Source organism: Bacillus sp. SJ-10, from assembly GCF_002843505.1.
In the GTDB taxonomy this organism is placed as follows: Bacteria; Bacillota; Bacilli; order Bacillales; family Bacillaceae; genus Bacillus; species Bacillus velezensis.
This window is the reverse complement of the sequence record NZ_CP025258.1, coordinates 2079606-2193471: the sequence shown is the minus strand read 5'-3', so window position 1 is coordinate 2193471 and position 113866 is coordinate 2079606. Positions and strand designations below refer to the sequence as shown.

General features: G+C 44.8%; 120 protein-coding genes and 4 pseudogenes (1 of these 124 running past the window's edge). 26 read left to right on the top strand and 98 right to left on the bottom strand.

Translation table 11 applies throughout. The features are described from left to right. The 4 genes from CXL14_RS11245 to CXL14_RS11230 form a co-directional block, all read right to left on the bottom strand. A protein-coding gene (locus CXL14_RS11245; protein ID WP_032863563.1) for a YqgU-like beta propeller domain-containing protein crosses the window boundary here: on the bottom strand, nt 1–56 show its beginning. It extends 982 nt beyond the left edge of the window; the window shows 56 of its 1038 coding nt (coding positions 1–56); its start codon is at nt 54–56; its stop codon lies off the left edge, out of view. 72 nt (nt 57–128) lie between these two features. Beyond that, nucleotides 129–1256 carry a M14 family metallopeptidase gene (locus tag CXL14_RS11240; protein ID WP_014418384.1) on the bottom strand — a complete coding sequence of 376 codons (1128 nt, stop codon included), beginning with the start codon at nt 1254–1256 and terminating at the stop codon, nt 129–131. Nucleotides 1257–1338: 82 nt separating this feature from the next. Further along, nucleotides 1339–2301, bottom strand: coding sequence for a glucose kinase GlcK (gene glcK / locus CXL14_RS11235; protein WP_014418385.1), 963 nt, complete (start codon nt 2299–2301; stop codon nt 1339–1341). 34 nt (nt 2302–2335) lie between these two features. Then, nucleotides 2336–2545, bottom strand: coding sequence for a YqgQ family protein (locus CXL14_RS11230; protein ID WP_007408313.1), 210 nt, complete (start codon nt 2543–2545; stop codon nt 2336–2338). Between the two features lie 251 nt (nt 2546–2796). On the opposite strand from CXL14_RS11230, the gene nhaC reads away from it, so the two are divergent. Further along, nucleotides 2797–4107 (top strand): Na+/H+ antiporter NhaC, encoded by a 1311-nt coding sequence (nhaC, locus tag CXL14_RS11225; protein ID WP_050496151.1) that lies wholly within the window; start codon nt 2797–2799, stop codon nt 4105–4107. Between the two features lie 75 nt (nt 4108–4182). Here nhaC and CXL14_RS11220 read toward each other — a convergent pair whose 3' ends face one another. From CXL14_RS11220 to rpmG, 3 genes are all read right to left on the bottom strand, one after another. Next, the gene (locus CXL14_RS11220; RefSeq protein WP_007408311.1) at nt 4183–4356 is read right to left on the bottom strand and encodes a hypothetical protein; all 174 of its coding nucleotides are present in this window, start codon (nt 4354–4356) and stop codon (nt 4183–4185) included. Nucleotides 4357–4426: 70 nt separating this feature from the next. Beyond that, entirely contained in the window at nt 4427–4981 is a 555-nt protein-coding gene (locus CXL14_RS11215; protein ID WP_014418387.1) for a 5-formyltetrahydrofolate cyclo-ligase, read from the bottom strand. 78 nt (nt 4982–5059) lie between these two features. Continuing rightward, nucleotides 5060–5209: a 50S ribosomal protein L33 gene (rpmG, locus tag CXL14_RS11210; RefSeq protein ID WP_003153056.1), complete on the bottom strand. Its 150-nt coding sequence runs from the start codon at nt 5207–5209 to the stop codon at nt 5060–5062. Nucleotides 5210–5555: 346 nt separating this feature from the next. On the opposite strand from rpmG, the gene CXL14_RS11205 reads away from it, so the two are divergent. After that, complete coding sequence (locus CXL14_RS11205; protein ID WP_003153047.1) at nt 5556–5909, top strand: hypothetical protein; 354 nt, start codon at nt 5556–5558, stop codon at nt 5907–5909. Next, a complete protein-coding gene (locus CXL14_RS11200) occupies nt 5906–6370 on the top strand; it encodes an endolytic transglycosylase MltG (protein WP_014418388.1) in 465 nt (154 codons plus the stop codon). The genes CXL14_RS11205 and CXL14_RS11200 overlap by 4 nt, the downstream gene beginning before the upstream one ends. A gap of 99 nt (nt 6371–6469) precedes the next feature. Here the strand turns inward: CXL14_RS11200 and pstB (CXL14_RS11195) are convergent, their stop codons facing one another. From pstB (CXL14_RS11195) to CXL14_RS11155, 9 genes are all read right to left on the bottom strand, one after another. Beyond that, the gene (gene pstB, locus CXL14_RS11195; protein WP_014418389.1) at nt 6470–7252 is read right to left on the bottom strand and encodes a phosphate ABC transporter ATP-binding protein PstB; all 783 of its coding nucleotides are present in this window, start codon (nt 7250–7252) and stop codon (nt 6470–6472) included. 11 nt (nt 7253–7263) lie between these two features. Further along, a complete protein-coding gene (gene pstB, locus CXL14_RS11190) occupies nt 7264–8070 on the bottom strand; it encodes a phosphate ABC transporter ATP-binding protein PstB (RefSeq protein ID WP_014418390.1) in 807 nt (268 codons plus the stop codon). Nucleotides 8071–8088: 18 nt separating this feature from the next. Then, nucleotides 8089–8973, bottom strand: a complete 885-nt coding sequence (gene pstA / locus CXL14_RS11185; protein ID WP_007408306.1) for a phosphate ABC transporter permease PstA — start codon at nt 8971–8973, stop codon at nt 8089–8091. After that, nucleotides 8973–9902 carry a phosphate ABC transporter permease subunit PstC gene (gene pstC, locus CXL14_RS11180; protein ID WP_014418391.1) on the bottom strand — a complete coding sequence of 310 codons (930 nt, stop codon included), beginning with the start codon at nt 9900–9902 and terminating at the stop codon, nt 8973–8975. The genes pstA and pstC overlap by 1 nt, the downstream gene beginning before the upstream one ends. 48 nt (nt 9903–9950) lie before the next feature. After that, nucleotides 9951–10853 carry a phosphate ABC transporter substrate-binding protein gene (locus tag CXL14_RS11175; RefSeq protein WP_007408304.1) on the bottom strand — a complete coding sequence of 301 codons (903 nt, stop codon included), beginning with the start codon at nt 10851–10853 and terminating at the stop codon, nt 9951–9953. Nucleotides 10854–11008: 155 nt separating this feature from the next. After that, nucleotides 11009–13156, bottom strand: a complete 2148-nt coding sequence (pbpA, locus tag CXL14_RS11170; protein ID WP_014418392.1) for a penicillin-binding protein 2A — start codon at nt 13154–13156, stop codon at nt 11009–11011. A gap of 101 nt (nt 13157–13257) precedes the next feature. After that, nucleotides 13258–14547 (bottom strand): MFS transporter, encoded by a 1290-nt coding sequence (locus CXL14_RS11165; RefSeq protein ID WP_012118002.1) that lies wholly within the window; start codon nt 14545–14547, stop codon nt 13258–13260. Between the two features lie 119 nt (nt 14548–14666). Continuing rightward, nucleotides 14667–15272, bottom strand: coding sequence for a superoxide dismutase SodA (sodA, locus tag CXL14_RS11160; protein WP_003153025.1), 606 nt, complete (start codon nt 15270–15272; stop codon nt 14667–14669). Between the two features lie 165 nt (nt 15273–15437). Continuing rightward, on the bottom strand, nt 15438–15920 hold the full coding sequence (locus tag CXL14_RS11155; protein ID WP_014418393.1) for a DUF456 domain-containing protein: 483 nt from the start codon (nt 15918–15920) through the stop codon (nt 15438–15440). Nucleotides 15921–16078: 158 nt separating this feature from the next. Between CXL14_RS11155 and CXL14_RS11150 the strand changes: the two genes are divergently transcribed. From CXL14_RS11150 to ispG, 3 genes are all read left to right on the top strand, one after another. Beyond that, nucleotides 16079–16843 (top strand): DUF1189 domain-containing protein, encoded by a 765-nt coding sequence (locus CXL14_RS11150; protein ID WP_014418394.1) that lies wholly within the window; start codon nt 16079–16081, stop codon nt 16841–16843. A gap of 91 nt (nt 16844–16934) precedes the next feature. Next, nucleotides 16935–17237: a LysM peptidoglycan-binding domain-containing protein gene (locus tag CXL14_RS11145; protein WP_003153022.1), complete on the top strand. Its 303-nt coding sequence runs from the start codon at nt 16935–16937 to the stop codon at nt 17235–17237. Nucleotides 17238–17369: 132 nt separating this feature from the next. Further along, nucleotides 17370–18488: a flavodoxin-dependent (E)-4-hydroxy-3-methylbut-2-enyl-diphosphate synthase gene (gene ispG, locus CXL14_RS11140; RefSeq protein ID WP_170616544.1), complete on the top strand. Its 1119-nt coding sequence runs from the start codon at nt 17370–17372 to the stop codon at nt 18486–18488. Nucleotides 18489–18522: 34 nt separating this feature from the next. Here ispG and CXL14_RS11135 read toward each other — a convergent pair whose 3' ends face one another. Then, nucleotides 18523–18900: a DUF308 domain-containing protein gene (locus CXL14_RS11135; protein ID WP_087920773.1), complete on the bottom strand. Its 378-nt coding sequence runs from the start codon at nt 18898–18900 to the stop codon at nt 18523–18525. A 133-nt stretch (nt 18901–19033) separates the two neighbouring features. Here CXL14_RS11135 and CXL14_RS11130 point away from each other — a divergent pair, with 133 nt between their 5' ends. Beyond that, the gene (locus CXL14_RS11130) at nt 19034–19615 is read left to right on the top strand and encodes a nucleotidase (protein WP_014418396.1); all 582 of its coding nucleotides are present in this window, start codon (nt 19034–19036) and stop codon (nt 19613–19615) included. 31 nt (nt 19616–19646) lie between these two features. Here CXL14_RS11130 and CXL14_RS11125 read toward each other — a convergent pair whose 3' ends face one another. Together CXL14_RS11125 and CXL14_RS11120 are read right to left on the bottom strand one after the other, a co-directional pair. After that, a complete protein-coding gene (locus CXL14_RS11125; RefSeq protein ID WP_003153018.1) occupies nt 19647–20057 on the bottom strand; it encodes a zinc uptake transcriptional repressor Zur in 411 nt (136 codons plus the stop codon). A gap of 123 nt (nt 20058–20180) precedes the next feature. Continuing rightward, nucleotides 20181–21062: a YitT family protein gene (locus CXL14_RS11120; protein WP_007408296.1), complete on the bottom strand. Its 882-nt coding sequence runs from the start codon at nt 21060–21062 to the stop codon at nt 20181–20183. 118 nt (nt 21063–21180) lie between these two features. Here CXL14_RS11120 and CXL14_RS11115 point away from each other — a divergent pair, with 118 nt between their 5' ends. Continuing rightward, nucleotides 21181–21435 carry a DUF2624 domain-containing protein gene (locus tag CXL14_RS11115; protein WP_014418397.1) on the top strand — a complete coding sequence of 85 codons (255 nt, stop codon included), beginning with the start codon at nt 21181–21183 and terminating at the stop codon, nt 21433–21435. A gap of 32 nt (nt 21436–21467) precedes the next feature. Here the strand turns inward: CXL14_RS11115 and CXL14_RS11110 are convergent, their stop codons facing one another. Further along, nucleotides 21468–22361 carry a deoxyribonuclease IV gene (locus tag CXL14_RS11110; protein ID WP_014418398.1) on the bottom strand — a complete coding sequence of 298 codons (894 nt, stop codon included), beginning with the start codon at nt 22359–22361 and terminating at the stop codon, nt 21468–21470. Nucleotides 22362–22371: 10 nt separating this feature from the next. Continuing rightward, nucleotides 22372–23688, bottom strand: a complete 1317-nt coding sequence (locus CXL14_RS11105; RefSeq protein ID WP_015417834.1) for a DEAD/DEAH box helicase — start codon at nt 23686–23688, stop codon at nt 22372–22374. 165 nt (nt 23689–23853) lie between these two features. On the opposite strand from CXL14_RS11105, the gene vrrA reads away from it, so the two are divergent. Then, nucleotides 23854–24549, top strand: coding sequence for a VrrA/YqfQ family protein (gene vrrA / locus CXL14_RS11100; protein WP_012118006.1), 696 nt, complete (start codon nt 23854–23856; stop codon nt 24547–24549). Nucleotides 24550–24671: 122 nt separating this feature from the next. Continuing rightward, nucleotides 24672–25616, top strand: a complete 945-nt coding sequence (locus CXL14_RS11095; protein ID WP_029973409.1) for a 4-hydroxy-3-methylbut-2-enyl diphosphate reductase — start codon at nt 24672–24674, stop codon at nt 25614–25616. A 20-nt stretch (nt 25617–25636) separates the two neighbouring features. On the opposite strand, the gene CXL14_RS11090 is transcribed toward CXL14_RS11095, so the two are convergent. The 25 genes and pseudogenes from CXL14_RS11090 to rpsU all read right to left on the bottom strand — a co-directional run bounded on the left by CXL14_RS11090 (nt 25637) and on the right by rpsU (nt 48621). Next, entirely contained in the window at nt 25637–26758 is a 1122-nt protein-coding gene (locus tag CXL14_RS11090; RefSeq protein ID WP_014418401.1) for a Nif3-like dinuclear metal center hexameric protein, read from the bottom strand. Then, nucleotides 26751–27455: a tRNA (adenine(22)-N(1))-methyltransferase gene (locus CXL14_RS11085; protein ID WP_038460841.1), complete on the bottom strand. Its 705-nt coding sequence runs from the start codon at nt 27453–27455 to the stop codon at nt 26751–26753. Before CXL14_RS11085 ends, CXL14_RS11090 begins: the two co-directional genes overlap by 8 nt. Before the next feature lie 125 nt (nt 27456–27580). After that, nucleotides 27581–27943 carry a cytochrome c550 gene (gene cccA, locus CXL14_RS11080; RefSeq protein ID WP_003152999.1) on the bottom strand — a complete coding sequence of 121 codons (363 nt, stop codon included), beginning with the start codon at nt 27941–27943 and terminating at the stop codon, nt 27581–27583. Between the two features lie 350 nt (nt 27944–28293). Further along, entirely contained in the window at nt 28294–29415 is a 1122-nt protein-coding gene (rpoD, locus tag CXL14_RS11075) for an RNA polymerase sigma factor RpoD (protein WP_003152998.1), read from the bottom strand. 192 nt (nt 29416–29607) lie between these two features. After that, complete coding sequence (dnaG, locus tag CXL14_RS11070; protein WP_007408290.1) at nt 29608–31419, bottom strand: DNA primase; 1812 nt, start codon at nt 31417–31419, stop codon at nt 29608–29610. A gap of 21 nt (nt 31420–31440) precedes the next feature. Further along, the gene (locus CXL14_RS11065) at nt 31441–31947 is read right to left on the bottom strand and encodes a YaiI/YqxD family protein (RefSeq protein ID WP_014418404.1); all 507 of its coding nucleotides are present in this window, start codon (nt 31945–31947) and stop codon (nt 31441–31443) included. A gap of 255 nt (nt 31948–32202) precedes the next feature. Continuing rightward, nucleotides 32203–33015, bottom strand: coding sequence for a pyruvate, water dikinase regulatory protein (locus tag CXL14_RS11060; RefSeq protein ID WP_017418169.1), 813 nt, complete (start codon nt 33013–33015; stop codon nt 32203–32205). A 25-nt stretch (nt 33016–33040) separates the two neighbouring features. Continuing rightward, nucleotides 33041–33679 (bottom strand): transcriptional regulator CcpN, encoded by a 639-nt coding sequence (gene ccpN / locus CXL14_RS11055; RefSeq protein WP_003152989.1) that lies wholly within the window; start codon nt 33677–33679, stop codon nt 33041–33043. A 100-nt stretch (nt 33680–33779) separates the two neighbouring features. Further along, nucleotides 33780–35819: a glycine--tRNA ligase subunit beta gene (glyS, locus tag CXL14_RS11050; RefSeq protein ID WP_029973407.1), complete on the bottom strand. Its 2040-nt coding sequence runs from the start codon at nt 35817–35819 to the stop codon at nt 33780–33782. Next, nucleotides 35812–36699 (bottom strand): glycine--tRNA ligase subunit alpha, encoded by an 888-nt coding sequence (gene glyQ / locus CXL14_RS11045; protein ID WP_003152984.1) that lies wholly within the window; start codon nt 36697–36699, stop codon nt 35812–35814. Before glyQ ends, glyS begins: the two co-directional genes overlap by 8 nt. 301 nt (nt 36700–37000) lie before the next feature. Beyond that, the gene (recO, locus tag CXL14_RS11040) at nt 37001–37768 is read right to left on the bottom strand and encodes a DNA repair protein RecO (RefSeq protein WP_007408287.1); all 768 of its coding nucleotides are present in this window, start codon (nt 37766–37768) and stop codon (nt 37001–37003) included. 36 nt (nt 37769–37804) lie between these two features. Continuing rightward, entirely contained in the window at nt 37805–37948 is a 144-nt protein-coding gene (locus CXL14_RS11035) for a YqzL family protein (protein WP_007408286.1), read from the bottom strand. Nucleotides 37949–38103: 155 nt separating this feature from the next. Beyond that, entirely contained in the window at nt 38104–39009 is a 906-nt protein-coding gene (gene era / locus CXL14_RS11030) for a GTPase Era (protein WP_007408285.1), read from the bottom strand. After that, entirely contained in the window at nt 38990–39400 is a 411-nt protein-coding gene (locus tag CXL14_RS11025) for a cytidine deaminase (protein ID WP_017418172.1), read from the bottom strand. Before CXL14_RS11025 ends, era begins: the two co-directional genes overlap by 20 nt. Before the next feature lie 123 nt (nt 39401–39523). Beyond that, nucleotides 39524–39898, bottom strand: coding sequence for a diacylglycerol kinase family protein (locus CXL14_RS11020; RefSeq protein ID WP_003152974.1), 375 nt, complete (start codon nt 39896–39898; stop codon nt 39524–39526). After that, complete coding sequence (gene ybeY / locus CXL14_RS11015) at nt 39879–40352, bottom strand: rRNA maturation RNase YbeY (protein WP_003152973.1); 474 nt, start codon at nt 40350–40352, stop codon at nt 39879–39881. The genes CXL14_RS11020 and ybeY overlap by 20 nt, the downstream gene beginning before the upstream one ends. Then, on the bottom strand, nt 40353–42485 hold the full coding sequence (locus CXL14_RS11010) for an HD family phosphohydrolase (RefSeq protein WP_014418406.1): 2133 nt from the start codon (nt 42483–42485) through the stop codon (nt 40353–40355). An 80-nt stretch (nt 42486–42565) separates the two neighbouring features. Next, nucleotides 42566–43525: a PhoH family protein gene (locus CXL14_RS11005; RefSeq protein ID WP_007408283.1), complete on the bottom strand. Its 960-nt coding sequence runs from the start codon at nt 43523–43525 to the stop codon at nt 42566–42568. Further along, nucleotides 43489–44713: pseudogene (gene yqfD, locus CXL14_RS11000) on the bottom strand (sporulation protein YqfD). The gene CXL14_RS11005 and the pseudogene yqfD overlap by 37 nt, the downstream one beginning before the upstream one ends. Before the next feature lie 17 nt (nt 44714–44730). Further along, nucleotides 44731–45012 (bottom strand): sporulation protein YqfC, encoded by a 282-nt coding sequence (gene yqfC / locus CXL14_RS10995; RefSeq protein ID WP_003152966.1) that lies wholly within the window; start codon nt 45010–45012, stop codon nt 44731–44733. 56 nt (nt 45013–45068) lie between these two features. Further along, nucleotides 45069–45503 carry a hypothetical protein gene (locus CXL14_RS10990; protein WP_014418408.1) on the bottom strand — a complete coding sequence of 145 codons (435 nt, stop codon included), beginning with the start codon at nt 45501–45503 and terminating at the stop codon, nt 45069–45071. A 27-nt stretch (nt 45504–45530) separates the two neighbouring features. Continuing rightward, nucleotides 45531–46523: a flotillin-like protein FloA gene (gene floA / locus CXL14_RS10985; RefSeq protein ID WP_014418409.1), complete on the bottom strand. Its 993-nt coding sequence runs from the start codon at nt 46521–46523 to the stop codon at nt 45531–45533. A 24-nt stretch (nt 46524–46547) separates the two neighbouring features. After that, on the bottom strand, nt 46548–47864 hold the full coding sequence (locus tag CXL14_RS10980; RefSeq protein ID WP_014418410.1) for an NfeD family protein: 1317 nt from the start codon (nt 47862–47864) through the stop codon (nt 46548–46550). 122 nt (nt 47865–47986) lie between these two features. Further along, nucleotides 47987–48433 carry a GatB/YqeY domain-containing protein gene (locus tag CXL14_RS10975; protein WP_007408278.1) on the bottom strand — a complete coding sequence of 149 codons (447 nt, stop codon included), beginning with the start codon at nt 48431–48433 and terminating at the stop codon, nt 47987–47989. Nucleotides 48434–48447: 14 nt separating this feature from the next. Further along, nucleotides 48448–48621, bottom strand: coding sequence for a 30S ribosomal protein S21 (rpsU, locus tag CXL14_RS10970; RefSeq protein WP_003152957.1), 174 nt, complete (start codon nt 48619–48621; stop codon nt 48448–48450). Between the two features lie 171 nt (nt 48622–48792). On the opposite strand from rpsU, the gene CXL14_RS10965 reads away from it, so the two are divergent. Then, a complete protein-coding gene (locus CXL14_RS10965; RefSeq protein ID WP_032863561.1) occupies nt 48793–49719 on the top strand; it encodes a Na/Pi symporter in 927 nt (308 codons plus the stop codon). A 37-nt stretch (nt 49720–49756) separates the two neighbouring features. On the opposite strand, the gene mtaB is transcribed toward CXL14_RS10965, so the two are convergent. From mtaB to gpr, 12 genes are all read right to left on the bottom strand, one after another. Then, on the bottom strand, nt 49757–51112 hold the full coding sequence (mtaB, locus tag CXL14_RS10960) for a tRNA (N(6)-L-threonylcarbamoyladenosine(37)-C(2))-methylthiotransferase MtaB (protein ID WP_014305444.1): 1356 nt from the start codon (nt 51110–51112) through the stop codon (nt 49757–49759). Then, nucleotides 51112–51882 (bottom strand): 16S rRNA (uracil(1498)-N(3))-methyltransferase, encoded by a 771-nt coding sequence (locus tag CXL14_RS10955; protein WP_014418412.1) that lies wholly within the window; start codon nt 51880–51882, stop codon nt 51112–51114. Before CXL14_RS10955 ends, mtaB begins: the two co-directional genes overlap by 1 nt. 22 nt (nt 51883–51904) lie before the next feature. Continuing rightward, complete coding sequence (gene prmA / locus CXL14_RS10950; protein ID WP_014418413.1) at nt 51905–52840, bottom strand: 50S ribosomal protein L11 methyltransferase; 936 nt, start codon at nt 52838–52840, stop codon at nt 51905–51907. Between the two features lie 23 nt (nt 52841–52863). After that, nucleotides 52864–53991 (bottom strand): molecular chaperone DnaJ, encoded by a 1128-nt coding sequence (gene dnaJ / locus CXL14_RS10945; protein WP_003152895.1) that lies wholly within the window; start codon nt 53989–53991, stop codon nt 52864–52866. 185 nt (nt 53992–54176) lie between these two features. After that, nucleotides 54177–56015 (bottom strand): molecular chaperone DnaK, encoded by a 1839-nt coding sequence (dnaK, locus tag CXL14_RS10940; protein ID WP_007408273.1) that lies wholly within the window; start codon nt 56013–56015, stop codon nt 54177–54179. 24 nt (nt 56016–56039) lie between these two features. Continuing rightward, entirely contained in the window at nt 56040–56615 is a 576-nt protein-coding gene (grpE, locus tag CXL14_RS10935) for a nucleotide exchange factor GrpE (RefSeq protein WP_003152892.1), read from the bottom strand. 59 nt (nt 56616–56674) lie between these two features. Further along, complete coding sequence (gene hrcA / locus CXL14_RS10930; protein ID WP_003152889.1) at nt 56675–57706, bottom strand: heat-inducible transcriptional repressor HrcA; 1032 nt, start codon at nt 57704–57706, stop codon at nt 56675–56677. A gap of 80 nt (nt 57707–57786) precedes the next feature. After that, on the bottom strand, nt 57787–58926 hold the full coding sequence (hemW, locus tag CXL14_RS10925) for a radical SAM family heme chaperone HemW (RefSeq protein WP_012118022.1): 1140 nt from the start codon (nt 58924–58926) through the stop codon (nt 57787–57789). A 59-nt stretch (nt 58927–58985) separates the two neighbouring features. Further along, nucleotides 58986–60821 (bottom strand): translation elongation factor 4, encoded by a 1836-nt coding sequence (gene lepA, locus CXL14_RS10920; RefSeq protein ID WP_014418416.1) that lies wholly within the window; start codon nt 60819–60821, stop codon nt 58986–58988. A gap of 132 nt (nt 60822–60953) precedes the next feature. Beyond that, nucleotides 60954–61292, bottom strand: a complete 339-nt coding sequence (locus CXL14_RS10915; protein WP_007408270.1) for a YqxA family protein — start codon at nt 61290–61292, stop codon at nt 60954–60956. A gap of 16 nt (nt 61293–61308) precedes the next feature. Further along, entirely contained in the window at nt 61309–62502 is a 1194-nt protein-coding gene (gene spoIIP / locus CXL14_RS10910) for a stage II sporulation protein P (RefSeq protein ID WP_007612673.1), read from the bottom strand. A gap of 67 nt (nt 62503–62569) precedes the next feature. Then, complete coding sequence (gene gpr, locus CXL14_RS10905; protein ID WP_014418417.1) at nt 62570–63676, bottom strand: GPR endopeptidase; 1107 nt, start codon at nt 63674–63676, stop codon at nt 62570–62572. Nucleotides 63677–63878: 202 nt separating this feature from the next. Between gpr and rpsT the strand changes: the two genes are divergently transcribed. Further along, the gene (gene rpsT / locus CXL14_RS10900; RefSeq protein ID WP_003152876.1) at nt 63879–64145 is read left to right on the top strand and encodes a 30S ribosomal protein S20; all 267 of its coding nucleotides are present in this window, start codon (nt 63879–63881) and stop codon (nt 64143–64145) included. Nucleotides 64146–64161: 16 nt separating this feature from the next. On the opposite strand, the pseudogene holA reads toward rpsT, so the two are convergent. Together holA and CXL14_RS20075 are read right to left on the bottom strand one after the other, a co-directional pair. Continuing rightward, a pseudogene (gene holA, locus CXL14_RS10895) lies at nt 64162–65203 on the bottom strand (DNA polymerase III subunit delta). 39 nt (nt 65204–65242) lie between these two features. After that, nucleotides 65243–65394: pseudogene (locus CXL14_RS20075) on the bottom strand (hypothetical protein). Nucleotides 65395–65434: 40 nt separating this feature from the next. Here CXL14_RS20075 and CXL14_RS10890 point away from each other — a divergent pair. Then, entirely contained in the window at nt 65435–65569 is a 135-nt protein-coding gene (locus CXL14_RS10890) for a YqzM family protein (RefSeq protein ID WP_003152870.1), read from the top strand. A gap of 18 nt (nt 65570–65587) precedes the next feature. On the opposite strand, the gene CXL14_RS10885 is transcribed toward CXL14_RS10890, so the two are convergent. The 3 genes from CXL14_RS10885 to CXL14_RS10875 all read right to left on the bottom strand — a co-directional run bounded on the left by CXL14_RS10885 (nt 65588) and on the right by CXL14_RS10875 (nt 69190). Beyond that, a complete protein-coding gene (locus CXL14_RS10885) occupies nt 65588–67939 on the bottom strand; it encodes a DNA internalization-related competence protein ComEC/Rec2 (RefSeq protein ID WP_014418418.1) in 2352 nt (783 codons plus the stop codon). Continuing rightward, complete coding sequence (locus CXL14_RS10880) at nt 67940–68509, bottom strand: ComE operon protein 2 (RefSeq protein WP_003152868.1); 570 nt, start codon at nt 68507–68509, stop codon at nt 67940–67942. A 66-nt stretch (nt 68510–68575) separates the two neighbouring features. Continuing rightward, nucleotides 68576–69190: a helix-hairpin-helix domain-containing protein gene (locus CXL14_RS10875; RefSeq protein WP_014418419.1), complete on the bottom strand. Its 615-nt coding sequence runs from the start codon at nt 69188–69190 to the stop codon at nt 68576–68578. Nucleotides 69191–69248: 58 nt separating this feature from the next. Here CXL14_RS10875 and comER point away from each other — a divergent pair, with 58 nt between their 5' ends. Then, on the top strand, nt 69249–70070 hold the full coding sequence (comER, locus tag CXL14_RS10870) for a late competence protein ComER (protein WP_014418420.1): 822 nt from the start codon (nt 69249–69251) through the stop codon (nt 70068–70070). Between the two features lie 68 nt (nt 70071–70138). Here the strand turns inward: comER and CXL14_RS10865 are convergent, their stop codons facing one another. The 8 genes from CXL14_RS10865 to CXL14_RS10830 are packed head-to-tail and all read right to left on the bottom strand — an operon-like array spanning nt 70139 to nt 75144. Beyond that, a complete protein-coding gene (locus tag CXL14_RS10865; protein WP_014418421.1) occupies nt 70139–70876 on the bottom strand; it encodes a class I SAM-dependent DNA methyltransferase in 738 nt (245 codons plus the stop codon). Next, complete coding sequence (gene rsfS, locus CXL14_RS10860) at nt 70873–71229, bottom strand: ribosome silencing factor (protein WP_007408260.1); 357 nt, start codon at nt 71227–71229, stop codon at nt 70873–70875. Before rsfS ends, CXL14_RS10865 begins: the two co-directional genes overlap by 4 nt. A 17-nt stretch (nt 71230–71246) precedes the next feature. Continuing rightward, nucleotides 71247–71807 carry a bis(5'-nucleosyl)-tetraphosphatase (symmetrical) YqeK gene (yqeK, locus tag CXL14_RS10855; RefSeq protein ID WP_014418422.1) on the bottom strand — a complete coding sequence of 187 codons (561 nt, stop codon included), beginning with the start codon at nt 71805–71807 and terminating at the stop codon, nt 71247–71249. After that, the gene (locus tag CXL14_RS10850; RefSeq protein WP_007408258.1) at nt 71797–72366 is read right to left on the bottom strand and encodes a nicotinate-nucleotide adenylyltransferase; all 570 of its coding nucleotides are present in this window, start codon (nt 72364–72366) and stop codon (nt 71797–71799) included. The genes yqeK and CXL14_RS10850 overlap by 11 nt, the downstream gene beginning before the upstream one ends. Nucleotides 72367–72376: 10 nt before the next feature. Continuing rightward, nucleotides 72377–72667, bottom strand: a complete 291-nt coding sequence (yhbY, locus tag CXL14_RS10845; protein WP_003152858.1) for a ribosome assembly RNA-binding protein YhbY — start codon at nt 72665–72667, stop codon at nt 72377–72379. Then, a complete protein-coding gene (aroE, locus tag CXL14_RS10840; protein WP_003152856.1) occupies nt 72661–73503 on the bottom strand; it encodes a shikimate dehydrogenase in 843 nt (280 codons plus the stop codon). The genes yhbY and aroE overlap by 7 nt, the downstream gene beginning before the upstream one ends. A 19-nt stretch (nt 73504–73522) precedes the next feature. After that, a complete protein-coding gene (gene yqeH / locus CXL14_RS10835) occupies nt 73523–74623 on the bottom strand; it encodes a ribosome biogenesis GTPase YqeH (protein WP_014418423.1) in 1101 nt (366 codons plus the stop codon). Nucleotides 74624–74625: 2 nt separating this feature from the next. After that, nucleotides 74626–75144, bottom strand: a complete 519-nt coding sequence (locus CXL14_RS10830) for a YqeG family HAD IIIA-type phosphatase (RefSeq protein ID WP_007408254.1) — start codon at nt 75142–75144, stop codon at nt 74626–74628. Nucleotides 75145–75501: 357 nt separating this feature from the next. Between CXL14_RS10830 and CXL14_RS10825 the strand changes: the two genes are divergently transcribed. Continuing rightward, nucleotides 75502–75642 (top strand): sporulation histidine kinase inhibitor Sda, encoded by a 141-nt coding sequence (locus CXL14_RS10825; RefSeq protein WP_014418425.1) that lies wholly within the window; start codon nt 75502–75504, stop codon nt 75640–75642. A 132-nt stretch (nt 75643–75774) separates the two neighbouring features. Here CXL14_RS10825 and CXL14_RS20540 read toward each other — a convergent pair whose 3' ends face one another. The 3 genes from CXL14_RS20540 to CXL14_RS10815 all read right to left on the bottom strand — a co-directional run bounded on the left by CXL14_RS20540 (nt 75775) and on the right by CXL14_RS10815 (nt 77520). Beyond that, complete coding sequence (locus CXL14_RS20540) at nt 75775–75909, bottom strand: hypothetical protein (protein WP_014721534.1); 135 nt, start codon at nt 75907–75909, stop codon at nt 75775–75777. A 75-nt stretch (nt 75910–75984) separates the two neighbouring features. After that, entirely contained in the window at nt 75985–76716 is a 732-nt protein-coding gene (locus CXL14_RS10820; protein ID WP_014418426.1) for an SGNH/GDSL hydrolase family protein, read from the bottom strand. A 69-nt stretch (nt 76717–76785) separates the two neighbouring features. Then, entirely contained in the window at nt 76786–77520 is a 735-nt protein-coding gene (locus CXL14_RS10815) for a polysaccharide deacetylase family protein (RefSeq protein ID WP_014418427.1), read from the bottom strand. Between the two features lie 235 nt (nt 77521–77755). Between CXL14_RS10815 and CXL14_RS10810 the strand changes: the two genes are divergently transcribed. Further along, the gene (locus CXL14_RS10810) at nt 77756–78382 is read left to right on the top strand and encodes a TVP38/TMEM64 family protein (protein WP_014418428.1); all 627 of its coding nucleotides are present in this window, start codon (nt 77756–77758) and stop codon (nt 78380–78382) included. 211 nt (nt 78383–78593) lie between these two features. Here CXL14_RS10810 and CXL14_RS10795 read toward each other — a convergent pair whose 3' ends face one another. Then, nucleotides 78594–79850 (bottom strand): MFS transporter, encoded by a 1257-nt coding sequence (locus tag CXL14_RS10795; protein ID WP_014418429.1) that lies wholly within the window; start codon nt 79848–79850, stop codon nt 78594–78596. 458 nt (nt 79851–80308) lie between these two features. On the opposite strand from CXL14_RS10795, the gene sigK reads away from it, so the two are divergent. The 4 genes from sigK (at nt 80309) to CXL14_RS10765 (ending at nt 84301) form a co-directional block, all read left to right on the top strand. Continuing rightward, the gene (gene sigK, locus CXL14_RS10790; protein WP_014418430.1) at nt 80309–81034 is read left to right on the top strand and encodes an RNA polymerase sporulation sigma factor SigK; all 726 of its coding nucleotides are present in this window, start codon (nt 80309–80311) and stop codon (nt 81032–81034) included. A 473-nt stretch (nt 81035–81507) separates the two neighbouring features. After that, complete coding sequence (locus CXL14_RS10775; protein WP_014418431.1) at nt 81508–82350, top strand: sialate O-acetylesterase; 843 nt, start codon at nt 81508–81510, stop codon at nt 82348–82350. Then, nucleotides 82347–82874 carry a PadR family transcriptional regulator gene (locus CXL14_RS10770; protein ID WP_014418432.1) on the top strand — a complete coding sequence of 176 codons (528 nt, stop codon included), beginning with the start codon at nt 82347–82349 and terminating at the stop codon, nt 82872–82874. Before CXL14_RS10775 ends, CXL14_RS10770 begins: the two co-directional genes overlap by 4 nt. 554 nt (nt 82875–83428) lie before the next feature. Beyond that, nucleotides 83429–84301 carry an AraC family transcriptional regulator gene (locus CXL14_RS10765; RefSeq protein ID WP_014418433.1) on the top strand — a complete coding sequence of 291 codons (873 nt, stop codon included), beginning with the start codon at nt 83429–83431 and terminating at the stop codon, nt 84299–84301. Nucleotides 84302–84399: 98 nt separating this feature from the next. Here CXL14_RS10765 and CXL14_RS10760 read toward each other — a convergent pair whose 3' ends face one another. Further along, nucleotides 84400–85299 carry a LysR family transcriptional regulator gene (locus CXL14_RS10760; RefSeq protein ID WP_032863558.1) on the bottom strand — a complete coding sequence of 300 codons (900 nt, stop codon included), beginning with the start codon at nt 85297–85299 and terminating at the stop codon, nt 84400–84402. A gap of 132 nt (nt 85300–85431) precedes the next feature. Here CXL14_RS10760 and CXL14_RS10755 point away from each other — a divergent pair, with 132 nt between their 5' ends. Continuing rightward, nucleotides 85432–86688 carry an APC family permease gene (locus CXL14_RS10755; RefSeq protein ID WP_040221781.1) on the top strand — a complete coding sequence of 419 codons (1257 nt, stop codon included), beginning with the start codon at nt 85432–85434 and terminating at the stop codon, nt 86686–86688. Between the two features lie 507 nt (nt 86689–87195). Here CXL14_RS10755 and psiE read toward each other — a convergent pair. The 3 genes from psiE to yrkP are packed head-to-tail and all read right to left on the bottom strand — an operon-like array spanning nt 87196 to nt 89638. Then, entirely contained in the window at nt 87196–87612 is a 417-nt protein-coding gene (gene psiE, locus CXL14_RS10750) for a phosphate-starvation-inducible protein PsiE (RefSeq protein WP_014418436.1), read from the bottom strand. 45 nt (nt 87613–87657) lie between these two features. After that, on the bottom strand, nt 87658–88956 hold the full coding sequence (gene yrkQ, locus CXL14_RS10745) for a two-component system sensor histidine kinase YrkQ (protein ID WP_014418437.1): 1299 nt from the start codon (nt 88954–88956) through the stop codon (nt 87658–87660). Continuing rightward, nucleotides 88943–89638 carry a two-component response regulator YrkP gene (yrkP, locus tag CXL14_RS10740; protein ID WP_014418438.1) on the bottom strand — a complete coding sequence of 232 codons (696 nt, stop codon included), beginning with the start codon at nt 89636–89638 and terminating at the stop codon, nt 88943–88945. The genes yrkQ and yrkP overlap by 14 nt, the downstream gene beginning before the upstream one ends. A 262-nt stretch (nt 89639–89900) precedes the next feature. Here yrkP and CXL14_RS10735 point away from each other — a divergent pair, with 262 nt between their 5' ends. The 3 genes and pseudogenes from CXL14_RS10735 to CXL14_RS10730 all read left to right on the top strand — a co-directional run bounded on the left by CXL14_RS10735 (nt 89901) and on the right by CXL14_RS10730 (nt 92155). Further along, entirely contained in the window at nt 89901–91118 is a 1218-nt protein-coding gene (locus CXL14_RS10735; protein ID WP_014418439.1) for a DUF418 domain-containing protein, read from the top strand. Then, a pseudogene (locus CXL14_RS20070) lies at nt 91037–91281 on the top strand (hypothetical protein). The gene CXL14_RS10735 and the pseudogene CXL14_RS20070 overlap by 82 nt, the downstream one beginning before the upstream one ends. 316 nt (nt 91282–91597) lie before the next feature. After that, the gene (locus CXL14_RS10730; protein WP_014418440.1) at nt 91598–92155 is read left to right on the top strand and encodes a GNAT family N-acetyltransferase; all 558 of its coding nucleotides are present in this window, start codon (nt 91598–91600) and stop codon (nt 92153–92155) included. A 520-nt stretch (nt 92156–92675) separates the two neighbouring features. Here CXL14_RS10730 and CXL14_RS10725 read toward each other — a convergent pair. From CXL14_RS10725 to CXL14_RS10690, 9 genes are all read right to left on the bottom strand, one after another. Then, the gene (locus tag CXL14_RS10725) at nt 92676–93212 is read right to left on the bottom strand and encodes an ATP-binding protein (RefSeq protein ID WP_029973393.1); all 537 of its coding nucleotides are present in this window, start codon (nt 93210–93212) and stop codon (nt 92676–92678) included. Between the two features lie 164 nt (nt 93213–93376). Then, the gene (locus CXL14_RS10720; RefSeq protein WP_014721544.1) at nt 93377–93595 is read right to left on the bottom strand and encodes a hypothetical protein; all 219 of its coding nucleotides are present in this window, start codon (nt 93593–93595) and stop codon (nt 93377–93379) included. A 98-nt stretch (nt 93596–93693) separates the two neighbouring features. Beyond that, the gene (gene tet, locus CXL14_RS10715; protein WP_014418443.1) at nt 93694–95070 is read right to left on the bottom strand and encodes a Tet(L)/Tet(K)/Tet(45) family tetracycline efflux MFS transporter; all 1377 of its coding nucleotides are present in this window, start codon (nt 95068–95070) and stop codon (nt 93694–93696) included. Nucleotides 95071–95103: 33 nt separating this feature from the next. Continuing rightward, nucleotides 95104–95166: a tetracycline resistance efflux system leader peptide gene (locus tag CXL14_RS20660; RefSeq protein ID WP_368073677.1), complete on the bottom strand. Its 63-nt coding sequence runs from the start codon at nt 95164–95166 to the stop codon at nt 95104–95106. 113 nt (nt 95167–95279) lie between these two features. Then, nucleotides 95280–95801: a streptothricin N-acetyltransferase SatA gene (gene satA, locus CXL14_RS10710; protein ID WP_014418444.1), complete on the bottom strand. Its 522-nt coding sequence runs from the start codon at nt 95799–95801 to the stop codon at nt 95280–95282. 161 nt (nt 95802–95962) lie between these two features. Next, nucleotides 95963–96463 carry a DinB family protein gene (locus CXL14_RS10705; protein WP_014418445.1) on the bottom strand — a complete coding sequence of 167 codons (501 nt, stop codon included), beginning with the start codon at nt 96461–96463 and terminating at the stop codon, nt 95963–95965. A gap of 216 nt (nt 96464–96679) precedes the next feature. After that, a complete protein-coding gene (locus CXL14_RS10700) occupies nt 96680–97012 on the bottom strand; it encodes a DUF2651 family protein (RefSeq protein ID WP_014418446.1) in 333 nt (110 codons plus the stop codon). 121 nt (nt 97013–97133) lie between these two features. Beyond that, complete coding sequence (locus CXL14_RS10695; RefSeq protein ID WP_014418447.1) at nt 97134–97937, bottom strand: HAD-IIB family hydrolase; 804 nt, start codon at nt 97935–97937, stop codon at nt 97134–97136. Between the two features lie 32 nt (nt 97938–97969). Next, the gene (locus tag CXL14_RS10690) at nt 97970–98782 is read right to left on the bottom strand and encodes a Cof-type HAD-IIB family hydrolase (RefSeq protein ID WP_101287793.1); all 813 of its coding nucleotides are present in this window, start codon (nt 98780–98782) and stop codon (nt 97970–97972) included. Between the two features lie 236 nt (nt 98783–99018). Between CXL14_RS10690 and CXL14_RS10685 the strand changes: the two genes are divergently transcribed. Beyond that, nucleotides 99019–99744 carry a MurR/RpiR family transcriptional regulator gene (locus CXL14_RS10685; protein ID WP_007612737.1) on the top strand — a complete coding sequence of 242 codons (726 nt, stop codon included), beginning with the start codon at nt 99019–99021 and terminating at the stop codon, nt 99742–99744. 95 nt (nt 99745–99839) lie between these two features. Here CXL14_RS10685 and manA read toward each other — a convergent pair whose 3' ends face one another. The 6 genes from manA to CXL14_RS10655 all read right to left on the bottom strand — a co-directional run bounded on the left by manA (nt 99840) and on the right by CXL14_RS10655 (nt 107486). Next, complete coding sequence (gene manA, locus CXL14_RS10680; RefSeq protein WP_029973387.1) at nt 99840–100787, bottom strand: mannose-6-phosphate isomerase, class I; 948 nt, start codon at nt 100785–100787, stop codon at nt 99840–99842. A gap of 14 nt (nt 100788–100801) precedes the next feature. Continuing rightward, complete coding sequence (locus tag CXL14_RS10675; protein ID WP_014418450.1) at nt 100802–102760, bottom strand: fructose-specific PTS transporter subunit EIIC; 1959 nt, start codon at nt 102758–102760, stop codon at nt 100802–100804. 152 nt (nt 102761–102912) lie between these two features. Then, a complete protein-coding gene (locus CXL14_RS10670; RefSeq protein ID WP_014418451.1) occupies nt 102913–104865 on the bottom strand; it encodes a mannose transport/utilization transcriptional regulator ManR in 1953 nt (650 codons plus the stop codon). 222 nt (nt 104866–105087) lie between these two features. Then, nucleotides 105088–106005: an MBL fold metallo-hydrolase gene (locus tag CXL14_RS10665; RefSeq protein ID WP_014418452.1), complete on the bottom strand. Its 918-nt coding sequence runs from the start codon at nt 106003–106005 to the stop codon at nt 105088–105090. A 46-nt stretch (nt 106006–106051) separates the two neighbouring features. Next, a complete protein-coding gene (gene ybaK / locus CXL14_RS10660; protein ID WP_014418453.1) occupies nt 106052–106534 on the bottom strand; it encodes a Cys-tRNA(Pro) deacylase in 483 nt (160 codons plus the stop codon). A 67-nt stretch (nt 106535–106601) separates the two neighbouring features. Next, nucleotides 106602–107486, bottom strand: coding sequence for a LysR family transcriptional regulator (locus CXL14_RS10655; protein WP_007408231.1), 885 nt, complete (start codon nt 107484–107486; stop codon nt 106602–106604). Nucleotides 107487–107610: 124 nt separating this feature from the next. Between CXL14_RS10655 and CXL14_RS10650 the strand changes: the two genes are divergently transcribed. Next, nucleotides 107611–108819 carry an MFS transporter gene (locus CXL14_RS10650; protein WP_089072449.1) on the top strand — a complete coding sequence of 403 codons (1209 nt, stop codon included), beginning with the start codon at nt 107611–107613 and terminating at the stop codon, nt 108817–108819. Nucleotides 108820–108968: 149 nt separating this feature from the next. Here the strand turns inward: CXL14_RS10650 and CXL14_RS10645 are convergent, their stop codons facing one another. From CXL14_RS10645 to CXL14_RS20180, 4 genes are all read right to left on the bottom strand, one after another. Continuing rightward, on the bottom strand, nt 108969–112130 hold the full coding sequence (locus CXL14_RS10645; RefSeq protein ID WP_014418455.1) for a bifunctional cytochrome P450/NADPH--P450 reductase: 3162 nt from the start codon (nt 112128–112130) through the stop codon (nt 108969–108971). 27 nt (nt 112131–112157) lie between these two features. Beyond that, nucleotides 112158–112724 (bottom strand): TetR/AcrR family transcriptional regulator, encoded by a 567-nt coding sequence (locus CXL14_RS10640; RefSeq protein WP_014418456.1) that lies wholly within the window; start codon nt 112722–112724, stop codon nt 112158–112160. Nucleotides 112725–112933: 209 nt separating this feature from the next. Then, a complete protein-coding gene (locus tag CXL14_RS10635) occupies nt 112934–113473 on the bottom strand; it encodes a class I SAM-dependent methyltransferase (protein ID WP_101287791.1) in 540 nt (179 codons plus the stop codon). Nucleotides 113474–113644: 171 nt separating this feature from the next. Next, nucleotides 113645–113800: a hypothetical protein gene (locus tag CXL14_RS20180; protein ID WP_007408227.1), complete on the bottom strand. Its 156-nt coding sequence runs from the start codon at nt 113798–113800 to the stop codon at nt 113645–113647. Between the last annotated feature and the right edge of the window lie 66 nt (nt 113801–113866).

Sequence of the window (113866 nt, the reverse complement as noted above, 5' to 3'; positions counted from 1 at the left end):
CAGGCCGCTAAACACAGAACGAATGCGGACAGCAGAACACAAACCAAGTATCTCACCAGCCTTCCCTCCATTCTTTTCTATTGTCCCATATTTGTTTATGTAAACAAATGAGAAATTTCACAGATGTCTCAAAAAACAAGCGACCTCCACAAAATACCTTCCGTCGCTTGATAAATATCAGCAAACTGATGAAAAGGCAAAGGGTTTTTTCCCTTCCCGAGCTCAATGGTATAGCCCTCTTTTCCATACTGCTGTATAAACCAATCCCTAAAACCGGCATGGCTGTCAATGGTTTTAACGCCTTGATAGCAGTTTCCGCTTATCGCTTCAAACTCCCGAATCATCCGGGATGATTGCTCCGGTTCACATCCTTCGTATCCCCAATAAATCTCTTCTCCCTGCGTATGAAGCGCGATCAGCCTGTCAGGCGGCTGCTCCGTTATCAGCCGGTGCATCGCCTGCGCCTCCGGTTCAGTGAGCGGCGCCGTCCCCGGAAAATCACGGTATGAAGGGGCTTTCGGTTTGCGCCTCTGTTCAATATCCCAATTGGATGGGAAATGTTTATTTAAATCCACACCGTTTATATTCGCCTTCCATTCGCGGAAATCCGGGCGGTGCTCATTTAATTGATTAAGAAATTCATTTTTTTCTGATAAATCTTCACATCCGTAAAGTACGAGATCAACACCGTCGGGATTTACGAGCGGAACGAATGACAATGATGTCCGGCTGAATATATCAAGCGCAGAGTGCCCGAAAACGGTTTTATTTTCGCATAATGCCGCGCAATATTCTTTACACCATTTAAGCGCGACCGAGGTGGTGATCCATTCATTGGCATGAAATGAGGCGTTTACATGGACTTTTCTTTCGGCCGTATCCGCACCTATTTTCAGCTCATAAAGCGGCTTTCCCAATACGGAACTGCCGATTTTACGGCACGTGACAAACGGAAAGACATCCGTTATTTTCTCAATTTCTTCATAAACCGATTCGGAGCCGTACACCTTTTCTTCCTTCACCCATTGATCAGCGGAAAGAATCCTTTCACAGCGCCGGATGTATCGCGAAAGCCCGCTCAGCGTCTCAAGCGGCGGACCCTCTGACTGCCCGCTCACGGCAAAGCCGGGACAAAACAATTCATCGTTTTCCGCCGTTTTATCAGCGGCTTTCAACAGTTTTTCATCAATTGAAAGCACCTTTGCGATATCTTTCATATGCTGTTTCAATTCAGGTTTGACACGAATTCCCGCCATGTTCATCCCCCTTTTTTAAAAACTATATGACAGGGGAGATAAAAAAAGAAAGCCGCCCGCGATATGGGCAGGCAGACTTTCTTCAGCAGTTTTGATGTTTGAGCCATTCATTTTTGGCAATCCACGCCCCGCCGATGACTCCGGCGTCATTTCCAAGTGCCGCAATCGAAATATCGGCCGCTTCCGCAGAACGCGGGAACGCGGTGATTTTGAAGGTCTCTTCCACTTTTGACCGCAGGATTTCACCCGCTTTAGAGACCCCTCCGCCGAGCACGATCTTCGTCGGGTTCATGGCGCTTGCCAGGTTTCCGAGCACGAGGCCTAAATGTTTTGCGACATAATCGACGACTTCAAGCGCTGTCTTATCCTGCTGTTTAGCCGCTTCGAACACGTCACGTGCCGTCAGATCATCCACTTGTAAGAGCGAAGAGTCGGAAACCGCCGCAAGCTTTTCTTTCGCGATGCGGACGATGCCTGTTGCGGACGCAATCGTTTCGATGCAGCCGGATTTTCCGCAGTTGCACGGAGCTCCTCCTTCCGGAATACTGCAAATATGACCGATTTCTCCGCCGGCCCCGTTTTTACCGTGAACGATTTCTCCGTTGACGATGATGCCTCCGCCGACTCCGGTTCCGAGCGTCACTAAAATGACATCTTTGGCCCCGTCACCTGCACCCTTCCACATTTCTCCGAGCGCCGCGATATTGGCATCGTTTTCAATGACGGCCGGAATACCCGTTTCCGCCTCGAGATGGTCTTTCAGCGGATAGTTTTTCCACCCCATATTTGTCGTCTCATAGACCATTCCCGTCGCCATTTCCACGGGTCCGGGCGCTCCCATTCCGATCCATTTTACGATCCGTTTCGGCTTGTTCAGTTCTTCCAGCTTCTGGTCAAGCGCTTTGGCGATCGTGACCGTAATTGTGTTTCCTGATTTATCGGTCGGAACTTCCCATTTATGCTGAATTTCACCGTACATGTTGATAAAGGCCAGCTTGATGGTTGTTCCGCCAAGATCAATCCCCGCAAACCATGTATCTTCCATAATAATCTCCTTTTCTTATTAAAATCCTGCTGTGTTATCTGCCTTTGATCCGCTCCGATTCTCTCTGAAGAACTCCGGCGGCTTTTTGCCATAATTCTCTTTCAATCACGTTTGACAAGTACATTTCCTTTAATTCATCTTTCATAAAGTCAATTTCGGCTTGTCTGTCACCGAAATAAACGATATGTCCGAATGACTTAAACAGCTGCTGCACGTCATAAAATGAATTCATCTTCTTCACCATTTCTACTCTTCTTAGTATAAGCGTATTTCATCACTGATCCGGGCGTCAAGCAAAAAACGATTGGAGAAAATATCCTTGTATTATTTTCATAAATTGTATATTCAAAATTGTAAAAAAACACTCATTTATGCGTTTTTCTGTTACAATACTTTCGTGCCCAAAAGCACAAAAGGATTAAAGTTTGATGGGGTGTTGTTTTGAAACAAGAAAAAAGGCTGACGTTCATCTCAGCCATCAGTTTATTTGTCTTGATGTTAGCAGTCATTATTTCCTGCCTGTTTTTCTTTCATACAGAGCCGCATATGCCGCTGTTCTTTTGCGTCATTATTCTGTCTCTGGCAGGTTTGTGGCTCGGTTTCTCGTGGGACAGCCTTGAAAAAGGAATTGTCAGCGGATTGAAAAACGGTGTGCAGCCGATTATCGTGCTGGCTTTGATCGGTGTACTGATCGGCGCCTGGATGTACAGCGGCGCCATTCCCACCGTCACCGTTTACGCTTTGTCAATTATACAGCCGGGTCAGCTGCTTTTGACCGCATTATTTTCCTGCATGATTATCAGCACGCTTGTCGGCTCAAGTCTGACAACTGTCAGTACAATCGGCGTCGCGCTGTTAGGGGTAGCAAGCGCGGCGGGAGTTCCGCTCGAATGGACGGCGGGAGCAGTCATTTGCGGGGCTTGTTTCGGTGATAAAATGTCACCGATGTCCGACACGACGAATTTTGCCGCCGGAATCGGCGAAATTCCGATTTTTAAGCATATTCGCCATATGATGGGCACTACCGTTCCGGCACTGCTGATCACGATTGTTCTTTTTTATATTCTCGGTTCATCGGTTTCAATAAATGCCGCTTCAACGCAAAATATTGAGGCGGTCATTTCCGGAATGAAAGAGGCCGTGCACGTTACGCCTTGGTCGCTTCTTTCACCTCTGTTGGTGATCATTTTAGCTGTGAGACGGGTTTCCGTGATTCCGGTGCTTACCGCCGGTATTATTTCCGCAGGGCTTCTGACTGCTGTTTTTATTCCTGACAGCAGCATTCAAGGATTTATATCCGCCCTGCAAAGCGGGACGGCGTTTAAAACCGGCGACCAGGCTGTGGCCAGCATTATCAACAGAGGCGGGCTCCAATCGATGATGGGATCAGTCTCTCTGATCATGATCGCCTTTGCGCTCGGCGGCCTGATGGAAAAAACGGGCCTGATCGCGGCGCTGCTTCAAGGATTGATAAAAGGCGTGCATACGAAAGGACGTCTTGTCATGGCGACCGTCTTCTCAAGTATAGGCGTAAACCTTGCGACAGGTGAGCAGTATTTGTCGATCTTAATTCCGGGTCAATCTTATAAACCTTTATATGACAAGCTCAGCATTAAGCGGATTCACCTTGCGCGGTCGCTTGAGGACGGCGGAACATTGATCAACCCGCTGATTCCCTGGGGAGTAAGCGGCGCTTTTATGGCAAGCGCATTAGGGGTTTCCGTCATCGACTACCTGCCGTTTACCTTTTTCCTGTACATTTCTCCTATGATCTCAATTCTGCTCGGTTTCCTGAAAAAAAGCTGACAATACGAGAAAACCTGCCGTTTTTTACCGGCAGGTTTTCTTATGCAAAAAATCCCGCTGAAAAACGGGATTTGTTTAAAATGCCTGCTGAATGAATTTGTTTCTGATAAACGGTATTTTTAAAAAGAAATGAATGAATGACCGTCTGATCCCCGGCTGGCTGAGCACGCTGTTCATCAGACGGTAGCGGTTTTGGTAAACGGCTAAAACAGATACGGCGCATAATGAGTAGATCAACAATTTTTTCATCTTATCCCTCCTGCCCCTATCGTTTGTCAAACAGCGAGAATTATTCCGGTGCAAGAAGTTTTTTATGCGATTAAGCGATGGTTTCAGATTCAGTCACGATCATATCGACCGGAATATCGTGGGGCATGCGGGGAATGCGGTCTGTCAGCTGGCAGTCAAAGAGAAGCGACACGGTACGGCCTTTATAACCGGAGAGGTACCGATCATAATATCCTCCGCCGTATCCGATTCTGAAGCCTTCCCGGTCAAAAGCCACGCCGGGCACAATCACAAGGTCAATGTCTTTTTGGGCGGCTTTTTTCGTCAGGCTCTCGATCGGTTCACTGAGGCCCGCATATACGGTTTCCAGCTGATCATACGCAGAAAATGTACGGAACTCCATCGCTCCCGTCTGCGGAAAGCATTTTGGGATACAGACTTGTTTTTTCTCTTTCCAGGCCTGTTCAATAATCGGCCGTGTCGGAATTTCCAGGCGTGTCGAGATGGTAACGGCGATCATGCGGGCCTGTTTCCATTCTTTTAAAGAAAACAGCGTTTCACGCATGCTGCGGCATTTTGCCTCCCATTCACTTTCTGTCATGTCAGAAAGCTTTGCTTTTATAGCAGTTCTGATTTGTGCTTTCACGTTTCTCAAACCTCCCTGAAAGACAAAAAAGCCAGAACTTTATAGAAAGCTCCAGCTTTTTCCGCTGTTTTAAACAGCTTATTTTGTTTCACGGTGTAACGTAGATTTTTTATCACGTGGGCAATATTTTTTAAATTCAACGCGGTCCGGATTGTTGCGTTTGTTCTTTTTAGAAATATAGTTACGCTCACCACATTCAGTGCAAGCCAAAGTAATATTAACGCGCATTATTTTCCCTCCAAACTAAATATCATTTACTTATTCAGACTTATATATAATACCACTATAATGGACGGAATGCTAGAGTGATTTACATGAAATGTTGTTTAAGTGCAGAAAACATCAGTTTACGCTTCTGATCCTCTGAATGAGCTTGCGTCAGGCGAAGGGAAAATATGACGAAACAGGACAAAAAAGGACTTTCTGATACGAAATCTATAGAGAAATAACCGTTTGCTCCCCGAATAAAAAAGATTTCCCGACAAAATTCCGTTTTTTTCTCTATTTCCTTTAGAATGGCGGCGTTTTATGGTATAAAAAAGAAGGGCAAATTAATAATAGAAGGTGATGAAACGTGGAAATTGCTATTATTGCGTTGTTTATCGTCAGTATAGCGCTTATTGCATTCTCATATTCTCAAAGAGATCCGATGAAAGACGTGGAACAGGAGCTTGAAACGCTTCAGCTTTCCGCCATGCAGGAAATTTACAAGCTGAAAAAGAAAATGACGGTGCTTGAAGAAGAATTGCTGGAAACCAACCTCGTGATCCGCAAAGCCAAAAGCAGCGGCATTAACCAAAAAATCGCCAAACAAATCATTTCAAAATATAACAACGGAATGTCTGCGGAAGCCATCGCAAAAGCGGAGCACGTGTCTGTCGAGGACGTCAATACCATTATTAAAGATAATGAGAAGGTGCTCGTATGACAAAACGGGGCATTCAGGCTTTTGCAGCAGGCATGATTTTAGCGACGGCCGTTCTCGCCGCTGTCTTCTATTTGACTGACCATGACCAGGCAGCCGCCGTTAAAACCGAAAAAACAGCATTGACAGAAAAAGAAGTAAACAGCTACCTCGACGATCAGCAAAAAGTCTCCGTCAACCGGGATGACTATCAAAAACTTCTTGATTCTAAAGAAAAAGCGTTAAACAACGACCAAAACACAGACGACAAAAAGAAAAAAGTAACATACAAACTGACGATTAAAAACGGAATGAGCACTGCTGATGTGTCATCCATTCTTGAAAAAGAAGGGATTATTCCTTCAGCGAAGGACTTTAATGATTACGTCATTGACGCAGGCTACCATAAAGAAATCCGCGCCGGCCATTTCAAAGTCGACTCAGATATGAGCTTTAAAAAAATCGTCAAAACATTAACCCGCTAAAAAAGCTTGCAGGCATCGTCCATTCAGATGGATACGGCCGGCAGGCTTTTTTAATAAGCAATATAAAACGGACCCGGTCAATGGCCGGGCCCGTTTTTTTCATCCGAATTTTCCGGTGATATAATCATGTGTTTTTTGATGATCCGGCTGAGAAAATATTTTGTCCGTATCCCCCCACTCTACCAGTTCGCCCATATAGAAAAACGCGGTTTGATCAGAGACCCTCGCAGCCTGCTGCATGTTGTGCGTCACAATGACGATTGTATACTTTTCTTTCAATGTCAAAATCAGCTCTTCTATTTTCCGTGTGGATACGGGGTCGAGAGCGGACGTCGGTTCATCCATCAGAAGGACGTCCGGTTTGGTGGCGAGCGCCCTTGCGATGCACAGCCGCTGCTGCTGACCGCCTGACAGTGAAAGCGCCTGGTGGTGAAGGCGATCTTTCACTTCATCCCAGAGCGCAGCTGCCTTTAAAGATTCCTCGGCGATTTCAAGCAGTTTCTTTTTATTTTTTTCGCCGTGAATTCTCGGACCGTACACGACATTCTCAAATATTGACTGCGGAAACGGATTTCCTTTTTGAAACACCATACCGATTTGTTTTCTTAATTCTGCCGCATCCGTCTTTTCTTTCAGCAGATTGCGCCCGTTATAGATCATGTCGCCTGTCACTTTGACATTCGGAGCCATTTGCAGCATTAAGTTTAATGTTTTAATAAAAGTGGATTTCCCGCAGCCGGACGGACCGATGATCGCAGTTACCTTCCGCTCCTCAAAACCGATCGTAATGTCTTTTAAAGCCTGATGGGCTCCGTACCATACGTTCATGCCGTGAATATCAAATAAATTCTGTGTGTGCACCGCTTCCTTCACAAGGCTCACAGTCCTTCCCCCTATCCGAACTTTCCGTTAATGTAGTCATCTGTCTTTTGCGCTTTAGGACTCGTAAAAATTTGTTCTGTCTGCCCGTATTCCACCACTTCCCCGTTTAAAAAGAAAGCCGTTCGGTCAGACACCCTCAGCGCCTGCTGCATGTTATGCGTAACGATAATAATCGAATAATCTTTTTTCAGTTCTGTCAAAAGCGTCTCGATTCTGGCGTTTGAAATAGGGTCCAGAGCTGAAGCCGGTTCATCTAAAAGAAGCACGGCAGGTTTCATCGCAAGCGTACGGGCGATGCAAAGGCGCTGCTGCTGGCCGCCTGATAACGAAAGAGCCGATGAATGAAGCCGGTCTTTGACTTCATCCCAAAGCGCAGCCTTCGTTAAGCTTTCCTCGACCGCATCATCCAAAACGGCTTTCCTGCGTTCACCCGCATACTTCAGCGCATGTGTGATGTTATTGTAAATGGATTTCGGGAATGGATTCGGTTTTTGAAACACCATACCGATCTCCCGTCTGAGAGACACGACATTAATCGCTTCCCCCAAAATATTCAGCCCTTCATATAGGATCTCTCCCTCGCTTCTTGCCGAAGGAATGGCATCGTTCATTCTGTTAATCTGTCTCAAAAATGTTGATTTCCCGCAGCCGGACGGACCGATCAGAGCCGTCACCGCATGTTTTTCAATATCCATGTTTACATCTTTAACCGCTTGTTTGTCACCGTAATAAATTGATAAATGCTTCACTTCCAAAATTGAAGACTCCGGCGAACGCTTTGTCTGTTCCGCATGTTCCCTGATGATGTGATCAATCATGTTTTCGCCTCTTTCCGATTAATTTGCCGTAAGCTTTTTATAAATGACAGATCCGAGCCATCTTGCACAAAGGTTAAACAAGAGCACCGAAATCACCAGCACCGCCGAGCCGCCGTTTGCAATCGCTTCGGCGTCAGGGATGATTCCCTGCGTATTGACACTCCATATATGAACCGCCAGCGTCTCAGCCGGCCTGAAAATGTTGAAAGGAGATGATTCAGAAAACGGGTTCAAATCCGTAAAGTTCAGCCGCGGCGTTGTCAGTCCTGCTGTAAATAACAATGCGGCTGCTTCTCCGAATACTCTTCCTGATGCGAGAATGGCTCCGGTTAAAATCGAAGGAATCGCACTCGGAATCAGCACCGTTTTGACGGTATGCCATCTCGATACGCCTAAAGCGAGAGAAGCTTCTTTCAGCTCCTTAGGAACTGCAGTGAGCGCGCCTTCTGTCACCCGGACCATAACGGGAAGGTTAAAGACGGTTAATGCGAGCGCGCCTCCGATAATCGTGTAGCCCCATCCGGTCAGGTTGACAAACATCAGCATGCCGAACATCCCGATGACAATGGACGGAAGCGAAGACAGCACCTCAATACACGTTCTGATAAAATCAGTGATTTTATTTTGGGGCGCATATTCAGCCATAAAAACGCCGCCCCCCACACCAAGCGGTATCGTGATCAGCATGGTGATAAACAGAATGTAAAAGGAGTTAAAAAGCTGATCCCGTATTCCGCCGCCTGACGCAATGGCGCTCGATTTTGACGTAAGAAAATGCAAGGAGATTTCAGAGACGCCGTGAATAAGAATGTACAAAAACAATCCTGCCAAAATCGCCGCGATTACAGCGGCGCATAACCCGAATACACCGGTGGCCAATTTATCCGTTATTTTCCGGTTCATTACACTTTCCTCCTAGATGACAAGTAGCGTATGAGCAATATAAACAGAAACGACATGATGAGAAGAACGAGCCCCATAGACCATAACGTATTATTTTCAATACTGCCGTATGTGGTATGGCCCATGTTTAACGTAATAATCGTCGTTAATGTTCCCGCCGTATCAAGCAGGCTTTCCGGCAGAAGCTTTGTATTTCCGATAACCATCTGTACGGCGAGTGCTTCTCCGAACGCTCTTGCCATCCCGAGCACAACAGCGGTCAGCAATGTCGGAAACGCCGCCGGGATAAGCACCTTTCTGATTGTCTGCCACCTCGTCGCACCAAGCGCATATGAACCGTCGCGAAGGTGTTTCGGAAGTGACGCAAGCGCATCAGCGGAAATCGATGTAACAGTCGGCAGAATCATTACCGAGAGTACGATCGTCCCCGCCAGAAGGCTGTGACCCGTTCCGCTTGATTTAAAAGAGCCGATAAACGGAACCAATACTGTAAGACCTATGAATCCATAAACGACGGACGGAATGCCGACAAGCAGCTCAATTACCGGCTGCAGCACCTTTTTTCCCCAAGTCGGCGCAATTTCCGTCATAAACACGGCACCCGCAATACCGAGGGGCGCTGCGATCAGAGCAGACAGAACGGTGACCGCAAATGATCCGAAAATAAAAGGCAGCGCGCCGAACTCAGGTTTTGCCTGGGTTGGATTCCAATTCAGACTTGTTAAGAACTCAATCGGGCTTACACCATTTACAAAAAAAGATTGCAGCCCCTTTATGCCGAGAAAAATTGTGATCGCCGCTGATGCCGCAATGATAATCGCGGCACACACAGACACAATCACCCTTCCGCGGACTTCATCCAATTGCCTGTTTTGTTTTGAGCTTATTAAGCGTTCGCTTACAGTCTCTTTTTCTCTGTGATTTATCATTTGTTTACACTCCTATAAGGAAGAAGAGGCGGGGAGCCCGCCCTCCCCTCAGCTTTGCTTGCCGTTTGCGTCACGTGTGACTTTCATATCAGAGATCGGAATGTAGCCTTGATCTTTTACGATACTTTTCTGTACTTCATCGCTGTTCATATAGTCAAGGAACGTTTTTGTAAGGCCTGACGCTTCTCCTTTCGTATAAGAGTGCTCGTAAGCCCAAATCGGATACTCGCCTGTGACGACGTTTTTCTCTTCCGGTTTGATGCCTCCGATCGATAAAGGCGTTACTTTGTCATCGTTTATATAAGAGAATGCCAGATAACCGATTGCTCCCGGCGTTTCAGCAATGATTTTTTTGACTGTATTGGAGGAATCCTCTGTAATGCCCTCAGCAGGATCTGCTCCGTCAAGCGCGTATTTGACGAACGTAGCGCGTGTTCCTGATGAATCAGGACGGTTCACGAGTGTAATTTTTTGATCTTTACCGCCAAGCTCTTTCCAGTTTTTAATTTTTCCTGTAAAGACGTCTGTCAGCTGTTTTTTGGTTATATCCTTTACGCCCGCACCGGGGTTGACCGCAGCCGCCATCGCCACTACCGCTACTCGGTGGTCTTTTAGGGCTTTCGCATCAATGCCTTCTTTTTCTTCAGCAAAGACATCTGAGTTGCCGATTTGCACTGCCCCTTCAGACACTTGCGAAAGACCTGTTCCTGAACCCCCCGCTTGCACCTGCACATCAGCATCCGGATGTTTTTCCATAAACTTTTCCGCCGCTGCCAGTACTAACGGCTGCATGGCCGATGAACCAGAAATGGTTAAAGAACCTGATGCTTTTTTATCCTCACTTGCAGATTGACTGTCTGTCTTGCCGCTTTCCTTTGCATTTCCGCATGCTGCAGCAACAATCATAACAGCAGCCATCAGAAGCATAAGCATCCATTTGTTTTTTTTCATTTCCTGAATTCCCCCTGCATTTAATGTGTAATTTGTCCTACACGTATAGAGTAAAGGGTTCTTGTAAAATGCGTATAAATCAAGTGTTAAGGTTTTGTAAATCCGGATGTTTTTTTGTATAAAAAAAACGCTCACAAGTTGTGAGCGTTTTTCTGTTAGTTGTTTGTATTGCCGTTTTCAGCGTCTTCCTGAATTTTATCTTCGTTTTTCTGCTTCGTATTATTATCTTCTTGTTTCTTTTTCAGCTCAAAGTATTTGTCCAGAGCTGCTCTTCCTATATCATCCGTAATCGAATATCGATCGCTGTAATTAATATAGGCCCAAGGAACGACTACAGAAATAGCCACTTCCGGATTATCAGCAGGTGCATACGCGACAAGAGTCGTGTTATATGTTGCTTCACCCGTCTCTGATTTGTCAGGACCGTCATAGAAAGATTGCGCGGTACCCGTTTTACCGGCAGGACTGTATGTCGCAGTCGCAAAATCAGTTGCGGCTGTCCCTTTTGTCATGACGCGTCTGAAACCTGCCTGCACTTCTTTAATGTCTGCATTATTCATATCAATCTTATTCAGTACTTGGGGCTGAACAGACTCTACAACGGCTCCGATTCCTTTTTTCGAATCAGGCTGCCTGACCTCTTTTACAAGCTGAGGTTTCAAACGATAGCCTCCATTGGCGATTGTAGATACATACTGCGCCATTTGCAGCGGTGTAAACGTATCATACTGTCCGATGGCAAAGTCTAACAGAAGACCGGAAATTCGCTGTGACCCTTGGTACCCGGTCGCTTCATTCGGAAGATCAATCCCCGTCTTAACTCCGAGTCCGAACTGATTGAAGTAGTATCTGAAAGTATCGAATGCCTTCATATCAAGCGGCAGGGACTGGCCTTTTTTGTACTCCCCTTTACCGACGGCAATCGCCGTTTTGAACATGAACACGTTTGATGATTCCTGAAGCGCTTTTTGGATATCTACGGGACCTAAATTCGTCCATGATTTTTTCGGGTTTTTACTTCCCTTGAAATACATAGGTTCATCCTGAAAAACGGTGTTCAAATTAATCGCGCCCGTCTGCAGTCCGGTCAACACCGTCGCTCCTTTGACCGCCGATCCCATTGCGTAGGAGGAAGTCATTGCGCCGAGGGCATAATCATTAATTTTGTACTTTCCATGATCATTCGTAATCTGTTTGCCTGCCATCGTCAGCACTTCTCCGTTTTTCGGGTTCATCATGACGACGAAGGCCCGATCAAGAAGCTTCGTGCTCGGTCTCGCTTTTGCCGATCTTAAATTTTTCTCAATGATTTTTTCAACGGATTTCTGCAGGTCCATATCAATGGATAAAACAAGGTCTTTGCCGGCCTGCCCTTTTGAAATCACTTTGCTGCCCGTGACATTTCCGGATGAGTCGGTTAAGTTCTGCACTTTCTCTTTTTGACCCTGCAGCAGGCTTTCATATTGATATTCTAAATAGCTTTTTCCGACCCTGTCATTCCGGCTGTAGCCGAGTGACAGATAGTGATCCAGCAGGTTGGACGGAAGACCTTCGTTCGAACTGGATACACTGCCGAGCAATGTCCGGATCAGGCTTTTATAAGGATAAGACCGTTCCCAGTCAGACGTCACGTCAACCCCCGGCAGTTCATCTAAATGTTCGCTGACGACGGCCATTTCTTTTGCCGACACGCCTTCATTTTTGATGTATTGAGGCGTCAGGGAGTATCCTGAATCCATCTGTCTTTTGATCGCAAGGATCTGCATGTCTTTTGAAGTGAGCTCATTCAGCTGTTTGTCTGTGATGCGTTTCAGCTGAAGCTGATATAAATCATCGTCAGACAGTTTTTTGTCTTCAGCTTTTTGGTTTTCTTCGGCCGTAATCAGTTTTTTCGCTTCATCAGGCCTTGTTAACATCCAATAGTCTTTTTTATCCCGCTCAGTCACCTGTTTGGTGCTTACCTTAATCATACCCGACAGTTTTTTTGCGATTTTTAAACGCTGCGCCTGGGTGGTTGAGGCTGAACGTGTATATGTAATCGCATTTAATGCTTTATTCGTTACGATGGGATTTAGGTTCCGGTCGTATATTTTCCCTCTCGGAACCGCCGTGCTGACATCAGACTCCTCTTGCTTATTAGCGGCGTTTTTATAATCATCACCCTGAACGATCTGCTTGATGCCAAGCTCGACGATAATCCAAGTGAAAATAAGAAACGCAACCAAAAACAAAAAATTAAGCCGGATTGGCAGTGATTTTTTCTTTTCTTTGTTTACAGCTATTTTCTTTTTATTTCTCCTCATGACATCACCTTTTCTTATTTACAGAAAGAAATGACACCTTCTGTTCAGGTGCCATTTTTCATTCTAAAGGTTTTTTCGATATTTTTCTACAGATAACCCTTTTATCTTTCTCCTTTTATAAAATTCGGTTCCGCCGCCTGTTTTTGTCGGTCTTCTTCTACTGTTTCATCAGAAGTTTCCGTATCCAGTTTGATGTCTTTTATAAAGTAATAAATCAGCGGATGCCCGGCTCCGAGCAGCACGAGCGCCGCCGGTATCCCCACTTTTTCCTTGAATAATGTAACGATTACAAGGAAACAAAGGATGGAAACGATCCGGCCCGCATTTAAAAATAACTCCCTGAGCACAATGTATTCAATTCTGGCTTTTCTGGCAAGCCGCGCCCGGCCTATCACATCATATGTAAGCGAGACATACGGCACGAGCAGAACTGGATAGCCGATCGCAATAAACACTCCGTACAAAAGGAGCGTCGTGAAGCTCATTTTAAAAATAATGAGAAACAGAGCGCCGTACAAGATCAATCCGCCGATAAGAATCGCCTTTTTCCGCGCTCTTTTTTTGATGAGCCTTGATGCAAAATAATAGGCAAAAAAAGAAACCGCGGAATTGACGAGGCCGAATGTTCCGAGCGCCAGCTCACTGTTTGTCGCAATGAATACAAATACGCTGATTAAAAAAACAAAAATCCCTTCTCTCAAGCCTTGAAAAAAGTGCGCGTTGGTAATCCGGCGCCAATTCAGATTCGTGTGGCGCTCATCAAAAACTTTTTTCAGCATAAACCGGCCTTTCGACTCCCTCCGCTTCAGAAAAAAGCTCATGACCACGGCAAGGGCAAATAAACCGAGCGACAGGCTGAAAATGATTGTATAACCCGTATTGTTTTCAAGTCTTGAAATGACATATCCGGCCACAATCGGACCGATCATGCCCGCCGATGAAGACAAAATGCCTAAAAACCCGTTAAAAAAATCTCTCGTTTCCGGTTCCGTGATTTCGAAAGTCAGCACATTAAAAGCCAGCCAGTAAAAGCCGTATCCAACTCCGAGCACGGCCCCTATCAAAACGAGACGGGAAGCCGCAGTTTCTCCGGCAAGCAGCACACTTAAATAAAAAGCGGCCAAAAAGATAACGCCGAACCTTAGAATAAACACTCTGTCAATTTTTTTAGCCAGCCGGCCCGCCAGCAGAAAGGTAACCGGCTGCATCGTCACGACCGACAAATTGTATATGGCCAAATCAATAAATTTTCCCGACTGCTTCCACAAATACACGTTGACAAATGTATTTGACAGCGCGATGCCCAATGAGTAAAGGCCGCCAATCGTCAATAACAGCAGCAGCCCTTTATTTATTTCGATGTCGCCGATAATTTTTTTTATTTTGCTCATCATTGACTCCCCTTTACTACACATTAGTTTGTCTCACTCAAACTGAGATATGTAAAAGGAATCAAAGTCAATAAAAAAACAAGGCCTCCCGCGGGAGACCTTGTGATCATTCAACTCAATTATTTTGCTTCGCTGTAAAGACGGGCAACTTCATCCCAGTTCACAACATTCCAGAAAGCTGAAATGTAATCAGGACGGCGGTTTTGGTAGTTCAGGTAGTACGCATGCTCCCAAACATCAAGACCGAGAACAGGTGTTTTACCCTCTGAAAGCGGTGAATCTTGGTTTGGCGTGCTTGTAATTTCAAGTTTTCCGTTATTTACAACGAGCCAAGCCCAGCCTGAACCGAAACGGCCTGCAGCTGCTGCGGCGAATTTTTCTTTAAATTGATCGAAGCTTCCGAACGTGCTTTTGATCTCTTCAGCAAGCTCACCAGTCGGTTCGCCTCCGCCGTTCGGAGATAAAAGAGTCCAGAATAAAGAGTGGTTTGCATGTCCGCCGCCATTGTTGCGGACTGCCGTGCGGATGTCCTCCGGCACTGCGTTCAAATCAGCAACAAGCTCATCTACAGATTTCTCTGCAAGCGCTGATCCTTCGATCGCTTTGTTGAGGTTTGTCACGTATGTGTTATGGTGCTTCGTATGGTGAATCGTCATCGTTTCCTTATCGATATGAGGTTCTAAAGCATCATAAGCGTAAGGCAATTCTGGAAGTTTGTAAGCCATAATTTTTTCCTCCTTTAAATATATGTACTGAAATGCCGCTTAACGCGAACTTTTCTAATCTCAATGTAACAAAAGAAAGCGTGGTAATCAATGAAAAAGCTCACAATCCGGCGATTCCAGCAGACATATTACACTTTATCCGTTCACGGCCGAAATTAAACCTTTCTAAAGCACCGTCCATAAGAAATACCCGATCATAAAGAGCTGAATGACGCCTTTTGCCGCCACGCTTGTTAAAAAGCCGATTAACGAGCCGAGCCCCACTTTTGCCGCGGACTTGATATCCTTTTGATGAACAAACACCTCAGCGCAGACAGCACCGATAAATGGGCCTAATATAATGCCTGCCACGGGAATAACGAAGGGCCCGATCAATAATCCGATCGTGCTTCCCCAGATTGCCGCCCTGCTTCCTCCGTACCTTTTAACGCCAAGTAAATTTGACACATAGTCAGCTGCGAATAAAACGGCCGCAAATACCGCCTCAATGAGCCAAAACAGGTAAGAATAAGGACTGAAGGAAAACAAAAATCCGTAGAGAAGAAAACCGGCCACAATAAAAATAACGCTTGGAATCACCGGATATACAAGCCCGATAAAAGCAATGACGAAGACCGCAATGATCATCAGCCAATACAAAACACTCATGACAAAAACACCCTCCTTTGTTTTGCGGGCGATCACCGCTTCCCGCTTTATCTTATTATGTATGATTCCTTATCACCGCTTTAAATACTCTCACTTGTGTTCATCCCCTGTGAACGATACAATAAGCAACATATACCAGTTTAGGCTAGGAAGTGAAGATGTTGAACATATTTACGGCTTTATTGAAAAGTACATACTCTCCGGCAGATATTGCAAAAACACGGTTTCAGGGGATAGGAAAAGCGATCCTTTATGTATTTTTGCTGTCTGTCCTTTTTACGCTGCCAAGTGCTTATTACCTTTGCTCCGGCACCGTAAACTCAATGAACGGTTTCAAAACCGTGTTAAAGAAAGATTTCCCTGATTTCAGCATTTCAAACGGAGAATTGCAGACGAAAGCGTCCGCCTCTAAGGAAACGGAAGCGAACGGGTTCGTCATCGTGTTTGATCCGACGGATGCTTACGGCGCTAAACAAATAGCGGCGAAACAAAATGCGATCGGCATTTTGAAAAATAAAATGGTGCTTGCTGTAGACGGACAGGCGACAGAAATGAATTATTCGCTGATGCCTGCTGATATCACAAAAAAAGAAATCATATCAGCATTAAACCAAAATAAAACGATGATCGTCACCGTCCTGTCCGTTCTGCTGTTCATCATGACAGCGGCCGGAAAATTCATTGAAGTATCATTTCTCGCCGTCATCGGCCTGATATTGAAAAATGCGCAAAGAAAGACATTGAATTACCAGCAGCTCTGGAAGCTTTCGGCTTATTCCATTACACTTTCGACCATATTCTTTACGATCATGCGCGCGCTTGTTATTACGGTGCCGAGTGAATTTTTAGTGAATTGGTTTGTAAACTTTATCATCCTTTTCCTCGTCTTAAAAGAGATACCGCCAAGAAAAACAGCTGTGTAACAAAGACTGCCCCCGGCGGTCTTCTTTTTTGTCATGAACAAAATGGGACAAGCATACAATGAAGTAAAAATGTATGCGGGAGGCGGTTGGAATGAAGCGGCTTACTTTTGTATTCGGCAGTTTATTTGTGATATTCATTATCTTTTACGATCTTAAAATCGGCACGATCCCTTCTCAAGACCTTCCGGCATACGCAGCGGCGGCGCAGCCAGCCCAACAGGAAGCTTCATACAGAACGGTTACGGTCAAAAAAGGCGATACGGTGATGTCGATAGTCGGCGCACATAAAGCGCCAGATGATATTGCACAAGATTTTGAAGCGCTGAATCCGAATGTAAAAGCAAACGCCATTCAGGCAGGCACCGCTTATAAATTCCCCGTCTACCGCAATTAAACGTTAATTTCTTGTCAGTTCGGCAAATACACTGTTACAATATAACATGTAAATAGAAGTTGCCTGACATGTAAAAGGCTCAGCCTGCAAAAGCGGTAACTACAATTAAGGAGCGATTGACAAGTGAGTGAAATCACACATCGTACAAAAACGCGTCCCGTCAAAGTGGGACCTTTAACAATAGGCGGAAATAACGAAGTCGTCATTCAGAGTATGACGACGACCAAAACACACGACGTAGAAGCAACAGTTGCGGAAATCAACCGTTTAGCCGAAGCCGGCTGCCAAATTGTCCGGGTGGCATGTCCGGACGAACGCGCCGCTAACGCGATTGCCGACATCAAAAAACAAATTTCCATCCCTCTCGTTGTCGATATTCATTTTGACTACAAGCTTGCATTAAAAGCAATTGAGGGCGGCGCCGACAAAATCAGAATCAACCCGGGTAACATCGGCCGCCGCGAAAAAGTGGAAGCCGTCGTAAAAGCGGCGAAAGAAAAAGGAATTCCGATCCGGATCGGCGTAAACGCGGGTTCTTTGGAAAAACGCATTTTAGAAAAATACGGCTATCCGACTGCTGACGGAATGGTTGAGAGTGCGCTTCATCATATCAAAATCTTGGAAGACCTTGACTTTCATGACATCATCGTCAGCATGAAAGCGTCTGACGTCAATCTAGCCATAGAAGCATACGAAAAAGCGTCAAAAGCATTTGATTATCCGCTCCACCTCGGAATTACAGAATCGGGCACGCTGTTTGCCGGAACGGTAAAAAGCGCGGCCGGACTCGGAGCGATTTTAAGCAAAGGAATCGGAAACACGCTCCGGATCTCTCTGAGCGCCGACCCGGTTGAAGAAGTAAAAGTAGCCAGAGAACTGCTGAAATCATTCGGTCTTGCTTCAAACGCGGCTACGCTTATTTCATGCCCGACATGCGGACGGATCGAAATTGATCTTATCAGCATCGCAAATGAAGTGGAAGAATATATTTCTAAAGTCAAAGCGCCGATTAAAGTAGCCGTTCTCGGATGCGCCGTTAACGGACCGGGTGAAGCAAGAGAAGCCGATATCGGGATTGCCGGCGCGCGCGGCGAAGGACTTCTTTTCCGCAAAGGCCAAATCGTCCGCAAAGTCCCTGAAGAAACCATGGTCGATGAGCTGAAAAAAGAAATCGATAAGCTGGCAGAAGAACACTACGCAAAGCTTGAAGCGGAAAAAGCAAAAGCAGAACAAGAAACACAAAAAGCTTGACGGATATTCCGCCAAGCTTTTTTTTTGCGTTGTGTTAAAAAAACGGTGTAATGAAGATGCCGAGCACAAGGGAAACAATACCGATTCCCATCGCCCATCCGCCTAAAGCGCCTGCTCCTCTTCTTCTGGCGATATAGCCGACGATAATGCCGCATGCCCCTAATAAAACAGGGAGCACAAACAGGGAAATGATAGAAATAGCCAATGCTGCATACCCTATCCCCCGGCCTTCACTTACTCCGTCCCGGTTATCATCACGGTCTGCTGCCCGGTCAGAAGCACGATATGGCTCTGAAATTTCAGCCGCTGTTTCTTCTGAATAAACATCACGCGTGATATCGGTTCCTTCCGATCCATGATCCACATAGTAGTCGTTGCCTTTTCGATTTTCGTAATCGTATGCCACCTTCAATTCCCCCTTTTTCTTTTATGAAAGGAGCTTTTTTAGTTTCCGCGTTTTTTACGGATTCATGTTTGCTAAACTTTTCTGGTATTGTTAATTGTTTATGTTACACTTGAAGGGATGAATTTATAGGAGTGTGGACATGTTACGGTTAGGTATAGATATTGACGGCACAGTTACGGCACAGGATACATTTGTCCCTTATTTAAACCGCTCATTTCATCTTTCCATTACCTTGGATGATATGACTGATTATGATCTGACGAAGCTTTTGAACATTACAGACGAGGAATTTTGGGAATGGATGAACGTTCATGAAGCAGCCATATATAAAGAAGCGAAGCTCGCGGATTTTGCCAAGCAGGCACTGGACGGACTGAAAGAAGAGCACCGTCTGATCTACATTACGGCAAGACGCGGCCACTTAGAAGATGTTACGCTGGACTGGTTTGCAAACCGGGACATTCATTACGATCACATTGAGCTTGTCGGAGGCCATCACAAAGTGGAAGCCGTCAAAAAACACGGCATTGATTTATTTTTCGAAGATCACCACGGCAATGCGACAATGATCGCAAAAGAAACAGGCATTCCGGTTATCCTTTTTAACTCCCCATATAATCAGCTCCCCATCGATTCCAATATTATCAGGGTGCAGAATTGGCTTGAAGCCGTCGCCTGGATTAATAAAAACAAACATAGCTTTCAGCATGTGAAAAGCTGAAAAAAAACCTCCTGTATAAGCAGGAGGTTTTTTATCGGCACGCCGGACAGGTGCCGTAAATTTCAAACTTATGGCCGCTGATTTCATACCCTTCCAAATCATCGTGCAGCTTATCCATCGGACAGGACTCAATTTCCTTCGTTTTCCCGCAGGTTAAACAGATAAAATGGTGATGATGATGGGTATAAGAGCATGTAAAACGGAACAGTTTTTCTCCGGAAAGCTCCGTCGTTTCCAAAATGCCGAGTTCTTCATATAACGAAAGATTTCTGTATATGGTATCAAAGCTCAGACCCGGATAGTCGTCATTTAATGCGGCAAGCACGTTTTTGGCGGTCAGATATTTATCAGAATCAGCAAAAAGCTGCAGCATGTCTTCTCGCTTACTCGTATATTTATACCCTTTTTCTTTCAGCAGGTTCAACGCTTCTTGTACGTTCATGAGGACCTCCCCTTTACAACACGGTATCGCTCCAAAAAGAAAATGGCAGCTGTCTGAACAGCAGGCCATTTTCTTATGATGTATCAAATTATACCTATAAAATGATGAAAAGTAAATGAAAGCCTAGTGAATCGCGGTTTTGAACTTACCGCCCCTCGTTTCATGGGTATTCATGATCGTAATAAAGGCGTTTTTATCAATTTCAAACACAATGGATTTCAATTTAGTCACTTCAAGCCTTGTCACGACCGCGTAAATGACTTCTTTGGTTTCATCCGTATATCCGCCTTTTCCCTGAAGCTTGGTGGTTCCCCGTCCAAGCCGGTGCAATATAGCATCTGAGATCTCAGCATATTGCTCTGCAACAATAATGACCGCTTTTGTTTCATCAAGCCCCTGGATGACGGCGTCAATCGTTTTCATGGCAATATAATAGGTCATGAAAGAATACATTGCCTGCTCCGGACCGAACACAAAACCGGCCCAAATGAAAATAAACACATTGATGAGCATAACGAATTCCCCGACTGAAAAGGGCAGCTTTTTCGTGAGAAGGATACCGAGGATTTCAGTACCGTCCATCGAGCCTCCGTTTCGGATGACAAGGCCTACCCCGAAACCGAGCAAAAGCCCCCCGAATACCGTCGCCAAAATAGGCTGGGTCGTAATGGCCTCCACATGGTGCAATGAGGATTCAATCAGCGCTAAACCGACGATTCCGATAACAGTAGAGATGAGAAATGTTTTTCCGATATATTTATATCCGAAAATCATAAATGGAATGTTGAGTAACACAACGAATAAGGCAAAATTGAGGAGGGGATTGGACATAAAGAGGTGGTCTAAAATTAATGAAACACCGATAATGCCTCCGTCGATAAAATTATTAGGGACCAGAAACAATTCAATACTTACGGCGGCTGAACCCGCCCCGATCAGAATCATAATGACCCTGAAGATAAAGTGTAAAAATGATTCTCTTTTATGCTGTTTATTTGGGGTCATAAAATCTCCTTTCCTATAATAACTATTTTAAACAGTAAGCAACTTTATTTTACCATTAAAAGCTGTAACATTTTAATGATCTGCTCAATACATTATGTCTAAAGAGGTGAAAGTATCGATGATTTTAATACAAAGAATTATTTTGCAGCGGCTCAATCAAGTCACTGCGGACGATCTGCTGAAATATTCCAAGCAATACGGAATCAGCATTACGAGGAGTCAAGCGGCTGAGGTAGCGGCTCTGATGCACGGAAAAAACATCAATATTTTTGATGATCAGGAGCGGCTGCGCCTGCTGAAAAAAGTGGAAACGATAACCTCAAAAGAAACGGCGCGGAAAGTTGACGAACTTTTCAATCAATTCTCAGGGTAAGAAAGGAGGGACACCCGCCCCTCCTTTCTTTCTTATTGAGCTGATATTTTTTCGAGAAGCTCCTTATCAAACTGTTTTTCTTTCAGCATTTCGATTTCAAAACGGTACGGCGGCTTCTTATTTTTCTTGTCTTCGCCTACATACGGTGTTTCGAGGATTTTCGGAATATCGGCAAGCTGCTCGTGATGAACGATGTACTGCAGAGCGTCAAAACCGATCTCTCCGAACCCGATATTTTCATGGCGGTCTTTCCGGGCGCCTTTGATATTTTTACTGTCGTTAACATGAAGGACTTTTATCCGATCGATGCCGACGATTTTATCAAACTCGTTAAGAACACCGTCAAAATCATTAGCGACATCATACCCGGCGTCATGGGTGTGACAAGTGTCAAAGCAGACGGATAGATGTTCATTATGCGTGACTCCCGCAATGATTTCGGCCAGCTCTTCAAAGCTTCTCCCGCATTCTGATCCTTTGCCCGCCATTGTCTCCAGCGCAATCTGCACGTTTTGACCGGGAACAATCACTTCGTTTAAACCTTCAATGATTTTTTTGATGCCCGTCTCAGCCCCGGCTCCGACATGCGCTCCTGGATGAAGCACGATCTGTTTCGCGCCGATCGCTGCCGTTCTTTCAATTTCAGAACGCAGAAAATCAACGCCCAGCTCAAACGTTGCCGGATTTGTCGTATTTCCGATGTTAATGATGTACGGCGCATGCACGACAATCTCGTCGATGCCGTTTTCCTTCATATGGGCGCGGCCCGCTTCAATATTCAAGTCTTCAATTTTTTTGCGGCGCGTGTTTTGGGGAGCGCCCGTATAGATCATAAATGTATTCGCCCCGTACGAAACAGCTTCCTTGCTTGCGGCAAGGAGCATATGTTTTCCGCTCATTGAGACGTGTGAACCTATTTTCAGCAACCCGATTCCCCTACTTTCCTTTGTTAGATTTGTTTCTTCTCTGCTTTCTTTTTATCTTTTCCATTTCGTAGCCCATTTTCTTTTTATAGCCCGGCTTCACTTTTTTCGGTTTTTTCACGAGGCGCTTCGCCATTTGGTCGGCCTCATTCTCCGATTTTTTGCGTTTTTTGCGGCGGTGGCGGTCATCGCCTTTCTTCCATTCGCCGTTTACAAGCTCCGCATAGTCAAACACAATACCCATCTTTTCGAGTCTTACGAGCGCATCTTCGTCAGAAAGCTCATAAATGGTCAGTGCTTGGCCTGATGAACCGGCGCGTGCGGTTCTTCCGACACGGTGAACATAAAAATCCAGATCGTCCGGAAGCTCATAGTTGATGACGTGGCTTACGCCTTTAATGTCAATTCCTCTTGCCGCAAGGTCTGTCGCAATGACATAAGTGAATTCCAGATCATTAATCTGCTTCATTACCTTCTTACGCTCACGCGGCGTTAATCCCCCGTGCAGAAGACCGATCCTCATACCCTTTTCAGTCAGGTATTTCGCAATATGGTCAGCCGTGTTTTTCGTATTTGCAAACACAATGCCCAGATAAGGGTTCAGATGAGACATCATATCAAAAAGCAGTTTGTCTTTATCACGCTGTTTAGAAGGAACCAAAACATGTTCAATCTTTTCGGCTGTGATTCTTTTCGGCTCAACATGCGCGTACTTCGGATTTTCCATATACTTTTTCAAAAACGGCTTCAGCTTTTCCGGAATCGTAGCTGAGAACACAAGCATCTGAAGTTCTTCCGGCATACGCGATCCGATGTAATCAACGTCTTCTAAAAAACCCATGTCAAGCATCAGATCAGCTTCGTCAATGACGAGAGACTGCGCTTTATAGACGTTCAATGCCTGCGCCTTAATCAGATCCGCGATCCGGCCCGGCGTTCCGACGACGAGATGAGGCTGTGTTTTCAGCTTATCAATTGATTTTTGCTTGTCCGTCCCGCCGATGAAGCATTTTGTCCGGATCGGCTCATCTTCCGCACCCTGTGTGATTTTGAGCGCTTCCTGATGAATCTGATTGGCAAGCTCTCTCGTCGGCGCCGTGATAACAGCCTGTACCGTATCAGAACCCGGATCAATCCGATTCAAAATTGGCAATAAATAGGCGTGGGTTTTCCCCGTCCCCGTCTGGGACTGCCCGATCACGCTTTCGTTTTTCAGTACGGCAGGTATCAGACGCTTTTGAATATCTGTCGGTTCATAAAAACCAAGGCGGTGAACTGCATCTATAATAAACGGTTTTAAGTTGTATCCATCAAATTTAGTTTCTTTCATTTTTCCCAGCTCCTTAAAGCGGCACATTCTGTGTCCATCATCACATTATAACCGATTTTACTTAAAAACACCATGTCTTGGGGGAATCCTGTTTTCGAGACAGAAAAGCAAATGCCCCCTCCGATGCATATTGTAATAGCAGAGAGACAGAAAGGAGGTACAAGTATGTTTCCACAGCAGCCGATGAGAAATATGGCGCAGCAGGGCCGGCCGTTTATGAATCCGCGTATGATGATGGGAGGAAGACCGTCATTGCCGGGCCGGCAGCTGATGCAGCAGGGCCGGCAGCTTTTCCCTCAGCAGCAGATTGCCGGAGCGGGCCTGAGAAACGCAGGCACGGGCGGCGGAGGGGGCTTAAAAGGGATGCTTTCCCGTTTTTTACCCGGTTCAGGAGGAGGAAGCGCTGCCGCGTCGGCACCGGCGGCGGCCAGCGGAGGAGCAGGTGCAGGACTGCAGGGAATACAGAACCTGGCAAGTCCGGCATCCCTGTCGAGCATGCTCGGCAATGTTCAGAAGGTGCTCGGCGTGGCGCAGCAGGTTACGCCGATGATCCAGCAGTACGGTCCTTTAGTACGGAGTCTGCCCGCCATGATGAAGCTTTACAGCCAATTAAGCAGCAGTGATGACGAGAATGAATCTGACGAGACGAAAGAAACAGACGAACAGGACAAAAAGGATGAAGCTGAAAAAACAGATGAAACAGAAGATGAAAACAAATCAGACGCCTCATCCAAAACATCAAAGAAGACGTCTGAAAAAGCATCCGCTTCAAAAGAAAAAGACGCCGCACAGGCAGACTCAGCGGAACAGCCGCGTCCAAAAAGAACATCGGGCAGATCAAAGCCGAAATTATATATTTAACATTCTTTGATATCTCACGAAAGATTAGCTATAATGAGATCAGAAGAATGCAAGATTTGAGCCGTTTAACTACGGCTTTTTATATTGCCTCTACACTCACTTTTGATAGGAGGACATCTACATTGAACGTTATCAAAATATCGCCGCGCGGCTACTGTTACGGCGTTGTTGATGCCATGGTCATAGCCAAAAACGCGTCACTCGATAAAACACTGCCAAGACCTATATATATACTCGGAATGATTGTTCATAATAAGCATGTCACAGATGCGTTTGAGGAAGACGGCATTTACACGCTTGACGGCACAAACCGTCTGGAGATTTTAAAGCAGGTGGAAAAAGGAACCGTTATTTTCACGGCTCACGGGGTATCTCCGGAAGTAAGAAAAGTCGCTGAGGAAAAAGGGCTCGTTACGATTGACGCCACATGCCCGGACGTCACGAAAACACATGACTTAATCCGGAAAGTAAAAGCTGAAGGCTATCACGTCATATATATCGGCAAAAAAGGCCACCCCGAGCCTGAAGGAGCCGTCGGCGTCGCTCCTGAAATCGTTCATCTCGTTGAAACAGAGGAAGACGTGAGAAATCTCGATATTCAGGCTGAGAAATTAATCGTTACAAACCAAACGACAATGTCCCAGTGGGACGTCCACGATATTATGGAATCAGTCAAAGAAAAGTACCCGTACGTGGAATACCATCAGGAAATCTGCCTGGCCACACAGGTTCGTCAAGAAGCTGTATCAGAGCAGGCAAAAAAAGCGGACTTAACCATTGTTGTCGGTGATCCGAAAAGCAATAACTCCAACAGACTGGCGCAAGTGTCAGAAGAAATCGCCGGAACAAAAGCCTACCGAATCGGAGACATCAGTGAACTGAAGCTCGAATGGCTGAAAGACGTCAATACCGTCGCCATTACTGCAGGCGCATCAACACCGACACCGATTACAAAGGAAGTCATCCGCTTTTTAGAGCAGTTTGACCACAACGATGAATCGACATGGCAGCTTGAACACAGTGTGCCGCTTAAAAAAATCCTTCCGAAAGTAAAAATAAAAAACTGAGGCCCGGGGCCTCAGTTTTTTTATAAGAAGGTAAATGGGTTTGTATCTGTTTCGGAAGCGAAAATGCGCACGTCATAGTTTTTCTCTCCGGCCATTGCCGTAAGCTTCTCAGCCGTGCCTTTTCTCATGATCTTTTCAGCATAATGCCCAGGGTCCACAACGTTTAATCCCATCATCATCGCATCATGCGCTACATGGAAATAAAGATCGCCCGTCACGTAAACATCTGCACCCTTCCGCTTTGCCTGATAAATATATTTATTTCCGTCACCGCCAAGAACCGCGACTTTTTTCACCTTGCTGTTTCGCTCTCCGACCATCCGTACTCCGTTAACGTCAAACTTTTCTTTCACAAACAGCGCAAACTCTTCAAGCGTCATGTCTTGCTGAAGTTTTCCGATGCGGCCGAGCCCTTTTTCAAGCGGAGACTGCTCCACCGGATAAATATCATATGCCACTTCTTCATACGGATGGCTTTTTTTCAGCGCTTTTACGACGGTTCTCTCCATACTTGCCGGAAAAACGGTCTCAAGTCTCACTTCATGGACGAGCTCCAGTTCTCCCGTCTGTCCGATAAACGGTTCTGCCCCGTCCAGCGGCTTAAAGCTGCCGATTCCCTCAGAGGAGAACGCGCAATGGCTGTAATTGCCGATATGTCCCGCTCCGGCGTTACCGAGTGCGGTTCTTACAGCTTCTTCATAGTCTTTCGGAACATATACGGCAAGCTTTTTCAGCGGGTCCGAGTATGTCGGGACGAGCACCTCTGTGTCTGTCAGGCCGAGAGCTTCGGCAAGCAGGTCATTAACACCGCCGTCCGCTACATCAAGATTCGTATGAGCCGCATATACGGCAATATCATGCTTTATACATTTCTCAATCAGTCTTCCGCCAGGCTGATCAGTGGTGATCTGTTTAAGCGGCCGAAAAATCGGCGGATGGTGGGCGATAATTAAGTCAACTTTTTTCTCAATGGCTTCATCTACCGTTTGTTCCAGAACATCCAGTGTCACCATGACATTTTTCACCGGCTTATTCAATGTACCGATCTGCAGGCCGATTTTGTCTCCTTCCACCGCAAAAGCCTTCGGTGAAAATTGTTCAAACAGCTGGATGATTTCCTGTCCGTTCACATGTTTAGGCATGTCCGATTACCTCCTTCAGCAGAGAGATCCGCTCTTTCAATTCAGCTAATTTTTCATGATTTTCATGCTTTGCGCTGCGGCTGATCTGTTCATAAATTTGTTCAGTATGTTTAAGTTCCTGGCTCCATTTCCGAAGAAACACTTCATTCCTCTCTTTTAATAAAAACGGACCCGCAAGCATTCCGGCAGCCATCGGCACGTCCCGATAAGGCGCATCACGGTCGCCAGTTTCCGCAACGAGGATTTCATAACACTTTCCGTCTTCTTCGAGAATCACTTCATCAAGCAGTTCATAGCCTTCCTGATACAGCCACTCTCTTATATGAACGGCATGAATATTCGGCTGCAGAATCAGCCGTTCACGCCCCGTCAATTTCGTTTTCCCCGATTCCAAAATATGAGCGATCAGTGCTCCGCCCATGCCGGCGATTGTAATGGCGCCGGCTTCTCCTTTTTCAAGGACGCTCAGCCCGTCACCTTTCCTTACGGAGATAAGAGTGCTTAAGTCCAGTTTTTCCACCTGCTGTTTGGCGGATAGATACGGCCCGTCTGTAATTTCACCGGCGATTGCCCGGCTTGCCAAATGATTCAAAACGGCATAGCAAGGAAGATACGCGTGGTCCGACCCGATATCAGCAACCAGGGCACCCGGAGGGATATATTCCGCCACAGACTGCAATCTTTTAGATAACTTCATTTCATTCACAATATCACAACTTTTCTCAGGTTCTTTTTCCTTTACTATCATATAAAAAAACCGCCCGGAATCCAAGCGGCGGATAGAGTTTTTCATATGTCTTTTATATAGGGACCGGTAAAGCTTTATTTAATGTCAGAAACCCATTTTGCCATGTCATCCAGCTTTTCGGCCGGCACAAGGCCCGCGGGCATCCCGTTGCCGCCTTTTTCAATTTTTGTTTTAATCTCAGCGACATCTTTTCTTTTGCCGACGCCTTTTAAGTTCGGCCCTGACACACCTTCATAGTTTTCCCCGTGACAGGTGATGCAGTTCGCTTTATAAATCTCTTCAGGTGAAGCGTTTGCAGTTTCCTTCTCGGCATTTTTGCTTTCACCGCCGCTTGCGATCTGATGCGCATCTCCGTTGCCTTTTACAGCTAAAAAGAAAGTCAGCCCTATTCCCAGCACTGCAATGAGCAAAAAAGGAATCAGCGGATTCCACTTCATATCTCCATCCCCCTTTTTCATTCTCCCCCTATGTAAACACTTCTAATTCTAACTTATTTTTACAAAAAGTAAATGGTCTTGCTCAGCAATTTCATTGATTTCACAATTTATACAAAAAGCAAAAATAACTGTTTTGTTTATCACAAAATTATCTTTATTCTATTGTATAATGAATTGTATACGCTTACAATAAAGAATATAAATAAACTTATCTCATTTTCCCCCTTTCAGGACATGCCGCATTTTTTCCGAACTCATTTGCAAAACATATGCTTATCCAGTAAAATAAAGGTATATTATCCATATATCTTATACATAAAAAAGAACGGATCAAAAAGACCCGTTCCATTCTATTCGAGAAAATCCTTCAGACGTTTGCTTCTGCTCGGATGTCTCAATTTGCGAAGCGCTTTTGCTTCAATTTGGCGAATACGCTCTCTCGTTACTCCAAACACTTTGCCGACTTCTTCCAAAGTTCTTGTGCGTCCGTCATCCAGACCGAAACGGAGACGCAGCACGTTTTCTTCACGATCTGTCAACGTATCCAGCACATCTTCCAGCTGTTCTTTTAAAAGCTCATATGCCGCATGATCCGACGGAGATGTCGCTTCCTGGTCTTCGATGAAGTCACCGAGATGTGAGTCGTCTTCTTCACCGATCGGCGTTTCTAAAGAAACAGGCTCTTGAGCAATTTTTAATATTTCACGGACTTTTTCAGGCGTAAGATCCATGTCTTCAGCAATCTCTTCCGGTGTCGGCTCTCTGCCAAGATCCTGAAGAAGCTGACGCTGCACCCGGATTAATTTGTTGATGGTTTCCACCATGTGAACCGGGATACGGATTGTTCTCGCCTGGTCAGCGATGGCGCGTGTAATCGCCTGTCTGATCCACCAAGTCGCATACGTACTGAATTTATATCCTTTACGGTAGTCAAACTTCTCGACGGCTTTCATGAGACCCATGTTTCCTTCTTGGATCAAGTCTAAGAAAAGCATGCCGCGGCCGACATACCGTTTAGCAATGCTGACAACTAAACGAAGGTTTGCTTCAGCCAGTCTGCGTTTAGATTCCTCGTCACCCTCTTCAATTTTTTGAGCGTAGGTGATTTCTTCTTTAGCAGAAAGAAGATTTACCCGTCCGATTTCCTTAAGGTACATGCGGACTGGATCATTGATCTTTACGCCAGGCGGTACGCTGAGGTCATTAAGGTCAAATTCTTCTTCGGCTTTGGCAAGCTGTTGAATATTAGGATCTTCCGTTTCTTCATTTTCACTAATTAATTCAACACCTTGTTCTCCTAAAAATTCATAATACTCATCCATTTGGTCTGATTCAATTTCAAAGCTGGACATGCGTTCAGCAATTTCTTCATATGTTAAAACGCCACGTTTTTTTCCAGTTTCAGTAAGCTGTTCTTTTACCTGGTCTAATGTAAGTTCTGTTTCTGTTTCGTGGGTTTGTTTATCAGCCATTATGGATCCCTCCTTCCAAAGCTTGCAACGAATTCTAAAAGCGGTATGTTTCTTATCCGACCCGGAAGCCTTCTCTCTTTTTCAGCATGCAGGGCTTCGGATAATAAATGACAATTCATGATGAGGTTAAGCGATCTATTTGCTCCTCCGCAAGGAATCATTGCCAATCAGAACGCAAGCCTCTTTTTGGTGTTACTTTAATGATCGGTTCAATGCAACAATTTCTTGAGCCAGAGACGCAGCTTTCACGAAGTCTTTCTGCCTCTCCGCATCCGCTCTTTCTGCTTCTTTTTCCTTTATCATTGACCATTTTCGGTGATCCAACACTTTTTTTACGTAATCGGATAACTCGGCCTCTGAGAGCTCCTCGTTTACTTGGAGCATCCCTATATCTGAAAGCAGCTGGCTGATTTCCTCATCCTGCATTCTCGCCATAAGATGCTGCGGCGTCATGTCAGCACCCTCTTCATAAACAGCGTACAGGTATGCTGCCAGCGCACGATGTCCGTCAATGTTAAATTCAAAGCCGACACGCTCAATCACTTTCTTTATGACGTTTCGGTCTCTCAGCATATGAGCGAGCAGAAGTCTTTCCGCGTTCTCATAGGCGGGACGGAGACGGCGCCGTTTCGCTTTTGTCGTCACCCGGGCCCGTCTTGTCTGCGGTTCAGCGTTTTTGTCGCCGGGGGCGTTTTGTCTGGCGTAGATGGAAAGCTGTTCCGTCAAAGATTCTACCGAAAGAGAAAATTCCGAGGCGAGCTGCTTCACATACATTTCCTGCTCAAGCGACCCGGAAAGAGCGCTGATTTCTTTCAGCACTTCTTTCATGTAAGCGAGCCGGTCTCCTTCGTCAGATAAGTTTTTCCCTTTGCGGAAATATTGCATTTTAAAAGCCATGACCGTAACGCTTGCATCAATGATATCGGTCCGGAATTTTTCTCCGCCCCGGGTTCTGATATAATCATCAGGATCAAGCCCGTCAGGCAGCATGCTTACTCTTACCTTACAATCGGCTTTCTGGAGCAGGCCGGCCGCTTTCAGCGTAGCTTCGTACCCGGCTTTATCCGAATCGTAGCAGAGAATGACCTCCTGAACATTTCTCCTGAGGATTTTCACATGTTCTTCGGTGAGCGACGTCCCCATTGTGGCGATACTTTCTTTTACGCCTGAGCTGACGGCGGATATGACGTCAGCGAAGCCTTCAAACAGAACGGCTCTCTCCTCTTTCCTGATCGGCAGGCGCGCCTTATGAAAGTTATACAGCAGCTTAGATTTATGAAACAGCGGCGTTTCCGGGCTGTTCATATATTTCGGCTGCTGGCTTCCGAGCGCCCTTCCTGAAAAAGCCGCCACGGCTCCGTGGTGATCATGAATGGGAAACATAATTCTGTTTCTGAAACGGTCAAAATACCCGCTGCCGTCTTCCCTTCTGATCAGCAGACCCGCTTTTTCCATCAGTTCTTCCTCAAAACCGCGCTTTTTCAAGAATTTCGTCATGAAATCCCAGGAATCCAGCGCGTAGCCGATTTCAAACTCATCTATGAGCTCTTTCGTAAAACCCCTTGATAAAAGGTAATCTAACGCTTCCTGGCCTTCCTTTGTATTTATTAGCAAATGATGGTAAAATTTCTTCAGAAGCTCGTGGGCTTCCGCCATCTTCTGCTCTCCGGAAGATTCCGGCCTGGATGCAGAGTGAATCGTTATATCATCAGGGAAATCAATCTGATATTTATCCGCAAGGTGAGAAACAGCTTCCGTAAATGAATAGCCTTCCATCTGCCGTAAGAAAGAGAAAACGTTCCCGCCCGCACCGCATCCGAAGCAATGAAAGATCTGCTTATCGCTGGAGACGGAAAACGAGGGCGTGTTTTCCCCGTGAAACGGACAGAGCCCAAAGTAGTTGCGGCCTTGCTTTTTCAATTGGACATAATCACCTATGACTTCAACAATGTCTGCTGACTGCTGCACCTGATTAACTACTTCATCTGGTATGCGGTTTCCCATCTTATAACACTCCGTCGTACATTATTCGATGTTTTGATTTGAAATCCCTTCATCATTCGACAGGATTTTTTTAAGCAGGGTAACAAATCGATTCCGATCTTCTTTATTTAATTTTTTAGGTCCTTTGGAATGAATGCCGCTTCTTCTCATTTTGCCTGACATATGACGGCTCATCAGAGCGAAGTCAATCGTGTCTTCAGTATAAGAACGGCCCCTTTCCGATAAGACGGCAATATTTCTGTTCAGCAAAAGAGAGGCTAAACCGATATCCTGCGTGACTACGACGTCTCCCGATCTCACATGGTTTGCGATATATAAATCCGCCGCTTCTTTATGAGGATCAACGTATACCCAGTTCTCGTCTTTGCTTCTGGAAAGCTGGTAGTGTTCAAATGATGCGACGAAAATAACCCGAACGCTGAATTGCGATGCAATGAGCATTATTTCCTCTTTTACGGGGCATGCGTCTGCATCGACAAAAATCGTCTTTTCTTTTTCATTTAGAAGACTAATTCTCCATCCCTCCATCAATCTCCTGCATAAAAACAAGCGAAATCGCATATGCTCCATGACTGCGGATCTATTTTGAGCTTTGTCGAAAAATTTCCGGGAGTTATTCTTGACATCTTACCCATAATAGTTTATTCGTATCACACGAAGCTTAAACCTAAAAATAAACATTTTATCACAATTTTTTATTATAATACAAACTTCGCGAAGATGCCATCCTTTTTGTTTATTCCCTATTTGCATACCCAAAAACCCAGGATAAAGCGTCCTGAGTTATCGGCCCTTTGTTTTGAGATGATGAATGATGTTCGCTGTTTCCTCGACCGCTTTATTCGAAACATCAACGACTTGGCAGCCGATCCGGTCCACGATTTTCTCAAAATACTCCAGCTCTTCTTTAATTCTGTTGATATTGGCATAAATGGCTTTGTCATTTAAGCCGAGAGATTTTAACCGTTCTTTTCGTATATGGTTCAGTTTATCAGGGCTGATTTTTAAGCCGATGCATTTTTTCGGATCAACGCTGAACAGTTCTTCCGGCGGATCGACCTCAGGAACGATCGGCACATTGGCCACTTTCAGACGCTTATGGGCAAGATATTGTGATAATGGGGTTTTAGACGTTCTGGATACTCCGAGCAGGATGATATCGGCTTTTAAAATGCCTCTTGGATCTCTGCCATCGTCATATTTGACGGCAAACTCGATCGCCTCGACCTTTTTGAAATAATCTTCATCAAGCTGGCGGACGCGGCCCGGTTCATATTTGGCGGTCAGACCGTAAGCCGATTCCATTTTATCGATGAGCGGACCGATAATATCGTAATACAGCACATTCGCTTTTTCCGCTTGTTCAACCAGGTATTTGCGTATTTCAGGAACAACGAGCGTAAAACAAATAATGCCGCCGTCCGCTTTGGCGAGAGACACGACTTCATTAATGGTGCCGATATCTTCCACATAAGGTATTCTTCTGATATGCGTATCATCGGCTGAGCCGTTAAACTGGCTGAGCGAGGCTTTTACAACGAGTTCGGCGGTTTCTCCGACTGAGTCTGATACTACATAAATGATGCGATTGTCCATGTTATCCCCCCGTTAGTTTTCAAGCTTATATGATTTCATTTTCTGATAAACTGACAAGTATCTTAGTCATATTCGTTTTGGTAAACCGGCCGATGACCTCAAAGCCTTTATCCGTATCTTTAATAACGGGCAGGGCATCGATCTGTTTTTCAATTAAATACTTGGCGATGTCCATCACATAATCGTCACGCCGGCAGACGGCGATATTCGGCATTCTTGTCATGATAATATGAACCGGTATTGAGGCAAGTTCCTGCTGGCCGATGCTCGCCCGCAGCAAATCTTTGCGTGACAGCACACCGACTAAGACAGCATCACGATCTACGACAAATAACGTGCCGACATCTTCTAAAAACATGGTGCAGATGGCATCGTATACCGAGACATTTTCATTGATGACAACAGGGATCGATTGAAAATCTTTCACTTGCAGCTTTTTCAGTTTATCCGCAAGCAGCTGATTTCCCGTTTTCCCCGTATAAAAATAACCGACCCGCGGACGGGCCTCTAAGAAGCCTGACATGGTGAGTATGGCCAAGTCCGGCCGCAGCGTGGCCCTCGTTAAATTGAGCTGTTCTGCGATATGCTCGCCGGTAATCGGGCCGTTTTCCTTTACAATCTGTAAAATTTGTTCTTGCCGTTTATTTAATTCGATCGTACTCACCACCTTTATGGAAGGGTTTCTTTATCTATGTTTTCATTCTGTGATGTTTATGTAAAAGGGGAAAAGACGATTGCCGATCACACAGCAACCGTCTTTTTCTTTATTTTACAATAAGATGATTCATATTAGCAAAAGACTTGATCACATCTGCAAGAGCGGTCATTTGCGCTAAACGGTTGGTTTTTAATGCTTCATCGTCCGCATTTACCATCGTGTGATTAAAGTAGTCTTCAATCGGCTCCTTTAATCCGCTGAGCACATCAAGCGCCTGTTCATAGTTTTTGGAGGCAAAGCTTTCCGCGACACTGTCTTTTGTTTTTTGATAAGCGTCAAACAGCTTTTTCTCCTGTTCATTTTCAAACAGATCCGGCTTGATATCCCGGCTCTCGCCTTTTTTGCTGATAGAGATAACCCGGCCGAGTGATTCAGCCGTTTCTTTAAAGCCGGGTGTGCCGAGGTGCTTCTCAAGCACTCTTGCCTTATGAACGGCTGCATACGGCTCAAGCTCTGTGCTGTCCAGAACGGCTTCAATAACGTCATGACGGATGTCTTCAGCGTTTAAGACGTATTTCAGACGCTGTGTAAAGAAATCGAGGAGCTCATTTTCTTTTTCCGTTTCTGTCAATGACAGCAGCTCTTTAAACGAAATGCCCCAATTGCGGTCGATCAGAATGGAAACGATGCCGCTTGCCTGACGGCGCAATCCGTACGGATCCTGAGAACCTGTCGGAATTACGTCAATGCTGAAGAAGGAAGCAATCGTATCCAGTTTATCAGCTAACGCCACGACCGCGCCGGTAAAGGTTGAAGGCACTTCTCCCCCGGCCGCTCTCGGCATATAGTGCTCATTGACAGCGGCAGCGACGGCATCATCTTCACCGAGCATGCGCGCATATTTTTCTCCCATTACGCCTTGAAGCTCAGGGAACTCATAGATCATATGTGTAACCAGGTCAAATTTAGAAATCTCTGCGGCGCGCTTCACAAGTTTTTGCGTCTGTTCATCCGCTTTCAGGCGGACGGCAAGTTTGCCCGCAATGGCGGCCACTCTTCTTACTTTATCTCCAAGGGAGCCGAGCTCTTCATGGAAAACGATATTTTCCAGTTTCTTCACGTTTTCATCAATGTTCAGCTTTTGGTCTTCTTTGTAGAAGAACGCAGCATCTGAAAGCCTTGCTCTCAGCACTTTCTCGTTTCCGCGGGCAACATTTTCAATTGCATGGCTGTTCCCGTTTCTTACCGTAATAAAATGAGGCAGCAGATTCCCGTTTTCATCTTTTACCGGGAAGTAGCGCTGATGCTCTTTCATTGTTGTCACAAGCACTTCTTCAGGGATAGAAAGAAACTCGGATTCAAAAGATCCGTAAAGCGCCGTCGGGTATTCCACCAGATGGTTGACTTCGTTCAGCAGGTCCTCATCGATCGGAATGTTCCATTTCTTCTCGGCCGCAAGCGCGTCCAGCTGGCTTTGGATCATTTGTTTGCGTTCTTTCGGGTCAGCAATGACGCTTTGTTCTTTCAGCAGCTTTTCGTATGATGACGGCGCATCAACAGATACTTCTTGGCCGAGAAAGCGGTGTCCCTGCGTGTTCCGGCCCGTCTCGACATTTGTGATTTCAAACGGAATGACGTCTTTTCCAAAGAGGGCGGCAATCCATTTGATCGGACGGATATAGCGCAGATCCTGCGTGCCCCAGCGCATGTTTTTCGGAAAATGCATTCCGGCAATCAAATTTTCCAGCTGCGGTAAAAGTGTCTTCGTCTCTTGTCCCGCCTGGAATTTTTGAACGAAGACATATTCCGTGCCGTTTACATCTTTTATATACAGGTCATCCACTCCGGCGCCTTGGCCTTTTGAAAATCCGATAGCGGCTTTTGTCCAGTTTCCGTCAGCATCCAGAGCGATTTTTTTCGCAGGGCCTTTTGCTTCTTCCTGAATATCAGCCTGTTTTTCTGCTACGTCTTTTATATATACTGCCAGACGTCTCGGCGTATTAAAAAGTTTCACTTCGCCATGGGCGATATTTTTTTCAGCCAGCCAGCCGGTCAGCTTTTCACCGAGCTGCACCATGCTGTCATGTAAAAACCGCGCCGGCATTTCCTCGAGTCCGATCTCTAAAAGCAAGTCTTGTTTACTCATGGGAAGAGCCCTCCTCTTTAAGCATTGGGAACCCTAATTTTTCCCGTTCTTCATAATACGTTTTTGCCACTTTTCTCGCTAAGTTGCGGACACGGCCGATATAACCCGTCCGCTCTGTCACCGAGATCGCGCCTTTTGCATCGAGCAGATTAAATGTGTGAGAGCATTTCAGCACATAATCATAGGCCGGATGCACGAGCCCGTTATCCATTTGTCTGATCGCTTCTTTTTCATAGGTGCTGAACAAATGGAAAAGCATATCCACGTCAGATGTTTCAAAAGTATAAACGGAATGCTCATATTCAGCCATCATAAATAAATCTTTCACAGTAAATCCTGACGTCCATTCAAGATCAAAGACGTTTTCTTTGTCCTGAATATATGACGCGAGACGTTCAATACCATACGTGATCTCAACAGATACCGGTTTACATTCAATTCCGCCCACCTGCTGGAAGTATGTAAACTGAGTAATTTCCATCCCGTCAAGCCATACTTCCCAGCCGAGACCTGCACAGCCTAAAGACGGGTTTTCCCAGTTGTCTTCTACGAAACGGATATCATGTTCAAGCGGGTCAATGCCGAGCGCACGCAATGAATCAAGGTAAAGCTCTTGAATGTTATCAGGCGACGGCTTGATAATGACTTGGAATTGGTGATGCTGATAGAGCCTGTTCGGGTTTTCACCGTACCGTCCGTCCGCAGGCCGTCTGGACGGCTCAACGTAAGCCACTCTCCACGGTTCCGGCCCGATGCTTCGTAAAAATGTATACGGGCTCATTGTGCCTGCGCCTTTCTCTACATCATACGACTGCATGAGCACACAGCCTTCATTCGACCAGTGCTTCTGCAAGGTTAAAATCATATCTTGAATGTTCATTTCAAGCACCTCCACTTTCTCCATTCTTTTACAAGTGCGGCGGCAACCAAAAAACTCCCGTCTCTATGCTTGCCGGCCGCAAACATAGGGACGAGAGTTCTCCCGCGGTTCCACCCTAGTTGCTGAGGATGTGAATCACTCAGCCTCTTTTTAAAGGGTTGCTCGAGAATGCCTTTCGTTGCGCGCTCATCCTTAGCTTACACTGCCCTAAGGTCGCTTGTATGAGTTGGACGCAAGTACTTCTTTCTGTCACTGCAACATATTTTATAATAAATGATCATATAAAAAGATGGGCAGAATGTCAACTTTTGTTTTCATCCAAAAGGTTCTTCATGCTTTCCATCTGATCTAAAAACCGTTTTGACTTTAAATAAAGTCCTGAGTATTCCTCGTAATACAGATCAATGACCCGTTTAATTTCGTTTTTGGTTTCCTGTTTTAACGAGACGCTGCCGAGCCTTCCGATATCAAAGTAATAAAAAAGCCTTAGCAGCCTTGCCGTTTGCGGCGAAATCGGAACTCTGTACGGATCCTTTTCAAAGCAGCGGTGGCAGATAAACCCGTTATCTCTTATCGAAAAATGAAACGTCCCTTCCCCGCTTTTGCAGTGGACACAATGATTCAGCTCCGGATACAGCCCCATGACGCCGAGCATTTTCATCTGCACGATGAAGGTGATCACGTCCGGGTCAGTCCCGTCATTCAGCCTCTTAAAGGATTCGAGAATCAATTCGAATAAATAGGGGTTCGGTTTCTTCTCTTCCGTTCCTTTGTCAGTGAGTTCAGCGATAAAAGCGGCATACGCCGTCAAAAATAAATCTTCTCTGATCGTTCTCATGCTGAGAATCATTTCACCCTGCTGGAGCGTGCCGAGTCCGGATGTTCTTTGCATTAAAAATGACCCGTACAAAAACGGCTGGCTGACTGCTGACAGCCGGCTGGCTGACTTCCTGGCGCCCCTTGCCATGACGCCGATTTTGCCGTGTTCCCTCGTCAGCAATGTCACGATTTTATTCGTCTCCCCGTAGTCATTCGTACGGAGCACGATTCCTTCACATTTAGTCAGCATTTCCGCACCTTCCAACAACGGGAGGGGCCAAGAGGTTTACAAAATTGGAAAATCAATTCGGGCTAGCTCATCTTCCGGTTCTTCGGGTCTTTCCAGGTTCTCTTTTTCCAGTTCTTTAAAAAGAAGGTACGTATCAACACTTCCTGTTTGAGAAAATACGTTCCAGGTAAAATTCAACACAAAAAACCCACCTTTCATCATTAAACTAGCTTTGCAATCCAAATTCTTACCCTTATCTTGACCTGATGTCCTCCTTTTCATGTTAAACAAATTTTGCTAACGAATCCCTGCTTCTGTGAGGTAATCTCACACCTCAGGCATGCGCCTTAGATGAATTAATATTCATCCTCTTTGAAGCCGAAATCACGCAGCTGAGACATTTTATTCCGCCAGTCCTTCTGCACCTTCACCCATAATTCCAGGTAAACGCGTGAGCCCAAAAGAGCTTCAATATCAGCCCGCGCTCTTTTGCCGACTTCTTTCAGAAGCGCTCCTTTTTTGCCGATGACGATGCCTTTTTGAGAATCCCGCTCGACCACAATCGTGGCGGCGACATGGACAGAGCCGTTTTCCTGCCCTTTAATGGACTCGATAGCGACAGCGATGCTGTGCGGCACTTCTTCCCTTGTCAGATGGAGCACCTTTTCCCTGATCAGTTCAGAAATAATGAACCGCTCGGGATGGTCAGTCACCTGATCGCTCGGATAGAACTGAGGCCCTTCCGGTAAATACGCTTCAATCTGCGCGAGAAGGGTTTCGACGTTGTTCCCTTCCAAAGCTGAGATCGGCACGATTTCCTTAAACGGATAGCGCGTACGGTACTCATCAATTAAAAGAAGCAGCTGGTCGGGGTGGATCTTATCAATTTTGTTTACGATCAGAAAGACCGGCGTGGACGTCTGTCCGAGCTTTTCAATGATAAACTCGTCGCCTTTTCCGTACCCTTCTTCGGCGTTAATCATAAATAACACCAAGTCAACTTCTTTCAGCGTATTCTGGGCCACTTTCATCATAAAGTCGCCAAGCTTGTGCTTTGGTTTGTGAATGCCCGGTGTATCAATAAAAATGGTCTGCGACGTGCCGGTTGTCAGCACCCCTTGGACTTTATTTCTTGTCGTCTGGGGTTTGTCGCTCATGATGGCGATCTTTTGACCGATGACCCTGTTTAAAAAGGTAGACTTTCCTACATTCGGCCTTCCGATGATAGATACAAATCCTGATTTAAAGCTTTCGTTCGTCATGTAAATCCTCCGATGAAAATGCGCCCGGCAATAATTCTTCCGCAGTCATTTCTTTTATTTGTCCTTGTAAGTTGGTCAGAATAACAAGCATATCCTTTGAGCACAGCTCGGAAATTACTTGTCTGCAGGCTCCGCACGGCGAAACCGGTCCCGGAGTATCCGCAGCCACGGCGAGCATCGTAAATTCCGTATCCCCCTCGGAAACAGCTTTGAATATCGCCGTGCGTTCAGCACAGTTGCACATGCTGTATGCCGCATTTTCAATGTTGCAGCCTCTGTACACTTTTCCGTCTTTGGTAAGAAGAGCGGCTCCCACTCTGAAATTTGAATACGGCACATACGCTGTGTCCCGCGCTTTTAATGCTTCTGCAATCAATTCTTGTCTGTTCATGTGTACTTAATTCCTCTCTTACCTTTATCCTGTATGATACCGCTGTCACTTTTATTTTACATAATTATGATTGGTTTTTCACGCCCATTTTTGGCAATGTAAAATAATTGTAAGAATCTTCTGCTAACATATCTTCGGCAAGAAGATGAGTAAACCAATGATACACGATATCACGGCAAAGACGCAAACGGCTCCGGCGGCCGCGTCCTTTGCCGCTTTTGCGAGCGGGTGATACTGATCGGTAACTAAATCCACAACATGCTCTATCGCCGTATTTAAAAGCTCCAAAGCAAGCATCCCTCCGATCAGCACCAAAACAACGGCCCATTCGGCTGTGCTCAGCCCGGTGAGAAAACCGCAAACGATAACGGCACAGGCCGCGGTAATATGAAATTGAAAATTCCGCTCTGACCGCGCCGTTTTCCAGATTCCCCTCCATGCATGGACAAAGCTCTTCAGGAACCTGCTCCACTCGTTTTTATGATCTCGTGAGTCCATACTCATCCAGCAAATCCTTTTGCTTTGAAAACATTTCTTCCTCTTCTTCTTTTGTCATGTGATCATAGCCAAGCAAATGCAAAAAGCCGTGGACGGCCAGAAAACCGAGCTCTCTCATAAACGAATGGCCGTACTCTTCCGCCTGCTCTTTCGTTCTGTCTGCGCTGATGATAATATCTCCTAAAACAGGCGGCATGTCGGCGCCTACGATTTCAACCTCGTCCTCGCCTTCTTCTTCAAGCGCAAACGAAATGACGTCAGTCGGAGTGTCTTTTCCCCGGTAGTCTCTGTTGATTTCTCTGATTTCTTCATTTGTCACAATCGTGACCGATACTTCAGCCTGATCCTGAACGCCTTCTTTTTCCGCCGCGAATTGGAGCAGCTTCTCCACTTCTTGGAGCGCATCAGCTGAGACGCTGTTCGTTTCATCAACAATATCTATGAGTAAACCCATTTATTTCACCTTCTTCGTAGCCTCCGGATATTCAATCCGGGAGTGGAAAATTCCTTTTAAAGTCGCACATAGTGTTTTTGCGATCGTATCCAGTTCTCGGAACGTGAGATCACATTCTGAGAATTGTCCGTCCTGAAGCTTATCGGATATAATTCCCCGCACCAGTTTTTCGATCCGCTCGGGATTGGGATTATGCATGGAACGGACGGCGGCTTCAACGCTGTCGGCCACTGAGATAATAGCCGCTTCTTTCGATTGCGGCTTCGGCCCCGGGTAGCGGAACTCTTTCTCAGTAATCTGGTCGCCCTTTTCTTTCGCTTTATAATAAAAGAATTTCAAAAGGGACGTTCCGTGATGCTGCTCCGCGATATCCACAAGCTCTTTCGGAAACTTATAGCTTCTGAGCATATTCGCACCGTCTGTCGTATGTGCGATAATGATATTTTTGCTGAGCTGCGGAGACAGCTTGTCATGCGGATTATCCATATTCATCTGATTTTCAATAAAATATTGCGGACGTTTCGTTTTGCCGAGATCGTGATAATACGCTCCGACCCGTGCTAAAAGACCGTTTGCCCCTACGGCTTCACAAGCCGCTTCCGACAGATTTGCCACCATGACGCTGTGATGATATGTACCGGGTGTTTCCGTTAAAATCTTTCGAAGCAGGGGATGATTCGGATTAGACAGTTCAATCAGCCTCATCGTTGAAAGAATGCCGAATCCCGTCTCAAAAAACGGCATCAGACCGATAATCAGAACGGATGAAGCAAGTCCCGAGACGGCCCCCATCAGCATCAGCGTTCCGATTTCAACCGGTGACAGCGCCGTATTTTGTATTAATAAAAGCGACAGCACGATAATCATATTAATAAATGAGACGAACAGTCCCGCCTGCAATATTTTTGATCTCGCATTATGTTTTCCCAAAAACAGAATGCCTGAAATGCTGCTGATTAAATAGTAAATGCCGATGACGTAATTAAATGTTCCCGTCACACCCTGATTAAACATCATACTGCCGCAGATCGCCAGAATGATGCTTCCTAAAATGGCGAGCCTTTCATTGAGCAGCAGCCTGATTAAAATCGCGCCGGCGGCGATCGGCACAAGATAGCCGATATTGGTGTATTCAATCTTCTGAAAGAGACTGACGACTTCCATAATGACGAGAATAAGCGTTGTAATGATAGAAAACAGCAAAAGAGATTTATTTTTCAGCTTAAGCTCCTGCTGCTGTTTCTCAAAATAGTAGACAAGCGTGGCAATAAACAGCCCGATCATCAGAAGGAGACCGCTGATCGGTTTTAACAGGTTGGAATTATTCAAAAGCCCCGTCAGTTCGAGCTTCCTGTATACTTCCCGGTCGATCAGATCATTCTCTTCCACGAGAACCTGTCCTTGTTTGATCTGTACCGGCTGGACGCTGTCTGACGCTTCCTGGCGTTTTTCATCCGTCGCTTTCGGATCAAATACATAATTCGGGATGACTGCGTATTTTCCGATTTCAGTCGCAGCCGCTAAATATTTTGACGGCACAGAAGCGCTTTTCAGCTCTTTTGCGACCTTATCCTTCGCTTCGGCAAGCTTTTCAGAAGGAATTTCACTGCTCATCACCGTATTCACCGCGGTAATGACGGAATCCCTCACAAATGAGAAATCTTCATTGTTTGCATGGAGAAGCGATTTAATGGCATCTTCCGAGACGGATTCATTGACATCCTGTGTCAGCTTGTTTTTCACCGATTTTACCAGTGATTTTTCCGAAGGTGACTTTTTGTCTTTTTCCGCATCTTTTTTCACTTCGCCGATGCTGTCAAAAATGGAAGTAATCAGGTCAAGCCGGTTGTCGGTATAGCCTTTTTTCAGAGTGTATTGATCTTCCACCGCATCTTCGGCCGCCTGCTTTTTCGATTCCGTCGCCTGCTGATCTTCCACTGTGGCGGGCGCGTAAATCGTCTTATCACTGACTGCAAACAAATCCAAATTAAGTGATTCAGGTTTTACATGAATAAAGAGCAAACCAAACATGATCGCTGAAAGCAGCAGGTACAGCAGCACATGGGCTGAGCGGGCATGTCTGAAACTGCGGAACCGTTCTCGGGCGCTTTTGCCCTTTCCCTTCTTTTTCAAAACAAGAACCTCCTCCCTGAAACATCAGGAACACATCATATAAAAATGACCCGATAACGGGAGATCGGGTCATTTTTGCATTACTTTTGCTTATCATAAGCTTCAATAATTTTTGCAACAAGCGGATGCCTGACCACATCTGTCTGGTCAAGTTCAATCACGGAGATGCCGTTTACGTCCTTCAGCATGTCCTTCGCTACTGCAAGTCCCGATGTGACGCCTTTCGGCAGGTCAATTTGGCTTACGTCGCCCGTAATGATCATTTTAGAGCCAAAACCCAATCTCGTCAAAAACATTTTCATTTGAGCGGGAGTGGTATTCTGGGCTTCATCAAGAATCACATACGCGTCGTCAAGCGTCCGCCCTCTCATATAGGCAAGCGGGGCGATTTCGATAACCCCTCTTTCCATAAGACGCTCAGTATGATCGCTTCCGAGCACATCATGGAGCGCGTCATACAGCGGGCGCAGATAAGGATCTACTTTTTCCTTTAAATCTCCGGGCAGAAAGCCGAGGCTCTCGCCGGCTTCCACAGCGGGTCTTGTTAAAATGATTTTTTTAATGTGGCCGTTTTTTAAAGCATGCACCGCTTTTACGACCGCCAAATAAGTTTTGCCGGTTCCCGCCGGCCCGATGCCGAACACCATGTCGTTTTTCTTCATCGCCGCCACATATTCTCTTTGGCCGATGGTTTTGACACGGATCGGTTTGCCTTTTGCCGTTTTCGTTATTTCCTCTTCATACATGCTTTCAAAATAGTCCAGTTCATCTTTTTTTGCCATTTTCACGGCATACAGCACATCACGTTCCGAAATCTCGATCCCCTTGCGAATTAAAGTAAGGAGCGAGCCCAATAATCTGTCAGCGATCTCAAATGTTTCATCATTCCCGGAAACGTAAATGGTTTCACCGCGTGTGATGAGGCTAATGCCCAGATCCTTCTCCATTAAATGTAAAAAAGCATCTTGGCTGCCGAACAAAGAAAGTGCTTCGTCCGGGCTTTTCAGTTTGTGATTAATCGCAAGTAAATGTTCTGCCATTCTTTAGTCTCCCTGAACAATAGGTGTGGTTTGAACGATATCTTCTATAACTTGGTAGAGAATAATCAACTTTACTTTACCATTCTCAACGGATTGGTGCAAAACTTTTTCACTTTCCACCTCTCCGCTGCCGTTTAATCGCTTTTCTACATCTTGTCTTCCCATTTTGATACCGGCCTGAACCGCTTCGCCTTTCGTATAAGTCCGCACGGATGTTTCACTTTCTCTTGTCTGTTCTTGAACGTAAGAAACCGGAAGCTTCATCCCCAGAAATTGAAACGGATGCTTTTCTTCCTCTGTTTTCGGCTGTTTCAGCGGCTTCTCATTAAATTCAAAGCCCCAAAAAGGCACGCCCCATGATCCGAAAGACAGCTTGTGCTTCGTCCTTACTTTACCCGTATATAGCGTAAATGATGTTTCAAGAGGCACGGTTACTTCTGACTTGTACCATGTTTCTCCGTAAATTTCCGCTTTTGAGGCGACTTTCCGGTCTTCATTTCCGATCAGTCCTGAGACGAGGAGCTGTCCTTTGTCAACATGATCGTTCACAAAAGCCATCGGCTGCCCCTTTTGCACGAACATCCTTTTGATGACCGCCTTCTTTTTGGCAACGATATGGCGGGGGCTCACGTACTTTTCTTTTGTCGGTTCGTTTTTTTCGACCACTTTCATATGAAGGGCTGTCCCGTTCAATTCCACACCGACCCACGTAATATTATCGATACCGTTTGTTAATGATTTTTGAATTTTCTCCGGCGTCATCATTAAAAATTGCAAACGGCCTTTTTTCACACCGATTTCTTCAAGGTGCTTTACCATCTGATGCTCGGTTTCGGGCTTGGCCCCTTTAATATCAATTTCCCAAATCATGTTGGACAAAAGAAATAATATAACAAAAAATATCACAAATCCCGCAGTGAAGCCCAGGTTTAATTTTGATTTGAGAAGCAGAAAGGGAAGACCCTTTCTTTTTGTAAAGCTTGCTTTGCATTCATGTTTTCTGATGACTCTTCTGAAAGCATGTACATCCTGAAGCTGAATCATCAGCAGGACACAGTCTTGCTTTTTTTTCACCGCAAAGATGGCGATTCCGTTTCTCGTGCATTCATTCAGCAGCCGTTCAATCCCTTTTCCTTTGACTTCTACTTGGACTTTACCCGAAAAAAATGACAGCCATTTGTTTTTCACATTATTTCCCCCCGGCTTTATGAATCGACATATCGTACGTGATCTATCGTGCCTTCCAAAAGAATTTCTTCAGGAAGGATTGCCTTAATGACCAAGTTTTTTCCTGATATGATACATTGCCCCTGCTTGAGCATCAGCCTGACTTCTTCTTCGCTGAACAGCAGGAGGCCTCTGTGATTCTCTATGTAGATATGAAGTCTGCCGACCATCGTAATACGAGGCAGATCCATCATAACGTCCGGGGGAATTTCCAATGCTCTTGTCAGCCATGCCTTTACACGATTCTTTCTTTGCCCCATAAAAAAAGAACCCCCTTTCATCTCATATGTATGATTTGAAAAGGGGTTCTAACACTTTATTTTTTACCGATGTTCCGCATGGTCCGGTGCGGTTTTTTTGCACGGGGCGGACCCAAAACCTCACTGAATATAATGCCTTGGACCGCAGTTTCTTTATTTATTTTGAGGGCTGATTTCTTCAGAGACGCGTTTCGTGCGCGTGCGGATGTCAGCTTATGTTCAAGCCCGTTAAACATCTGCTCCGTCTCCGCTAGGCGCTTTTCAGCTTCCCTTCTTTTTTGCTCAAAAGGGTTCTCTTTTGAAACGGCAGGCAATTCTTCCGCTTCCGGCTTATGCTCTTTCTGCGGCTGTTTTTGATCCTGCTTTTTTGCCTGATTTCCGGGACGTGTACCCGGCGGACGTTTTTCATCTTTGTTTTTCTTGCCGAATATTGCCGATATAATGCCGATGACGGCGGCAATGACGAGCGGATTTGTCAGAATCTCGTGCATATAGCGGCTCCCTCCTTAATAGAGAGGTTATTGTTGGTCTTCATCTTGCTGGTCATTCGTCAGCTTGCCGATAGAATCCCTCATGTCCGTATCCGCGTCGATATTTTTTATGTTCATATAGTCCATGACGCCGATGTTTCCTTCACGCAACGCTTCTGCCATCGCAAGCGGCACTTCGGCTTCTGCTTCCACGACTTTCGCACGCATTTCTTCTACGCGAGCGCGCATTTCCTGCTCTTGGGCGACCGCCATGGCGCGGCGCTCTTCGGCTTTGGCCTGCGCAATGTTTTTGTCTGCTTCTGCCTGATCCGTCTGAAGAATCGCTCCGATGTTTTTGCCGATATCAACGTCGGCGATGTCAATCGAAAGAATTTCAAATGCGGTGCCTGAATCCAGCCCTTTGCCAAGTACGGTCTGCGAAATCATATCAGGGTTTTCAAGCACTTTTTTATGATTGTGAGAAGAACCGATTGTCGAGACAATCCCTTCTCCGACACGGGCGACAACCGTCTCTTCTCCCGCTCCTCCGACAAGGCGCTCGATATTGGCTCTTACCGTGATTCTGGCTTTTGCTTTTACTTCAATTCCGTCCATGGCGACACCCGCGATAAACGGTGTTTCAATGACCTTCGGATTGACGCTCATCTGTACGGCTTCCAATACGTCACGCCCGGCCAGGTCAATGGCTGCGCAGCGTTCAAATGTCAGCTCAATATTGGCGCGCTGTGCCGCAATCAGGGCATTGACCACCCTGTCGACATTACCTCCGGCCAGATAATGGCTTTCGAGCTGATTTGTTGTTGCGGATAGGCCGGCTTTGTGCGCTTTAATTAACGGATTGACAACGCGGCTTGGTATGACGCGCCGCAGCCTCATCCCGACCAAAGTAAAAATGCTGATTCTGACTCCTGCCGCAAGCGCCGAAATCCATAGCATCACCGGTACAAAGGTGAAGAATATGGCTAACACAATAATGGCAGCAGCAACTAATGCTAAAATCGCCAAACTTGACAGTTCCATCTAATTCCTCCTCAAGGTTGTCATCTATATTTCTCTCACGACAATGCGTGAGCCTTCCGCTTTCACTACTTTCACCTGTCTGTCTTTTTCAGTGAATGATCCTTCCGAGACGACATCCAGACGTTCATCATCAATAATGACGGTGCCTGACGGTCTGAGGGCTGTAGCGGTAATGCCGACTTTTCCCAACAGCTCCGTCCGGTTCTGATTTGAAACATAACCGCTCTCCGTGCTTGTTGAATCAGTTAATATTAATTTTTTAAAGAATTTCATTCGTTTCCCCAACACCCTTGTTAATATGATAAAGGCTGTAATAGATACAGCAAAGGCGATCAAGAGAGAAACCGCCATTACGGTAAAGCTGCCCGCAGCGAGAAAGAGGCTCGCGATGACGCCTGCAATACCGATAAGACCGATTATGCCTCCGGGCAGAAATATCTCTAAAAGGATAAAAACCAAGCCCGCGCAAAATAAGAATACGCTGTCATAGCCGGCAAATCCGGCAGCGATATGCCCGGTGAAAAACAGCAGCATGGCCGTCAGTCCGACGGCACCCGGTATTCCGAGGCCCGGCGAGAACAATTCAATGGTCAAACCAAGCAAAGCAAGCGTTAATAAGACGGGGACAACAAACGGATTTGTCAGCCATCTGCCCAGTTTGCCGACGAAACCTTCTTCTGCATGGTGAACATCCGCTTTGTCAAAACCGAGCTTTGTATATAAAGCATCAAGGTCTGAAACCGTGCCCTCCGAATATCCGACTTCCTTGGCTTTTTCAGCTGTCAGTGTCAGCAGTTTTCCCTTTGGGGCGCCCGCTTCCTTTGCATTGATGGCGGGATCTGCCATGGCCAGGGCGTATTTCGGATTTCGGTTGTTTTTAACCGCTGCGTCCTCCATTTCTGCATGCCACAGTGATTGAGCCTTTTTGTCCGCCGCGTTCCCTTTTCCGTCGATGATGGCTGCGGCACCCATTTTTCCGCCCGGCGCTATATAGATTTCATCTGCCTGAAGCGCTATATACGCTCCGGCAGAAAGCGCCCGTTTATTAACGTAAGCGGTAACAGGCACATCCGCGCGGCCGATGATATCCGCAATATCCAAGGCTGATTGTACCGCGCCTCCCGGTGTATTGATGTCAAGAATAATGTGTGACGCGCCGGACTCCTTCGCTTCTTTGAAAGAACGCGATAAAAACGAGGCGAGCCCCTGTTCGACATTTTTCTCAACCGGGATGACATAAACCGATGGATGATCAGCTTTCGCGTTCAATTGAACCCCTAATAAAGATAATACAAATAAGCCCAATAGAGCAACAGCAATTCCGGTTTTTTTTCGGAACAAGGCAAATATACCCTCCTTCCCGTTTCGTTCTTCTTTATATACGTAACAAATGTACTTTAGTTTCATTTTTTTATGTATAAAAAAAGACATCTCTCTAGGAAAGATGTCTTTTTTCTTGTCAATTAAGATAATTGACTGCTGACAAGTCTGTTAATTACGCTGCCGTCAGCTTTACCTTTTACTTTAGGCATAATAGCACTCATCACTTTGCCCATGTCCGCTTTGGAGCTCGCACCGACTTCAGCGATGGTTTCATTTACGATTGTCTGCAGCTCTTCTTCAGAAAGCTGCTTCGGTAAATAAACTTCTAAAATGTCCAGCTCTTTTTGAACTTTATCTACTAAATCTAAACGATTAGCGTTTGAAAATTCATGGAGGGAGTCTTTACGTTGCTTAAGTTCACGAGATAGGACAGTAAGTTCCTCATCCTCGGTCAAACTGTCTTTCTTAAGCTTAATTGCTTCGTTTTGAAGTGAAGCTTTCACCATTCGAACGACAGTCAGTTTGTCTTTCTCACGGCTTTTCATATACAGCTTCATATCTTGGTTAAGTCGCTCAAGAAGACTCATAAATCCACCCTCTTTTAGAATTTGCGTTTTCTAGCAGCTTCTGACTTTTTCTTGCGCTTTACGCTAGGTTTTTCATAAAATTCGCGCTTTCTTGCTTCTTGCAAAGTACCTGTCTTTGATACACTGCGTTTGAAGCGACGAAGAGCATCTTCAAGCGATTCGTTTTTTCTAACGACCGTTTTTGACATTCTCTTTCCCTCCCTCCGAATACACCAATCGACTACCTTTAAAAAGATACATATATAAACATGTACTTTGACATTATAATATAAGCCATCAGTCAGGTCAACTAAGCGAGCTCACTTTTCCGTCATGAATAAGGCTGCTTGTCTATATAATGATGGAAAGGGGTGTTTCATTTGATGATACTGATTCTCTTTACCGCTCTTATCCTGATTTTTTTACTCGGAATGAGCCTGCTCAGACAGGGGCTGATCGCATTAACTTATGCAAAAATTGAGAAGAGCCTGCTCTTATTTACCGACCACCCTTTGAAAGCTTTTCTCATAAGCATCGTATTCACTGGTTTTCTTCAGAGCAGCTCAGCCTTCATGGTCATTGTCATCGGCTTTGTCAGCGCAGGCGCTTTATCTTTTAAACGGACCATTCCGATGATTCTCGGCACGAATGTCGGCTCCACGTTTACGACGGAGTTTTTAGCCATAAAAATGGATGTGCTCATTTGGGTGCTTTTTATCGGAGGCCTTGTGTTTATCCTCATCCGTAAATATCCGTTCAGACAGATCGGCATAAGCTTCCTCGGTCTCGGCATCATCTTTTTTTGCATCACATGCTTCAGCCGGCTCGCCGTTCCGCTGACAGAAATGAAGGCGGGGGCGGAGGTTTTGCGACATGTGAATGATTCGAGCTGGTCCGCTCTTTTTATCGGTATGATATTGACGGCAATCATTCATTCAAGCTCCGTCTGCATCGGCATTTTGATGAGTTTTATGAACGAAGGGGTGATCGGCATTGAACAAGCGGTCAGCGTCGTTCTGGGATCTAATATCGGGACATGCGTCACGGCCGTCATGGCTGCTGTTTCAGGCGGTTATGCCGCCAGACAGACCGCCGGTGCTCACGTTGTGTTTAATATTCTCGGCGTGCTGCTCGTATTTCCCTTCCTGTCCGCATCAGCAGGTTTTACGGAGCGCCTGTCTGATGATCCCGCGCAGATGATTGCGCATTTCAGCCTGTTATTTAACGTAGTCACCGCCTTATTGTTTCTGCCGTTCACACATTTGTTTTACCGGCTGATTGACAGGCTGATTCCTCCGAAACCGTAAAAAAACCGATGCGGGAAGGCACCGGTTTTTTTATCTGTTATGAAGACATGCGCATGTTCCGGGTCATTTCATCCTCAACGACGCGGACGAATTGTCCTTCGTTATACGGATAGCCCGCTTTTTGAATTTTGACTTTGACAAGTTTGCCGATTACATCTTCCGTGCCTTTGAAGACGACTTTCATGTAATTGTCCGTATAGCCGACGAACATGCCGTCTTCATCAGACTCTTTAAACGCCTCTTCCGGAATGATTTCCAGAACCTCTCCTTCATAATCGGAGGCGTATTCTTTTGCAAGCTGGTCAGACAGCGCGATCAGCTTATGCACCCGTTCGTTTTTCACGTTCTCGTCAACCTGGTCTTCCATTCTGGCCGCAGGTGTTCCGGTGCGTTTGCTGTAAGGGAATACGTGAAGCTCTGAAAACTTATGTTCTTTAATGAACCGGTATGTTTCCATAAATTCTTCTTCCGTTTCTCCCGGGAAACCGACGATGACATCAGATGTGACGGCCAGGCCCGGCAGCGCTTCTTTCAGCTTATTTAAACGGTCCGCGAAAAATTCCATCGTATATTTGCGTCTCATCCGTTTCAGAACGGTGTTTGATCCTGACTGAATCGGAATATGAAGGTGGCGGACGATTTTATCAGACGCATCCAGCACTTCAATCACTTCATCAGTGATTTGGCTTGCTTCAATAGATGAAATTCTGATCCGCTTCAGTCCTTCTACACGTGTATCAAGCTCGCGGAGAAGCTTGGCGAAATTATAATCTTTCATATCTTCGCCGTAGCCGCCCGTATGAATCCCCGTCAGGACGATTTCTTTATAGCCGGCATCCACCAGCTGCTGCGCCTGTTTAATGACTTCTTCCGGATCGCGGGAACGAAGCAGGCCGCGCGCCCAAGGGATAATGCAGAACGTACAGAAGTTGTTGCAGCCCTCTTGGATTTTTAACGACGCTCTTGTGCGGTCAGTAAAAGCGGGAACATCCAGCTCTTCAAACACGCGTGCTTTCATAATATTGCCGACGCCGTTGATCGGCTGGCGCTCTTCCCTGTACTGCTCAATGTAACCGAGCATTTTTTCACGATCCTGCGTGCCGACGACGATGTCAACACCCGGGATGGCCATAATTTCTGCCGGAGAGGTTTGCGCATAGCACCCTGTTACGCAGATGACGCCGTCAGGATTTTGGCGGATCGCCCGTCTGATGACTTGACGGCTTTTTTTATCTCCCGTGTTTGTTACCGTACATGTATTAATGACATATACATCTGCTGTCTGTTCGAATTCTTTTCGTTCATAACCCGCATCTTTAAACAGCTGCCAGATTGCTTCTGTTTCATAATGGTTGACCTTGCAGCCAAGGGTATGAAAAGCAACAGTTGCCATTACTGATCACCTCTTAATAACTCTGTATGATAGGAAACTGCGCTTAACGCGTAAAGAGGCGCAGTTTCAGTCCGTAAAATTCTCGGTCCGAGGCCGCATAAGACGGCGCCTTTTTCTGAAAGCTGATGAACTTCAGACTCAGTCAGACCGCCTTCAGGGCCGAATACGATTAAAAGAGACGAACCTTGCGGAAGGCTTTTGAGCTCCGCGGCGAAAGCGCCCGTTTCTCCCTGCTTTGATGACTCCTCGTATGCAACGACACATTTATCGACATTCTCCGCCATTTCAAGCAGCTGCCGGAACGTATAAACGGTTTTCACTTCGGGAATTTCATTGCGGTACGATTGCTCCGCCGCTTCCTTCGCGATTTTCGCCCATCTCTCCCGTTTTTTCTTTGCCTTTTTGTCGTCAAGCTTAACGACGGATCTGGCGCCTTGAAAAGGGATGAACATACTTGCCCCCAGCTCGGTCCCTTTTTGGATAATCCATTCAAGCTTATCGCCTTTCGGGAGGCCGCTTGCGATCCTGATCTTCAAAGGCAGTTCACGGTTTTCACCCGTCCACTCAGCAATGCTGCATGATATATGATCTTTAGAAACCTCTTTAAGCAGGCATAACGCTTCATGGCCGTCTTTCGAACAGCAGATAATCCGGTCTCCCGCACTCATTCTCATGACGTTCGCTATATGGTGGACGTCTTCCCCCGTGATTTGAAAATCAGGAGTTTCGTCCATCTCCTGCTTCGTGAGCTCGATAAAATATCGTTGCATACGCTGTGACACCTACTAACTGTTATTTTTTCGCGATGATGCTGACCCAATCTTCCATAGACAGAATTTCTATGATGGTAAAGCCGGCTTTTTCCAACGCTTCTTTTACTTCCTGTTTTTTCTGGCCGATAATGCCTGAAGTAATAAAATGGCCTCCGTCTTTGAGCAGGTCGTACGCCTGTGATGTAAAGCGGAGAATCACTTCCGCCAAAATATTTGCGACAATGACATCATGTTCGCCCGTGATGCCGTCTAACAAATTGTTCTGCTTCACTTCGGCCGTATCACTCACTTTGTTCAATTTCACATTCAGACGCGCGCTTTCAACAGCGACCGGATCAAGGTCATACGCATGAACCGATTCGGCCTCAAGCATGGCGGCCGCGATGCTTAAAATTCCTGAACCGGTGCCGACATCAATGATACGGTCGCCTTTTTGAACGATACGCTCAAGCGCCTGAATGCACAGAACTGTTGTCGGATGCGTTCCCGTACCGAATGCCATACCCGGGTCCATTTCGATAATCAGTTCATCTGTATGAACAGGTGTATACGTTTCCCATGTGGGAACGATCGTGAACTTTTCAGAAATTTTCACAGGATGATAATACTTTTTCCAAGCGGTCGCCCATTCTTCTTCATTGACTTCAGAAATGGTGATTTTGTTTCTGCCCAAATCAATGTCGTACAAAAGCAGATTGTTAATCGTCTCTTTAATGCCGTCCACCGTTTCGCCGAGGAAACTGTTGATCGGCAGATACGCTTTGACAATGACACCCTCATCGGGGTAATCATTGGGGTCGAGCTGGTAGATTTCCCCGTAAACATTCTCACGCTCTTTCATTAAATCAAGCGGATCTTCGATGACAACCCCGCTCGCACCAGCTTCATGCAAAATATTTGAGATGGGTTCGACCGCTTCATGTGTTGTGTGAATGCTGATTTCGGACCATTTCAAAACTACCAACTCCTATCCAATCATTACTCGCCTTTAAATGCGCGTTTTACTTTGTCAAAGAAACTCATTTCTTGTTCATCCGGCAGGTTTCCGCTGACTTCAGCGAATTCGCGGATGATGTCTTTTTGTTTATCTGTCAGATTCGTCGGTGTGACGACGCGGACGACAATGTGCTGGTCGCCTTGTCCGTAGCCCCGGACGTTCTGAACGCCTTTGCCTCTTAATCTGAATTTCGTGCCGGTTTGTGTGCCGGCAGGTATTTTCAATTTCACTTTTCCGTGAAGCGTCGGCACTTCCACTTCGTCTCCGAGTGCCGCTTGGGCAAACGTTAACGGCATTTCGCAATAAATATCGTCTCCGTCGCGCTCAAAGAACTCGTGGGCGCGCACATGGAATACGACAAACAGATCTCCCGCCGGCCCTCCGTTTACGCCCGGTTCACCTTGGCCCGGAACGCGCAGCTGCTGTCCGTCGTCCACACCGGCAGGAATCGTGACATTGATTTTTTTCCGTTTTTTCACTTTGCCCGTGCCGCCGCAGTCAGAACACTTGTTTTTGATGATTTTTCCTGTTCCTTCACAGTGGTGGCAGACTCTTCGGTTAACCACTTTGCCAAACGGCGTGTTCTGTTCGACGTTCAGCTGGCCTGAACCTCCGCAGTGCGAGCACGTATCCGGCTTTGTTCCCGGCTTCGCGCCAGACCCTTTACATGTTTCGCAATTCTCTTCGCGCGGAATTTCAATGATCGTTTCTTTTCCGAAAGCCGCGTCTTCAAATGACAGGGTCATTGTATACTGCAGATCCGCGCCTTGCCGCGGCGCATTCGGGTCACGGCGTCTCGTGCCGCCTCCGAAGATGCTTGAGAAGATGTCATCGAAACCGAAGCCGCCGAAGTCTCCGCCGCCTCCGAAACCGCCGCCGAATCCCTGGTTAGGGTCTGTATGGCCGAATTGGTCATATTGAGCGCGTTTTTGGTCGTCTGAGAGCGCTTCGTACGCTTCTTTTACCTCTTTGAATTTTTCATCTGCTCCGGATTCTTTATTGATATCAGGATGATATTTTTTTGAAAGCTTCCGATAGGCTTTTTTGATTTCATCCTTTGAAGCGCTCTTACTTACCCCAAGCACTTCATAGTAATCACGCTTACTCATCTCGCTTCACTCTCCCGAATTTCTCACATAAATTAGATTGTATCATTTTGAATTATGTTTTTTCAATTCCTTTTATCCCGGGCAAGAAAAAAAGTCAAAGCCAAGAGATGCCTGACTTTGACTTTCTGTCTGTTGAATCAGAATATGCTGTGTGTTCTTCCGCCTATAGCCACGCGGGAAAGAACTTATTTTTTCGTTTCGTCGTCTTTTACTTCTTCGTATTCCGCATCGACAACGTTGTCGTCCGCTTTTTTGCCTTCAGCGTTTGCTCCGCCTTCAGCCTGCTGCGCTTTTGCAGCTTCTTCATAAAGCTTCATAGAAAGCTCTTGAACGATTGTTTGAAGCTCATCTTTTTTCGCTTTGATGTCTTCAATTTCGTTTTTCTCGATAGCGGCTTTCAGCGCGTCTTTCGCGTCGTTTGCTTTTTTCACTTGCTCTTCGTCCACTTTGCCTTCCAGATCTTTTAATGTTTTTTCCGTTTGGAACACAAGCTGGTCAGCTTCGTTGCGGACTTCGATTTCTTCTTTTCTCTTCGCATCAGCGTCAGCGTTTTCTTCCGCTTCTTTTACCATGCGTTCGATCTCATCATCAGAAAGACCTGAAGAAGATTTGATAGTAATGTTTTGTTCTTTTCCTGTGCCTAAGTCTTTCGCTCTTACGTTTACGATACCGTTTTTGTCAATATCGAAAGAAACTTCGATTTGCGGTACGCCGCGCGGTGCCGGCGGGATATCAGTAAGCTGGAAGCGGCCGAGCGTTTTGTTGTCGGCAGACATCGGGCGCTCACCTTGAAGCACGTGAATGTCAACAGCCGTTTGGTTGTCGGCAGCGGTTGAGAATACTTGAGACTTGCTCGTCGGAATTGTCGTGTTGCGGTCGATCAGTTTCGTGAACACGCCGCCCATTGTTTCAATACCGAGAGAAAGCGGTGTAACGTCAAGAAGAACAACGTCTTTTACGTCTCCCGTGATGACGCCGCCTTGAATCGCTGCACCCAGCGCTACAACTTCATCAGGGTTTACGCCTTTATGCGCTTCTTTACCCGTTTCTTTTTTGATTGCTTCCTGTACGGCAGGAATACGTGTTGATCCGCCGACAAGGATAACTTTGTCGATTTCGCTTGCAGAAAGATCCGCATCTTGAAGAGCCTGACGGACAGGAGCCATTGTGCGCTCAACAAGGTGAGCGGAAAGCTCTTCGAATTTAGCGCGGGTCAGGGTCAGCTCAAGGTGAAGCGGACCTGCTTCTCCCGCCGTGATAAACGGTAAAGAAATTTGTGTGGATGATACGCCGGAAAGATCTTTTTTCGCTTTCTCAGCCGCATCTTTCAAACGCTGAAGCGCCATTTTGTCTTTTGAAAGATCAATGCCGTTTTCTTTTTTGAATTCTGCTACGAGATGATCGATGATGACTTGGTCAAAGTCGTCCCCGCCAAGACGGTTGTCACCGGCAGTTGAACGGACTTCAAACACGCCGTCGCCAAGTTCAAGAACAGATACGTCAAACGTACCGCCGCCAAGGTCGTAAACAAGAATTGTTTGGTCTTCGTCCGTTTTATCAAGTCCGTATGCAAGCGCTGCTGCAGTCGGCTCGTTGATAATACGCTCTACTTCAAGACCGGCGATTTTACCGGCATCTTTTGTCGCTTGGCGCTCTGCATCGTTGAAGTATGCAGGAACCGTGATAACGGCTTTTGAAACTGTTTCGCCGAGGTAGCTTTCAGCATATGCTTTCAGATGCTGAAGGATAATAGCTGACACTTCTTGAGGCGTGTAGTCTTTTCCTTCGATTTCCACTTTATAGTCAGTACCCATATGGCGTTTAACAGACATGATTGTGTTAGGATTTGTGATTGATTGGCGTTTCGCCACTTCCCCTACTTGGCGCTCGCCGTTTTTAAATGCAACGACTGACGGAGTCGTACGGTTTCCTTCAGCGTTGGCGATGACTGTAGGCTCTCCGCCTTCAAGCACTGCCACACATGAGTTTGTCGTACCCAAGTCAATTCCGATTACTTTACTCACTTTGAATTACCTCCTGCTATGTAGTTATTGATTCACTTTTACCATTGAAGGACGGATGACGCGATCCTTCAGTTTGTAGCCTTTTTGCAGTTCTTCGATAACAATATTGCTGCCGAAGTTTTCATCTTCCACCTGCATGACGGCTTGGTGAAGGTTCGGATCAAATTCCTGACCGACAGCTTCGATGGCTTCAACGCCTTCTTTTTCAAGTGCGTCCATCAGCTGGCGGCGGACCATTTCCATACCTTGCAGCAAGCTTTTTGTCTGCTCGCTTTCAGCTTCTACCTGTAACGCCCGTTCAAAGTTGTCGAGAGCCGGAAGGATTTCCGTTACGACGTTTTGAGAACGGTATTTCTGAGCAGCTTCCATTTCAAGGCGGCTGCGTCGTTTATAGTTTTCAAAGTCTGCTTGAACACGCAAAAGTTTGTTTTCTTTTTCATCAAGCAAACCCTGCAATTCATCAATTTGGTGCTGAAGGGCTTCTTCCTGACCTGCCGTTTCTTCATGCTGCTCTTGTGAAGCGGCTTGTTCTGCCTGTTCTGTCACTTCTTCTTGTTCTGCTGCTTCAACCTGTTCTGCGGTTTGTTTTTCTTCTGACATTGTGTTCACCTCCCTCAAATGCTGTAAAAAGATGACTGAAAATGATTGCCAAAATTCCCTTATTCATCATACAAACTTGTGAATGCTTTTGACAAGTCCGAAGTCACGTGCTGCAGCAGGCTGACGACTCTTGAATAATTCATGCGCGTCGGCCCGATAATGGCGATTGATCCGATCTGTTTCGTATCAACTGTATAGGTGGCCGTGATTAAACTGCAGTTTTCCATTTCTTCGTAGTCATTTTCTTTGCCGATTTTGATTGAAATCCCGGCTTTTGATGACTGAAACAGCTTCAGAACATCCTGCTCTTTTTCAATTAAAGATAAGAGCGAGCGGACCCTTTCAATATCATGGAACTCCGGCTGATTCAGCATGTTGATCTTTCCGCCGAAAAATAATTTCTCAACGTGGGCCGCCGGATGGAATGTGGAGCGGAGCGATTCAAGTATGCTGTCATAGTTGGCGATATGCTGCCTTAAATATGTGACAACCTCTTTGAAAATGCGCTCATTCAGTTCGTCCATCGGCACGCCCGCTAATCGATCGTTTAATATATTGACCAGTTTTTCAATATCGGCCAGATCCACTTTAGCCGGGAAATTGATAGTGCGGTTTTCGACATGCCCCGTGTTCGTGACGAGGATGGCGACCGCCTTATCCGGCTGGATCGGAACGATTTGAATCTGTTTAAGATAGTTCTCGCTCAGCGTCGGCCCGAGGACAATCGATGTGTAGTTTGTCAGATCGGACAAGATTTGCGCTGATTTTTGGACTGTTTTTTCCAGCTCGAAGATTTTTTCTTTAAATATCGAGTGAATTAAATCCAGATCGGTTTTTGTCAGCTTGACGGGTGACAGCAAATGATCGACATAATACCTGTACCCTTTTTCCGACGGAATCCGTCCTGAGGATGAATGGGTTTTTTCAATAAAGCCCAATTCCTCCAAGTCAGCCATCTCGTTTCTGATCGTTGCAGAGCTGAATGTAATCTCGTCTTTTTTTGAAAGAGTTCTTGATCCTACAGGCTGCGCTGATTGTATAAAATCATTAATAATCACTTGCAGGATCAACAGCTGACGATTTGTTAACATCATCATCACCCCTGTTAGCACTCAAGGTCAGCGAGTGCTAATTCTATATCAAAAGTAACAAACCAAAAGAAAAATGTCAATTATAACTCACCCAAAAAAGCGCCAAAAACCTCATTTCCTAATAATTTGCCCTCATGCGTTAATGCAACCGATTCTTCCGTGTCACAGATCAGGCCTTTTTCGGTTAAATCTTTGAGAACATCGGGAAACAGTTCGTCGACCGAGCGTCCGAATTTATCGAGAAAAGCTTGCTTTTGTACGCCGGACATTTTTCTGAGACCGAGGAACATTTCTTCTTCAATCTGCTCCTCACGTGTCACCTCGTGCGTGTCACGGTAAGGCAGCCCCTTTTCTTCGATGAGCTGCATGTAATGTTTCACAGGCCCGGCGTTGACGGTGCGCGTACCGCTGATATATCCGTGAGCGCCAGCGCCAAAACCGAAATACTCTTCATTGCTCCAATACGTCAGATTATGCTGCGATTCGTATCCGGGCTTTGCAAAGTTACTGATCTCGTATTGACGGATGCCCGCTTCACTCATCTGCCTCATGACCGTTTCATACATCTCGGCCTCTTGTTCTTGCGCCGGGAGATGCAGGCGGCCTTTTTGCATTAAATTATAAAACACCGTTTTCGGCTCTACGATCAGCGAGTAAACGGAATAGTGCTCCGCATCAAGAGACAAAGCCGTTTTGACGGAATTGTCAAGATCGGCCAGCGTCTGACCCGGCAGGCCGAACATCAAATCGAGACTGATGTTGTCGAAGCCGAGAGCCCTCGCACGTTCAAAGGAAGTGAATACGTCCTTTTGTTTATGCACTCTGCCGATTTTTTGTAAAAGCTCATCTTCAAAGGTTTGAACACCGAAGCTCAGCCGGTTGACACCGGCATTTTTCATGATTTTTAATTTTTCCGGGGACAAATCATCCGGATTCGCTTCCGCGGCAAATTCTATGAGTCCGTCAGAAGGCTTCAGCACGCGGTGAATGGAATCCATCAATTTTTCCAGCTGGACGGGTGAGAGCGATGTCGGCGTGCCTCCCCCGATAAAAATCGTACGGAGATCAGGGCGTCCCGTCCGTTCTATTGTATTTATCATTTCCTTTTCGAGTGAGTTTAAGTACTCATCGACAGGCTGGCTCTGAATAAAATATTTATTGAAATCGCAATAGTGGCAGATATGCTCACAAAACGGGATATGAATATAAGCTGATTTCATTTTGAAACACCTTCTTCTTTACAGAAAGAAGCCGCAGTGCGGGACTGCGGCGGCTTCCGTTATTTTTTCGGGCTGTCATCCATTTTAAGAACGGCCATAAACGCTTCCTGCGGCACTTCTACTGAGCCGACCTGCTTCATCCGGCGTTTTCCTTCTTTTTGTTTTTCAAGAAGCTTCCGTTTCCGCGAGATGTCTCCTCCGTAACATTTTGCAAGGACGTTTTTCCGCATGGCCTTAATGGTCGAGCGGGCCACGATTTTCTGTCCGATCGCTGCTTGAATCGGTACTTCAAAGTGCTGGCGCGGAATAAGCTCTTTCAGTTTTTCCACAATTACTTTTCCGCGTTCGTACGCGTAATCGCGATGCACGATAAATGAAAGGGCGTCGATTTTTTCTCCGTTCAGCATAATGTCCATCTTGACAAGTTTAGACGGTTTGTAGCCGATCAGTTCGTAATCAAAGGACGCGTAGCCTTTTGTGCTTGATTTCAGCTGATCAAAAAACTCATAGACGATTTCCGCTAATGGCATGTCATAGACAATGCTGACACGATTTGCGTCTAAATATTGCATGTCGATAAAATTGCCGCGTTTTCCTTGGCAAAGCTCCATCACCGCACCGACATAATCGTTCGGCACCATCATTGTCGCTTTTACATACGGCTCCTCGATTCTTTCGATCTTTTGCGGGTCAGGCATGTTGGACGGGTTGTCGACAACAACCTTTTCGCCGTCTGTCATATACACATCATAGATAACACTCGGTGCCGTTGTGATCAGGTCGATTTTAAACTCACGCTCAATCCGCTCCTGAATGATTTCCATGTGAAGCATACCTAAAAATCCGCAGCGGAAACCGAATCCGAGCGCTTGGGATGTCTCTGCTTCATATTGAAGCGATGAGTCATTCAGTTCAAGCTTCTCAAGAGCTTCCCTTAAATCGTTGTATTTGGCCGTATCGATCGGATACAAACCGCAATACACCATCGGGTTCAGCTTGCGATATCCAGGCAATGCTTCGGCAGCCTGATTGGCCGCGCTTGTTATCGTGTCACCGACGCGTGTGTCACCGACATTTTTGATCGCAGCAGTTAAAAAGCCGACATCGCCGACGGTCAGTTCATCTGTCGGAGTTGCTTTCGGCGTGAACACACCGACTTCTGTCACTTCAAACTCTTTTCCGGTTGCCATCATTTTAATTTTCTGGCCCGGTTTGACCGTTCCTTCTACGACTCTGATATACGCGACGACTCCTCGGTACGCGTCATAAAGCGAGTCAAAGATGAGCGCTTTCAGCGGAGCTTCCGGATCTCCCGCAGGAGCCGGCACTTTTTCTACGATCTGCTCTAAAATGTCTTCGATGCCGATGCCCGCTTTCGCTGAAGCGAGGACAGCGTCTGAAGCGTCAAGGCCGATAACGTCCTCAACCTCTTGACGCACACGTTCTGGCTCTGCGCTCGGAAGATCGATTTTATTAATGACAGGAAGAATCTCAAGATCATTATCAAGCGCCAGATAGACGTTCGCCAATGTCTGCGCTTCTATTCCCTGAGCCGCATCAACAACGAGAATCGCGCCTTCGCAGGCAGCCAGGCTTCGCGATACTTCATATGTAAAGTCGACGTGTCCGGGCGTGTCGATGAGATGGAATATATATTCTTCTCCGTCTTTTGCTTTGTATTTCAGCTGAACGGAATTTAATTTGATGGTAATTCCCCGTTCGCGTTCAAGGTCCATTGAATCAAGCAATTGTTCTTTCATTTCCCGCTGGGTGATCGCCGATGTTTTTTCTAAAATCCGATCCGCCAAGGTCGATTTGCCGTGGTCTATGTGGGCGATGATGGAGAAATTCCGGATTCTTGACTGCCTCTCTAAACGCTTTTCTTTATCTGTCACAATCTATCACTCCTACTATTAAACGCAAAATACACTAGCTTAGATTATATCAATAGGATTGTAAACATTCAATTAAAACAAGAAAGAGAAAAGCTTCCTTTAAGGAATCATCCGCTTTTCTCTTCATCAATGCTAACGGTTCAGTTTCGAAACCCACTCATACATCGCCTGCGCCGAGTCCGTCACGGTATTTGAAAGGGTTTCTCCGGCTTTTGAAAACAGGTTGAAGGTTTCCGCCTGTTCCAGCTGTTTTTGTTTTTCTTCCAGATCTTTCGCCGTAACGGTTTGTCCCAAAATGGAAGCTTCTTTTTCCTGTCCTTCTCCGCCGCCGAGCGTGAATGCTCCTTTTAAGGAGGGATCTTTGTATCCTTTCATATCAAGCATTCCGCTGTTTGCCTGCTGCATACCGAACAAAACGCCGAAAAACATGACAATGGCGATCAGCAGGCATTTGCCGGTAAAACGGATCATTTGAATCACCTGATTTCTATTGTTTTTTCTTCTCTCCTGATTGCGAGCTGACCTTTTCTGCATCCCAGTACAGTTCGCTGAACACATCGGCCACGGCATCTGATGCGCGCCTCAGTTCTTCAAGATTGTTATCCACGCCCCCGAATTCCAGCAGAAGCGACCGGTCGTTTAAATCTTGGTTGTATACTCCATTATCTCCCGGAGAGCCTTTTGATAAAACACCGACGCTTAAGCCGGGGTATTTTTTCTCCATCAGCTTATGAAGTTCACTTGCGAGTTTATAGTTTTCTTCAAAATTAGCGCTTTTTTTGCCGACGACGATGGCGACTCTGGCATAGCTTTTTCCTTTAATATCGGCTGTCGTATTTTTCTTGCGGCGGGAATCCCGGTGAATGTCTATGGTATATTGCAGGTTTTTATTTTTGGCGAGCGCGCTTTTTACGACCGGCCTTGATTCGTCGTAGCTTCGCGCATAATTTAAGCCGTCTTTGTTCAGGCGGGCCTGAATGTCGGTTTTATCTACGGTCGCTCCTACACCTTGCGCTTCAAGCGCTTTTCCGAACATATCTCCGACAAGCGTGACATTGGCCTTCGAATGGCGGGCGTTATCCGGATTTGTTTCCCCCTTTAACAGAGGAAGATAGGATTCGGTATTATGAGTGTGGTAAATAAAGACGACTTTTTTGCTGCCTGTTGAATGTTTCGGCGGCGCCGTTTCCTCTTTTTTCGTTTTGTTTTCGATTTCTGCCAGATTCACTTCTTTTTCTTTTTCCATCACCTTTGACGGCGGCGGAGATTCAGCCGGCATATTCGTATAATCCGTCCCCTGCCCCGCCAGAAGGATCTCCGTATCGTATTGGGCAAATCCCGGCAGCTCACGTCCCAAGAAACTCCGCGGGTCTTCCATATTAATGCTTGTCGCCAGTTTTAAGGAAAGCCGGGACAGCTGAAAAGAGTCTTTTTCAGGAAGCTCTGAGGCGAAATAATGATTTTCCATGCCGAGGAGGTGTGCAAACGCGTCACCCGGAAGTTCTCCGGCAATTCCGTGAAGAGAATCCGAAGAAAGCCTCAGTTCAGGGCGAAGCGATGTGAGCACACCCGATAATACGAAAATAACGATAAGGCTTGTCATAAACAAAAACATGCCCTTGAGCGCATTTCCACCGTTTACTGCAACGACAATTTGACGGTTTCTGCGTTTTTTTCTCATGATTTGAATCCCTCCAGCGCTTGTCTAGTAATTACTCTATGAACAAGCTAGAGGAGGTAGAACCATTTTAATGATTATAAGAACCTTTGTTATCTTGTGACACTTTTTCATGAAGGGCGGTGTTTAACCCGTTTGCAAGCACATTCGCCATATCATCAATAAAGGTGTCAATCTCCTTCGGCGTGACCATCAGATTATGGCCGAGCGGAGAAAGTACTTCGTGAATCAGCTGGCGTTTTTCGTTTTCGTCCAGCGTGCCGACAATACCGAGAAAGGATTGGCGTTCTTTTTCTCCGGGAAGGTCTTCGTCTGTCAGCACCTTCTTTTTGCCGAAGTTCATTCCGGCGGGCACCAGAGATCTTGACGGGCTGTCATCTTTCATCTCTCTGCCGAAATGTTTTAAAATATAATCCACCGTATCGCTTGCGATCGTAACCGCATCAACGACAGTCGGTACCCCGATTGCGATGACGGGGATGCCGAGCGTCTCCTTGCTTAATTCTTTTCTCTTATTGCCGACGCCTGATCCCGGGTGAATGCCCGTATCAGAAAATTGGATGGTCGTGTTCACCCTTTCAACGGCTCTTGCCGCAAGAGCGTCTACCGCGATCACAAAATCCGGCTTTGATTCTTTGATCACACCTTGAATAATATCGCTCGTTTCAATTCCCGTTAAACCCATCACACCGGGAGCAAGCGCGCTGACCGGCCTGTACCCTTCCTGTACATTTTCCGGCTGAAGCCTGAACAAATGCCTTGTCACAAGAAGGTTTTCGGTCACGAGAGGGCCGAGCGCATCCGGCGTCACATTCCAGTTGCCCAGACCGACGATCAAACAGCTTGCATCCTTTGGAATCTTTAATGCCGACAGATAGGCGGAAAATTCCTCGGCAAACACTTCCGTTACTTTTTCCTGCATCTCAGAGTCGTGTTCCCGAACCCCTTGAGCCTCGATCGTGACATAGCGCCCCTGCTTTTTCCCCGATAGCTCGGCGCCTTCTTTGGTAATATCGACGGTTCTGACTTTAATGCCGCCCTTGTCGCGTTCTTTTTCAATAAACCCGTTTATTTCTTTTTTCTGACCGGCTTGTCCGTCTTTTACCGCCTGTTTCGTTTCTACCGCTAAATCCGTCCGTATCAGAAATTGATTGACATCCAGTTCGTTGTTTTTCACAGGGAAGACCTCCTTCAATCATCGTGGTACATAGTGTGGCCATTTACAAAACGAATCATGCGAATTTACCCATCAACGAAAAATACTTTACATTTATATTGCAATCTAAAGTTCTGTTTGATAGAATACAATTTGTTCTATTGTGAAGAAGATTTAACCTTAAGACACTGTGCTACAGGTTGTATCTTAGGAGGTGAAACACATGCCAAACATTAAATCAGCGATTAAACGTACAAAAACAAACAACGAACGCCGCGCTCATAACGCGACAATCAAATCTGCTATGCGTACTGCAATCAAACAAGTTGAAGCTTCTGTTGCTAATAACGAAGCGGATAAAGCGAAAACTGCTCTTTCTGAAGCAGCGAAACGCATTGATAAAGCAGTGAAAACAGGTCTTGTACACAAAAATGCCGCAGCTCGATACAAATCTAGACTTGCGAAACAAGTGAACGGACTTTCTGCATAATACAAAAACGATCCCTTTAACGGGGATCGTTTTTTTCATTCAGTCCGGAGAAGCTCAAGGAGAAAGAGCTCCAGCAAGAGCTGCTTGTCCTTTTTCCCCGTTTTCATTTCATAATCCATCACTGCGAGTCTTTCTATAATACGCCGCAGCTCTTCTTCAGAAAAAAGCCTCGCCTGATCCATCGCCAGCTTTACCCGGAAGGGGTGCACCTTTAAGTTGGAAGCGATTTGCTTTTGGCCGTATCCTTGTCCTGCAAAATACTTCGTCTGCATAATCAGACGGAATTGGTTGGCGATCAGCGCCATAATTTTGATCGGTTCTTCGTTTTGTTTTAAAAGATCATAAAATATTTGAAGACTTTCCGTCCGTTTTCGGTTCACGATTTTGTTGATCAGCTCAAAAATATTCTGCTCCAAACTTCTTGCGACGAGCTCCCGGACATCTTCAAGTGTGATCTCATGTCTGTCACCGGTGTAGGCGGAGAGTTTTTGTATTTCCTGATATATGGAAGACAGATGGCCGTTTGCAAGCAGAACCAAATGCTCGGCAGCTTCTGTATCGATCATTTTATTTTCGGATTTCGCCAGATTAATCGTAAAATCAGTCGTCTCCTTTGCATTCAGCTCCTTAGCTTCAATCATAAGGGCTTTTTGCTTCAGCGCTTTCGTCAGCTTTTTCCGTTCGTCCAGCTTCTCATACGGAGCCACAATCACAAAGACCGTGTAAGGTGCAGGCTCCTTCAGATAAGTCTCCAGAGCGGCTGTATTATGCTCTATTTTTTCTTTCTTTTTTTCCCCTGTTAAAAAAGACGGATTTTTTACGATGACCAGCCGCTTCTCTCCCATAAACGGAAACGTTTCCGCATCGGTTACGGCCTGGTCAAGCGGATCTTCTTCAAGATCAAAAACAGACAGGTTAAAATCCTTTGTCTCCTCATCAACGACAGCTTGTCTGATCCGGCTGACAGTTTCTTGGAGCAGATACGTTTCTTTTCCGTATAAACAATAAACGGAGCGGACATCCCCTTTTTTCAGGGCTTTCCAAACATCAAATACCATGATCGTATGACTTCCTCTCTTTCTTGATCCCCTTCTATCCTAAATTGAGTTCGGCAAATAGTAAAGAGGAAGCTTTAAGGACAGCTTCCTCATTTATAATAAACGCCTGATTCACAAGCTCCCGGGTCTGCTTGTAAAAAGGCGATAATCACAAGAACAGAAAACGTTACCATCACTTCTAGATTTTTCAAAACAATTCCAGTATACTTAGGGAAGTCAGGAGGGATGAAATTGAATGATTTTGAAAAAAACGTTCAAAGCAAACGAAATGATGCTGTTGACTCAGCTGTCGGTTTTGTCGTGTCCTTCGGATTTTTCGCCTTTTTGTTCGTGATGGCAACAGCCATCCATCTTATCGGCTCTTAGCCGCATTCCGGGCTGCTGTCAATCGGCAGTCTTTTTTACTTCTTGCGCCCTGATTTCTTCTATATCATATGGAGGGAAGACGGAAAACGTTCCGGCGCCTTTTTTAAATCTGTATTGAATCGTTCCGCTGATATCGGTGCGAAGCACATTGACAGAGTACGCCTTCAAACGATCCAGCACTTCTTCATGCGGATGATGGTATCGATTCTCTTTTCCTGCTGAAATCAGCGCCGCTTCCGGCTGAAGCTGTTTCAAAAAGGCTTCACTCGTTGAGCTTTTGCTGCCGTGATGACCCGCCTTCAATATATCAGCCTTCAGATTCGGATACGTTTTCAGCACTTCCGTTTCGCCGTCCGATTCTAAATCTCCCGTCAAAAGCCAGCTCACTCCGCTTAAAACCGTCCAAAGCACCAGTGACGAATCATTTTTACTCCTTCCGTCAGACGACTCCGGAGACAGCACCTGAAACTGAAGATCACCGGCTGTAATGGTGTCGCCCCGCTTTGCTTCGGCAACGGGAATGTTGTTTTCTTTCGCCATATTTAATATGTTCTGATCCTTCGGTTCTTTTACGAATCCCACGGGGACAATTAACCGTTTGACTCTATGATTTTTGATTAACACTCCGGCTTCTCCGATGTGATCTTGATCCGCATGGGTTAAAATCAGCGCATCCAGCTTTTTCACCCCTTTTCCGTTTAAAAACGGAATCAAAACCTTCTCGCCGATAGAATACGGGTGGCGTTTTTCTTTCCATGATTCTCCGGGATAAGCAATCACTCCCCCTGTATCAACCATTACGGTCCCTTTGCGGTGCGGCGCGCTTATAAACAGTGAGTCTCCCTGCCCGATATCAAGCATATCCGCTTCTCCCCATGGACTGAAATACGGACGGCATATTAAATAAGCCAAAACCGCGCAGAAAAAAAGAACCGATTTCCTGAGTTTTAAAAAACCTCCCTTTTCCAAAGCCGCAAAAAGAGTAAAAACGGAAACCGCAAGCAGAAGAAGGGAAAGAAAGTCAGGCTTTGACACAATCATAGTAAATAAATCAACGGATGCCGCATATGTAATGAAATCATGCACAGGCTTCATCACAAGGTCGAACATATCAAACAAACATTCTCCCATCTGCCTTGAAAGTAAAAGAAGAAGGAAACCGATGACAGAAACCGGAATGACAAATACCGTATAAAATGGCACCATCACCATATTCATCGGAAAACTGACAAGTGAAATTTGCTGAAAATGATAGAGAAGAAACGGAAGTGAGCTGAGCTCCGCAATGAATGAAGCCATCGCAAGCCCGGCAAGTCTGCTTTTCCCCGCTTTCTTTAAAATGGAGGATGACAGAATTAAAGAGGCGCTTACCGCAAAGGAAAGCTGGAAGCCCGCCTGCCAAAGGAAGTAAGGATTAAACAGCAGGAGCAGCAGATAAGACAGGGACAATGCAGCGGAGGAATGAATGCCGCGTTTAACAAGAGTTCCGGCGATATAAAATCCCAGCATGAGGGATGCGCGCAATACGGATGGGGCGGCACCGCTCAGCAGCGTATACACCGGCAAAAACAACAGCAGCAAAATTCCCGCTTTTTCTCTTGTCAGCCCGATTCTGATCAGAGCATAAAATAATCCCGCCGTAATAAGACCGACATGCATTCCGGAAATCGCCATTAAATGAACGACTCCCAAATTTTGATATGCACTCAGTATATCGTCCTCTATAGAAAATCTTTCACCTAAGGTCAGCGCTTCAACAATTCCGGCGGAAGATTCAGGCACGTGATTCCGAATGATCGAAATCAAATTTTTTCTGATGTTCAGCAGTTTAAACAGCGGCTGTTTGGATTTTTCACACTGCTGAATGGAAGTCACGGAAAATAACCAGTGAATCTGCTGAGAGTAAAGATATTCCTTATAATCAAAACCTCCGGGAACCGTCGCATGTGCAGGCTGCTCCAGAGAACCTGTAAACGTGCAGCGCATCCCCGGTTCAAGCTGTTCAATGAGTCTCTTTTCCTCAAGAGACCGGATTTTGTACGAAGCCGTCCATTTTTCCTTGTCATGTGTACGGATAACGGCTGACATTTTCGCTCCGTCAACCTTCGGAATGTTAGTGATGACGGCCTGTTCAGTATAACTGCCGGCCTGATACCGCGTTACATTCGCAGCGTCACAAACCGTATAAAGAAAGAAATAAAGACAAAAAGAAACGAGGCAGACAATAACCGGAGCATGCTGCTTTGTTTTTACAATAATAAAGAGAAGATACAGAAGAAAAAGGAGCAGAACCCAGAAGACATGAGCGGCGGCAATTCCCGCAGTTGCAGAAACCGCCGCCAGAGGCAGAAGAAGGTATTTATATTTCATTTATACGTAACTGGTAAACAGCTCATTGGCCTGTTCATGAATTTTTTTCAGTTCATCTGCCTTAACCCCCGCATCAGATAATTGCTGAATCAGACCTGCTACAAAAGACAATTTTTCGCGGTTTTTCAGATCGATGATCATTTCATCAAGTTCGACCTGCTCCACCTTGACTCCGGCTTGGCTGAACAGCTCTTTTGCATAAGGCTGTGTTTTGTAATCTTCGGCATAATAAACCGTTTTGATACCTGCCTGAATAATTGATTTACAGCATTGAATACAAGGATAATGCGTCACATAAATTTCGGCGCCCTCCGTCGGAACACCGAACTTAGAACATTGCAGAATCGCATTCATCTCTGCATGTATGGTCCGCTGGCAATGATTATCTATTAAAAGGCATCCTTCATCAGCGCAATGGACGCCTCCGGCAATTGAGCCGTTGTATCCGCCGGCGATCATCCGCTTGTCTCTGACTACGGTTGCCCCGACTGACAGTCTCGGACATGTGCTTCTCAGCGCCAGCAAATGGCTTTGCGCCATAAAATATTGATTCCATGAGATTCGTTCCACAAGTGTTCCCTCCAAAAAGTCTTGTTGCTTTTCTAAGTTTACATAGATTTAAGCAAAACCGTCAATTCACTTTACCGTAATGGAAGTTTTTATCCGCTCAAATGACTTTTCTCCAAAGCCTGATACATTCATCAAATCTTCAGCAGTCTGAAACCGTCCGTTTTCTTCTCGGTAGGCGATAATCGCTTCCGCTTTTTTCTGCCCCACCCCGGAAACCGCCTGAAGTTCGTCCAGAGATGCCGTATTGATATTGACAGCTGCATTCTCCTTTTCACCCGCTGTTGTTTTCGGGCGATTCTCCTCTTCGCCTTCACTCGGAATATAAACAATCGTCCCGTCCTGCAGCTGCTCTGCTAAATTAACATTCAATTCATCCGCCTTTTTCTTCAGGCCGCCGGCTTTTTCAATGGCTTGCGTCACTCTGTCTCCCGCTTCCATTTCATACACGCCGGGATTTCGGACCGCGCCTTTCACATCAATCATAATCTTATCGTCTGCGGTGTCTTTTTTGTCCGCGACGGATGCTGAGGCTGTTTGGCCGAGCACGGACTGCTGTTTGACCGGCTCTTCCTTTTCAGAACGAAACAGCCAAATACAGATAAAAACCGCTCCTGCAGCAAGACAAGCGCCCAGAATTTTCAGGTTCCGCCGCAGCCGCTCCGTCATCATCGCTTTCGTCATATTGCATTGCCTCCCCGCATAAGGTTTAGAGGATTAAGAGAAAAAGGAGGGGAATTCATTGAAAATAGGCTTTATCGGCACCGGAAACATGGGAACGATCCTGATTGAATCGTTTATCGAATCAAACGCTGCCGATCCCTCACATATCACCATCACAAACAGAACAATCGAAAAAGCATTAAAACTAAAAGAACGTTTCAGCGGCATCCATGTCACCGAGGATCAGGAAAAGCTCGTACAGGAAAATGAAATAATATTCATTTGTGTAAAACCGCTGGATATATATCCTTTGCTGAAGAAACTCACACCGCATTTACGGAAAGATCACATTTTAATCTCCATTACCAGTCCCGTTCAGACGGATCAGATTGAACATACGGTTCCGTGTCAGACGGTCCGCGTCATTCCGAGCATTACGAACCGCGCCTTGGCCGGCGTCTCGCTTGTTACGTTCGGCAAAAGCTGCAGCGAGTCTGCAAAAGCGGATATTCAAACGCTGTTCACTCATATCTCAAAACCTGTAGAAATCAGCAGCGGCATTACAAGAGCGGCGTCAGACATTGTCAGCTGCGGGCCCGCTTTTATGAGTTATCTCGTTCAGCGCTTTATTGACGCGGCAGTGGAAGAAACGGACATCACCAAAGAAGAAGCAGTAATTATGTCGACGGAAATGCTTGTCGGTCTCGGAAAGCTTCTTGAAACAGGGCGTTACACGCTTCCCGCCTTGCAGGAAAAAGTATGCGTAAAAGGCGGCGTCACCGGGGAAGGGCTGAAGGCTCTCGAAAGCGGTGTTCAGGATATGTTCAACCGTGTCTTTCAGCGTACACATGACAAATACGATGAAGATATATCGTTAGTGAAGAAGCAATTTCACGTGTAACTGAGTATGCCATAAAGTGCTTTATCGCGCCAATCGCAAAAAATGCATTTTAAAAACCATCGTTCCGTTTAAACGATGGTTTTTGGTTTGCCTGCCGTGAAGAAAAGACGTTCAGACTCTGTTGAAGGAGGCCGGTCTGTAAAATCAGCCGTCACCTTCTTCAGTTCAAATCCGGTCTCTGCAAGCATTTGTTCATATTCTTCAATGTAAAATGTTTTTTGCTCATGCGTCTCGTCGTAGCGGTCATAAGATTGTCCGTTCCATACGAAAAAGGACATATCATGGATGACAGAAAGCTCTTCATCGCCGGCAAAGCTTTGCCAGATATAGCTGATCTGCTCATCCTGATCCGCATGGGTGCTGTCCGGAAAAAGCTCCGTCATTTTAAATGGGGAATGGACGTCAAACAGAAGCAGGCCGCCCTCCTTCAAAACTTGAAAAACACTTTTGAAGGTGCTTAAGACATCATTTTTCGTTTTTAAGTAATTTAGGGAATCACAGCAGATGACTACAGCATCAAACTGTTCTTCAAAACCGGAAAGCTTTCTCATATCCTGCTGGAGAAAAAGAATCGGCTTTCCCGTTTTTTTCTGCTGGGCACAGCTCAGCATATCTTCACTCAAATCAATCCCCGTGACTTCGCAGCCTTTTTCAGCAAGCCTGATGGATATTTCTCCGGTTCCGCAGGCAAGATCAAGCACCCTTCCCTTTTCCGGAAGAGACGCTTCGATCCAGCCCGCCCATTCATCATACGGCGCATGTGACATTAACTCGTCATATACGCCGGCGAAGCCTTGGTAAATCATGAGTTCAAGCCGAGCTCAAGCTCTGCGAGCGGCGCGTCGCCCCATAGCTTTTCAAGATTGTAGTAGCTTCTTTCATCTTTATGGAAAACGTGGACAATGACGTCGCCGAGATCAACTAAAATCCAGCGGGCCTCATCAAACCCTTCCATCTTTTTGACATCAATGCCGTTTTCTTCTGCCTGATCTTTAATTTCACGCGCAATTGCCTGAACCTGCTTATCAGAATTCCCGTGGCAGATTAAAAAGTAATCCGCTATAAGTGAGATTCCTTCCATGTCCAGCGCTAAAATATCTTCTGCACGTTTATCGTCGCATGCTTTTGCCGCGATTTTTAATACGGAAGCTTGATTCATTCTTCAAATTCCTCCTGTCAATTTTGAGACACCAGCCAGTTATAGGTTGCAAACGTCTCCGGAAAGACCGGCTGGTTTTTTTTCATCAGAAATATCATTGTATTTTTCATTGCTTGTATGAGCGCTTCGTTCAGATCCGTTTCCGCCAGACGGCGCACCTCTTCCACTCCGGGAAAATGGCGGCCGGGTTCAATGTAATCCGCAACGTAAATGACTTTGTCTAAAAGGGTCATTCCGGGACGCCCTGACGTGTGATAGCGGATTGCATCCAAGATCTCAGGATCAGTGATCCCCGCTTCTTTCTCAGCCAGATACGCTCCCACAGGGGCATGCCACAGTTCGGCATTGTAATCCAAGAGCTCAGCCGGCATTTTTTCCCGCACGATGATCTGCTTCATTTCTTCTTTCGGCCGGAATTTCGCATAATCATGAAAAATAGCAGCCATTTCCGCTTTTTTCGGATCTGCTCCGAACCGGCCTGCGAGAATAACCGCCGTATCTGTCACGCCGATTGTGTGGATGTAGCGATGCTCGGTCAGCTGTTCTTTGACGCAGGCAAGTGCTTCCTCACGATTCATATAAATCATTCTCCTCTATATACTGCCTCACTTTATCCGGCATTAAGTATTGCGTCGGCTTTTTTGCTTTGAGACGTTCTCTCAGCATCGTTGACGAAACGTCAAATTCCGGAACGTCGGCAAAAAGCAGCGGGTACGGGGTCTCAATATGATACCCCGGGCGCCGCACTCCGATAAATTGAATGAGCGTGAGCAGTTCGTCCAGTTTGTACCATTTCGGCAGATATTCAATCATATCCGCCCCGATAATAAAGAAAAGCTTGTCGTTCGGGTGCCGCTCCTTCAGTAAACGGACGGTATCATAGGTATAAGAAGGGCCTTTCCGGTCCATTTCCGCAAGCTCAAGCTTAAAGCCGGAATTCGAGCTGATGGCAAGCTTCAGCATCTCCACCCGGTGCCGGCTGTCTGTAAAGTCTTCATTCTGCTTATGCGGAGGGATTTTATTGGGCATAAACCAAATTTCATCGAGCTCCGCCTGATGAAGGACTTCATTAGCCATCAGAAGATGTCCGTTGTGCGGTGGGTCAAATGTGCCCCCGAATATTCCGATTTTCTTCATGTCAACCACCTTACGGAAGCTCGATTTGTTTATTTTCCTTTGATTCCTTATACAGTACGATCGTATTTCCGATCGTCTGCACCAATTGTGAGCGGCTGCCTTTCACAAGGGCTTCTGCGACATCATTTTTATCGTCTTCGCAGTTTTGAAGCACGCTGACTTTAATCAGCTCTCTTGCTTCTAAAGCCTCGGCAATCTGTTTCACCATGTTTTCGTTGACTCCGCCTTTTCCCACTTGAAAAATAGGCGTTAAGTGATGCGCTTTTGAACGCAAAAACCGTTTTTGTTTTCCTGTTAACATTGTGTTCCTCCTAGTTTTCCTTCAACAATCGCTCTCATTAAGCCGCTGTCAGGCTCTTGTTCCGTCCACAGCTTGAAAGACAGTGCGGCCTGTTCCACAAACATGCCGACACCGTCAAGGGTTGTTAAACCTCTTTTTTCAGCTTCTTTTAAGAACGCCGTTTGAATCGGGTTGTATACAATATCACAAACGATGGCGCCCGTTTTGGCCCGTTCCAATGAGAGCGGCACGGCATCCGTTTTCGGATACATGCCGACAGATGTTGTATGAATAATGACGTCATATTGTTCAAGCTGATTTTCAGCTTCTTTTAAAGTAAGGGCGCGTTTCTGCTGAAAAGAGGGAGCAGCCGCAATCAGACTTTCTGCTTTTTCCGGCGTGCGGTTGCAAACGTCAAATTGTTTCGGCTCTCTGCGGACGATCGTTGTAAAAATCGCTCTTGCCGCTCCTCCCGCCCCAATCATGAGGATGGAGAGCTCTGATATCGGTTTGTCCAATACTTTGACTAAGGATTTATAAAACCCATCTCCGTCAGTATTATACCCGATGAGCCTGTCTCCCTCTCTTTTGACGGTATTTACGGCCCCGAGTACTTTCGCGCTTTCATGTATTTCATCCAGATGCTCCATGATCGCGACTTTATGCGGGACTGTGACGTTCACTCCGCAGATGCCAAGCGCCTTAATTCCGTTAACGGCGTCCTTGAGATGATGAGGTTCCACCTGAAACGCAAAATACTGCCCGTTGATGTTCTTATCTTGCAAAGCCGCGTTATGAATATCGGGTGACATTGAATGCCCGATCGGATTTCCGATTACTCCGTACAATTGTTTCATGCTCCCTCTCCCCTTCTCTCTATATTAATGAACGGCGGACAAATACGTGTACGCCTTTCGGAGCGTATGCCGTTATTTTTTTATCTGCTTGCTGCACCGTGACCCAGCCGAGACCGGAAAAAACGATATCCGTCTTTCCTTCTTTAATCGTAAACGTGTGGGGCGTAAGCTCCGGAAATTCATCCAAATGATCTTTTCCGGGCGGGGTAAGCAGTTCTCCCGCATGCTTTTCGTATAAGGCATCAGCATTTTCAAGCTTTGTTCTGTGAATCATCAATTCATTCGGCATATAGCAGACAAACGCCGTTTTATCGCCTGATACATAGTCAAACCGGGCAAGCCCGCCGAAATAAAGCGTTTGTTTTTCATTCAGCTGAAAAGTGCGCGGCTTCAGTTCTTTTTTCGGTGTCAGCACCTTTAAGTCACGCTTGTCCACGTAATGCGCCATCTGGTGATGGTTAATGATTCCCGGCGTATCATAAAGCGCAGATCCGTCATCGAGCGGGATTTCAATCGCGTCAAGCGTCGTGCCCGGAAATTGAGAGGTGGTGATAATATTCTCTTCCCCTGAAACCTCTTTAATAATCCGGTTGATAAATGTGGATTTGCCGACATTGGTACAGCCCACCACATACACATCGCGGCCTTCGCGGTAATGTTCAATGGCGTCAATGACTTCCTTCATCCCTTGTCCGCGGGAAGCGCTGATTAAAAAGACATCAAGGGGTTTTAAGCCGTATTCTTTCGCTTCGCGTTTCATCCATTGAACGAGGCGTTCCCGTTTTACGGATTTTGGCAGGATATCGGCCTTATTACCGACAAGAATAATCGGATTACCGCCGACAAAGCGGTTCAGCCCGTTTATCCAGCTTCCGTTAAAATCAAAAATATCAACGACTTTGACAATAAGAGAGTCAGTATCGCCGATTGTGTGCAAGATATTTAAAAAGTCATCATCCGTTAATGAAACATCTTGAATTTCATTGTAATTTTTCAGTCTGAAACAGCGCTGGCAGATGACATTCTCTTTCGTGAGCGATGCCTTTGGCGCGTATCCGAGACCTTGTTTATCCTCGGTCTGGATCGCTACTCCGCAGCCGATGCAAACAACCTTTTCCATTTCTAATCCTCCCACTGAATATGGCCTTTACGTTTCAAAGAACTCAATATTCTCCGTTCAATCCGGCGGTTAAAGCGCGTCATGACTCCGTCAGAGGAAGCGACAGGCACGACGAGGATCGTATGATACCCGTTTCTGTTTCCGCCGAGAACATCAGTAAGCAGCTGATCGCCGATGACCACACAGTCTTCTTTTTTCAGATCCATGCTGCTGACGGCTCTTTTAAAGGCGCGCCCCATCGGTTTTCTTGCCTTATAAATAAACGGTATGCCAAGCGGCTCCGAGAATAATTTCACTCTTCGTTCATTATTATTGGAGACGATCGTGACTTTAATGCCGTGCTCCTTCATTTCTTCAAACCACTCGATTAATCGAGGTGTCGCACTCGGTCTGTCCCACTCCACAAGCGTGTTGTCAAGGTCTGTAATAATCCCTTTCACATTGCGTTCTTTGAGCTTTTCCGGTGTGATATGAAATATATTTTTCACAAATTCGTCAGGTAAAAAAAACTTTTTTAACAAAACCCGCACCCTTCCTTTTCTTTCTATCATCTATATGTCGAAACCTGTCAGATTTAAAAACAAAGTCGGACTCAGTAAAAAAATTTCGACAAAAATTGGGTTTCTTCACCAGTTGTGGATAAAATTACACACATTATCCACTCTTATTACATCCGGATTTATCCAGATTATAAACAAGATACTAACAAGTTATCCACTTACGAGTGTGGATAACAGAACGATTGTTCTTATTTGTATTTCATGGTAGATTAAAGATAACCTCACCATGATTGAAACGCAACCTTCCATCATATGCTTGCGTCTGATGATTGATTACAATTGTAAGGAGGTGCCACTCCCATTAATTGGGTCCCCGGCATGAGAAAGCTTTCTGATGAATTACTAATAGAATCTTATTTCAAAGCCACTGAAATGAATTTGAGCCGTGAATTTATCGAGTTAATTGAAAACGAAATCAAAAGAAGATCGCTCGGACACATTATTTCCGTTTCCTCTTAAACAGAAAAAAATTTCCGGGCGAATTTCCTTTTTTTACTCAGATGACTGATATTATATCACTTCGGTTATGCGCATTACTACCACTTTCAACAAAAAACACCCCTAAAATAGAGGTGTTTAAGAGGACGGCTGCTATATATTGAACCAATACAGACCGCCCAGGACGAGAATGACGACGAGCAGCACAACAAAAAATGCGTACCAGTACCCCGCATTCACCCGAGGAGGCGGGCATACAGGATATTGCAGAGGGAAACCGCGGTTCATAGCAATCGCCTCCAAAAAGATGTTTTTTCTACAGCCTATGAAGCAGAAGCAAAACGGTTTAGGCAGCTGACGGCGTCAGCGTTCCAAAACCCGCCCATTTTTTATGCCTTCAATTAAGATTCTGGCGCCTTTTGGCGTCATATGATTTCCGGAGGGATCTATCAGTCCGGATTGGATCAGCGCCCGGTCTGTATCTTTGCCGCCGTCCGCGCGTATAAAGTGTTTCCAGTTATCCACCAGCGGCACTTTCAACTCAGCTGCAACCTGCCTCGTAACGCCGTTATAGGAATTATGCCATTTTCTCGCGCCGCCTTTTTCTTTAAAGGCTGAGGCTTTATATCTCGAATAGTAATAGAGATGATGCGTTCCGTTTCCTTCTATAACCGGGATGCACGTCATTAAAATCGGCTTTATGCCGTGATTTCTGCTTTCGTTTATGAAATAAGTCAGGTTTTCTTTAAACCGTTTCTTTGATACCCGCGGCTGATCGCCCGTCAAAATGCCCGCATCATTTGTTCCGAACATGATAAATAAATATTGGGGCTTACGGTTCAGCACGTCGCTTTGAAAGCGCAGGCGCGCATCCTCAGTCGTCTGGCCGCCTATTCCCGCATTTATAACCGTAAGACGGCCGCGTTCCGCTGTTTTTAACATGTTTACCCACTGCTGCGCCTTCGGATAATCACGATAATCCCAGTTGGAACCGCGCGTATTGCTGTCGCCGAACGCGACAACACTTTTCTCTTTGCCCGCGGCGCATCCTGATAACAGACAGATTATCGTAATAAAAAGAACAGCAAACTTCATTTTCTCTCCCCCCAAACCTTACCTCCTATGGTACACATCTCTTTGGCGGCTTTCAACGCGGCGCTCTCTTTACTGGATATGAAAAGGGCCGGAATCCTGTCCGATCAAATCCGAAACCTTAACAAACGTGTAGCCCTGCTTTTTCAGCTTGGGAATGATTTCTTTCAAAGCCTCAACCGTCTGGCGCCGGTTTCCTCCGCCGTCATGCAGAAGAACGATATCTCCATCTCTGGCATGTGAAACAACGTGCCTGACGATTTTTCCTTTCCCGGGCCTTTTCCAGTCCCTCGGATCTTGGTTCCATGACCACATGATGATATGATAGCCCTCTTTTAAGATGCTTTTGAAAGCCGTATGATTCAGCGACCCTCCCGGCGGGCGGAATAACTTGTCCCCTTCCGGCTGCAGCGATGTGATATGATGCGCTGAGCTGTGAAGCTCTTGTAAAATGTCTTTGCGTTTCAGACGGTGAAAATAAACATGGTTCATCGTATGGTTGCCGATTTCATGCCCTTCCTCAACGATGCGTTTTGCCGTTATGGGGTATTTGTCTATACGGCTCCCGACACAAAAAAAGGTTGCTTTCACATTGTACTGTTTCAGCACGTCTAACACAGCCTCCGTATAGACAGGATGGGGGCCGTCATCGAAGGTTAAAGATAGTTTCTTTTTTTCAGACCTTATATCCCAGTACACGTTTCCCGTCTTCTCCATGTCACTTCTTTTTAAAGATTTCGCATCGGCGGACACGGCAGTGAGACTCGTGAGGACGCATATCATGATGATCAGATGAAAGCATCTCAACGTTTACACCTCCAGTAAACACTACTGTTAACGTGTCCCCTTTTATAAAAAATCATTCTCTGCATCAAATGATGCACATCACCCGCTTCCCGCTTGTTTTTGTCCAAATCCGAGTGCAGCCGTTTCTCATCAAACGGCAAATGCTGATAAATCAAATACGCTTATCGGACAGCTTATTTTAATAGAAGGAGATAGATTTGTGCTGTATACTAATTGAAAAGAGGTGAACGTGCAGATGATAAAAAAGGGATTCAGTCTTGCCGTCATCATTGCTGTCGTGATGATCGGCTTTATGCAAAAAGACGTCTGGCTCAGCATGATTCGCGCGGGCGGCATGTACGCCGTGCTTATGAGTATCCTTCTGGTCGCAGCTGACGTATTTTTTCCGATCGTTCCATTCGCCATTATCGCGGCCTTAAACGGAGCGGTTTTCGGGATTGTAAACGGGGTGTGGATTACATTGTCAGGCGCAATGCTCGGAACAATGGCATTGTTTTTTCTCGTCCGGTACGGATTCAGAGACTGGGCCAGAAAAAAGCTGCTGGCTTACCCGGCCGCGGCCCAATATGAAGATTCATTTCATCAGCACGCGTTTACGGCGGTGCTTTTCGGACGGCTGATTCCGATTATACCGTCGCTTGCCATGAATACCGTCTGCGGGCTGAGTCATATCCGATGGCCGATCTTTTTTTCTGCGTCGGTGCTCGGCAAAATTCCGAACATTGTGATCGTGACAGTCGCAGGCGCTTCATTTACAAGCAACAAACTGCTGTCTTTCGGGATTTACGGAATGTATATGCTCGTCTTAATGGCGGTCATTTATAAGAAGTTTCCCGGCCTTTTAAAAACAACGAAAAAATGAAGCGCGTACCGCCCCCTATTCCGGCGGTACGGCTCCTCTCATTCTGAGAACTTTTCCGTTACATTCTGAACCGATCACTCCATGTTTTTCTTTCTGTAAAATGACAGAGCCGCTTTATTGCCCCCGAAACTCTCAGGTGATATTCCGAAACACCCTTCGCTCTGAAAAGCTGACGAAAAACGAATCCTCACGAAATGAAACGGCCGTCTCTTTATGTTTGTTTACATTGATCCGCTTGAAATACATCAGGAGTCCTCCTTTTTGCGGCCGCAAATAAGAACGAGCATAAAACGGCTGCCAACGCCAGCATAACAGCAGCGCCTGCGATGACGATGCCGCGGACGGACGAACTGACAGAAGCCGCTCCGAAAACCGCCGTTACCACTATAATGAAGACAGCTTCGACTAATGAATAAAAGCTCCCCACTCTCCCCATGATGTCCACCGGAACATTCTTTTGATAAAACGTCAGAAAGCCTGTATTGGCAAACGCCAGAAAAAAAGCGAGAAGGAAAAATCCGAAAGCAGCCGTCCAAAAAACGTCAGAAAACGCATAAATCATATATCCGGCCGCTGTGAATAAAGAGCCCATTCCCATCAATAAAGAAGCCGGCATTTTTTTATTAAAGAACACATTGACAAGCGCCCCCGCAATAATGCCTGCCCCTGAGACACTGACGAGAAAACCGTAATCGGCATCAGTCAGCTGAAGAACCTCTTTTGCAAAAGCGGCTTCAAGCGAATCAAGCGCGGATGGCATAACGGTCATGACCAGACTGAATAAAAAATAAATGATCATGACGTTTCGCGCCGTTCGGCTGAAGCGATAGACGAGCTTCCAATCTTCTTTGTACACTGCCAAAGAAAGCTTCTGTCTGGGAGAATGTACGTGAGGCTCGTTTTCAAGGTTCGGCAGCATCATCGTGATGAACCCGGACAGCACTAAAGCCGCCGCATTCACCCAAATCGCAAAAATCGGCGTGCCGGCGATAAAAAGCAGCCCGGCCGCAGCCGGACCGAGGAGAAAAGCCCCTGATTCCGACAAAGCCCTTAGTGAATTGAATCGTTTTCTCCTTTCAGCCGGGATAAGCATCGTCACATACGCCATGGAACACGGACGAAACATCGCATTGGCCATTTGAATCAAAAACACGATACAATAAACGGAAAATAAAGACCGTGCAGTAAACATCAGCGGCAGAACGGCAATGAATGCAGCCCGGATGAAATCAAGCGACATCATCATATTCCGTTTGTTGCACCGGTCGATGATGCTGCCCGCCCACCCATTTGTCATCAAAACAGCCGCAGGTCTGATTAAATAAAGGATGGAAACCGCAAAAGCAGACCCCGTTTCTTTTAAGACAATAAGATTAAGAGACAAAAAATAAATCCATTCACCAATATTTGCTATCCCGATTCCGGTTAACAGAAACATCGGGTACCGCCAAGACTTCAGGTTTTTCATCTTATCCCTCCCTTAGAAATAAAAAACGCCCTCAAGACAATAAAGTCTTGAGGACGGGAAACAGCCCGCTATGCCACCTCAATTCGGTTTGGTGCCGGCCATGCCGGGTACAAAGCTTACTCGGTAACAGGAGTATCCGCCGCATCATCCTCGTGTTGCATGATTCCGATGCGAAGCTAAGAGGTTTGTTTCAACACATCCATTCATACTCCTTCACAGCTCCCGGAGCTCTCTGTCATGAATGATATCTGTCTACTCGTCTCTTCAGCGCTTTTCGGTTATATTGTTTTTACCCTTACTTTTTTTAACAATATACAGGCTCAATCAGCAAAAATCAAGAGGCTGTGAGAAATAAAACCCGATTTTGATTAATTTCCCTGTACAGACACAAACAGCCCTACCGACACATACAGTTACATATAGGCGATTGCCTACATAACTTTGTGGAGGTGAGGACGGTGACAGGTGTTTTTGCAGCGCTCGGGTTTATTGTGAAAGAACTTGTGTTTTTAGTATCATACGTGAAAAATAATGCCTTTCCACAACCGCTCTCAAATAATGAGGAGAAAAAATACTTAGACCTTATGGCTGAAGGAGATGAACACGCCCGCAACATGCTGATCGAACATAATCTCCGTTTAGTCGCCCATATTGTGAAAAAATTCGAAAACACGGGAGAGGACGCAGAAGATCTGATCTCCATCGGTACAATCGGGCTGATCAAAGGAATTGAAAGCTATTCAGCCGGAAAAGGCACGAAGCTTGCCACATATGCCGCACGATGTATTGAAAATGAGATTTTAATGCATCTGCGCGCATTGAAAAAAACGAAAAAAGACGTCTCCCTTCATGATCCGATCGGCCAGGATAAAGAAGGGAATGAAATAAGCCTGATCGATGTCCTCAAGTCGGAAAGCGAAGATGTGATCGACACTATTCAGCTCAACATGGAACTTGAAAAGGTCAAAAAATATATCGACATTTTAGACGACCGCGAAAAAGAAGTCATCGTCGGCCGCTTCGGGCTTGATCTAAAAAAAGAAAAAACGCAGCGCGAAATCGCAAAGGAGCTCGGCATTTCAAGGAGTTATGTGTCGCGGATTGAAAAACGCGCATTGATGAAGATGTTTCATGAGTTTTACCGGGCGGAGAAGGAGAAGCGGAAGAAGTCGAAGGGAAAGTGAGCGAAAAGCCGGATCTGACATCCCGGCTTTTTCTGCATTTTAGGACATCGCTCTTCAAGTATAACTTCAGGATTTAAAAATAAAACATAACAAATGAATAGAATTGGTACAATCGTTAACCTTTTTAATAATTTTTTATTGATATTTAACCCCTTCAACATAGCCCTCCCTTTTTAACAATCCATTTCATTTGGGCTACACCTCCATCATTGAATGTATTTCCTATGAAAAATGATTTTGAACCTCGTAGTAACCCTTACATGACAGGGTTTTTGTTGTTTTTTCATGTTTATCAAGACCTAAAGCAAAAGAACTTGCTAATTCTCAAATACATCCACCAAATGTTCAATGTTAGTTTGTTCTTCATACATACTAATAATAAAAATAAAACCTAGTTGAAACTTTACAAGACAAGCTGAATTGACTATAGTCTAATTAGACTAAAATATTGATGTAAAGAAGTGAAAAATTAGATGATAAAGTCTTTTTTAATGTTGGGGCAGTCGAATATGGCGGGCCGTGGATTTTTGAATGAAGTAGACCCTATCTATAATGAAAAAATAAAAATGCTGCGCAATGGACAGTGGCAGATGATGACAGAGCCGATTAATTACGACCGTCCGGTTTCCGGCGTTGGCCTGGCGGCATCTTTTGCAGATGCATGGTCGAAAGCTCATCCCGATGAAGAAATTGGCTTGATCCCCTGTGCGGAAGGCGGCAGTTCATTGAATGACTGGCATCCGGAAGGCATCCTTTTTCAGCATGCTTTGTCCGAAGCCCGCTTCGCCCTCCAGTCCAGTCAAATTTGTGGAATCCTTTGGCACCAAGGTGAGAGTGACAGTTATCGTTCGCTGCATGAAACTTATTACGAGAAATTAACTCTTATCATCGAAACGCTAAGAAACGAGTTGAAACTTGATGAGGTACCGTTGATTATTGGAGGGCTTGGTGACTTTCTTGGGAAGACCGGTTTTGGACAGCACGCGACTGAATTTCGACAGGTTAATGAACAATTGCTGCGTTTTGCTAATGAACAACAGAATTGTTATTTTGTTACTGCGGCAGGTCTGACTGCGAATCCTGATGGCATTCATTTAGACGCAGCTTCACAACGCAAATTCGGTTACCGCTATTTCGAGGCTTTTTCGAAAAAGCACCATATCCTGAAACCCATTTCGGGAGAGGAGCAATCACTGAAAGTGAATGGTGGCTATTCTAAAACAGAACAGATTTACCTTCATAGTATGGATTTGGCTTCGGGTAAAATCACGCACGCGGAATTTGAGGCGCGGATGGCGAAGGTGATGAAACCATGATTCCCTTACTTATCCTTGGCTTGCTCATCCAAAACCCCGGAGCTCACGGCTATGAACTTCTGGCTTTAATGGAAAAACGTCATTACAAATACATTGTTAACTTCACGAAAGGTTCATTTTATTACAATCTGCAGCAACTTGAAGAAAAGTGTTTGATTGAACAGATTCAGCAGAAACCCTCAACCAGCGGGCGTGAAATCCGTAACTTTAAAGTCACAGATTCGGGAAAGGCAGAATTCGAAAAATTAATGATCAAATACGGCACCAAATCGGAATATGTGAACCTGCAATTTTATGGGGCGTTACTCTTTGCCGATGAATTCGACAAAAATAAATTACTGGATCTGATCCAATCACAAATCGATCAGACTAGAACTCGAATCGAGCTCCTTGATGAATACCTGTCCATCACTCAAGAAATTCCCAGCACAATCAATTACTTTCGCCGTATGAATGAAAATTCCCGTTCACATCACTTGGTTAATTTAGAGTGGTTCGAAAAATTGAAAGCAGAAATAGAGTGAACTATTGCATAATAAAAAAATGCAATGTTACATATATCAGAATATTAGTTACCTACATATAAAACCTGTGTCGCAGATATCTAGTAACACCATTGATACAGGTTTTATACTCCTTCTTTAATTAAACCAGTATAGGGTTGTCAACACTTGCCCCCAACAAGAGCAAGTGAATCTGCTGCGTGTTCTTCTTTTTCAATCAGTATGAATAACCGCTTTTTTACACCTATTTAGTATTCAATTAAGTCAACTGATTTTTCTCCTTCGTCCGCTAAACTGCTGCTTTCGTCGAATAAGTAAAAGTGATCTCCCTTAAAGAGGAATCACTTCCTCTTTCTTTTCAATAGAGAAAGTTTTGTTAAAGGTAATTGATAAAACAATGATAACTTCTTTCATCTTATGAAACCCAAGCAGTTATTAGGTGGTTTTCTTTATCTGTACAAATACAGGTGAATCACTTAATTTATTACATATAAGTTATCCTGCAAAACTGTGCACGAAATGTCGGGTAGATACATTTCGCTCCTGTTATTCTTTTGTTAAAGGAGGTCAAATAAATGGATTCGCTTAAAAGGATGAACAGCGCATTAACGTATATCGAAGAAAACCTCACGAACGATATTGATTTCAAAGAAGCAGCAAGGCTTGCTTTCTGCTCTGAATATCATTTTAAAAGGATGTTTTCCTTCCTTACAGGTATTTCATTATCGGAATATATTCGCCGCAGACGTCTTACTCTTGCAGCTTTTGAACTTAAAGACAGCCGCGTAAAGGTGATTGATCTTGCAATAAAATACGGTTATCACTCACCAGATTCTTTTGCACGAGCATTTCAAAATCTGCATGGCATAAGACCATCAGAAGCTAGACATAATGGCCATTCACTTAAAGCTTATCCGCGAATGACCTTCCAGTTATCAATCAAAGGAGGAAATGAAATGAACTATCGCATTGAAGAAAAAGAGGCATTTCGCATCGTCGGCATTAAAAAAAGAGTCCCTATTTTGTTTAAAGGCGTGAATCCTGACATTGCATCGATGTGGGAAAGTTTAGATGAAGCAGCAATCAATCAACTAAAAGAGCTTTCTAATGTAGCGCCTGTAGGACTTATTAGTGCATCCACGAACTTTTCTGAAGGCCGGACAGAGGAAAACGGAGAGCTTGATCACTATATTGGCGCAGCCACAACGAAACATTGCCCAAATCACCTATCACAGCTTGAAGTCCCTGCCTCAACGTGGGCTGTATTCGAAGCAGCCGGATCATTTCCGGATGCACTGCAGGAAGTATGGGGGCGGATTTATTCCGAATGGTTTCCATCGTCACATTATGAACAAATTGAAGGCCCAGAAATCCTGTGGAACGAGCATAAAGATGTAACATCGCCATCTTTTAAAAGTGAAATTTGGATACCCATTTCAAAAAAATAATATATCTTACAATGAAATTAGAGGAATTGAAGGTTTTAAGGGAGGGGCCTCATCCCTTCCTCTTTTTGCACCGACTCGAAGACTTTAATGAACATCGACTATAAAGTCTGAGTTCTTTTCCATAATTCCGCATGTTTTTTTACGATATTTATAAATTCAGCCATCGCTAAGGAAAGCCATCTTTTTTTATGATAAGCCATCTGCGTTAAAATACGTGTTTCATTCAAAATCAATCCACTTAATTTGTTTTCTTTCAACTCTTTTTGTACAGTGATCAACGGTAATAACGAAATTCCTAATCCGCACATCACACACTGCTTAATTGCCTCAACACTCCAGAATTCAAAGGTATTCTCCGAAACCGGTCCTTGGTGTTTCATATACTCTTCAAAGTAAGTACGGTAGCTGCACCCATGTTCTGTATATAAAATCACTTCATCAGATGAAAAATAAAAATCATCAAATGGAGTATTTTGCAGCCTATGCTTTTTAGGGAATATCAATATCATTGGTTCAGTTATCAATTTTTCTATATATAAATCAGCTTCCTCTTGTTCGTGCTCCAAAAGAAACGCTAAATCCACCTTCCCATTTCGGAGATCATTTTTTAATTCCCAGCATGTCGATGATTTTAATGTTATTTTCACTTTAGGAAAGAGCTTTTTGAATTCGTGAATAATCGGAGGTAAACGGTAAACCGTTAAAGATTCCGGAGCACCAATAACGAGAGTCCCCATCGGTTCATCGTTTGATTGTATTTGTTTTACTTTTTCAGATATCCTGATCATTTCGTTTGCATAAGGAAACAAAAGTTCCCCCGCTTCAGTTAACAGCATTTTCTTCCCAAAACGATTAAATAACGGTTTTCCTATTTCTTGCTCAATATCTTTAATATGTGAAGTTATAGTCGATTGGGCATAACCCAAATATTCAGCTGCCTTTGTAAATCCTCCCTTTTCCACAATTGTTATAAATGTTTTTAAGTGCCGTATTTCCATCATGTCTCCCCCCCTTTGAACATCACTAATTCCGATGGAACAGTTCATATATATCTATTTTACCGATGAAAGGAAACAAATTACAATTAGAATATGATCATAAAACACGTTTAGGAAAGGATGGAATGGAAAGTGAGAGAAAGAAAACTCGGCCCCGTACTTTTAAGCGGATTAATTGTTGGTCCTATTTTAGGATCGGGAATTATATTGCTTCCACCAATCATTTATGGTAAGACTGGAGATTATGCCATACTAGCATGGTTTATAATGATGATCATTAGTTTTCTATTTGCTTCATTGTTTGGAAAATTGAGTGTTTTATTTCCGAATGAATCTGGTGTTGCGCATACAGTCGAACTTGCATTTGGACAACATATAAAACAATTAACTTCTGTATTTTTTATTATTGCGGGCAGTGTGGGGCCAGTTGCCGTTCTCATGACAGCCAGTCAATACCTAAAGGCTTTGTTCAAAAGTAATGGTTGGCCGCTAGAGACATATGGAATCATTCTGATGATGATTTGTTTATTCGTTCTATTATTGAATATCTCTTCTGTAGGAAAAGTGTCATTTATGTTCTCCACAGTTGCCACAGCAGTATTGTTAAGTGGCGGAATTAGTTCAATTCCCTTTATGAGGGATAAAGCTTTTATTAAAACACCATTTCATCTTGATGATTTTGGTTATAGTATTCTATTACTTTTTTGGGCTCTAGTAGGTTGGGAAATTATAGGTAATTATAGTTTGGATGTCAAAAACAGAAAAAGAACGATTCCCCAAGCAATAGTAATAAGCTCGGTGGTCATCACAACGGTTTGTATCGTTGTAGCTGCTTCTTATCAATGGATTGATTTACATCACACACACTCATTAACGATTATTTTAACTCCATTGCTTGGAACGTTTGCTTCACCGACAATGGCTTTCATCACAACAATATTATGTATGAGCACATATTTATTGGTTACTGGCGGAGTATCACGTCTAATAGCCTCAGAGAATAAAAAAACAACCTTGATTTCTTTCCGCTCCAAAACAAACATACCAATTGGAGCCCTAGGCTTATTAACAATAATTCATACAATCGTTTTTATTCTTTTATTTATAAACTTCATTAATGTTGAACAAATTGTCGGCATAGCAAATGCTTTCTTTATTAGTAATGCGATTTGCGGTATTTTGTCTGCATATAAACTGCTACCTGGTAAGTTTTCAAAGAGTTTATCATTAATGCTTATTATCAGCTTTTTGATTATCCTTTCTTTCTCATCCATATGGATTTTATTAATGATTGCCCTTATAACTGCTTTTTATTTGATCCGACACTTTATTTGGATGCGTCAATTAGCAAAATCCGCTACGAATTCTCAAGACAAATTACGATTTTAAGAAGTCATGAAATTTCTCACCCATACTTGGATGTATAAACAAGAACGGGAGATTTTACAGTTCGTATAGGACATAGTTATTTCTTTTACAATGATTACTTACGGACACCTTCCGCTCATTTACATCATTTTATATTCATTTTGACCAGAAAAAGGGCACTGTTTTCAGTCTGTCCAAGTAAAAAAGGAAGGGTTCTTCCCTTCCTTTAGCCCCAACTTGATCCCCTGCCATTTTGAAACCAACATTTGAAGCACTGTCTGCATCAACAAAGTGAGTAAAAGGTAAGATGCTACTTGATCCATACTGTCTGTCAATGAAATTCGACTAATCATTATTTATTAAGAATTTTAATCTCTTCCTTGTAAAATAAAGAAGCAATCTCATTTCCAGACAGTTCATGTCATGTCCTTGGGACAAGTACCGATATCAATTTTTTTATTCTGTTCCAGCTCTCATTCACAATTAGGGACATTTTAGTGGCGTATCGGTATAAAGTGAACTAATTTATTAATGTTCAACAACAGAATTTCGTCTATTGACAATAAAGAATGCACAAATCATTGCAAGAATGGCCATCGCCCACCAGAACGTTGAGATCGCCTGATCATGATCGATGATAATCAAACGAATGACAGCCGTGATGCCAATATAAATAAAGTAGCGAAGCGGGAAATGAAAGTCTGATTTGAAGTATTTGATAATCAAAGCAATGAACTCAAAGTACATGAAGAATATAAGCAGTTCCCCAAGCATCTCATAATAGCTGTCCACTTTGTTGAACAGTGACTTGTATACGAATTGCACGATGTACCATGTCTCGCTGATCAGAAGTCCGCTTAAGGCTATCGTCAGGAAGAACAGACAGACATTGAGAAGCGCTTGTAACAGGTAAGGCGCCTTTTTAAAATTGTTGGAAAATCTCATCTTGTTGTCTCCTATTACAATATTTTCGTCGTTTTGATTCGCAGCCTACATCTTTCTGTTCCAAAATCGCAGCACGATGCAGTACTTGGAATTCTTTTGTATACTGTGAAACTGCCCCTGCATGCGGGACATCATTCGCGCAATGCTTCTTTCACCGAGTCCGTTGCTGTCCGGTGTTACATCCGCAAGTTTAATCGTATTGCTAACATGAATCTCAAATATTTCTTGATCCGATATAAACGTGATGCTGATTTCTTCTTCCGGATCTGCGTATTTAAATAAGTTTGACAACACATTATCAAATACACGCCCAAGCTCCTCCAAATTCACGTTAATATAGGTTTCCGGCAGCTCGCCTGAAATATGGACCCGGAAATGCTCCTGATGAAGGATAGCAATCTGATCTGATATTAGATCGTAGATCACTTCTTTCACTGCAACGGTCTCCAGATCGGCCTCATATTCCTTGTCCAGCAGGAAATACGCAAACAGATTGTCAGACAAGCTTTTTAATTGCAGTGCTTTACCATAAGCATTGGCTACATACCGATCTTTGTTGGAACCCGCTTCGCCTCCCTCTTTTTTGGCAAACTCCAGATTCATGATCAGCGACGTCAGCGGTGTGCGCATATCGTGCGACATTTCGGTAACCAGGCTGCGGCTCTCAGCTTGCAATTCCTCGATAGCTTTAAGTTTATCCAGGAAAGCTTTCCGCAGATCCTCAATGCTCTTTGCAATCATCGCTAATTCATCATGCCCTTTTATCGTCATCTCGTAGTCCAGCTGGCCCCCTTCAAGAATATGAATCTCTTGGTGAAGCGTTTTAAGGTAGCGAAGACTTTGGCGAATGCCCAAGAGAACAATGATTAAAAAGATGAGGGTTGCACCGAGCAAATCCAAAGTAAAGGCCAGATCATAATATCGGGAAGAGTAGAAACCGTCGATAATGACTCGTCCTTCACCATCGCTGAACTTGACCGGATGTGAATGATTTTGAGCATACTGAGTCAGCTTTTCCTTTCCATAATCCGATTCAGAATAAACGGAATCATATTGCAGCTCCTGATCCTTGAATATGGTGAGGTTAATATAATTTTCTTTTTTGACCCACTCGCCAAACGCTTTTCTATCCGATGTAGACAACTCATTTTCTGAAACGTACTGACTGAATTTTTGAATGTATCTCGCTGACTCCTTGTGGTAATACTCATCCGAACTCAGGTATCCCTCGATCAGATCATCTGTGATCTTTTGCAACGTCAGAAAGATCACACCGCTCACAATCGCAGCAACCATGATCAGCAAAGCCAGTTTTTTGGTTAGCGTAAATTTACGATGCGCCAAATCGATATCCTCTTCCCCATTCAGTTTTTATATAAACCGGACGTGCCGGATCATCCTCAATTTTGGAGCGCAGCTTCCGAATATGCACCATCACCGTATTGTTGGAACAGTAAAAGTAAGGCTGTCCCCACACACTCTCATATATATTTTGAGCAGAAAATATTTTGTTGCGTTTGCTCATCAGCAGTTTCAGGATACGATATTCCAGATCTGACAGCTTGATTTGCTGCTCCTCTTTCCAAACCTCATTAAATTCTTCGCTCACTCTCAGTTTGCCCCCGATAAGAAATGTTTCTTCCTGTTCCTTCTTTTCCTGATAGATTGTATATCTGCGTAATTGAGCAATCACTCTGGCGTGAAGTTCCTCTTCCGAGAAGGGTTTAGTCATATAATCATCGCCGCCGGCGAGTAATCCCTCAGTTTTATCGAGTGTACTCGATCTGGCCGTCAGAAACAGAATCGGGACGTTAGAGGTTTCCCTGATGTGCTGACAGGTTTCGATTCCCGAAATGCCTGGCATCATAATATCCAAAATAACCAAATCAAGCGAATCATTCACAAGTTGCAATGCTCGTTTTCCATCCTTGGCTCTTAGCACCTCGTAGCCTGCTCGCATAAGGGACTCCTCCAAAAGATCACCAATATCATGGTCATCCTCTACGACTAATATTCGATGGGTCATGCCTCTTTCACCTCATGATTCTTGATGTTATTTCTGTCACCTTACTATATATCATTCATAAGTAACGTACGTTATAAGATACTACGGAAATCTTAACAGTTTATGAAAGCTGATGTCCGCCACAATTTTGTCACATTTTCTAAAAAAATGATGAACCTTCATAAATTGTTAAGATTCTGTCTTTATATTTATCCATTGTAAGGCTCAAGTTTTTCAGATCCGCACTGCACATTGCAATGGTAAATGGGAAAGGAGTATTGATATGATTGTACAAAAAGAAGGACGCGGGCAACCAGTGAGTCTGCGGGAACGGGTTCATTTTCTGGACATCGTACGTGGATTTGCCTTGCTTGGCATTATTATTGTCAACTATTTTCTGATCGTAGATTCAGTAAAGGGATTCGAAATGGCCTCCGATGACGTCCTGCACAATCTGGTTTCCTGGTTTGCCGAAGGGAAATTCGTTACATTATTCTCCTTCTTGTTCGGAGTTGGGTTTATGATCTTTATGGATCGAGCCGCGCAGAAGGTAGATAGTCCCAACAAGCTGTTTGCCCGTAGGTTATCTATCCTGTTGGGATTTGGCATTTTGCACATCACATTTGTTTGGGTCGGTGACATATTGACCTTTTACGCCGTAAGCGGCTTCCTGTTACTCGCCTTCTATAAACGCACGGCCAAAACGGTGCTTAGATGGATTATCGCACTTATCGTGTTTCAATTCCTGACCCCTGTTTTCACAATGTTGTACAATGTCATCAATACTGCAGGGTCAAAAAACCCGAATTTTTCAGAGTTTACTTTGTTTAGCCACACAACCCTTACTTACATGGAATCCATCAGCACTCGGTGGACAGATATGGTCACGATGGCGGCTGGCTCTTTCTCTATGATCTATTCCATGTTTCTCATGTTTCTGCTGGGCGTGTACTTTGTTAAGATGGAATTTTTCAAAGACATGGAAGCGAAAAAGTTCATATGGAAGCGTATCTGGATCATTAGCACAATCGCTTTTCTAATAACACAAAGCAGTATATTACTAGACATGTTTAATCTTTCTGAGAATATGCTGTGGAAGGACATTTCCTCTGTCTTGGGTCAAAATGGCGGCTTAACCGGAAGTATGTTTTATATGAGCACTTTTGCAATGCTGTTTCTGTACGTTCCTCAGCTGCGAAGCCCTATGATGATATTCACCAAAGTCGGACGGATGTCATTGACCTGTTATCTGCTTCACTCTATCATTGGAACAGTTCTGTTCCTCCGGTACGGATTCGGGCTTGCGGATCATATTCAATCCGCCGGCACGTTCATGTTCAGTCTGGCCGTGTACTTCGTGCTTATGAGCTTTAGTACATTGTGGTTGAAACGATTTAAGTACGGTCCGATGGAATTGATATGGCGCAAGCTGACGTACGGCAAAGTAAACGGGAGTCCCAAAGCGACTCCGCTGCATTCGGAAAAATCTATTCAGAAATAACCCCCTTGCACAGATTGCATGACTTCAAATTAGTTGTTGAGAAGCGGGCATTAAACGGACAGATTTGATATATATACTAGTTATTTTTATATCATTTAGGCTTCTTTGGGCTAATAAATTCACCAGAGTTTACTCAATGTGCATTGCTCATGACCGAATCTAAATTGAATCTTTTACGCATGTTCATAGTCAAAGGCGCCACATTCGACTATTTTTGCAACTTTTCGCAGGAAAAGTTTGAGAATGATGGCAAATCCCGCGTACCACACTTAATACGGCAGTGAACAATAGTAAATAAGGGTTACATGCAGCTTGTTTTCTAAGGAAACAAAGAAAAAGACATCATACAAAAAGACAGGAGAAAGCTTTTGAAGTATTTTAACGCCAAATTTACCGCGGAAGAAAAAGCGGCAGAACAGCTAGAATATTTTACCGAACGACTGAATTCGATATTTCAGCAAATGAAGGAGTGAGCAATCATGAAAACAAAAAAGGAACCAAAAGTTATTCTGGAACCAGCAAAGGAATCTGATCTGCCAGAATTCCAAAAAAAATTACAAGAAGCCTTTGCGATCGCCGTGATTGAAACGTTCGGTGATTGCGAAGGCGGACCGATTCCATCGGACAATGATGTTCAAGAGTCTTTCGACGCTCCCGGAGCAGTCGTATATCATATTCTTCGGGATGGTAAGAAGGTCGGTGGTGCAGTAGTACGTATCAACAACGAAACACATCATAATTCGCTAGATTTATTCTATGTATCTCCAGAATATCACAGCCAGGGGATTGGTCTTTCTGCTTGGAAAGCCATAGAAGCACAGTATCCGGATACTGTGCTTTGGGAAACCGTGACACCTTATTTTGAAAAGCGAAATATCAACTTCTATGTGAATAAGTGCGGATTCCATATCGTAGAGTTCTACAATGAACATCACTCTGATCCGCATATGCATCGCAATGGACGCGAAGATGACAAGCCCCTGCCGGATGATGATGACTTTTTCAGATTTGTAAAGATTATGAAAAAGAAGGACTAAACAATCGAACACTGCGATATGCGGCAGAAAGTTGCCGGTAACTTTTTAAAGATAATTGTTTGGATCGAAAAAATTCTAAAAATATATTTATGTCAATAATTATTTTCACAAACATAAGTATACTTCTATTATTGTAAATGTCCCATGTTTACAGAGTTAATTAATAAACGATACGAGGGATAAACGGATAAAGCCTTCCCCTTCTTTTTGAGGAGAAAGTATTAAAAGGCGGAAAGCCCTTCTCGTTATGAGGGGGCTTTAATTCGGTCTGAAAATGAAATGGAGAATAAAAATAAACAAAGAAATAATTAATTAGGTGATGAACGATTTAAACGAATTTTAGAGAAATACTCCAACGGAGAACTTAACGAGGAACAAATCACTTCTCTATTGTAGGATGCTGCCGAAAATAAATCACTTCACAACAGAGAAACTGAAAGCGGTATAAAAAAAACAGCTCCGTTAAAATGGCCGGAACCGTCTTTGACTTTTGGATTTTGCAGTTATCTCCATCGTTAGTTTAATTAGAATTCAGATAATCCAAGACACGATCAACTCTTTCATTGACTGAGTAATCTCCTTCAATTTTTAACAATGGACAAGATAAATCTGCCATCCAATGTTCGTGTAAAGCTTTGCTTCTAACTTCCATTCCGGCATTATCATATAAAGAAGCCCACTCTAAAAATGTTTTTGATTGTTCATATTTACTGCCGCCGTCTAACACTTCGTTTCCATAACGGTGAAATTCCCTATGCCTTAATCTCTCAAGCCGTATATCCTGCGGAATCCATAAGAAGATGACAAGGTCAAAATAACTTTTTAGATCATCGCCCCAGCCGCACACTGCGCCAGAAAGAATCCATTTCTCATTTATTGTCAAGTCTTTTTCAAGCAACTTTCTTCTTTCAGGAATTTCTCTTTTCTTAGTGAATTTATCTGTCCAATAGTAATCATCAGTATCAAGATGCGTATGAGGCAAATGCTTTGATAATGCAACACCCAATGTTGAAGTTCCGACTCCGGAGGCTCCCAGTATGTGAATATTTTTTTTCATAGTTCCCTCTCCTTATAAAGCAACGAAACTCCCTGTCCGCTGCACAAGGTTCTTACTATTATTTTAATATAAATCCCCAAAAACCTTTACTTTGCCAGGGGAATCCAGATGCGTGTTAAAACCATACTGCTTACGAACATCATGGTCATTTTCAAACAGAATGATTAACTTTCTCTCCGGCCTATTTTAATATCCTCATACACTTTCTCAAAAGTCTCGATTGGCAGTGAAAACTTGGTTGTTTTCTCGTTACGATAATTGATCACGATCTCAATTTGATTATTATTTTGTTCAAACTCAATAAGTGCATTCTCCCATTTATCTCTGATTGAAATGATACAATTTCCATTTTTCTTTTCCTTTTTCTTATAAATGTAATTCACTTTAACTCCCCTTTCATTGATCGACAAAAGGTTTCGGAATAAGGAAGCTCCTCAAAAAAAGGATCAAAACTTTTATCAAGTTTGATCCTTTTCCCTTTTTAGTCATTTCTTTGCGAACGTTTATAGACATTCATGGTTACCAGCCAGCTCATAACAACGATTCCTGCAAAAAGAATGAGCATATTACTGTACAAATAAGCGGAATGATCAGCGTTAACAGGCAGCAGCCTTTGATTCAGCAAGCGGACCGATAATAAACCGCCTGCAATCGAAATACCCGTTCCCTCTGATAAAAAGCTTGTAAAATTAAGCAGACTCATTCCGGCGCCTGCTTCCTTTTGTTTCAAACTGCCAGACACAATTGTAGATATAACCGTTTTTGTGAAGGAGAGCCCCCCAAAAACAAAAACGATGATAACGGTCATGAGCCATGGTGTCGCATCTATAAAAAAGGCAGCGATTAAAAAGCTGGAAGACATCAATGCAATCCCAATGGTCAGCACATATAAAGAACCTTTCCGATCAACAAGCCATCCTCCAATGTAACCGAAGATGATGACGCTCATCGTCCCGGGGAACATAACCCCGCTTCCAATTGCCGCAGTACTTAAATGGTGAACATCTTTCATCATATAAGGAACCATAGACACAAATCCTGCAGCAGTGCCGAATATCAGGCCTCCGCAAAGGGCGCCCATCATAAACAAGACATTTTTCCCCAGTGCAGGGTCAACAAAGGGATCTTGAGTTTTCCTAATATGTTTCACAAATATCAGGAAAGCCAGAATACTGATGATCAGAAAAGATAGTCTATATGACGTTGTAAACAGCAGAAAAAATACGATGCCTGCAGACATTAATATAATCCCCGCGATATCAAAGCGCCCGCTGATTCTTTCTTCCTTTTCCAGCAGTTTCATCAGGAATGGAACGGTGATAACTGTTGCTGTCGGAATAAGCAGCAAATATGACCAGTGAATATAATGAGCGATCATTCCGCCAATAGCTGGTCCGGCGCCTTCCCCCATTGCCACCAGCGACCCGATCAGACCAAATGCTTTACCCCTGTTTTCTTTCAGAATATAGCGTACTACTGCAACCATCACAAGAGCCGGGAATGCGGCTGCACCAGCCCCTTGAATAAATCGGGCCAGAATGAGTACAGGAAAGAAAGAGTGTCCGACAAATCCAATGATCGACCCGAAGCCATTTACCATAATTCCAAATAGAAGCAGCTTTTTAATGCCCAGCTGATCTGATAACTTCCCATACAGAGCAGTTCCGATGGAAAAGGTTAACATAAAGGCCGTGTTCACCCAGTTTGCACTCGCTGGCAGTTTATGAAAATCGTTGGCGATATCAGGTAATGAGACGTTCAAAACCATTTCATTTAATACGCTGAAAAATGACAGAACACAAAGCCAAATGAACACTTGGTTGTGCCGTAAAGCTGACTGTGAATAAGACGTATTCACAACTTTCCCTCCATTAATGAGGGCAGACGCAGTTTATAGGGCCGTTGATACGCTTCCCTCTTTTAATTGGACCCTGTTCATTTTTTTGCACTTCATACATAACTCCCCCTGCATTGATTGATATACCTTATTATAAATCCTCAAGCCGATGTTTTGAATACTTTGCGACACACACCCGCTAAATGACGAAACATCAAATACTGTTATATTTAAAATTTACAGTACCAAAAAACCGCAATTTCATTTGCTGTTGAAAAATTAGAATAAAGCATTGTATCGACCGCTCCTATGACAAAGTTATTTTTGGCATAAAAATGACAAGCTGAAACATTAATATCTTGTGTTTCAAGCATAAGACCGCATAAATGATTCTCCTTTGCCCACTCAACCGCTTTATGTAATAAAGCCGTCCCGACACCATTTTTCCTATAATCTTTTGCAACGGCAATGTCTTCAATCAGTGCGTATCCATTCCAATTAGAACGAAGCTTACTCCGGCCGACACAGTCGTTCTCTGCGTAATAAAAAAAGACAGCTTTATCCTCTTCTTCAATATAACTGACATCAATGTCTTCATCGTCATATTTTTTGACATAAGGTTCAGCAAATTTCTCCTCTGTATATGTCCAAACATTGTCCTCAAATGAAGGGATGATTCTCCCTGGAACAACGAAAGGTTCGTTTGGTTTATTGAAGTCTTTCATATTGAATCGCGTCATTTTCGTTATCATCATAATCACCTTTCTGCATTTATTGACCTTACTTTATGTCTTTTGAACTGTTGTTTCGTCTGCATGTCATGGATACCGGTTTAATAACTCTAAGACTAAAACAAAAAAGATACCAACATCGATTGGTATCATCTATTCATTCGAGCCCTTACAACAATATCCTATTTCGGAGCTTCCAAACCGAATGTTGTCCATTCCTCTTTTGCCGGTCCGTAAATACCCGGAACAGGTAAACCTGCTTGTCTCATAAGGACAGTCATTTGTCCTCGATGATGGTTTTGATGTTGAATTAAAAATAGCAAAAGTGAACCATTTGGCAATTGCTGACCAATAAAGTTGACACATTCTTGAAGTGTATCGTCAGTCCATTGCGTTTTTAACGCCTGTACAAATGCATTACTGGCTTGATGATAACTCTCAGCAATAAACCGCGCCGATGCAGGAACAGGATAATCTTCAGCCGGAGCGTGGAACGTTAAATCTGTGTTCGAGGTAATGATGTGAATGGCCGCGACAGTATGCCATGCAATACGGCCTAAAGTCCAATGTTGTGAAGTGATTTCTTGTTTAAGTGATTCATCAGTCAGATGATTCAGCAGTTTCTGTGTCGCATCGGCTTCGAACTCCCAAGATTTCAAAAAATGGTCTAAGGTTTGAAACATAAAAATCCTCCTTATCCTTTTTTGTTTTTCTATGTATCTACAGTTCAATTATAGTGCTCCGCTTAGTTAAAAAAGAACAAAACGATAGACAGACATTTTTAACAGAAAGCCCGATCTGACAACAACAGACAAAATATAAGAACATAACGGATAACTCTATACTTCTTTTTCTTCAATCGACAAAAAAGGATAGCTGTTCAAACAGGATTCTTCTGTCTAATATTTTCGCTTTGCAAAAGTCCATATCGTCTTAGTGATTGAACCGGAGATAAAACAGCTCCCCGTCATCATAGCTACCCAAATGAAAAATGTCGGCTCGGCACCTATTACAATAAACATGAATATCAAGGACAAAATGAATACAATAACAACCATCATCCATACTTTTTTAAAGATGAAATACCCTAATATCCCTAACAGAAAAGAAGCTGCCGGAAGAAAAATGAGAATGATATACGCGGGACTCAACAGCGGGCTAATACAAACACCTCCCAATTTCAAAACGAGGCAGTTCCTGCTTTTTGTCTGATATGAAGTGATTTTTTTCATCTTGATATTACACCGTTTTATTCACTTTTAACATATTTCGGGGAAATCAGGAGGGAATTAAAGTCTGAGGATAGCCCGCTTTTTCTTTCCCTAGTAATCCTGCCGCATTGATTTTAGCCCATCATTGTTTTTGCAGCGCTAATATTCTCATAATCGTGTGCATGACGCTGCTTTCCTCATTTGATTTGATGACAAAGTGCGCTGCATCTTTTATTTCGTCAATGGCATTCTTAACCGCAAAGCTGTAGGATGCCGCTTCCATCAATTCTTTGTCATTGCGGCCGTCTCCGAACGCCATTGTTTCATCAGCCGAAACCCCTAATAATCGCTGCAGTTCTTGTACTGTTGTTCCTTTATGTATTCCGATATTTGATATGTCCATCCAGGTATCCTCTGATGCTACGATATATAATTGGTGAAAAAATTCATGCAGCTTTTCTCTCGTTTCCGGACAGTTGGCGTCGGGGTCATGAACCGTAATCTTGATAAAATCGTCCTTTATCTCAGTAAAATCAGTTATTTTCGTTACATGTGCATAAGAGGCATTTACATATTTCATCTCACTTTCAGACAGATTTTCTTTTACGATCGCGCCATTTTTTGTGCATGCGATAATGCTATGCCCGCAGCTGATTTTTTCTAAAGCGCCTATAATTGACAGTCCCGCTTCATTGCTGATCAAAGATTCATATACGAATGTGCCGTTCTTTTTTATACGTGTGGCACTGTCTCCTAAAATCCAAAAATCTTTCGCGTCTTCTCCGAATAAAGCTTCGACCCTTTCACACTGCTTCCCGGTGCAGAGGGCGAAAGCGACATGCTGTTCCTCCATTACTCGTTTTGTCTTTTCAAATAACGTTCTGTCAAAATCGCCTTGATTATTTAAAAATGTGCCGTCTAAATCCGTAATCACTAATTTAATCATCGTTCAGCACCTCCGCAGTTAAAATGTCTTTTTCAGACAAAGGGTTTTTCACATTTGAGGATGGAATCAATCGCATTTAAGACCCCTTCTTCATTGTTTGATTGCGTGATATGCGCGGCAGCCTGTTTAATGCTTTCCTGCGCACTATCCATGGCGATCCCGTATTTCACGGCGGACACCATCTCCAGATCATTGCCGCTGTCTCCGAAGGCCGCGCATTCTTCATCATTTATCCCCCATTGTTTCTGGAGAAGCTTAATCCCGCTTGCTTTATGAAGCCCCGGTATGATCAGATCTATGTCACCGTGCCCGCTTGATACAGGCGTGAAGAAAGACCCGATGGTGTTTTTCAAATGGCTCAGAAGTACGGAACAATGTTCGGCGGGAAAGCTGATGGAAAATTTGAAAATGTGATCATCGACGTTTTCAAAATGCGGCACCCTTTTTAACACATAATAATACTTACTGGCATGCAGATATTCATCTTCACTGGCATTTTCATGAATATACGCGCTTTTTTTTCCGCAGACAATGACGTTTTTCACCTCATACTGCTCTAAAGCACGGATTACTGCTTTTATAGTGTCTTCAGACATGTTACCCGCGAATAATTCTTCTCCGGCATTCACGACGAAAGCGCCATTCTCGGCAACGAAAGCGATTTCACTTTTGATTTCCGGAAAGAAGGATGTAAGCTGCGCATATTGGTTTCCGCTTGCTACGGCAAATTTAATTCCTCGCGCTTTTAATTCACGATACTGATTCATAAAACGCTCTTTGTTATATGCCATTTCATCATTCAAAAACGTTCCGTCCATATCAACCGCTATCAGTTTGATACTCATATTGTCCTCCTTTTTTCGGCCGCTTTTGTCAGAGACCCTTGAAGAGATCATGCATAAAGCGTATGAACGAATTATATCCACAGGTGTTCCGTGCCGTAAATCATTGGATGACGTCTTGTTTTGAATGACACAAAAAGTGATTTGTCACATCAATATAACACTATGTTTCTTTTAAAAATGATATGTTACGATTAGATGTACATTCACCATTCTCATAAAAAGGAGAATCCCCCTGCATGTTCACACACGAAATGATTGCTTCATTTAATGAGCTTGAAACTTCTTTATACAACTACATCTCCCAAAACAGCGAGAAAGTCGTCTATATGCGAATCCGTGAATTGGCAAATGAAACCCATGTATCGACGGCTTCTATTTTACGTTTCTGCAAAAAAATAAACTGTGAAGGGTTTTCGGAGTTTAAGGTGAAGCTGAAAATGTATACGGAGGCAAATAAAAAAACGATTTTAAAGAGTCCTCATCATTCCGTTGCCGAATTTTTTGAAAGAACAGTAAGCGGAGGCATGGAAGAAAAGCTGAAGGAAGCAGCAGCCCTTGCGGCCGATGCAGAAAGCGTCATTTTTATCGGAGTGGGAAGTTCAGGAATCCTCGCCGAATACGGAGCCAGATATTTTTCGTGCTTAGGGAAACTTTCAATGTATATTAAAGATCCTTACTTTCCGGCCCATTCCCATTTCCGTCATAACAGCATCACGATCGCATTATCGGTTTCAGGTGAAGGAGATTCTACGGTGACTCATCTGAATCAGCTGAAACAAGAAGGCAGCCGGGTCATCAGTATTACAAATCATAAACATTCAACCATTGCCAAAATGTCCGATGTGAATATTTCATATTACGTGACGGAAGAATGGGTTGAAAATGCGAATGTCACCACCCAAATCCCCGCTATGTACATACTTGAATCGATGGCTCGGGAGATATACAAATTGAGAGAATAAGTTCAGGAACGAAAACACTGATACACTGGAAATTTCGTCCTTTTTGTAAAAATAATGAAAAACCCTTCTCTGATGCTAGAGAAGGGTTTTGAGGATCACAGATGAGACACAATACAATTTGCATGGCCGGCCAGTTTATATTCTCCCAAACCGGAAGGCAGGAGAATATGATCTCCTTTTCTAAAGGGATATTCATGCCCGCCTGCAATCATTATTCCGTCTCCTTCGATCACGCTGACAAGAAGGAAGGGCTGATGCTGGAATAGATTTGCTTCACCTTTTACATCCCACTTTTCGACTGAAAAATAAGGACATTCTATTAAAATAGCCGCAAGCAGATCATCTGTTTGTTTATAGTGAACGGTCGGCCGTTCACGGACAGATGGAACGTCTATCACTTCTATACTTTTTTCCAAATGGAGCTCGCGCATCCTGCCGTCCGCATCTTTTCTTCCGTAGTCATACAATCTGTAAGTCGTATCTGAATTTTGCTGCGTCTCTAAAATAAGTGTGCTCTTTCCAATCGCGTGAACAGTGCCGCTTGGAACAAAGAAGAAATCTCCCGGCTTTACCTTAACTCTGTTCAGGAGCCCGTCCCATTCTCCGCGCTCAATCATGGATATCAGTTCTTCTTTTGTAGTTGCGTTGTGGCCGAAAATGATCTCCGCCTCTTTTGCACAATCAATGATATACCAGCATTCGGTTTTTCCAAGTTCCCCGTTTTCATGCATTTTGGCAAAGTCATCATTCGGATGCACCTGAACGGACAGGTCTTGGTCCGCATCCAAAATTTTTGTAAGAAGAGGAAAACGGTCTCCTTCAAGGTTTCCGAATAAATCTCTGTGATGCTCCCACAATTCACCGAGCGTACATCCTTTATACATGCCGTTTCGAACTGTGCTCTGTCCATTTTGATGAGCGGCGAAGGCCCAGCACTCCCCTGTCCGCTCGGACGGAATATTATAGTGAAAATCACGCAGGGCGGCGCCTCCCCAAATTCTTTCTTTGAAAACCGGATTGAAAAATATCGGTTCAGTAGACATGATCATCCCCCGCTTTATTCGATTTCTTCCAGAAGCTCATACGCCTCTTCTTTTGTCTGAACGGAGAGCAGCCTTTCCCGATAGCTGTCATCCATCAGTTTTCGGGATAACATCTGCAATATTTTCAGATGCTGATTTCCGCCGCTTTCCTTCGGTACGGCAATCATAAAAATCAGTTTTGCATCAGAACCATCAAGGCTGTTCCAGTCAACACCCGAACGTCTTATTCCGAATGCGACACCCGGCGTTTTGACGGCTTCAGACTTTCCGTGCGGAATGGCGATATTCATACCTATCGCCGTGGTTCCCTGCTGTTCCCGGCTCAAAATGGCCTGCTTAAATCCGCTGTCAGACAGCAGCATACCTTGACGGGACATTTTCTCGATCATTTCATCGATAATGTCATCCCTCGTTTCGCCGGATAAATGCGGTTCAATCAAGTCCGTACTGATAATGTCAGTCAGTTTTTTGATTTCGGTCATCCCGGCTTTTCGGCTGTCAGCCTGAGATGGTTCCTTTGTTTCTTTTGCCGCTGCAGCTTCATTTGGTGCAGCAGACGGCAGCACCTCGCCGGGCGCGGGGGATTTCGCCATATCTTTCTTCAGTACATTAACCAACAGAGCGGTGACAAGAGAGCCTGCTGTTACAGCGATAAAAAACATCAGTACATGATCTACTGCTCCAAGTACAGCAACGATGGGGCCGCCGTGTGCCACTCTGTCCCCCACATGGCCGATCATTGCTATCACCGAGCCGGTCATAGAACCCGCCATAATACTCGGGATCACTCGAAGGGGGTCTTGGGCCGCAAATGGAATGGCTCCTTCCGTGATACCGAAAAGGCCCATCGTAAATGATGCTTTTCCCATTTCTCTTTCTGCGGCGGCGAATTTTCTTTTTCCTAAAAACGTCGCAATCCCAAGCCCTATCGGCGGTATACAAATGGAAACGGCAATCGGGCCCATAATTTCATAATTTCCTTCTCCGATCATTGCCGATCCGAAAAGAAAGGCCACCTTGTTTACGGGTCCTCCCATATCAAAGGAGATCATCGCTCCTAAAATCAATGCCAGGAGAATTGAGCTCGAACCTTTCATTCCCGCAAGCCAAACCGTTAATGATGCGAAAATATGAGCGACGGGGGCGCCGATCAGAAATACAAACGCCAAACCGACGATCAGTGAGGCAAACACCGGAATAATAATGATCGGCATAATCGGCTGTATTGCTTTAGGAACTTTACATTTTTTGATTCCAAGCGCCGCATATCCCGCCAAAAATCCCGCAATGATTCCTCCAAGAAATCCTGCGCCGCTTGCACTGTCGTAAAAGCTGCCGGATGCCGCAATATATCCGCCGATCATTCCGGGGACAAGACCCGGCTTATCAGCGATGCTGAACGCGATGTACCCGGCTAAAATCGGGATCATGAATGAAAAAGAAGCACTGCCGATCTGTTCAATCGTTTTCCAAAAAGACTCGTCCGGAATGACTAAGCCCTTTGGTGTTTTTTCTCCTCCAAGCGTCAATGCAACCGCTATCAATAATCCGCCGACGACAATGAAAGGAACCATAAAAGAAACGCCGTTCATTAAATGACGGTAAATCGGGTTTTGTTTTTTGCCCTGCTGACTTGCGGATTCAGCTTTTGAAGCAGATTGATAGACCGGCACTTCACCGCTAAGCGCTTTTTGAATTAATTCTTCCGGTTTGCGGATGCCTTCCTGAACCCCGACGGCCAGCAGCTTTTTTCCCGCGAATCGGTCTTTGTTCACCGAACGGTCCGCCGCGATAATGATTGCGTCCGCTTCCCGGATTTCCTCTTCGGTCAGCCTATTTTCCACCCCGATTCCGCCCTGGGTTTCCACTTTGATCTCAACGCCTAATCTGCCGGCTGCTTTTTGTAAATTTTCAGCAGCCATATACGTATGGGCAATGCCGTTCGGACATGATGTAATCGCTAACAGTTTCATATAAATCCTCCTTTGCAGTCTGAATTTCAAGATCTTGTCTCAACTTTATACTGAAATCAGCCTGTGATAAGCGCGTTTTTTTACCATAAGTTCCGGAAATAACGGCATTTTTCCCTATAAACAGAAAAAAAGCAGGGAGCCATTCCCTGCTTTTAATAGTTTAAATACGATAAAAACGTCATTACATTTTTTTCTTCCGTCAGTTTTTGAATAAATGCCGGCTGCTCACTAAGATAGGAAAGCTCACTGAATAATTGCTTTACCTTGTTTTGATCTTTGTGTTTGACGGCAAGCATAAAAACGAGCGACACCTTTTCCGTCCCCCACTCAATCGGCTCTTTTAAGGTGGCGATTGCAATGGCTGATTGTTTGATATATTTAGAGTTCGCGTGAGGGATAGCAATACCCGCCCCGATATTTGTCGCCGACATTTTTTCTCTCATTACTGCATGAATGCCATACTCTTTTTCTACATAGCCTTTTTCATACAAAGCCTGCGCCAGCTTTTCAATGACCTGATAACGGTGCTCTGTCTCTTGCTGTAAAAAAACGAGAAACGGAGTCGTGTCGTTCAGCATTTTAAACGTTTTTTGCTCCCGGCGATGTGATGTATCAAGCTGTTGCATAAATGCGCTGAGCTTCTTTTCATCAGCAGACTCCAAAAGCGGTGATACGACAATATGAGGGATCGTTACATTTCCAAGCCCTATCGTAGAAATGACGAAATCTATATCTTTATGCTTTTTGATATACTCTTTCAGCTCCGCTTTTGCGATACAGTCTTTTACCGTAATGTGATGAAATTTGCGTTCAATTTTAGTCCGCAGCAATTGCGACATGCCAATGCCCATATGGCAGACGATGATCGTCCTTTTAGGGTTATGACTGCTTCGGCGCAGCCGTTCGATCGCTGCCTGAAAATGCAGCGTCAAATATGCCGCCTCTTCTTCAGGAATACAGAGATCAAATGTTTGATTGATGTCTTCTAAAACGTCAATGATAAGATGAAACAAATAAGGGTACATTTTTTTGATGTCGTGAAGCATGGGGTTTGAAACAGAGAGATCATAGCTCAGCCGCTTCAACACCGGATCGAGATGAATGTTCAATCCGTTGATCAGTTCCTGGTCTTTATGAAAATCCAGCATTTGCAGTTCTGAAACACAGTTGATCAAATGCCTGACGACTTTGGAAAGCTCAGAATCTTCAAGATCAAGCTTCTTTTCTTGCTGCGATGGATAGCGGACTTTCCCGCCTATAATATGTAAAGTTAAATAGACGGCTTCTTCCTCAGGAAACCGGATGGCAAATACCGGCTCAAGCCGTTTTAAACAAGCCAGTGTCCATTCATATTCTTTCTTCTTTTTTACCGCGTCCAGCTGTCTTGCAGAAATGGCGACCGGCTGTTTCATTTTGATACGGCGGATCGTCAGCAATGTATGCAGCAGCAAACTTTCAAATGTTTCATCCGTAAAATAGATAGAATGGTTTTTTTGTAATAACTTGATTTCTTTTCTCACAAAGTCCGCTTCATGACTTAAAAACTTACTTTTTATAAATTGGCTTGTAAATTCCGCATTATCAATCAAATCTGAAATTCGCGCCAATGCTTTTCTTTTGTTTTTTTCGTCCCCTTCAACCTTTAAACCGAGCCGCTGTTTAGATACCAGCGTGAGATCAAATCGCTTCAGCCACTCTTCAACCGCACTTACATCCTTTTTAATGGAAGCTCTGTTTACAAAATGCTGTGCGGCAATTTCTTTTGCGGAAACGGGCTTTGAATTCATTAATAAATCATAAGCGATGTGAAGTATTCTTTCTTCATCGGTCTTGTGCCTGCATGTAAAGTGCTCATTATAAATTTGCCGGCTTAACCGTGACCTTTCCTGTTCAGATATATGTAAATAGATGCCTAATCCCGGTTTGCGGATCAGCTGAGCTTGAGCATGTTCATTCAGGAAATCTTCAATCGTTTTCAAATCATTCCTGATCGTTTTTTCAGAACAGCGGACCCTGTCTGCGAAATCTTGCACAACTAAGTAGTCATCAGGTTCAGATAACAACAGATACAAAATCTTTTTCTGCCTTGAATTCATGTATTTCATCTGTTTTTCTATCCTTCCTGTCCATTTCTGCTGAAGCAATTGTGATAGGTTAAATATACTGCACATACGAAACCGTTTTCATTTTATAGTGAAACAAAAGAGTAAAAAGTTTTGTTTTTTACCGCAGGTTCCGGAAAAATCATGTTTTATACAGAGCTATTCACATGACAATAAAACACCAACCGTTTTTAAACGATTGGTGTCGGCAGCGAAAACCTGCTGTTACAGCCAAAATGTTTCGCCAAGCGCTAATGCTTTCAGGTTTTCAGGAGGTAATGCAAGCCGGTCCCACTCGCCGTGCAGTCTGCTTAATGCTTCCGGGCCTGTATCATCAGCAAGCCGGAATGCCCCGTAATGCATGGGAATGAAGCTGTCAGCCTTCAGCTCCAAAAACGCTTTCACGGCGTCTTCCGGATTGATATGTGACACTTGCATAAACCATTCCGGTTCGTATGCTCCGATCGGCATCAGAGCCGCCTTAATACGAAACCTCTCTCCGATTTCTTTAAAGCCTTCAAAATAGCCTGTATCTCCTGCAAAATAAATGGACTCGCCGTTTTCGCTTTCTATGACCCAGCCTCCCCAATGAGAGGTATCGGTATCCCAAAGCGTTCTCCGTGTCCAGTGCTGGGCCGGAACAAATGATATATTCACCCCCCGCATCTCAAAACGATCCCACCAATTCATTTCATGGACCTTTTTGCGGCCTTTTTTGTTGAACAGCTTTTTCAGTCCCGCAGGCACGTAAAAATCCGGGTTTCCTCTCAGTTTTTTTATACTCGGAAAATCAAGATGGTCATAATGCCCATGTGAAATGAGCACGGCATCAATGTCGGGCAGTTCGCTCAATTCATATCCCGGCTCTGTCAGCCGTTTTTGAAAACCCATCCGCCGCGCCCATACAGGGTCGGTCATTATGTTAAGCCCCTGTATTTGGATCAGAAATGAAGAATGGCCGATCCATGTTATGGCGGTTTCCGTCCGATTGACGGCAACATCACGGACATCCCTAGTGACCGCTTTCGGAATGTTCTCGCTTAAGTCTTTACTTTTCTCTCTTCGTTCTTTCATCCATTTCAACATGTCCCTGAATCCATGTTCATTCTTCACGCCATTCAAGTTTTCATATCTTTTTTTCATTATCATTCTCCCTTGACACGTGTATTCCATTAGATTCATCGGACATTTATACAATGTCTGTAAATACCGCCCCGCTTGCTTCGGCTAAATCTTGAGGCGCTGCTTTCAGCTGCATTCCGATTTTCCCCGCACTGACGATCATAAACTCCAGTGTTTCAGCGGATCTATCAATAAAAGTCGGAAACCTTTTTTTCATGCCGATCGGAGAGCAGCCGCCGCGCATATAGCCGGTCACTCCTAAAAGGTCCTTCATGGCAATCATTTCTATTTTCTTCTCACCTGCCGCCTTCGCAGCCTTTTTCAGATTCAGTTCTTTTGCAACGGGAACGGCAAAGACGTAATAACGATCAGTTCCTGCAGATGCCACTAAGGTTTTATAAACATATTCGGCAGCGTATCCGATTTTTTGTGAAACGGAAAGACCGTCTGCGGGCTGTCCCCCTTCTGTTTTGTAACCTAATAGCTCATAGGGAATGTTTTGTTGCTCAATGATACGGACAGCATTTGTTTTCACTGTTTTTTTCGCCATGGTTTTCCTCCGTTTTCTGTATTTCTATCTGCTTTATTTTCAACTTCGATTTTAATAAAATGACCGCTCAGTTGCGTGCTTTGTAATACTCAAGTGCAAACTGTTTAAAACGCTCAGCAGCGGGAGAGAGAGCATGGTTTTTCAGCTGGGCTAACGCTATGGTGCGTTCGCATTGGTAATCTGCAACCGGAAGAAAAACGACCGGAAAGTATGAATGCTCCGCGGTTTTCGGCAGCACTGCAGCCCCCAGACCCGCGGCGGTCAGCCCTAATATGGTTGACACTTCCTCTCCTTCAAATGCGAGATGCGGGTGTATATTCAAATCCCGGCACATCAGATCAAACATATACCTCAGTCCGTATCCCGGTTTAAATCCGACAAAATCCTCGTCCTGCATCTCTTTCATTTGAATGCTTTTATTTCCTGCAAGCGGGTGGTTCTCAGGTAGCACCGCATAAAGAGGTTCTTTCTCCAGCACTGTCCATTGTAAAAGCTCGCTGGGAAGCGGCGGGGAGCTGAGACAGATATCCGCATCTCCCGTTTCCACCATTTTGCGAAGCGTTTCATTTGCGCCTTGATAAAGCCGGAAGGTCACGTTTGGGTATAGCTTTTTAAATTCGGCAATCAGCTGAGGCATTAAACGCAGCCCGAGCGTATGAAGAAAAGATACAGATATTTCGCCGTGTTCCAGGCTCATATTCTTTTTCACTTGTTCAACGCCTTCATTTAAAGCTCGTCTCGCTTGTTTTGCTTTTATTAAGAACTGCTCTCCGTGCCTTGTCAGCCGGACTGCTTTTGTCTCTCTGTAAAATAACGGCGCGCCTAATTCTTCTTCGAGCCTGATAATCGATCGGCTTAATGCCGGCTGAGAAATCATTCTTTCTTTTGCCGCATTTGTGAAATGCTGATGAGTTGCCGCCGCAATGAAGTTGTCAATTTGATGAAGCTCCATTTTCTCCTTCTCCCCTTTCTTCATAACCTTCACGCATTAATTCTATAGTTATTATAAATTAGACACATTGAAATGAAAAGCGTACGATACATATATAACCAACAGTGAGAAAAGAGGGACATTCATGACGTTTATTCAGCCTCATACAAAGGCTTACAGAAAGGCCAGCTTGGCTCTGTTTATCAGCGGCTTTGTGACCTTCGCCACGCTTTACACGACACAGCCGCTTATGCCTTTGTTTTCGGAAGAGTTTCATATTTCCGCTGCGGCTGCCAGTTTAACTTTATCCATCTCAACAGCCGTTTTGGCATTTTCATTATTGGCCGCCGCTTCGTTGTCTGACGGATTCGGCAGAAAAAAATTAATGGTGCTGTCGTTAACAGCTACATCTGTTTTAGGTCTATTAACAGCGTTCAGTCCGGCTTTTCCGGCGCTTTTGGCGATGAGGGCGCTGCTCGGTATTTTCCTGGCAGGCGTTCCGGCTGTCGCTATGACATATGTAGGCGAGGAGTTTGATCCGCAGGGCCTCGGGAAAATGATGGGCTTGTATATCAGCGGCACAAGCATCGGGGGAATGAGCGGCAGGCTGTTAACGGGGCTTCTGACCGATGTATTCGGCTGGCGGCCGGCGCTTGCCATCATCGGCATTCTTTCTATTGTATTAAGCTATTTGTTTTGGCGTTTTCTTCCGGCTCCGCGCCATTCATCTCAGCGGCATGAGGGCGTAAAAGCGGCATGTAAGGAATACGGAGCGGTCCTGCACCGCAAACGGCTGCTTTTGTTAATATCTCTGGGATTTATATTAATGGGGAGTTTTGTGACATTATATAATTATATCGGCTTTCATTTAATGGCGGCTCCTTATCATTTGTCGCAGACTGTGATCGGTTTTATTTTTATTGTCTATCTCGCGGGAACGTTCAGCTCTGTCTATATGGGGAAAAAAGCAGATCTTTTCGGAAGCGCAAAAATGATTAAGGTTGCGATTTTTGTTATGCTTGCCGGTGCAGCGGTGACACTTTTGCCCCAGCTTGCGCTTAAAATCGCGGGGATTGCCGTCTTTACCTTCGGCTTTTTCGGCGCGCATTCGATCGCAAGCGCCTGGGTCGGCCGCGCAGCCGGTGATCAGCGCGCGCAAGCCTCTTCATTATATCTGCTTGCATACTATATCGGTTCAAGCGTGGCAGGGTCTTGCGGCGGTTTCTTTTGGACGCATTTTCATTGGATCGGTATCATTTCATTTATTTCGGTTTTGCTATTAGTGTCTTATCCGGTTTTATTTCTGGCGGAATTCAGAAAAAAGGGACATAGCCGCCTGCATGTAAATCAATAAAAACATTAAAGATTTGTGTCTTTTGTCCGATACTAAAGTTAAGGCCGGCACGATACTCCCTATAACTATTCCTTTTGATTCAGTAGATTTCAAATATCGTGCCGGCTTTCTTCAATTAAAAAACATTCTTCAGTTGTCTCACTCTTCTGTTACATACCTGCCCAAACATCTTTCGCATATCTTCCTTCCGCCTGCAGCTGTTCAAGCCAATTCAAGGAAACTTTTGAATCAGTGTTATGCACCTTTTCATACGCCTGAAGCAGTACATTTTCTACGGCCGGAGCCATTTTGCTTCCGTCGCCGCATATATAGAGATGGCCGCCTTGGTCAAGGAGAGCAATAATTTGTGCAGCCTCGCGAAGCAGGACATCCTGTACGTAAACTTTACAGTCCTGATCTAATCTGGAATACGCCCGATGCACGGTGACAAGGCCGTTTTTCTCCGCATCGTCGAATTCATCTTTGTACAGATCGTCTTCTTCAGGATGCCGGCAGCCGAAGTATAAATGAGCTTCGCCCAGGCTGTTACCGGACATTTTTTCGGCAGCCCGCGCCTGGATAAATCCCCTGAACGGCGCAATTCCTGTGCCTGCTCCGACCATAATGAGAGGCGTTTTCGGATTTTCAGGCAATGCGAAACCCGACTGCGGCGAGCGGATGAAACAGACGGCAGGATCGCCATTCTGTAATCCGGCTAAATAGTTCGAAGCCACGCCCCGGTATTCCCCACGGCCGCTCCATGCCGGAGCCGTCACAACGCCGACCGTGATACTGAGCTCCCCGCTGGCTGCCTTCGGTGAGCTTGAGATTGAATAATAGCGCGCCTTTAAGGATGGCAGAAGTTCTAAAAAGCGCTCAAACGGCAGTTCACATGCAGGATAATCTTCCAACAGGTCCAGCATGGTCATTCGTTTTTTCAGCACGTTTTCTTTATATGCCGCATCATCAGAATAAAGATGCTCCAATTCTTTTTGGTGCGGCGGGCACACGGTATGTGCGGCAAGTTCGCGAAGCTGGGCTCTCGTTGCCGGCTCCTGCAGCTCTACATAGGACGCCAAAAGCTCCGGCGCATTAACCGGCCGGTCCATCGGCAGATGAGGCAGCTGCCGGCCCTTGATCTTAAAGTGCTGGTTCGGATCAAGACCGAATCGGCGAATGACACGGCTGATCAGTTCCCCGCTGTTTTGCGGAAGCACCCCGAGATGATCTCCTTCCTGATACGTTTCTGTTTCGGGGAGACGCAGCTCAATATGCCGGACTGAGCGCTTGCTGCTTTCGGTATGAAGCTCTTTGTTCGTGATGACCTCCGCCTCAAATGCTTTGTACGTTTTGGCAATCGGCGTCTCGGCTGCTTCACTCACGTATTCGATTGATAACTGTGATTTGTTTGTCTGTTTTGGAGCGGCCTCTATATGAAAAGCCTTCATGATGTCCTTCCAGAATGAGTCTTCCCAGGCTTCCTGACTGTACTCAAAATCATCGGCATTGTCGCCCTCCCCGATAGAGGTCAGCCGTTTTGCCCCTTTTTCTTCAAGCACTTTGTCTATCAGGCGGGGGATCCTCTGGTAAGTGGCGGCCCAGTTGCGGTCTCCGCAGCCGAAGACGGCGTAAGAAACACCCTTTAATTCCTGATCTTCAAGGGTTTCCATCCATTTCACAAAACCCGCCGCATTATCAGGCGGCGCCCCGTTATAAGAAGCCGTAACAATAACGACCGCGCCTTTTACAGGCAGTTTCCCGGCATAATCATCGAGCGGTCCGGTTTCAGTTGAAAATCCTTTGCTTCTTCCGATATCAGCCAGCTCTTCCGCGATTCCTTCCGCAGTTCCTAAATTTGATCCGTAAAGAATGAGAAGCGGCGTTCCGTGGGACGGGATTTCTTTCATTTCTTCTTTGTGACCGCTGCCTTCAGCTTTATGGTTTTGTGCGGACTGCTGATTGGACACGTCCTTGTTTTTCACACGGATTTTAAAATCACCGGGCTTAATGGTTAGAGCTTCTTTAATCGTAAGCTCATAATCAGTATGATCAATCAGTTCAAAGTGTTTCAGGACAAGGCCGAGCACCATTGTCGCTTCCTGCAGGGCAAACTGCATCCCGATGCATGCGCGCTGTCCGTTTCCGAACGGCTTATACGCATCTGCCGGAATGGCCGCGGGATCACTGAACCTTTCCGGGCGGAATGACTCGGCATCTTCTCCCCACGCACTTTTATCCCGGTGCAGCTGCGGAGTCAGAATCGTCACCGGCTGTCCCTTCGCAATCGGATATTTCCCGCCGAGAACCGTATCTTCCTTCGCGTACAGAGAAAATGCCGGGGCAGTCGGATACAGCCGCAAAGTCTCGTTTAGCACCATGCGGATATATGTCAGCTGCTGAATCTGCTTATATTCAGGTGTCTCTCCCGTCAGCACCCGCTCGGCTTCCTGAACGGCTTTTTTCAATTTATCTTTATTTTTCAGCAGGCAATATATCGCAAAAGAAAGCAACCCGCTTGTGGTTTCATGCCCCGCGATCAAAAAGGTAATGATTTGATAACGGATATTTTCATCATCCAGCCTTTCCCCCGTTACAGGGTCTTTCGCTTCAAGCATCAATGCTAAAAGGTCAGACAGATTTTCATCCGGATTTTCCCTCCGCTCAGCGATGATCCGGTCTACAAGCGAATTCATCTCTTCAATATCCTGCTGGAACTGATGTCTCGTTTTGATCATCAGCTTGTCCTGCAGGCTGTGTCTTTGCGCTTGGCGCATGGCCTCCTGCAGCGCACGAAGCATACTTGTGATAAAAGAATGCTGTGTGTCGCGGTAAAAGCTGTTAAAGCGGTAATGAAATCCGCACAGGCCGATTGTATCCAGCGTCAGGCGCGTCATATCTTCGGCGACGTCAATTTCTTCATTCGGATTTAATCTGCTCCACTTCTGCACGAGCTGCATGGCAATATCCAGCATCATTGAATGATAGCCTTTCATCGCCTTCTGGCTGAAGCTCGGCAATAAAATCCGATGCGCTTTCTGCCAGTTCTTTTCGTGAGTCCAGCTCGTAAATAGTCCGTCACCGCCAAATTCACGGACTTTCAGCAGAGCTTTGCTGAGATTTTTGTCAAATCGCTTTTCATCACAGACTTCTGCGGCGAGCTCGCGGCCTGATACGAAGACCCCGACAGAGCTCGGAAATTCAAAACGAAAGATCGGGCCGTATTCTTCGGCAATTTTCCAAAGCGATTGTGACAGTTTTTCTTTTTCCAAGTGAGGGAGATTTTTGAGAGGCCCGTATGTTTTCGGCTGCGGTATAGCGCTTAGCTGTTTCATATCGATCTTCCTTCCTTCGGCGTATAATTAATGAGTTCTGATGGCATCCCAAGAACATTGTTCCAATTCTTTCAGAAACGGTTTTGTTATTTCGACGCTTCCCGTCCGGACAAGCTGATAGAGTTTGAGATATGCCCCGAGCAGCAGCGCCATCAGCACATTGGACGGCAGATTGCGGAGCACACCTTCAGACTTGCCGCGCTGAAAAAAGACGTCAAGCATCTGTGTTATTTCATCAAGAAGCTTACGGCTCGTTTCATTCAGAAAGTAGGCGTCCTTATTGGTTTCAAGAAAAAACAATGCATACTCACTTTCCTTCGTAAAATCAATCAGACAATAAAACAGATGATGAAACCCTTCTCTTACAGATATCCCCTGAAAGTCCGTTTTGACTTTTTTCATAAAACGCTGCGCACTTTCCTGATACAGTACGTTCACAAGTGTCTCTTTACTGTCAAAGTAACGGTAAATTGTGCCGGTTCCGACATCGGCCTGAGCGGCAATCATCGGAATCGTCGTTGCGTCAAATCCTCTATCTGTAAACAAAGTAAGCGACGCTTTCATAATGAGTTCAACCTTGTTTGAAGCTGTCATTTCATCCCCCTTTCTAAATGCGGAATGAATATTCATTCCGTTTGTTCAAAATATTTAAAATGTACGGTCATCTGATTACCATTGTATAAGAAAAAAACTTTTTTTAATATAAAATATATGTGAAATAACCAAAAATAAGGAAATATGCCCAATTTCACAAAAAGAGCTGCAGTGACTTAAGCAGCTCTTTTTATTTCCCAAGAAATATTCTATTTAATGGCAGTAATAAAATGGAATGAATCTCTGCTGACAACTGAAATATCTCTGAAATGCTGATCATAGAGCACCTCAATCACATCCTTCTCACTCATCCGCGAAGGTTTCAAAACCATATAGAAACACCCGTCAATTTGAAGAACGCGATACACTTCTTTACTTGCTGTCCGGTAATCGCTGACTGTTTCAGCAGTATGTAACGAGAAGACTTTATGAAAACTGCGGTCGCGGAACGGTATGCTTTCCGGCCTTCCCTGCTGAATGTTTCCGAGCCCGGCTTTTATAACCGAACGGTTTGCGCGCTGTGTTTTCCGTATTTTACGTTTCGATGTTTCTATGCTTTTAAGACTGCCCTTTTCAAGCTGTCCGATGATTTGTTTAAACATTGAGCCGTTTCCGGTCCCGATTTCCAAAATGCGGTCGTATTCCTGTATGTCCATCAAGATTTGCTGAATGACTGACTCTGCCGGTTCTGATGCAGCAAAGTATTTCGCGCGCATTCGTTTTAATGCTGAAGATGTATGTTGCAACATTGTATAACACCCGCTTTTCCATTCCTGTGATTTATTATTCAGAAATAATATTACCTCGTATTAGTATGAGGTACTAACTAGACGCACTTCTCTTCATGAACGTTTCGATTTATTTGAAATTTATATTTGTTTTCATAAAAAAAGACGGAAAACGTAGGTTTTCCGCCTGCTCTAGTACCAATAATACGGTGCTATATATCTTGTCTGCCGGGAAAGCGCCGCCATTCTCTGCCGGCGGTACGGGTTGCCGTAGCCGTGTTTAAATGAATGGGGCATTGACGCATACCCGTGCCCGATGGATGGAATTCTGTTCTGACCGCCCTGCATGCTATCACCCGCTAACCAATTTTTCTTTCTTTACCATGGTATGCAGGCCGTCTGCGACGTGACAGC

What these genes read in the sequence shown, in the direction of transcription:
- CXL14_RS10725 (WP_029973393.1), bottom strand. Translation starts at nt 93,212, where the DNA reads ATGAAAAAAAATATTCACATACTGGGAGCCTCCGGAGTCGGAACTTCA.
- CXL14_RS11065 (WP_014418404.1), bottom strand. Translation starts at nt 31,947, where the DNA reads ATGGAGGGATGGAGAATTAGTCTTCTAAATGAAAAAGAAAAGACGATT.
- yqeK (WP_014418422.1), bottom strand. Translation starts at nt 71,807, where the DNA reads ATGAATCGTGAGGAAGCACTTGCCTGCGTCAAAGAACAGCTGACCGAG.
- CXL14_RS10850 (WP_007408258.1), bottom strand. Translation starts at nt 72,366, where the DNA reads ATGAAGAAAATCGGAATATTCGGGGGCACATTTGACCCACCGCACAAC.
- pstC (WP_014418391.1), bottom strand. Translation starts at nt 9,902, where the DNA reads ATGATAAATCACAGAGAAAAAGAGACTGTAAGCGAACGCTTAATAAGC.
- ybaK (WP_014418453.1), bottom strand. Translation starts at nt 106,534, where the DNA reads ATGGCGAAAAAAACAGTGAAAACAAATGCTGTCCGTATCATTGAGCAA.
- era (WP_007408285.1), bottom strand. Translation starts at nt 39,009, where the DNA reads ATGACGAACGAAAGCTTTAAATCAGGATTTGTATCTATCATCGGAAGG.
- CXL14_RS10825 (WP_014418425.1), top strand. Translation starts at nt 75,502, where the DNA reads ATGAGAAAGCTTTCTGATGAATTACTAATAGAATCTTATTTCAAAGCC.
- CXL14_RS11240 (WP_014418384.1), bottom strand. Translation starts at nt 1,256, where the DNA reads ATGGCGGGAATTCGTGTCAAACCTGAATTGAAACAGCATATGAAAGAT.
- CXL14_RS10690 (WP_101287793.1), bottom strand. Translation starts at nt 98,782, where the DNA reads ATGAGTATCAAACTGATAGCGGTTGATATGGACGGAACGTTTTTGAAT.
- CXL14_RS10865 (WP_014418421.1), bottom strand. Translation starts at nt 70,876, where the DNA reads ATGATTTACCAAGGCTTCGCCGGCGTATATGACGAGTTAATGTCACAT.
- mtaB (WP_014305444.1), bottom strand. Translation starts at nt 51,112, where the DNA reads ATGGCAACTGTTGCTTTTCATACCCTTGGCTGCAAGGTCAACCATTAT.
- CXL14_RS11200 (WP_014418388.1), top strand. Translation starts at nt 5,906, where the DNA reads ATGACAAAACGGGGCATTCAGGCTTTTGCAGCAGGCATGATTTTAGCG.
- manA (WP_029973387.1), bottom strand. Translation starts at nt 100,787, where the DNA reads ATGTCTACTGAACCGATATTTTTCAATCCGGTTTTCAAAGAAAGAATT.
- spoIIP (WP_007612673.1), bottom strand. Translation starts at nt 62,502, where the DNA reads ATGAGAAAAAAACGCAGAAACCGTCAAATTGTCGTTGCAGTAAACGGT.
- CXL14_RS10640 (WP_014418456.1), bottom strand. Translation starts at nt 112,724, where the DNA reads ATGACAGCTTCAAACAAGGTTGAACTCATTATGAAAGCGTCGCTTACT.
- rpoD (WP_003152998.1), bottom strand. Translation starts at nt 29,415, where the DNA reads ATGGCTGATAAACAAACCCACGAAACAGAAACAGAACTTACATTAGAC.
- CXL14_RS10765 (WP_014418433.1), top strand. Translation starts at nt 83,429, where the DNA reads ATGGATTCGCTTAAAAGGATGAACAGCGCATTAACGTATATCGAAGAA.
- floA (WP_014418409.1), bottom strand. Translation starts at nt 46,523, where the DNA reads ATGGAACTGTCAAGTTTGGCGATTTTAGCATTAGTTGCTGCTGCCATT.
- CXL14_RS10685 (WP_007612737.1), top strand. Translation starts at nt 99,019, where the DNA reads ATGTTCACACACGAAATGATTGCTTCATTTAATGAGCTTGAAACTTCT.
- CXL14_RS11115 (WP_014418397.1), top strand. Translation starts at nt 21,181, where the DNA reads ATGATTTTAATACAAAGAATTATTTTGCAGCGGCTCAATCAAGTCACT.
- CXL14_RS11145 (WP_003153022.1), top strand. Translation starts at nt 16,935, where the DNA reads ATGAAGCGGCTTACTTTTGTATTCGGCAGTTTATTTGTGATATTCATT.
- CXL14_RS10700 (WP_014418446.1), bottom strand. Translation starts at nt 97,012, where the DNA reads ATGAAAAAAATCACTTCATATCAGACAAAAAGCAGGAACTGCCTCGTT.
- CXL14_RS20180 (WP_007408227.1), bottom strand. Translation starts at nt 113,800, where the DNA reads ATGCAGGGCGGTCAGAACAGAATTCCATCCATCGGGCACGGGTATGCG.
- CXL14_RS20540 (WP_014721534.1), bottom strand. Translation starts at nt 75,909, where the DNA reads ATGAACCGCGGTTTCCCTCTGCAATATCCTGTATGCCCGCCTCCTCGG.
- dnaG (WP_007408290.1), bottom strand. Translation starts at nt 31,419, where the DNA reads ATGGGAAACCGCATACCAGATGAAGTAGTTAATCAGGTGCAGCAGTCA.
- nhaC (WP_050496151.1), top strand. Translation starts at nt 2,797, where the DNA reads ATGTTAGCAGTCATTATTTCCTGCCTGTTTTTCTTTCATACAGAGCCG.
- pstA (WP_007408306.1), bottom strand. Translation starts at nt 8,973, where the DNA reads ATGAACCGGAAAATAACGGATAAATTGGCCACCGGTGTATTCGGGTTA.
- CXL14_RS10645 (WP_014418455.1), bottom strand. Translation starts at nt 112,130, where the DNA reads ATGAAACAGCTAAGCGCTATACCGCAGCCGAAAACATACGGGCCTCTC.
- CXL14_RS11020 (WP_003152974.1), bottom strand. Translation starts at nt 39,898, where the DNA reads ATGGACTCACGAGATCATAAAAACGAGTGGAGCAGGTTCCTGAAGAGC.
- glcK (WP_014418385.1), bottom strand. Translation starts at nt 2,301, where the DNA reads ATGGAAGATACATGGTTTGCGGGGATTGATCTTGGCGGAACAACCATC.
- CXL14_RS11175 (WP_007408304.1), bottom strand. Translation starts at nt 10,853, where the DNA reads ATGAAAAAAAACAAATGGATGCTTATGCTTCTGATGGCTGCTGTTATG.
- CXL14_RS11120 (WP_007408296.1), bottom strand. Translation starts at nt 21,062, where the DNA reads ATGACCCCAAATAAACAGCATAAAAGAGAATCATTTTTACACTTTATC.
- CXL14_RS10735 (WP_014418439.1), top strand. Translation starts at nt 89,901, where the DNA reads ATGATTGTACAAAAAGAAGGACGCGGGCAACCAGTGAGTCTGCGGGAA.
- glyS (WP_029973407.1), bottom strand. Translation starts at nt 35,819, where the DNA reads ATGAGTAAACAAGACTTGCTTTTAGAGATCGGACTCGAGGAAATGCCG.
- CXL14_RS11060 (WP_017418169.1), bottom strand. Translation starts at nt 33,015, where the DNA reads ATGGACAATCGCATCATTTATGTAGTATCAGACTCAGTCGGAGAAACC.
- CXL14_RS11150 (WP_014418394.1), top strand. Translation starts at nt 16,079, where the DNA reads ATGTTGAACATATTTACGGCTTTATTGAAAAGTACATACTCTCCGGCA.
- CXL14_RS10820 (WP_014418426.1), bottom strand. Translation starts at nt 76,716, where the DNA reads ATGAAGTTTGCTGTTCTTTTTATTACGATAATCTGTCTGTTATCAGGA.
- sodA (WP_003153025.1), bottom strand. Translation starts at nt 15,272, where the DNA reads ATGGCTTACAAACTTCCAGAATTGCCTTACGCTTATGATGCTTTAGAA.
- CXL14_RS10730 (WP_014418440.1), top strand. Translation starts at nt 91,598, where the DNA reads ATGAAAACAAAAAAGGAACCAAAAGTTATTCTGGAACCAGCAAAGGAA.
- CXL14_RS10665 (WP_014418452.1), bottom strand. Translation starts at nt 106,005, where the DNA reads ATGAAAAAAAGATATGAAAACTTGAATGGCGTGAAGAATGAACATGGA.
- CXL14_RS10655 (WP_007408231.1), bottom strand. Translation starts at nt 107,486, where the DNA reads ATGGAGCTTCATCAAATTGACAACTTCATTGCGGCGGCAACTCATCAG.
- yhbY (WP_003152858.1), bottom strand. Translation starts at nt 72,667, where the DNA reads ATGTTAACAGGAAAACAAAAACGGTTTTTGCGTTCAAAAGCGCATCAC.
- CXL14_RS11085 (WP_038460841.1), bottom strand. Translation starts at nt 27,455, where the DNA reads ATGAAGTTATCTAAAAGATTGCAGTCTGTGGCGGAATATATCCCTCCG.
- CXL14_RS11025 (WP_017418172.1), bottom strand. Translation starts at nt 39,400, where the DNA reads ATGAACAGACAAGAATTGATTGCAGAAGCATTAAAAGCGCGGGACACA.
- CXL14_RS10915 (WP_007408270.1), bottom strand. Translation starts at nt 61,292, where the DNA reads ATGATCCGTTTTACCGGCAAATGCCTGCTGATCGCCATTGTCATGTTT.
- pbpA (WP_014418392.1), bottom strand. Translation starts at nt 13,156, where the DNA reads ATGAGGAGAAATAAAAAGAAAATAGCTGTAAACAAAGAAAAGAAAAAA.
- CXL14_RS10675 (WP_014418450.1), bottom strand. Translation starts at nt 102,760, where the DNA reads ATGAAACTGTTAGCGATTACATCATGTCCGAACGGCATTGCCCATACG.
- CXL14_RS11155 (WP_014418393.1), bottom strand. Translation starts at nt 15,920, where the DNA reads ATGAGTGTTTTGTATTGGCTGATGATCATTGCGGTCTTCGTCATTGCT.
- CXL14_RS10770 (WP_014418432.1), top strand. Translation starts at nt 82,347, where the DNA reads ATGATTCCCTTACTTATCCTTGGCTTGCTCATCCAAAACCCCGGAGCT.
- rpsT (WP_003152876.1), top strand. Translation starts at nt 63,879, where the DNA reads ATGCCAAACATTAAATCAGCGATTAAACGTACAAAAACAAACAACGAA.
- psiE (WP_014418436.1), bottom strand. Translation starts at nt 87,612, where the DNA reads ATGAGATTTTCCAACAATTTTAAAAAGGCGCCTTACCTGTTACAAGCG.
- CXL14_RS11090 (WP_014418401.1), bottom strand. Translation starts at nt 26,758, where the DNA reads ATGCCTAAACATGTGAACGGACAGGAAATCATCCAGCTGTTTGAACAA.
- CXL14_RS10990 (WP_014418408.1), bottom strand. Translation starts at nt 45,503, where the DNA reads ATGCACGAGATTCTGACAAATCCGCTCGTCATTGCCGCCGTCATCGGC.
- CXL14_RS10705 (WP_014418445.1), bottom strand. Translation starts at nt 96,463, where the DNA reads ATGTTTCAAACCTTAGACCATTTTTTGAAATCTTGGGAGTTCGAAGCC.
- CXL14_RS10695 (WP_014418447.1), bottom strand. Translation starts at nt 97,937, where the DNA reads ATGATTAAATTAGTGATTACGGATTTAGACGGCACATTTTTAAATAAT.
- cccA (WP_003152999.1), bottom strand. Translation starts at nt 27,943, where the DNA reads ATGAAGTGGAATCCGCTGATTCCTTTTTTGCTCATTGCAGTGCTGGGA.
- CXL14_RS10760 (WP_032863558.1), bottom strand. Translation starts at nt 85,299, where the DNA reads ATGGAAATACGGCACTTAAAAACATTTATAACAATTGTGGAAAAGGGA.
- yqeH (WP_014418423.1), bottom strand. Translation starts at nt 74,623, where the DNA reads ATGGAAAAGGTTGTTTGCATCGGCTGCGGAGTAGCGATCCAGACCGAG.
- CXL14_RS11220 (WP_007408311.1), bottom strand. Translation starts at nt 4,356, where the DNA reads ATGAAAAAATTGTTGATCTACTCATTATGCGCCGTATCTGTTTTAGCC.
- CXL14_RS11130 (WP_014418396.1), top strand. Translation starts at nt 19,034, where the DNA reads ATGTTACGGTTAGGTATAGATATTGACGGCACAGTTACGGCACAGGAT.
- CXL14_RS11165 (WP_012118002.1), bottom strand. Translation starts at nt 14,547, where the DNA reads ATGAGCAAAATAAAAAAAATTATCGGCGACATCGAAATAAATAAAGGG.
- rsfS (WP_007408260.1), bottom strand. Translation starts at nt 71,229, where the DNA reads ATGAATCAAGCTTCCGTATTAAAAATCGCGGCAAAAGCATGCGACGAT.
- CXL14_RS10975 (WP_007408278.1), bottom strand. Translation starts at nt 48,433, where the DNA reads ATGAGTCTTCTTGAGCGACTTAACCAAGATATGAAGCTGTATATGAAA.
- CXL14_RS11230 (WP_007408313.1), bottom strand. Translation starts at nt 2,545, where the DNA reads ATGGTGAAGAAGATGAATTCATTTTATGACGTGCAGCAGCTGTTTAAG.
- CXL14_RS11005 (WP_007408283.1), bottom strand. Translation starts at nt 43,525, where the DNA reads ATGGCAGAACATTTACTTGCGATTAATCACAAACTGAAAAGCCCGGAC.
- yqfC (WP_003152966.1), bottom strand. Translation starts at nt 45,012, where the DNA reads ATGGGGCAAAGAAAGAATCGTGTAAAGGCATGGCTGACAAGAGCATTG.
- dnaJ (WP_003152895.1), bottom strand. Translation starts at nt 53,991, where the DNA reads ATGAGTAAGCGTGATTACTATGAAGTGCTTGGGGTAAGTAAGAGCGCT.
- recO (WP_007408287.1), bottom strand. Translation starts at nt 37,768, where the DNA reads ATGCTGACTAAATGTGAAGGAATCGTGCTCCGTACGAATGACTACGGG.
- CXL14_RS10795 (WP_014418429.1), bottom strand. Translation starts at nt 79,850, where the DNA reads ATGAAAAACCTGAAGTCTTGGCGGTACCCGATGTTTCTGTTAACCGGA.
- ybeY (WP_003152973.1), bottom strand. Translation starts at nt 40,352, where the DNA reads ATGGGTTTACTCATAGATATTGTTGATGAAACGAACAGCGTCTCAGCT.
- CXL14_RS10670 (WP_014418451.1), bottom strand. Translation starts at nt 104,865, where the DNA reads ATGAAATACATGAATTCAAGGCAGAAAAAGATTTTGTATCTGTTGTTA.
- satA (WP_014418444.1), bottom strand. Translation starts at nt 95,801, where the DNA reads ATGATAACGAAAATGACGCGATTCAATATGAAAGACTTCAATAAACCA.
- vrrA (WP_012118006.1), top strand. Translation starts at nt 23,854, where the DNA reads ATGTTTCCACAGCAGCCGATGAGAAATATGGCGCAGCAGGGCCGGCCG.
- rpmG (WP_003153056.1), bottom strand. Translation starts at nt 5,209, where the DNA reads ATGCGCGTTAATATTACTTTGGCTTGCACTGAATGTGGTGAGCGTAAC.
- CXL14_RS10875 (WP_014418419.1), bottom strand. Translation starts at nt 69,190, where the DNA reads ATGACGAAAGCGATGATGACGGAGCGGCTGCGGCGGAACCTGAAAATT.
- CXL14_RS10635 (WP_101287791.1), bottom strand. Translation starts at nt 113,473, where the DNA reads ATGTTGCAACATACATCTTCAGCATTAAAACGAATGCGCGCGAAATAC.
- CXL14_RS10955 (WP_014418412.1), bottom strand. Translation starts at nt 51,882, where the DNA reads ATGCAACGATATTTTATCGAGCTCACGAAGCAGGAGATGGACGAAACT.
- CXL14_RS11125 (WP_003153018.1), bottom strand. Translation starts at nt 20,057, where the DNA reads ATGAACGTACAAGAAGCGTTGAACCTGCTGAAAGAAAAAGGGTATAAA.
- pstB (WP_014418390.1), bottom strand. Translation starts at nt 8,070, where the DNA reads ATGATTGATCACATCATCAGGGAACATGCGGAACAGACAAAGCGTTCG.
- grpE (WP_003152892.1), bottom strand. Translation starts at nt 56,615, where the DNA reads ATGTCAGAAGAAAAACAAACCGCAGAACAGGTTGAAGCAGCAGAACAA.
- aroE (WP_003152856.1), bottom strand. Translation starts at nt 73,503, where the DNA reads ATGAAACAATTGTACGGAGTAATCGGAAATCCGATCGGGCATTCAATG.
- CXL14_RS10775 (WP_014418431.1), top strand. Translation starts at nt 81,508, where the DNA reads ATGATAAAGTCTTTTTTAATGTTGGGGCAGTCGAATATGGCGGGCCGT.
- hemW (WP_012118022.1), bottom strand. Translation starts at nt 58,926, where the DNA reads ATGAAATCAGCTTATATTCATATCCCGTTTTGTGAGCATATCTGCCAC.
- yrkP (WP_014418438.1), bottom strand. Translation starts at nt 89,638, where the DNA reads ATGACCCATCGAATATTAGTCGTAGAGGATGACCATGATATTGGTGAT.
- CXL14_RS10885 (WP_014418418.1), bottom strand. Translation starts at nt 67,939, where the DNA reads ATGAAATATAAATACCTTCTTCTGCCTCTGGCGGCGGTTTCTGCAACT.
- CXL14_RS10810 (WP_014418428.1), top strand. Translation starts at nt 77,756, where the DNA reads ATGATAAAAAAGGGATTCAGTCTTGCCGTCATCATTGCTGTCGTGATG.
- rpsU (WP_003152957.1), bottom strand. Translation starts at nt 48,621, where the DNA reads ATGTCAAAAACGGTCGTTAGAAAAAACGAATCGCTTGAAGATGCTCTT.
- hrcA (WP_003152889.1), bottom strand. Translation starts at nt 57,706, where the DNA reads ATGTTAACAAATCGTCAGCTGTTGATCCTGCAAGTGATTATTAATGAT.
- CXL14_RS11105 (WP_015417834.1), bottom strand. Translation starts at nt 23,688, where the DNA reads ATGAAAGAAACTAAATTTGATGGATACAACTTAAAACCGTTTATTATA.
- glyQ (WP_003152984.1), bottom strand. Translation starts at nt 36,699, where the DNA reads ATGAACATTCAAGATATGATTTTAACCTTGCAGAAGCACTGGTCGAAT.
- CXL14_RS10650 (WP_089072449.1), top strand. Translation starts at nt 107,611, where the DNA reads ATGACGTTTATTCAGCCTCATACAAAGGCTTACAGAAAGGCCAGCTTG.